This window comes from Fictibacillus sp. 5RED26 (assembly GCF_015903895.1).
Classification (GTDB): Bacteria; Bacillota; Bacilli; order Bacillales; family Fictibacillaceae; genus Fictibacillus; species Fictibacillus phosphorivorans.
On record NZ_JACZDU010000001.1, the window covers coordinates 1 to 115,343 of the forward strand.

The following is a 115,343-nucleotide window of genomic DNA, read 5'->3' on the forward strand; positions in this document are numbered from 1 at the left end:
GCATAACGTTTGGAAACGTCGTATCTAGTTTTGAGAGAACATCTCTCAATATAATTTGGTTCAGTGATGATGGCAAAGAGGTCACACCCGTTCCCATACCGAACACGGAAGTTAAGCTCTTTAGCGCCGATGGTAGTTGGGGGTTTCCCCCTGTTAGAGTAGGACGTCGCTGAGCCAATACATATTCCACAGTAGCTCAGTGGTAGAGCTATCGGCTGTTAACCGATCGGTCGTAGGTTCGAGTCCTACCTGTGGAGCCATATTGGAGAGCTGTCCGAGAGGTCGAAGGAGCACGATTGGAAATCGTGTATACGGTCAACCCCGTATCAAGGGTTCGAATCCCTTGCTCTCCGCCAGATACATACTCTCTAGCTCAAAAATCTGGCCCGTTGGTCAAGCGGTTAAGACACCGCCCTTTCACGGCGGTAACACGGGTTCGAATCCCGTACGGGTCACCACTTATACATAACGATTTTAAATATGGAGGATTAGCTCAGCTGGGAGAGCACCTGCCTTACAAGCAGGGGGTCGGCGGTTCGAACCCGTCATCCTCCACCATAAACTTTTATATCATATTTAATATCATCGCGGGGTGGAGCAGTCTGGTAGCTCGTCGGGCTCATAACCCGAAGGTCGCAGGTTCAAATCCTGTCCCCGCAACCAATTTTATTTCATGATCAAAGTCGAGATTACTTCTTGACCATGAAATATCAGTAGCGCCCATAAGGTGCAACCAATTTTATTTCATGTAATGGACTCGTGGTGTAGTGGTTAACATGCCTGCCTGTCACGCAGGAGATCGCCGGTTCGACCCCGGTCGGGTCCGCCATTTTTATTTAAACGGTGGCTTTACAACACCAAGAATTTTTTCTTGGCTCGATAGCTCAGTCGGTAGAGCAGAGGACTGAAAATCCTCGTGTCGGCGGTTCGATTCCGTCTCGAGCCACCATTTTTTTTTGCCGGTTTAGCTCAATTGGTAGAGCAACTGACTTGTAATCAGTAGGTTGGGGGTTCAAGTCCTCTAGCCGGCACCAGTTTTTTCTTCCTGAATTGGAACAAAAAACTTATTGAAAAACAGGGTGATTATGTTTTATAATAAAACCTGTCTTCATTCGTGGAGGGGTAGCGAAGTGGCTAAACGCGGCGGACTGTAAATCCGCTCCCTCCGGGTTCGGCGGTTCGAATCCGTCCCCCTCCACCATCTTTTATTCCTTATATAGGGGCATAGTTTAAAGGTAGAACGAAGGTCTCCAAAACCTTTGGTGTGGGTTCGATTCCTACTGCCCCTGCCAATTTTAATACTGTGGCGGTCGTGGCGAAGTGGTTAACGCATCGGATTGTGGTTCCGACATTCGGGGGTTCGATTCCCCTCGTCCGCCCCATTTAAATTTTGGGCTATAGCCAAGCGGTAAGGCATCGCACTTTGACTGCGACATGCGTTGGTTCGAATCCAGCTAGCCCAGCCATTTTTATTTTTATAACATAAGATGATTTTAACAACATATTATAAGTTAATTAAATGTTTGCGGAAGTAGTTCAGTGGTAGAATACAACCTTGCCAAGGTTGGGGTCGCGGGTTCGAATCCCGTCTTCCGCTCCATTTTTGTTTTCTGGCGGCATAGCCAAGTGGTAAGGCACGGGTCTGCAAAACCCTTATCCCCCGGTTCGAATCCGGGTGCCGCCTCCATAATTCCAATTCAAAAAGATTCAAATGCCGGTGTGGCGGAATTGGCAGACGCGCACGACTCAAAATCGTGTTCCTTCTGGAGTGTCGGTTCGACCCCGACCACCGGTACCATTTTACTTAACTTAACATTTAAACTTAAGACTTCTCACCTTTGTGGGGAGTTTTTTTATTTGCTTTTAAACTTTATACTTCAATTAACGATGAATATATTCAAGTTACGAAAGGGTACTGATCAATGAGAGATTTCTTCAATAAAATGAAAAATGATCAAGGCATTATTTTAAATGATGTTCAAAAGAATGCTGTTATGAAGACAGAAGGACCCCTTCTATTACTTGCTTCACCTGGTTCTGGAAAAACAACCACAGTCATTATGAGAATCGGTTATTTAATTATGGAAAAAGGAATTCATCCTTCTCGTATAAAGGCTGTTACGTTCAGTAAGGCGTCAGCCAATGATATGAAAGAGCGTTTCGCAAAATTTTATCCTGATCTTCCTTCTGTGGACTTTTCGACCATTCATAGCTTTGCTTTTGAGGTAGTCAGGAATCATTATAGAAAGTTGGGTATCCCTTTTACAATTATAGAGGGTGATCACGATTCAGATGAAAAAGCAGGATCGGGAGGAAACTTTCAATACAACAAAAAACTTATGCTGAGGCATTTATTTAAGTCTGTTGTAGGGGAGAACATAACCGAGGATCAAATGGATGACCTGACTACCTATATCAGTTACATTAAAAATAAGGTGATACCTATCGAACGGTGGTCAGAGGTTTCTTGTGATGTATCGCAGGCTGAAGAGATATTTAAACAATATGAAGAACTCAAGCGTTCTGATCCGCATCATGTATTGTTAGACTTTGATGATATGCTCACGATGAGTAACGACATATTAGAAAAGGATAAGAAGTTGCTAAGTCACTATCAAAACCGATATGACTATTTCTTAACGGATGAAAGTCAGGATACGTCGCTTGTGCAGCATTCCATTATAGAAAAAATGGTTTCTACTCATAGAAATTTATGTGTTGTGGCCGATGATGACCAATCCATCTATAGCTGGAGAGGTGCTGAGCCTTCCTATTTACTTAAATTTAAGGAAAAGTACAGTGATGCTTCTATTTTGTTTATGGAGCAGAACTATCGCTCATCTGAGGATATCGTTAACGTTGCTAATTCGTTCATTAAAAGAAATAAAAATAGATATGAAAAAAATATGTTCACTCAAAATCCTTCGCAGCAACCGATTGAAGTGAAACATCTCGTGAATTTTAAGGAACAATCAAAATACTTGGTCCAGGAACTTAATGACGATGTTCATCTAAAAGAAATCGCCATCTTATATCGAAATAATTCGTCATCCATTGGTTTGATGAATGATTTTGATCGTGCAGGAATTCCTTTTTATATGAAAGATGCCGATAATCGTTTCTTTTCACATTGGGTGGTTCAAGATATATTGAATTTTATGCGTATGGCCTTTACCGATAAGCGGCCAGACATTTTAGAAAAAATTCATTTGAAGTTTAATGGTTATATAACCAAGCAACAGATGCTAGCTTTAAAGCAATTGAACAATAACGATTCTGTATTTGATAATCTGCTAAATCATGTGAAATTGCAGGAGTATCAAGTTAAACTTCTGAAGACAAGTAAAGAAACGTTTAAAGAAATGAAAGATATGAAGCCTCTTGGAGCTATACGGGTGATCAGAGATGGTTTAGGTTACGATAAGGCAATTGAAAAGATCAGTAAGAGCCTTGGCTTTCGAATGGATTATTTAGTGGGCATCTTAAACACACTAGAAGAAATTGCAACAGATCTTGAGAGCCTTCAGGATTTTGCTGAACGCTTAAAACACCTCGAAGTTGTTTTGAAGACAGCAAAAAAGAAGAAGGGACATGAAGCCATAACACTTTCTACTTTTCATAGTGCTAAAGGGCTCGAATTTGAGAAAGTGTATATGATTGATGTAGTGGATGGAATCATACCATCTAAAGAAGATCGCACGGACCATCTATTGTTAGAAGAAGCAGCTCGGTTATTTTACGTAGGGATGACTCGTGCCAAGAAACAATTAACCTTAGTTACGTATCCATATCGAGATGGGAAAAAAGTTGAAGAGTCTGTGTTTGTTACGGATGTAAAAAACATATTAGATCCGACAAGATTGATGAAATCTGAACCCATAAAAAAGCAAGTGAAAAAGATAAATGGAGTTCCTTACAATCCGAATAGTATTAAAAAGAAGGAAGAATTACAAGTTGGTCTCACCATTACTCACCGTGTATTTGGACCTGGAGAAATAACTGAGCTCAGTGAAGAATTCGTGACGTTAACCTTTCAATCCAAAGAAAAGAAATTATCAATCAGCGCCTGTTTAGATATGGGACTATTAGAGCCGTTGATTCACACTTAATATACATTTTTTTATCTAATCTTACATTATAACAGGACTTACTACCTTATTATTATTTAATATTTTACAATTTTCTGATAAATAAGAAGGATTTATTCTTGTCTCTTTCGAATAATACATTCTAGTAGAAGTGAATACCTGTTCATTTTTACAGAATGTATTTATTTTTGGGGAGAACGGGGGTAAAGGGATGAACGCTTTTCGTTTGTTTATGGCAGAAATGGCGAAGTTGGCAGGTAAAAAGGGTCTGCTGATCTCAGTCATTGCCGCGTTGCTTGTACCGGTCGTCTATGGTGGTATACTTCTATCACCAAAATGGGGACCGTATGACAACTTGTCGAACTTGCCTGTTGCGGTAGTCAACAAGGACAAGGGTGCATTATCGGACGATGAACCGATCAATGTAGGGAAGGATCTAGTAGCAGACTTAAAGAAAGGAAAAGATCTCGGGTGGGAATTTGTAAGTGCTGAGGAGGCTAAAGAAGGCCTTGATAGTCTGGAATATTATATGGTTATCGAGATTCCTGAGGATTTCTCACAAAGAGTAACAACCGTTTTAAGCGATAATCCAGAAAAGCTTCAACTTACGTATATCCAAAACGAAGGGTTAAACTTCATGGCAGCACAAGTGACAAGAAGTGCTACTGAAAAGCTAAGAGAAAAACTAGGGGATAAAATTACAGAGAAGTATGCGAACAATATGTTTGCCAGTCTCGGTGATGTATCTGAAGGATTTCAATCAGCTGCAGATGGATCTGCAAAATTAAATACAGGGATGACAGATCTTCGTGATGGAACAAACACACTTTTGCAATCGCTTACAAATAAAGCTGCTGACATTTCAAAGCTAGCAAGTGGAGCAAAAGAACTTCAAAATGGTGTCGGACAAATGGCAAGTTCTCTTTCAGCGAAACAGCCGGATATTAGTAAACTAGCTAACGGTTCATCGCAACTAAGTGCTGGTACGAAAGAACTGCTTTCGTCCCTTCAATCTAAGTCGGGTGATATTTCGAAGCTCGCGGCAGGTTCAGCTGCAGCAAATGAAGGAACAGGACTTTTATTACAAAATTTAAAAGATAAACAATCAGGAGTTGAAGACTTAGCGGCAGGTGCGCGACAACTTGGAGACAGCATACCGCAACTAAAAGCAGGAACCACTGGAATCTTAACAGGGCTAAAAGGTGTTCAAACAGCGATAAAGAATGAAATCGCTCCCGGAACACAACAGATCTCACAAGGTGTGGCTCAAGTGGCAGATGAATCTGCAAAGCTAGGTGCGGGGCTGCAAGGATTATCAAGTGATCTAAAGGCATACTTAGAGCAACACCCTGAACTTGCAAATGATTCAGCTTTCATGACGATCTATGGTAAGAGCCAGGCTATTACGGCAGCTGCCACTGATCCTGCAAAAGCACAAAAACTCCAGGTGCTAAGTCAAGGAGCTGCAAAAATAGCAGGAGCCTTCACGACAAATGCTGAACCTAATCCAATGTCTGTGGCTGATGGGGTAAATCAGCTAGTGGCCGGCCAAACGTCAGTGGATAACGGGGTTGTGACATTAAGTCAAAAGGTGCCTCTGCTTCAACAAGGGACAGCGTCTATCGAGAGTGGCTGGAACACGATGGTAGGTAAGGTAGGAGAGCTGCACGCAGGAACTTCGCAGATTGCAGCAGGAAACCAATCGGTCAACACAGGTTGGACATCTCTTACGAATGGAGCATCACAGCTTAATGATGGTGCAACTCAAGTATCCGCTGGTAACTCTTCTGTTGAAAAAGGTTGGCGTGATCTGACATCCGGTGCAACAAAGATTAACGCTGGTATGTCACAAGTTAGTGATGGAAATGCAACAGTTGAAAAAGGCTGGGGCGACTTAACGGAAGGTGTTACAAAATTAAATGATGGTGCAGGGAAATTAAATGATGGAAGTAACGAGCTATCATCTGGCCTTAAGGATGGTGCCGAAAAAACAGGAGCGATTAAAGCGGCAAATGATAAGAACTTGAGCATGTTTTCTTCTCCTGTTGAATTGAAGAGTGAAACGGTTAATAAATATCCACTCTATCGTGATTCAACAGCTCCTTATGTTCTTTCATTAGCGTTGTTTGTGGGCATCTTAATCATGTCTATGTTCATCAACTTTAAGAAGCCTGAAGGAATTTCAGCATTCTCTTGGTTTGGTGCTAAATTAATGAACCTAGGTGCAATTGCTGTTGTACAGGCATTACTTCTTTCGACAGTCGTTTTACTTGTCTTAAATGTGAAGACTGGAAACCCACTGGGCTTTATAACTTTTGCGGTTTTTGTAAGTTTAGTATTCACAGGAATTGTCTTATTGTTTGCGTCGTTAGGAAACATCGGACGTTTTATTGCGTTCGCTTTAGTGATCTTACAGCTTTCAACGACGGGTGCTAACTTGCCGATCGATATGCTGCCAGAGAACCTGCGTGCATTAAGTGAATTCTTGCCGTTCACGTATTCAATAGCAGGGTTTAAAGCATTGATCTCATTAGATAGCACAAGTTCTGCTTTTTCAAATGTGGGTGTGTTGTTCATCTATCTATTAAGTTTTAGTTTATTGTCGATCGCAGTCTATATGTTTTCAAAAACAAAAAACCAACCGAAAAATCTAGATTTAGCTGGCTGATAATCATTTCATAGTGTAATAAAAAGTTCCTGGCACGCTTTGCCGGGAACTTTTTTTTGAATCTTCTTCTTGTACACTGAATATGTAGGTGTAAAGGAGGTTATTTCTCTGATGTATAGAGACCGGCGTGCCACAGTCTGCCTGATTTTAATTACCGTCTCCTTCGTTTCAATCCTCTTTATTACGGCTGATATTTTTCACTACATGCATATGATTAATGGGCTGATGATTAGGCTTTTTGAATCTTTTCGCTTGTTAGTGGTCATGATTATCCTTTTTGTATTTTCTATACTTGTATTATTTCGATATTTATAGATAGGATAATATTCCCCTTTTTTAAGGGGTTTTTATTTTTATGAAAAAGCATATTGTTTTTTTAAGAAAATAAAATAGTTCCAAAGCCATACATATCTCATCAAAAGGGGGAGATTTTATGAAGTGGGAATTATCGATGCTTAAGAAGAAGTGGGTCTACTTTAGCTTAATGGCGCTGGTTTTAGTAGCAATTACCGCTTTTTCATCGCACGCAATAGGTTACAACAAAGCTTCTGTTCTTCTCAAAGATAAAAAAGTTGTAGCAGGTGAAATTGATGGTGAGATCAAAGAATGGAAGAAAGAGTTAGAAAGTATAGAAGAAAACGTTGAAGCGATGGAAGAAGAGGAAAGCAGTAAACAAGCTGATTTGGAGGGGCTTCAAATACGGTTTGATGAAGTTACTGAGATGGTAGGCCAAAAAGAAGCGATTCAAAAAGAAGTGGATGAGTTAGGTACTCAAGTAAATGCAAAGAAAGATGAATTGAAAAAACTTAGCGGGGAGATCGCAAATAAACAAAATGAACTTGATACATTAAATAATGGCATTCTAATTAAGAAGAAGGAGCCACGAACATTAGTAGCCGGCGTTTTTATAGTGGGTAAAGACATAGCTCCAGGGAGATATAAAGTAGAACCAGTGAATGGGTTTGGAAATTACTTTGTGAACGGAGGAAGTAAAGTCAATATCATCTTAGGAAGAGGGGATGACCTGTTTCTTCCAGAATATGTGTTTGAATTGGATGAAGGGGATGAGATTGAAGCAACATTGTCCGTGAGATATACGTTAGTAGAGTAATAAAAATATTTAGGCAGGCGAATTTTTTAAAGAAAGTTTAAAGAACTTGTCATAAATGTCCTACATGTTGCTTATATATAGAACAAGTTAGTTGTAGGTTTTAATGCAGGGCTTCGTTGATCCAATGAAGCCCTGCATTTTTTTGTTTTATAAAGCGCAATTATTATATATTGAGAAGTTTGCCTATTTTATTGAAACTTTTACACGATATATTCACCAATTTCTCCATTATATTGACGAGTTTGTATGCTATATCGACGAGTCTACATCATTCGACATCAGCTGTATTTAATAATAAATTGTAGCCAAATGAGCTTTTTGTATTTAAACAACTGTTTAAATCACCTGAATCTCAGCATTCCCACCATTCACTTGAGTGAACATCTTGGCCATAGATTCCAAGAGTTCTTGAGCTTCACTCTTATCCATAGATGGCTGCAGGTACACGATATGCAGTGCATTCTTAACACTCTCATCCACCATCGTGCGTTTAGAATCAACGATTGGGCTTCCAAAGGCACCAACCTCGTCTTTAGACAGTAACTTACCTTCCATATTCATCTCACGTCCGTTTAATCCTTCATAGGTATCTTCAGCGTCACCAAGATCAATCTGCACGTCACCTTGAATCTTATCTAGGTTATAAAGACCGATCGGTATACAAAATCGAATAGAGAAGAAGTTGTTTACATCGACGCCAGAGTTGATCGGGGGTAGGTCCTTGCCGCTTAACACCCGTCGCAACAATGCTTCTGAAGCGGGACGATATCGGGAAGGATCAATTCCTAATGACTTGAACACTTTTCGATATTCTGCGACACCAGGGTAATCGGCAGCATTTTTTTCTTCAAGTCGCAAGGATTCTGTAAATAGCTGGAACCTGCCTTTAATCATTTGCGGTGATTCGCTAATCGCGATATTATGGTATGTAATTGTGCCTATTTTAAAATTCGGGACAAGTTCGTTTAGTTTAGGATTAATTGTGATCATCATGTAACCCCGTTTCTTATTTATGTAATTGTAGTTTATCATAATTGTGGAAAATAAATGTAAAGGAGGGATATGCGTGACAAGTGCCCAGTTGAAGGAAGAGATTGTTGCATATAGTAAAGAAATCGGAATCGACAAAATTGGTTTTGCACATGCTGATGTATTTGCTGAGCTCAAAGAACGTCTCCGATTACAGCAAGACCTTAACTATCAATCAGGATTCGAAGAAAGTGATATAGAAAAAAGAACAGAGCCTGATCGGCTTTTGTCGGGAGCTTCCAGTATTATTTCGATCGCTCTTGCATATCCCTCCAAGATGAAAGATGCTCCCAGAAGTGTTCGAGGAGAGCGGAGAGGAATTTTTTGCAGAGCATCATGGGGTAAAGATTACCACCATATATTAAGAGAAAAGCTCTCATTACTAGAAGCTTTTATTATAGAAAAAATTCCAGGTGCCACTGTGAAATCGATGGTAGATACAGGAGAACTGTCTGATCGTGCTGTAGCTGAAAGGGCGGGGATCGGATGGAGTGCCAAAAACTGTGCGATCATGTCTCCGGAGTTTGGTTCTTATATGTATCTCGGAGAAATGATTACAAACATCTCGTTTCCTGCAGACACTCCAATGGAAGATCAGTGTGGTTCGTGTAACAAATGTGTCGATGCATGTCCGACTAATGCTCTTGTACAGGGAGGACAGCTTGATTCGTCTAAATGTATCGCCTTTTTGACGCAAACGAAAGGATTCCTGCCTGATCAGTATAGAGATAAGCTCGGTAACCGTTTATATGGATGCGATACGTGTCAGACAGTTTGCCCTGAAAATAAGGGAAAAGATTTTCATCATCATGTGGAAATGGAACCTGACCCAGAGATTGCAAAACCTCTTTTAAAGCCATTGTTGTCTATGAGCAATAGAGAGTTCAAAGAAAAATTCGGCCATGTTTCGGGTAGCTGGAGAGGGAAAAAGCCTATTCAGCGAAATGCGATTATCGCTTTAGCTCATTTTAAAGATGAAAGTGCAATTCCAGATTTAGTTACGTTGCTCCATACTGATCCTCGACCAGTAATAAGAGGAACTGCAGCATGGGCCATTGGTAAGATTAGCGGGAAAGATGCGGAATTGGAACTATTATCTGCAAAAGAGCGTGAAAAAGACGATTTGGTCACGTTAGAGATTGAAAAGGGACTGAAAATGGTCCGAAATCAAGAAATTTAGTAATCGCATATGTTTGAAGTGTCCGATATAGTAAGGTCAAGTAATGAAAAGAAGGGATAATTATGTGTCAGATTAAAACGTTACTCTATTACGAAGAAATGGAAAGCGTAATCGGACCGTTAACAATCATTGCAACAGAGAACGGAATCTGCCGTCTCGATTTTGGTTCAATGGAGGATAACCTTCCAACTTTACGTTCATGGATGGCGAAACATTTTATTAAGGGAGAACTTATACACTCTCCAGAACGATTGGATGATGCCGTTCAACAACTGCACGCTTATTTTGCAGGCAACCTGCATGAGTTTAGCGTGAACTATGATTTATTTGGTACCGCTTTTCAAAAAAAGGTATGGAACCAGCTTACGAGTATTCCTTATGGCGTAACTTGTTCGTATAAGGAAGTGGCTCAAGGCATTGGTGCACCTAAGGCTGTTCGAGCTGTAGGCAGCGCGAACAACCAAAATCCCGTACCTGTTTTTATTCCATGTCACCGAGTGATTGGAAGTAATGGAGCACTTGTAGGCTATGGTGGGGGATTAGATAAAAAAGAAATATTGTTATCGATCGAACAGAATAGCTGCAAGAAGACATCCTAGAGAGCCCTTAAAGGGTTCTTTTTTTTGATATCCCACTCATATGTTAGTAGAAGCAGGAGGGATGTCTGATGTGGATGGAAACACTTAAAGCTTATATCCAAAACCAATCTCAATGGATGATACATGCAGATGCAGACGGACGAGGTTACTTTTTACGAGAAGAACAAGAGAGCTTCATTCGAAAAAAACAAATGTATACCGATAGAAATGCGTTTATTGTAAACAATCAAACGAACGGAAGTGTCTTACGAACGACGGAGTCCGAAGATAAGGTTCAGGTAGATTATTTGGTGCATTATAGTTTCTTAATCAAACACGGGTTTGATTTCTATGTGGAAGAGATCTCTCAAGAGCGACGTGCTACTTTTCAAGATGGTGATATGAAAAGCGATGAACCTGTCAATGTCGAAGGAAACTACAGAGAGCTTCCGAAGATCGAGCGGGAGAACGAATCGATCGCACCAACGAAGGGCGGTTATGATAGACTTGCTGCTGTACGTTATGCAGAGAGATGGTGGAATACGTTTAATCCGGCTTATAAATCTTTTGAAAATGATTGCACGAACTATATTTCTCAAAGTCTTCATGCAGGTGGCATACCGATGACTTCTCAATCTATTAAATCGAAGGGCTGGTGGATGCGAAATAATTCTTGGAGCTATAGCTGGTCAGTAGCCAATGCGATGAGATGGTATTTGAGCGGCTCAAAATCTAGTCTTCAAGCACAAGAGAAATCTGCAGCGCATCTTCTATTGCCGGGAGACGTAATCTGTTATGACTTTGATGGAGATGGCCATTATCAACATACGACGATTGTGGTCGCAAAGGATCCTTCTGGAGAACCACTCGTAAATGCTCATACAACAAATAGCAGAATGAGATATTGGGGCTATGAAGATTCAACGGCGTACACAAAACGCATTCAATATAAATTTTTTCATATTCTTTAAGAAGAAGCTTGCCTTCAGAGAGTGATATTCCAAAAAAAGTGCTATAATAAGTACTTGTTGGAATATTGTTTTTGAGGTGAGCTTTTTGGCTATACATGTTGTTTTATTCGAACCGTTAATTCCTGCAAACACAGGAAACATCGCACGTACATGTGCAGGAACTGGTGCACATCTGCATCTTATTCATCCACTTGGATTTTCTTTAGAAGACAAATACTTAAAGCGTGCTGGCCTTGATTATTGGGAGCATGTAAAATTGTCTCATCATGATTCATTGGATGCTTTTTATAATGAATACCCAGACGGGGAGTTTTACTATATCACCAAATTCGGTGAACAGACGTACTCAAATTTCGATTACTCTGATTCAGAGAAGGATATTTTCTTTGTTTTTGGAAAAGAAACGAAGGGACTTCCGCGTGAAGTGATCGATGCGAACATGGAGAGGTGTCTCCGTATCCCGATGAATGAACACATTCGTTCATTGAACCTATCGAATACGGCAGCGATCTTAATCTATGAAGCGCTGCGTCAACAAAGTTTTGGAGAGTTGAAATAAGCTTACTGTGAGCGGTTGATTTCCGTTTCAGGTGCTCGCTTTCCGTGGGGCAGGCGGTGAGCCACATTCGCAAGTTTCACTTATAAGTGTCTCACCTTTCTAGTTGCAGCGGCTAGCCCCTCGAGGTCAAAAGCTAAATGATTTAGAAGGCAAAGTGCGCCTTCCTTGCTCATTCACCTTTTGCTTGTCGGGGCTGAACGAGCCACTTCCACTTTTCGCACTGCCCGCCTGTCCCACAGGACAAGGAAGCCTACGTCAGCGACACATCGCACGAAGAAAATTTGAAGTTCAATTTTCGAGGAGTCTCCCACCTTACACTCCAATCAACTTGTCAATGATGTCCTACCTTTGAGAGAAAATAAAAAAACGTCCTGATGAAAAAGGGACGTTTTTACTTCCATATGTACATGGATTAGTTTTTTCCAGGACGATCGTTATAGCCTGCTGTAAAGATGGCAGTCAGGAAGGCGAGCATCACGAGTAGGATGAGGATAAAATCCATTTGAACTCCTCCTTTGAAAGTAGTATTATTCTTTCCAGTATCTTTCCTCATTATAAATGAAAACGGTTTTCATGGGAATGTATTTCTGCTGAAATTTAACAATTCGAGGGGATTCGTGCAAGTATAAATGAAGAAAAACGTATATATGACAGGGTATCTTCCCTTGTTTTCTATTATTCTGTTCAGTTCGGGGTTTGCCATTTACTTTGAAAGACTTTTTATCGATAAGCTTACATACTTTGGTGTGTACCAGGGGATGCAAGAATTATTTGAAGATCATGTGATTCACCTATCGATCGGCTTTTGTTTGTTTCTGTTGTTCTTTATGATATTTGCTGCTCTTAAGCTGCTGTCTGACACGTTAACGCACCTCAGTCTGTTCTTTTTTTCAAAAGATACGGAAGGAACACTGCTTCAGCAAGGAAAAGGGGGAAGCTGGTACTTTTTTGTTGGTGGTATGCTTGCGATCGCGCTGAACCATTCCGTGCTGCTGATAGGTGTCGTTTTTATTGTTTCATCTCTTTTGTATTTTTTTCAATTCTTATTGCGGATCAGTTCAAGTTTATCAACGATAGGTATCATGGGAATGGTATTTCTGCACTTATTCTTTTGGACAGGTTTCGGGCTGCTTGTTGTTTATACGGTTATGCGTTTGTATAACGCGTTCGTGGCAGCAATTACCTGAATGGTTATCTAGTTCGGAAATTGTAGTCTCGCGGAATTATCTCAAAAACTAGCGGGATAAATAAGATATATCGGTGAATTACGCTAGATTACTTTTAAATACCATTTTATCAGTATACAAGTGCTAGCTAAAACCCTGCCACTATTGTAGTAACGGTTTTACTTATGAGGTGCAAGCATTCAAATCACAGGGCAATCACAATGAAAATCACGACATTTTCTGCACCAAAAAAGGCTTAGAGAGTTTTCTCTCTTAAGCCTTTTTTACTTTGTTTCATTATTCAACAATCGCTTCCAGTTTGTTGTGATAATACACCTTTATTTCTTACGTCTTCGTTCTAAAAATATTGGTGCCATATTTAGTAAGATAGAAGCAATTGTCAAAAACCATAATATCTTTGCCATACCAGGTACTACATCCGATAAAGCCGCCCAATCTTCCGCTTTTACCCATTGAGATACATAACTGTAATCTGCACAAAGTGTTAATGCTGTAAATGATAATCCTAACGCCATAGCGAGCTTATAATCTTTACCTGATGCATACATATAAAGATTTATAAAAGTTACAACTATTGCAATAACCCCAAATATTACCCACATAACTACTCCTCCAACTATTTTTTTTATTTATAATGCATGCTTCATCTCAATTTTGATGTGCTTTTATCATAATATCTCGCCAAATCATGACTTCGGGAGATTCACTCTCAATAGACCGAAGACTGCTTGGTGTATCTCGTCCAACCCAAACGCCTGCTGTATAACGATCTGTCAGCCCGATAAACCAAAGGTCGCGCACGTTATTTGTTGTTCCTGTCTTCCCGCCAATGTACGTTGAACCCTTGAATCGAGCATCTCTTGCAGTTCCTGAAATCGTAACGGCTTGGAGCATCTCACGCATCACGTTATTTGTTTTTTCACTCCACACAGAAATAGGTTGCTCTTTCCAAGCATATAACACCTTTCCGTTCTTATCTTTTACAGAAGTGATCAACCTAGGTTTTACATAAGTCCCATCAGAACTAAAAGCAGTATACGCACTTGTAAGTTCTAGCGGCGAAAAGCCTTTTGAAAATCCGCCAAGTGCACTTGCGAGCTGATAATCTTCTCTCGTTAAAGACGAAAAGTTAAATGGTTGCAAATAAGAAAACGCCTTATTTACTCCAGTTTTCCTTAGTGCTCGGACAGCCGCTGTGTTGATCGAACTCGCCATCGCTTTTTTTAAGGAGACTGTACCGTAAGATGCCCCTCCATAGTTGTTAGGACAATAGTTGCCTTCACAAATTCTTGAAGCAGAAATGAGCGAGTGTGATTTTGCGCCGAATACTTCAACATAGGGGGCGTAGACGAGAAGTGGTTTTATGGAAGAACCCGGCTGTCTTTTCGCTTGATGAGCTCGGTTAAATTCTTCTAACGCAACATTCTTTCCGCCAACTATAGAAACGATCTGTTTTGAAACATGATCGATAATCACGACAGATCCTTCTACGTCGTTATAGGGCAACCTGCTATTCACAGCACGCACTGCTACTTTTTGCAGCTTAGAATCTAATGCAGTCTCAACGATAACACCGCTTGTTAATAGCTGATCTCGTTTTATCAGAAGCTCATCTGCTGTCAGCCCTTTATTAGCAGGAGCGGCCGCTAATAAACTTAGAAGTTCTTCTTTTACGTACCCTACAATTTCAGGATAGGGAACGACAGACTGTGAAACGTTTAATTTAATGTGTTGTTTAAGTGATGCTTCATAAGTGGCTTCTGTTATGTATCCTTGCTCCTTCATCTTCAATAAAATCCACTTTTGCCGTTTCAATGTGTTCTCAAAGTTTGTTAAAGGATTATACAACTTTGGATTGTTTGGAATGGCTGCAAGCAGTGCTGTTTCCGCTACGGAAAGTGAACCCACTGGCTTACTGAAGTAATATCGACTAGCCTTTTCGATGCCATATACGCCATTTTGAAAATAGATCGAGTTGATATAAAGCTCTAAGATTCTCTCTTTCGATAATTGTTGTTCGATTCTGTAGGAGATTAATAGCTCTTTTAATTTTCGGTCATATGTACGTTCGTGTGTTAGGAATAGATTGCGTGAGAGCTGCTGTGTGATCGTACTGCCGCCCTGCTGAACAGATCCTGCTGTAGAATTCGTAATAAAAGCTCGGGCTATCGCTTTTCCATCGATTCCATGATGTTGTATAAAATCCTGGTCTTCCGTTGCGATGAAAGCTTGGCGCACAGGTGCAGGAATTTTGTTGTAATCAAGATAAATGCGGCTCTCATTACTCTTGAACTCATAAAGAAAGTCTCCGTTTCGATCGAGGAGGCGACTGTTTTCAGCTAATTTCATATTCTCCACTTGAGCAAGTGAAGAAATCGCTTTTTGAAAAGGAATATAGTTTTCGTGTTCATTTCTTAAACCCATAAATGAAAAGAACACGATACTGAGCAATAGTAGCACTGTAACAAGGCCAAGCTTTTGATTCATAAGGCTTTCTCCGTTTCAAAACATAAGGATAAACATATTTTACCATGACTATGCAAATGGGGATTCCAACTTTTTTAAATAAAAATCGCTATACAAACAGAATGATTACGGACATCCCCGCATAGAGTAGATTAACACTTGATGGAGCCAATACAATCAAGGAGGTACTCATGGATATTTTATCAAGAATCCAACTGCATCGTGAAGAAGAACAGCGTTTAGCCTGGGAAGGTACCTTCGCTGAATACCTTGATATTTTACGAGATCGGCCATTTGTTGCCCAGTCTGCGCATTCAAGAGTATACAACATGATCAAAGATGCTGGCATTTCAGAAAAAAATGGTCAAAAGGTGTATCATTTTTTCAGCGATCAGATTTTTGGATTAGAAGAATCAATCGAACGACTTGTTGAAGAGTATTTTCATCCTGCTGCTAAACGCCTTGATGTTCGTAAACGTATTTTACTGTTGATGGGACCAGTATCCGGTGGTAAATCCACTTTAGTTACAATGCTTAAAAGAGGATTAGAGTCATACACAAAAACACCTGCGGGAGCAGTTTATGCGATCAAAGGTTGTCCGATGCACGAAGATCCACTGCATCTTATTCCACAGCACTTAAGAAAAGAGTTTTTTAATGATTATGGTATTCGAGTAGAGGGAAGTTTATCTCCTCTTAACACGATGAGGCTAGAACACGAATATGACAATCGCATTGAAGATGTTATGGTAGAGCGAGTATTCTTCTCAGAAGATAAGCGAACAGGGATCGGTACGTTCAGTCCCTCCGATCCAAAGTCACAAGATATCGCTGACTTAACGGGAAGTATCGATTTCTCGACGATTGCAGAGTATGGATCAGAATCAGATCCACGGGCGTATCGCTTTGATGGAGAACTGAACAAAGCTAACCGAGGAATGATGGAGTTTCAGGAAATGCTGAAGTGTGATGAAAAATTCTTATGGCATCTCCTCTCTCTTACGCAAGAAGGAAACTTTAAAGCAGGAAGATTTGCACTTATCTCAGCAGATGAATTAATTGTCGCGCATACGAACGAATCAGAATACAGGTCGTTTATCGCGAATAAGAAAAACGAAGCCCTGCACTCAAGGATTATCGTAATGGGCGTTCCGTATAATTTAAAAGTTTCAGAGGAAGAAAAGATTTACGCCAAGATGATTTCAGAGAGTGATATGTCTCATGTTCATATTGCGCCGCACGCATTAAGAGTGGCCGCAACATTCTCTGTGCTAACAAGATTGAAGGATTCGAAGAAACAAGGAATGGATCTTTTAAAGAAAATGCGGTTGTATGACGGTGAGATCGTAGAAGGATTCAACCACGTTGACCTTGAGGAACTGAAGAAAGAGTTTGCTGATGAAGGGATGTCTGGTATCGATCCGCGTTATGTTATCAACCGAATATCATCAGCGATCATTCGCAAAGAAACACCTTCTATCAACGCTTTAGATGTTCTGCGTTCATTAAAAGACGGGCTTGATCATCATGCATCCATATCAAAGGAAGATAAAGAGAGGTTTATTAACTTTATCTCGGCAGCTCGCAAAGAGTACGATGATATTGCGAAGAAAGAAGTTCAAAAAGCGTTCGTTTACTCGTACGAAGAGTCTGCGAAAACGCTTATGGACAATTATCTGGATAATGTGGAGGCGTATTGCAATAAAAATAAATTACGCGATCCGCTTACTGGTGAAGAGATGAGTCCTGATGAGAAATTAATGAGATCGATCGAAGAGCAGATCGGAATCTCTGAGAATGCGAAAAAAGCATTCCGTGAAGAAATTCTAATTAGAATCTCTGCTTATGCAAGAAAAGGAAAGAAATTTGACTATAATTCTCATGAGCGGTTAAGAGAAGCGATTCAAAAGAAATTATTCGCGGATCTTAAAGATGTTGTAAAAATCACTACATCATCCAAAACCCCTGATGAGTCACAACTGAAAAAGATTAATGAGGTCATCGCACGTCTAGTGGATGAACACGGCTATAATACAACTAGTGCCAACGAACTACTAAGATACGTAGGAAGTTTATTGAACCGATAAAATATCGAAACACACCCAGGACACGATTAAGGCTGTCAGGGTGTGTTTTTTTACAGAAATTTAGGGGAAACTAAACAAATTACAGAGTAGAGTTTACAATCGTATTTATGTTAAAAATAATTGAACTTGTATTTACTTACTTAAAAATGGTAAATTGATACTAATAAGCTAACTAAAGGAAGTGAGCCCGATGAGCTCGACTAAAAAAGAAAGAAACGGATTAATGGATTGGATAAAAGCAATTGGTGTTGCACTTATTCTAGCTATTATAATAAAAAAGTTTTTGATTGAGCAATATGTGGTTTACGGTGAGTCTATGATGCCGACCATCCAAAATGGAAACCGGCTGATCGTAAATAAGATAGGGTATGAAATAAGCCAGCCAGAACGATTTGATCTAATCGTCTTTAAGGCTAATCCTGAAGAGGACTATATTAAGCGAGTGATTGGTCTTCCTGGTGATCATATTGCTTACCGAGACGACAAGTTATATATCAATAACAAACCTGTTGCAGAACCTTATTTAAAAGAATTTAAACGATTTGCTGGTAACCGGACACTCACAGGCAACTTTACATTAGAAGAGATTACAGGGCTCGATACGGTTCCAAAAGGAAAAATCTTTGTACTTGGTGATAACAGGCTTCACAGTATCGACAGCCGTCATATTGGTTTTGTTGAGATGTCTGATATCGTCGGTGAAGCTAATATTCGTTATTGGCCGATGGATGAGCTGAAAGTTTTTAATGGTTTTAAAAAGGAATAAATGGGGAAAAATTCAGTAAGAGGTGAATCCCTATGACAAAACAAAATAATGAACCTAAACGAAAAAACAGTTCAATGGCATCTAACTTTGAGGAAATGAAAGAACACGGAAAAGTGATGGAGCACGTTTCTACAAATGAGGAAGTCCGCAAAAGCGGGAAAACGCCCGACCCACAGCAACACGACAAGAAAGAATACAATAAATAAATTATCAAAACAAAGTCTTCTTTTCTTTTTTAGAAAAGAGGGCTTTTTTATCATGAAAGTTTAGCAATTCTAAGAAGTACGTGCATATGATAGTGTAACCAACCCTTTTTTTCTGATAATAGCGGATTGTTACAAGCAAGTTATGCCCCGGGTTGATCAAGAACAAGCAGCATTGACTCTTGCTGCTTTGGAGGGGGAAAACGATGAGCGAGCCGGAAAAGAACAATTTTGTTGTGTCTCAGGAAAACTGGTCCCTCCACCGAAAAGGATATCAAGATCATCAAAGGCATATGGAAAAAGTGCAGGAAGCCATTAAAAACAACTTGCCGGATTTGATAAGTGAAGAGAATATCATTTTATCCAACGGGCGTGATGTGATTAAGATTCCAATCCGTTCTATGGATGAATACAAAATCCGATACAACTACGACAAAAACAAGCACGTAGGCCAAGGTGATGGAGATAGTCAGGTGGGGGATGTAGTAGCCAGAGATGGACGTGCCGGACAGAGCGGGGCCGGAAAAGGCAAGGGACCTGCAGGCGACAAACCAGGTGTCGATTATGCAGAAGCAGAAGTATCTATCTTAGAGCTGGAAGAAATGCTGTTTAAAGAACTAGAATTGCCTAACCTCAAACAAAAAGAACAAGACCAGATCGTAATGGAAAAAATCGAATTTAATGATGTTCGTAAAAAAGGGCTCATGGGGAACGTGGATAAAAAGAGAACGATTCTAACTGCGTTCAAACGAAATGCTTTGATCGGAAAGCCGAGTGTTGCTCCTATCCATAATGATGACCTTCGCTTTAAAACATGGAACGAAGTCGTCAAACCTGAATCAAAAGCCGTCGTCCTCGCTATGATGGATACTTCAGGTTCGATGGGAATCTGGGAAAAGTACATGGCGAGAAGTTTCTTCTTTTGGATGACACGCTTTTTGCGATCGAAGTATGAGAAAGTAGAGATTGAATTTATCGCGCATCACACGGAGGCAAAAGTCGTGTCAGAAGAAGACTTTTTTAACAAAGGTGAAAGTGGAGGAACGATCTGTTCATCTGCTTACCGCAAGGCGCTTGAGTTGATCGAGACGAAATATTCATCGAGCCGTTATAACATTTATCCGTTCCATTTCTCTGATGGGGATAACCTTACGAGTGATAATGCACGATGTGTGAAACTTGTTCAGCAAATTATGGAGCACTCTAACATGTTTGGATATGGTGAAGTGAACGCGTATAACCGGCATTCGACGTTGATGAGTGTGTATAAGAATATGGATAATCCGAAGTTTAGTCATTATATCCTAAAAGAAAAAGCTGATGTGTATCATGCTATGAAGAGCTTTTTTAAGAAGAATGAAGTGAACGCATAAGGCCAGTTGTATTCATTGATGTACTTGAAAGTGGTTGATCTCCGTTTCAGATGCTCGCTTTCCGCGGGGCAGGCGGTGAGCCCCTTGCCACTTTGTGCCTTTAAGGGTCTCACCTGACCGCTTGTCCCGCAGGAGTCTCGCATCTTACACTCCGATCAACTTGTCGATGAAGTAAAAAATTCGATAGCAGCATTCTTTTAGAAGAGAACATTATAGATATAATTCCAGACAATATTCAATTAGGAATGAGCTTTTAGAGAACGACTATTCATAAAAAACCAAATCGCCCGCATCCATGTATTGGATGGCGGGTTTTGTTGTTGAATTCAACATAATTACATATAACTAAGGTTACGCATTATGGACGAAAAAATGGATGTAAAGGGGTGTGAGATTTGAAGACCATTAACAAGTTTGCCGTTTTCTGTTTGAGCTTGATGCTCATGTTAACTATTGTTCCTCATAAAGCTCGAGCGGACTGGTTTGATCCGTTGACGATTCACTTTTTAGACGTTGGCCAAGCTGACTGTATTCTTATAAAAGCGCCAAACGGACAAACGATGTTAATTGATGGCGGAGATGAACATGACGGAGAGAAGATCATCTCTTATCTAGAAAAAGAAGGCGTTACGCATTTAGATATCGTTGTAGCTACTCATCCGCATCATGACCATATTGGTTCGCTGGATGATGTGATACGGGCGTTTCCAGTGAGTGTTTTGTATATGCCGAATCTTCCATACGACACCAAATATTATCATGACCTTTTTCGTGTGATCAACGAAAAGCAGATTCCGGTAGATCGGGCAAAAGCAGGTGTGAATTTTAAGATGGGCTTCTCTGTAAAAGTAGAGATGCTGGCTCCAAAGGGTTCGTATTATAAGCACATCAACGACTACTCAGCGGTGATAAAGATCAAACATGGCAAAAAGAATTTTCTTCTCATGGCAGATGCAGGTGCTGAAGAAGAAAAAGAGATTTTAAAACGTGGTGGCGTTAAAGCAGATGTAATTAAATTGGGTCACCATGGAGCTAATACGGGTACAACGATGGAATTTTTGAAAAAAGTAAAAGCAAAAACGGCAGTGATTTCGGTCGGAAGGAATAACCCTTATCAGTTTCCATCAAAAGAGGTATTGTATCGTTTAGACAATAGAAAGATGACAGTCTATCGGACAGATCAGCTCGGGGCGATCATCGCCACAAGCAATGGGAAGAAGATTATGTTTAGAACGAATGTCCTTCATTAAAATTCGGTTTTCTTGCGTCTTTTATAATTATTTAAGAAAATAGTATAAAACGCTTAAGATGGGATTGGTTAACCGTGATCAAGGCATTGATATTTGATTTTGATGGAACGATTCTAGATACGGAAACGCAACATTATAACGCGTTTCAAGAGTTGTATCAGGAACATGGAAGCGATTTACCGCTCGAAGTTTGGGGAGAATGCATCGGTACCCATTCTGATTTTAATCCTTACGAATATTTAGAGAGACAAATTGATCAAAAGCTTGATCATGATGTGCTAAGAGCAAAAAAGACGGAACGTGCTCTTGCTTTGATTTCCGAACAACGGGAACTACCAGGTATTCTTGATTACCTCGAAGCTGCAAAAGAACTCGGCTTAAAGATCGGTCTTGCATCAAGTTCTTCGCGAAAATGGGTAGAAGAGCATTTAGGGAGAATCGGATTGAAGCATCATTTCGAAGTGATTAAAACAGCAGATGATGTCGAAAGAGTTAAACCTGATCCTGCTCTTTATCTTGAAGTGGTTAAAGCCTTAGATATAAAACCTCACGAAGCCATCGCGTTTGAAGACTCTGTAAATGGATCAATGGCAGCTAAAAAAGCAGGACTATATTGTGTAGCCATCCCCAACCCCGTTACAAAACATATGACTTTTAACGATGTTGATCATCAGATGGAATCCTTAGCAGAGTTGAGCCTCGCTTCACTTATTAAACAGGCAGAGAAATAAATAAAGAATATGTTTAAAGTTAACGGCATAAATCACATCACCATCAGAGTTTCTAACTTAGAGAAATCCGTAACATTTTATATGAATGTACTAGGTGCTAAAATCGTTCATAAAGGGAATACAGATATATACTTAGATGTCGGGGGAGTGTGGCTGTGTTTGTTAGAAATAAAAGATGCAAAACCTATGGATAGAAATCAAATAGGTGTCGATCATTTTGCATTTACTGTTTCTAAAGAACATTTTCCTAAAGCGGTTCTCTTGCTGCGTGAACACAACATTGAAATCACGAGGGGCCCGATGGCAAGAGGCGGAGGGGACACAATTAGCTTTAACGACCCGGATGGTAATGAAATCGAATTTTTTACAGGTAGTCTCGAGGAACGGATGAAGAATTGGAAGTAAGTTATGCAAGCAAGTTAGAGGAGTGGATAACATGAGTGAAATCGATGTTTCGAAATTCGAGAAAAAAATAGAACTACGCAATATTGAGTTTGAAGATATTGAAGAAATCTTAGAACTTCAACAAATCTGTTTTCCAGGAAACATGGAACCTTGGGAACGAGAGCAGTTAGAAAGCCATCTTCGCATCTTCCCGGAAGGCCAATTTTGTGTAACGTATGAAGGAAAGATTGTTGGAAGCTGCTCAAGCTTAATGGTTAACTTTGATGAGTATGATGATAAGCATACGTGGGATGAAATCACAGATAAAGGCTACATTACGAACCATGATCCAGAAGGTTTTAACTTATATGGTATCGAAGTGATGGTCCACCCAGAATACCGACGAATGAAAATCGGTGCTCGTTTATACGAAGCACGTAAAGAACTAGCTGAACAAAAGAATTTAAAAAGTATTATTCTAGGCGGTAGAATTCCAAACTACCATAAGCATTCAAAGGAAATGACGCCTCGAGAATATGTTAGAGAAGTCATTCAGCACAATATTTACGATCCTGTCTTAACCTTTCAATTGATGAACGGTTTCACTGTAATGCGTTTAAACAAGAGCTATCTTCCTGATGATAAACAATCAAACGCATATGCGACCTTAATGGAATGGAACAATGTTGATTACATTCCTAACAAAACGAAAAAGTATTTTAAAACGAGTGAGCCTGTTCGAATCACGACGATTCAATATATGATGAAAACCATAAGTTCTTTCGAAGATTTTGCGACACAGGTTGAATATTATACAGATGTTGCCTCTGATCAAGGATCAGATTTCGCTGTGTTCCCAGAGCTTCTTACTACTCAACTGTTGTCGTTCTGTGAGGAGAAGAGTCCAAGCTTAGCCATCCGTAAGCTAACAGAATTCACAGAGCAATATATCGAACTGTTTACGAATCTTGCAGTTCGATACAATGTGAACATCATAGGTGGCTCCCACTTTGTTGAAGAAGACGGAGATATCTACAACGTTGCCTATCTGTTCCGAAGAGATGGAACAATTGATAAACAATATAAAATTCATATCACACCGAACGAACGAAAATGGTGGGGAATTACAGCTGGTGATAAAGTACAAGTATTTGATACAGATTGCGGAAAAGTTGCAATTCTAATCTGCTATGATATCGAGTTCCCTGAACTTTCACGTATCGTTACCGATCAAGGGGCGAAGATCATCTTCACACCTTTCTGTACGGAAGATCGTCAAGGCTATCTGCGCGTTCGATATTGTTCGCAAGCACGTGCGATTGAAAATGAGATCTATACAGCAATCGCAGGTACTGTTGGAAACCTATCACAAGTGGAGAACATGGATATCCAGTATGCTCAGTCTGGTATCTTTACTCCTTCTGACTTTTCGTTCCCGAGAGACGGAATCGTTGGGGAATGTCACCCGAATATTGAAACAGTTGTAGTAGGTGATGTGGATTTAGAAATTTTAAGAAGACAACGTAAAACAGGAAGTGTAACCCTTCTTAGAGATAGAAGGCTAGACTTGTATAGTGTTGTTCAAAAAGATAAAAGCAAATAAGACGACGAGAGCGGTAAGCTAGATAGCTTGCCGCTTTTTTTCTATTTCTCGGGAAATATCACGAACATTGTCATTGTGTGAGAGAACTTTTTTTAGTGATTTTATTTTTTGTGCTGAAAGCGGTATAATAAAGGCCGTATTTAATAGATAGGGCAGGAAAAACTCGATTCATATCGAAACTAACAAAAAAACAATTAACATTCATTTTATAGAACATAAGGAGGCAGTACTATGTCCTGGGAGACAACATACGAGAAATGGGTAGGGAACGAAGAACTCGAACAACCATTAAAGGCTGCATTAGAGGAAATCAAGGAAAACAGGACAGCGCTTGAAGACTGCTTTTATAAAAATTTAGAATTTGGCACAGGCGGTATGCGTGGAGAAATAGGACCTGGTACAAATCGAATGAACACGTACACGGTTCGAAAAGCTTCTTTAGGCTTGGCTCATTTTATCGAAGAGCAAGGTGAGAAAGCGAAAAAACGCGGTGTTGCGATTGCATACGATTCACGTCATCTATCACCAGAGTTTGCGATGGAAGCGGCGAAAACATTAGCCTCTCAAGGTATTCAAGCTTATGTGTTCGAAAGCTTGAGACCGACACCTGAGTTATCTTTTGCGGTTAGATACTTAAAAGCTTATTCCGGAATTGTTATCACAGCAAGCCATAACCCACCAGAATACAACGGGTACAAAGTATATGGTCCAGATGGCGGCCAGCTTCCGCCAAAAGAAGCTGATGAAGTGATTGGAAAAGTAAATGCCGTTGATGATGAACTTTCTATCGCAGTGAGATCTGAAGAGGAACTCAAAAGCGAAGGATTGATCCAAGTTGTTGGTGAAGAAATCGACAAAGCTTACATGGATCAACTCATAAAGATTAGTTTAAACCGTGAAGTAATCAAAGAGATGCATGACTTAAGCATCGTTTTCACTCCTCTTCACGGAACAGCGAATATTCCGGTTAGAGAAGGACTTCAACAGCTAGGATTTACGAATGTTACGGTTGTAAAAGAACAAGAACAGCCTGATGCTAATTTTTCAACGGTGAAGTCCCCAAATCCGGAAGAACATGCTGCCTTTGAATTGGCAATTAAGTACGGACAAGAAACTGACGCAGATATTTTGATGGCAACTGACCCTGATGCGGACCGAGTAGGAATCGCAGCTAAGAACAGTAAAGGTGAATACGAAATCCTTACAGGTAACCAGACTGGTGCACTCATGATTGAATATATTCTTTCACAACGTGAAGAGAAAGGCAGTTTATGTTCAAAAGGGATCATCTTCAAAACAATCGTAACTTCAGAACTTGGTCGAGTAATAGCAGAGTCTTATGGTCTAACGTGTGAAGATACCCTTACAGGCTTTAAGTTCATCGGCGAAAAGATTAAGGAATACGAAAAAAGCGGGAAACATACGTTCATTTTCGGTTATGAAGAAAGCTACGGTTCTTTGATCGGAGATTTTGTGCGTGACAAAGACGCAGTTCAGGCTTGTTTGATGGGAGCTGAAATGGCTGCTTATTATAAGAAACAAGGAAAAACACTTTTTGATGCTTTAGATGATGTTTACAAAAAGCACGGTTTTTATAAGGAAGGTCTCGAGTCCCTAACATTAAAAGGTAAATCTGGAGCAGAACAGATCGAAAACTTATTAGCAGGCTTTAGAGCTGAAATGCCGCTTGAAGTGAATGGACAAAAATTAGTGGTTTCTGAAGACTACAAGGCGAGCGTCCAATACGATGTAGTGAAAGATGAAAAGAGTGACATCCATCTTCCTAAATCAAATGTGCTTAAATATCAATTAGAAGATGGTTCTTGGTTCTGCGTAAGACCATCAGGAACTGAACCGAAAGTAAAGTTTTATTTTGGTGTTACAGCAGATTCACACAAGAATGCTGATGAAGCATTAGTGAACTTAAAACAATCAGTGATGGATTTGGTTCATGAAAGAATGCAAAAAGTGGCACAATAACTAGAATAGAGGCTGCAAGTCATACACTTGCAGCCAAACCATTCATTTGAGTTGACATTAATCTTAAAGGGATGTAACATACCCCTATAGGTATTTTAAAAGGAGGTGCTGAAATGGAATACACACAAGAAATGAAAAATCGTTTAAAAAGAATTGAGGGGCAAATACGTGGGGTATTGCGTATGCTAGAAGAAGAACAAGATTGTAAATCTGTTATCACTCAATTATCCGCATCACGTACAGCGATTGACCGTACAATTGGATTAATCGTAGGCACCAACCTTGAACAGTGTTTACGTGAACAAATGGAAAACGGAGAAGAGATGAATTCTGATATTGTAAAAGAAGCTGTGCAGCTTCTCGTAAAAAGTCGATAAATATCTGTCACTGTTAAGACTGTTGACAGATTTCCTTTTATCACTTATTATACCCCTATGGGTATTTAAAAAGTTAAATCTTCTTAATATGTAAGCGTGTAGTTCGGAGTTAATCATATATTTTTTTATCATTTTGCATACCTATACGGGTATAAGTATTTATTATGGAAGGGAGATAACAATTGTGTCTATTAAGACGATTGAAGCAAGAGAAGTAGAACGATTATTAGAAAGTGGTAATCCATTAAATATCATTGATGTTCGTGAAAACGATGAAGTTGCTCAAGGTATGATTCCTACAGCAACACATATTCCACTTGGGGAGATCTCTAACCGAATCCATGAGTTGGATTCAAGCAAAGAGTATGTCATGGTTTGCCGCTCTGGTAAAAGAAGCGAAAAAGCTTGTGCGATCTTAGCTTCAAGTCAAATTGCTGTAGTGAACATGTCAGGCGGAATGCTTTCTTGGAAAGGTAAAATAACAAATAAATAAGTGGAGGTTTCAAAAATGAGTATTAAAGTGGATCACGTATTAGATTGCAAAGGATTATCTTGTCCGCTACCAATCGTTCGCACGAAGAAAGCGATGGATCAGCTCCAGGCAGGTCAAGTTATTGAAGTTCAAGCAACAGACAAAGGTTCGTTGGCTGATATTCAAGGCTGGGCAAGGAACACAGGAAATCAATATTTAGGTACAAAAGAAGACGGAGATGTTCTTAAGCACTATTTAAGAAAATCAAATCCCGGTGAAGTGAAAGAGGCAGCAAAGTTCGAGCATACGATTCAAAACGATGAATTAGAAAAAGTCTTGGCTGAAAATAAAGAAGATATGCTTCTTCTAGATGTTAGAGAGCCTGCAGAGTATGAGTTCAAACGTATACCTGGGGCAGTATCGATTCCATTAGGAGAACTTGAAAGCAAATTAGAAACACTTGATAAAAATAAAGAGATCCATGTTATTTGTCGTACAGGATCAAGAAGCGATATGGCGGCACAAATTCTTGCTGAGAATGGTTTCCAACTTGTTAAGAACGTATTACCTGGAATGGTTGAATGGAATGGGCCAACAGAATAAAAAAATTTTAATCGTAAATATACCTAGGGAGGTATTTTTGAAATGATAAAAGCATTATCAGCTAAAAAAGTGGCAAAACGTGTTGTTGAAGGAAGCATGTTTATTCTCGATGTTCGTAATGAAGGGGACTATAAAGACTGGAGAATCGAAGGGAAAGGAATCGAATCCATTAACCGTCCTTATTTTGATCTGATCGATGGTGTAGAAGATGTTTTAGAATATCTTCCGAAAGAAGAAGTTCTCGTTGTTTGTGCAAAAGAAGGATCTTCTGTCATGGTAGCAGAGATGTTGGATGAAGCAGGCATTAAAGACGTTTACTATCTCGAAGGGGGTATGAAGTCTTGGAGTGAGTACTTAATGCCAGTAAAGCTTGGAGATTTGAAAGATGGCGGTTCGATCTATCAATTCAACCGTATCGGTAAGGGATGTCTTTCTTACCTTGTAGAATCGAACGGAGAAGCGGCTATTATTGACTCTGCTCGTACGATTGAAGCGTATGAAGATTTTGCAAAAGAAAACAACCTTGAAATCAAGCACATGATCGATACACACCTTCATGCGGACCATATTTCAGGGGGACGCAGACTTTCAGAAAAGACTGGTGCAACTTACTGGTTACCACCAAAAGATGCTGAAGAAGTAACATTCTCATTCGCAGCATTAGAAGAAGGAAACGATATTACGATCGGAAACACGAAGATTGAGATTCAACCTTTATATACGCCTGGTCACACGATTGGAAGCACTTCGATGATCGTTGACGGACAATTCTTGCTTTCAGGAGATATTCTGTTTGTTGATTCAATCGGACGTCCCGATCTTGCAGGTAAAGCGGAGGACTGGGTTAGTGATTTACGGGATTCGCTATATAACAAATATAACAACCTTTCTAAAGATCTAGTTGTGTTGCCTGCTCATTTTGGAAAGATCAGCGAGCTAGATGAGAAAGGTGCGGTATCAGCACCACTTGGTGAACTCTTTGAAAAGAACGATGGATTGAACATAAAAAATGAAGATGAGTTTCGAAGAGCTGTAACGGAAAATTTACCACCGCAGCCAAACGCATATCAAGAAATTCGTCAAACGAACATGGGTAAAATTGACCCTACAAACGATGAACAGCGTGAGATGGAAATTGGTCCAAACCGCTGTGCGATCACTGAATAACTGAACAAAAAATTATAAAACTATCTGGAGGTTTTACAAATGAACGTAACTCAAACGTTAGACACAAAAGGATTATCTTGCCCAATGCCAATCGTGAAAACAAAGAAAGCGATGGATACACTTGCAAGTGGAGATATTTTAGAAGTATTAGCAACGGATAAGGGTGCTGTTAATGACCTATCTGCATGGTCTAAATCTTCTGGTCATGAACTTTTAGAACATAAAGAAGAAGACGGCGTATTTAAGTTTTATATCCAAAAAGGTTAACAAAAAAATTTATGCAATCAGATACCTATAGAGGTATAGGTATCTGATTCAAAAGGAGCGTTCAATGATGGAACAACAAACACAAGATAAATCAACAATGGTCGTATTTAGTGGTGACCTTGATAAAGCGATGGCAAGTTTTATTATCGCTACAGGTGCAGCCGCAATGGGGAAACAAGTAACGATGTTCTTCACATTCTGGGGACTAAACATCTTAAGAAAAGAAGAATACGTGAATGTGAAGAAAACAATCATGGATAAGATGTTTGCAAAAATGATGCCTCAAGGACCTGAAAAACTAGGCATTTCTAAAATGAACTACGGTGGTTTAGGCGCGAAGATGATGAAGTATACGATGAAGAAGAAAAACATCGTAACGCTAAAAGAGTTAATTGAAATGGCTCAAGACTTAGATGTTAAGATGGTTGCTTGTACGATGTCGATGGATGTAATGGGTATTACGAAAGAGGAACTAATTGATGGACTGGATTATGCAGGAGTTGCATCATACCTAGCTGATGCAGATGAATCTAAGATCAACTTGTTTATTTAAGAAACATCAAGTTTTAGGGGAGGTGAAGTCATGGAATTAGGGTTCATTATTACAATCTTTCTAATTGGCTTTATAGGTTCTTTTATATCTGGAATGGTAGGTATCGGCGGATCCATCATCAAGTATCCAATGCTTCTCTATATTCCTGCAATGCTCGGCTTCACAGCATATTCGGCTCATGAGGTATCAGGTATCAGTGCTGTTCAGGTATTCTTTGCAACGATAGGCGGCGTTTGGGCTTATCGTAAAGGCGGTTATCTGAACAAGACACTGATCATCTATATGGGTAGTAGCATCCTAGTAGGAAGTTTCATTGGTGGATTTGGTTCAGAAGCCATGTCAGAAGGGCAAATTAATATTGTTTATGCTGTTCTAGCTACTTTAGCTGCTATCATGATGTTGATCCCTAAGAAAGGGATCGATGATATTCCATTAGATCAAGTTAAGTTTAATAAATGGATTGCGGCAGTTCTAGCATTTGTTGTAGGTGTTGCAGCAGGTATCGTTGGGGCAGCAGGTGCATTTATCCTTGTACCGATCATGTTAGTCGTCCTAAAGATACCAACGCGTATGACGATTGCTACATCACTTGCTATTACGTTCATTTCATCGATCGGCGCTACTGTAGGTAAGATCTCGACAGGGCAAGTATTATTATGGCCGGCGGTGATCATGGTAGTTGCCAGCCTGATCGCGTCGCCACTTGGGGCGCAGTTTGGTAAAAAAGTGAATACAAAAATTCTTCAATTTATCTTAGCAGCACTGATTATCGCTACATCGATCAAGATCTGGTTAGATATTCTTAGTTGAAGTTAAAATAAAATTAGCCGAGAAGAAAAAAGGACCAGGAGTACTTTATTAATACTTCTGGTCCTTTTTTTCATCAAAGCTATAGGAAATAGTGTGATTGACTTCCCTTTCAAAGTGAAAGCAATGACAACAACAATATGATATTGAGCAAATGTATTGGTGCCGAAGAGTAAAATGAAGAGGGAAATAAATTGTAAGGGGTCAGTCCCCCTAGATGCTTCTATAGAAATTGATCGACCGAATCAACGTCATCGTCATGGTTGCGAAACCGACGGATAGAATCGTTACGAGCGAGTAGAAAAGAATACCTTCTCCCATCACATAAAGGCCAGCGAGGATGACTGCTGCATCGATCAAAAAGATAACCATCCCAACATTAATGGAAAACCATCTCGAAAGAAAAAGGGCAATCAGGTCTGTTCCACCGGTACTCGTTTCATGACGCAGCATCCAACCGATCCCTGTTCCGATGAACAATCCTCCGATTACAGAACCTTCCATGACAGAGACAGAAAACATTCCTCTTAAAGGAGATAACAAATCAATGATCAATGACGAAACGAGTAAACCATGTATGCTGTTTATAAAATATCGACGCTCGAGTTTCCAAGCTATTAGATAGATGGGGATGCTCAGAATAATGATCGTTAGCCCTACTTTATAACCCCACACATACTTCACGAGAAGACTAATTCCGATCATTCCTCCGTCGAGAAGATGAAAGGGAACGATGAAACCATTGATGCCTATGCCAAGCAACACGCTTCCTAAGAAAATCGCTATCGTCCGTTCAAACATGGCATTCATCCCTGTCTAAGATTATTTCTACATAATATGCTTCGTTGTACAAGAATAGTCATATGCACAGGGTGTTTGTCCGTGTCTCTTTTTTCTTTTTTGCATGTAATAGTATAGAAAGCCCCTTGCTTGCAATGCAAAATAGGGAAGGTGATTGGTGTTGAAGAACTTCAGAAGAGAAGCAAAGTGTCTTTTGGAGAGGCAGGTAGTGGTGGATACAACAAATCATTCTTACGAAGGCAGACTAAGAGCAGTAGAAAGAGATTATATTACGCTATGTGTGATGAGCGATAACCATAACTATTGGGATCAGATCATTATTCGTATTGAAGAGATTGTTGCAATATCTACCATTTGATCATAAAAAAATCCCTCGCAGAAATGATGCTGAGGGATTTTTCCTTTATTTCTTTGTAAAACCTAACGTGATCGGTTGAGGTTGCTGAGGTGGTGCACAGCATAGAGATAGATCTCGTGCATCACCAGCAGATTCAAATTCAGAGTCTTCTTTGGTATAGAAAATCTCCCAAGCGTTGCCGTCGGGATCATATACCCACACTTTATCCTGAACGGCGTAACAGCAAGTTGTATCCATCTCATCGATTAAGAGCAATCCTGATTCTCTAAGTCTTTCTCCCATGGATAGTACATCTTCCGTGTTGTTTACCTGAAAACCGAGATGATTAAGGACTCCGTCTTTAGAAAAGGGACGTTCATTCAATGAAAAGTGAAGAGCAGGTTGATCAAGCTCAAATTTCGCGTAATTCTCTTTTACTTTTGTCGGTTCCGTGCCGAAAAAGCTTTTATAGAACGCTAGAGATTTTTCTAAGTCTGAACAGTTGACTGCAACATGCATGCGTTGAATCATCATGATCTCTCCTTCTTATTAAGATAGTAGCAATAACCATAAGTATAGGCCGGTAAGCGTAATGAAAAGTGTTGGGACAGTCAAAATGATTCCGACTTTGAAATAATAGCCCCATGTGATCTTCACACCTTTTTTCGATAAGACGTGCAGCCATAACAGAGTGGCTAGTGAACCGATCGGAGTGATCTTTGGTCCTAAGTCAGAACCAATTACATTCGCGTAGATCAATGCTTCACGAATAACTCCTGATGTATCCGTTCCCTGTATAGCTAGTGCATCGATCATAACCGTTGGCATGTTGTTCATAACAGATGATAATATAGCCGCCAAGAAACCCATTCCAATTGTAGCAGAGAACAATCCTCCATCAGCGATAACTTGAATCCAGTTGCCTAGCATATCTGTAAGTCCTGCATTACGGAGACCATAAACGACTACATACATTCCAATTGAAAAGACAACAACAGTCCACGGTGCATCTTTGATTACTTTTTTTGTGTGAATTGCAGGACTTTTACGAGCAACGATGATAAAGAAAAGAGCTGCAGCTCCTGCAATGAATGAGACAGGAACACCAATAAATTCACTCGTTAAATACCCGATTAATAGAACTGCTAGTATAATCCATGATAGCTTGAACATCTTCTCATCTCGAATGGCTTCTTTCGGTTGTTTGAGCTGAGAGAGATCATAGTTCGTCGGTATATCTTTTCTGAAAAAGAGGAACAAAACGAGCATACTAGCGAACAGTGAAAAGAAGTTCGGCACGATCATGCGGCTTGCGTATTCAACGAATCCTATGTTAAAGAAATCTGCAGACACGATATTTACTAAGTTTGAGACGACAAGCGGTAATGATGTGGTATCTGCAATAAACCCACTTGCCATAATAAACGGTAATATCATAGCTTCTTTTAATTTCAATGCCCGAACTTGAGCAAGTACGATAGGAGTCAGAATTAATGCTGCACCATCATTTGCAAAAAAGGCTGAAACCGCAGCTCCGAGCAGAATCACATAAGCGAACATCTTTTTACCGTTTCCACCTGCAAGTCGCGCCATATGTAAGGCTGACCATTCGAAGAAACCGATCTCATCTAAAATAATCGATATGAGTATGATCGCTACAAACGCTAATGTAGCATTCCAGACTATCCCGGTAACCGTCCATACATCGGCTAGTGATACTACGCCAAGAAGAAGCGCAATGATGGCCCCGACAGTAGCAGACCAACCGATGGAAAGACCGCGTGGCTGCCATATAACAAAAATAATCGTCACTAAAAATACAGCGAAGGCCATTAACGCCATGCTGTTCATAAGAATCCCCCCTATTTATGTAATTCTATGTTAGCAACAAACTTTTCCACCAGAAGCTTTTAACTCTTCAATCTTAGCTGACATATCAGGCAGGGAATCTAAATTTGCTTTAATGAATGGATAGATTTCTCCATCAATGGAGTAGAAGATCCATTGACTGTTACGTCGTTCTTTTACGAGTTTTGCTTGCTTTAATTTTCTAAGATGCTGTGAAATACTAGGCTGTGTCATCTTTAAGATATCAACTAACTCACATACACATAATTCTTCGTGGCGGAGTAAAGCTAAAATATTTAATCGTGTTTTATCTGCCATGGCTTTATAACATTCCGTTAACTGATCAAGTTCCATAATTGACTTCACCTCATTAGTATATAACCATATGTTTATATAAAATGTCAAAGAATATATAAATAAATATTGATATAAGGATATACTTATATTATGATGGTTCCGAAAGAAGTTCTTTACTACAGGAGGTTTTACAAAATGGCTAAACCAATCATCTATTTCCTTTGCACAGGTAATTCTTGTCGTTCTCAGATGGCAGAAGGATTTGGACACCACTACCTTGGTGATAAATATGACGTATACTCAGCTGGCATCGAAGCACATGGTGTTAATCCAAACGCAATCAAAGCGATGAAAGAAGTGGATATCGACATTACGAATCAGACATCAGATGTAATCGACAAAGACATTCTAGAAAAAGCAGACTTAGTCGTAACGTTATGCGGTCATGCTAACGATGTATGTCCAGCAACACCACCTCACAAAACACGTGAACATTGGGGATTTGATGACCCTGCAGGAAAAGAGTGGAGTGAATTCCAACGCGTTCGTGACGAGATCGCAGCACGTATCAAGCGCTTTGCTGAAACAGGAGAATAAGGTTATACCAAGCTCAGGAACTTCTTAGTTCCTGAGCTTTCTTTTTTAGTATGATTTTCTTCATTTCGCTCATGTTACTAATGAGGTGATCATGTGAAACGGCTTTATATATTTGGATGGATCTTAATTTGTATAGTAATCAGTCACACAAATGTTGCAGAAGCATCTGATAGAAGAGCGGCTTTTATAAGAAATGACGGACTTTGGCTTAAAGAAGGTGAATTAGAAAGAAAGCTTGTTGAAGGTTCTCATCTTACTCATCCAACGTTTTCGAGCAATGGAACTTACATTAGTTATATAGCGCGTGAAGGGAAAGAGCTATGGGTGTATAACCGTGTCACACGTTTAAAAAGAAAAGTATTCGATGGCGATGTGAGTTTGGCGAGATGGTCTCCGACAGAATCTAAGCTTGCATGGAAAAGCGGGGGTGTGCTCAATGTAATCGACCTAACGAGACCTGCAGCGTCCTTTCAAAATGTCATCCTTGGCACAGGAAACTACAGCTGGGCACCTGACGGGAGAGGATTTGTTGTCTCATCTTCTGCAAATCTAGAGCCTGATGGCTGGAGTCCAGTTCGACTTTTTTACGTTCCTGTAAATGCAAACGGAGATTTGAACAAAGTACAGAACATTACGACGCTGCCTAAGATGAGTGAAACGTTCTTTGCGATAGGTACTACAGAATTCAAGTGGGGGATGGATGATCAGTGGTTTGCGTTCATCGCATGTCCAACAGCATCCATGTCGGCAGACTCCAACACGTTAATGGTTGTTTCTTTAGACGGCTCCAGAACGCGTAACATTGGTAACATGTTAAATCAGCCGAACTGGTTCCACTGGTCGCCGAATACGAAACAGCTCGGGTATATAAAAGGGATCGGAAGGCTGACTTCTGAAAATAAACGATTAACGATATGGAATCTTAAGAATGGGAACGAGATAAATCTAGGATACACCGGGTATGCCGACGGTGATTTTACTTGGTTGAATGATAAGAACATCATCGTGAGCCGTCAGATTGAGTGGGGTTATGGGGTTTCCCAGGAAAAAAGAGCAAAACCTTTTTTAGTCAGTGTGAAAATTAAAGACGGAAGTGCAAAGAGATTAACGAATCCAGCTTCAGGGGAAGCGGATGTTTATCCCAAAACGTTACCCGGTGAAAGATTAACTTGGATTCGTACGAATGGCCAAAGTGCAAAAGTAATGGTAAAGGAACGTTTAGAGGCACCAGAAACGTTGTGGATTAATAATTTGCAAACTCCAAAAGCATGTTCTGGGTGGTCGTGCACGATAGATATATATGAAGCTAGATAAAACTAGATGAAAATTGAGGTGAACCCGTGAAAATGGGTTCGCCTTTTTATTTTAATAAAAGAAGTTTTTAAAACCCGTCCAATATTTCACTTGTTTTCTCATGAATGCCTGTTTTGTTTCATACAGTTAAAAGTAAGGAAATAGCAGGAGGGGGAAAATATGAACTGGGACTTGCAAAATAAGGAGCTAGAAAAAGCAATAGCTGAAATTACCGAGATTGCTGACCACTTTGGCCTTGATTTTTATCCGATGCGGTATGAGATATGTCCTGCCGATATTATTTATACATTTGGTGCGTACGGAATGCCAACCCGTTTCTCTCATTGGAGCTTCGGAAAACAGTTTCATAAAATGAAGCTTCAATATGACTTAGGATTGAGTAAAATTTATGAGCTCGTTATCAACTCAGATCCGTGTTACGCATTCTTACTTGATACGAATTCACTTATTCAGAATAAATTAATCATTGCCCATGTTCTGGCACACTGTGACTTCTTCAAAAACAATGTTCGCTTTTCAAATACGAGAAGAGACATGGTTGAATGCATGACGGCTACAGCTGAACGAGTAGGTCAATATGAACATCTATACGGCAAAAAAGAGGTTGAACAGTTCTTAGATGCTATTCTCGCCATACAAGAACACATCGATCCTTCACTTGTTCGAAACAAATTAAATTATGTATTTGAAGACGAAGAAGATCTTACGCCTAAGAAGGAAACGCCTTACGATGATCTATGGAAGCTAGACGACAAAAAAGGTCCAAAACCAGTATTGAAAAAGAAAAAATCATTTCCACCGCAGCCTGAAAAGGACATTTTGTTATTTATTGAACAATATAGCCGCGAGCTTGAAGAATGGCAGCGCGATATTTTATCCATGATGCGAGAGGAAATGCTCTATTTCTGGCCACAGCTTGAAACAAAAATCATGAACGAAGGCTGGGCATCTTATTGGCACGCGAAGATCCTGCAAGAAATGGATTTGACTTCTCACGAAACAATTGAGTTCGCGAAACTAAACGCAGGAGTCGTTCAACCGTCCAAGACATCGATAAATCCATATTATCTTGGCTTACAGATATTTAAAGACATCGAAGAACGCTATAACAACCCTGATGAAGAGCTGATCAGGCAAGGCGTGAAACCAGGCTCTGGACGAGAGAAGATGTTCGAAGTACGCGAACTAGAATCTGACATGTCATTTATCCGAAATTATTTAACGAAAGATCTTGCTCAGCGTGAAGACATGTACCTATTTCAAAAGCAGGGCAAGGAATATAAGGTAGTCGATAAGCAGTGGGAAGAAGTACGTGATCAACTTGTGAGTATGCGAGTAAATGGCGGATTTCCTTACATCACAGTGAACGACGCCGATTATATGAAGAACGGAGAGCTCTACCTTAATCATAGCTTTGAAGATATGGAACTCGATGTGAAATATCTTGAAAAAGTGCTTCCACATCTTCATTATCTATGGGGTCGTCCTGTTCATATGGAGACGAGGATTGAGCAAAAGCCTGTTTTGTTTACGTATGATGGGAAGACGGTGCATCGGAAGTATCTATAGGTTAAACAAGTGTTTAAAAAGCACTCCATCTGGGGTGCTTTTAACTGTATTTAAAGGGGCTTTTTAAATTCTAATATTGAAATAAAATTTATTTTTCTTTTTACTTAGTCTCTAAAAATTTATTCTATAAACCCACCACATAAAGTGAGATAAAAAATATCTAGCGTTAGCTTTATATGCAACTGCAATAACATACTATATGCTGATTAATTTTAGGATGTATATTTATGAGGAAATAGGTCGGAGGGGGTTTTCTTCATGAATATTACATCTTTTTTAGTATATTGTTTTGTTGTTACGTTTACACCAGGACCGACGAATATCGTTATATTATCCACAGTACATAACTTTGGTACAAGGAAAGCAATGAATTATACTTATGGAGCTACCTTCGCTTTTGGTGTATTACTTGTTGTTTCAGCTATGCTAAACACAATTCTTCTATCAATTATTCCAAGAATATTAATAGTTATGAAGTTAATCGGTAGTTTCTATATGTTCTATCTCGCTTTTCAAATTTACAAAATGGGTTCATCAAAGCCAACCGGAAATCAAACTGCTACCTTTATGTCAGGATTTCTTATGCAGTTTTTGAATCCAAAGGTTGTCTTATTTACAATGACTGTAATCCCCAGTTTTATTTTGCCGTACTATATCTCCAAGTTTGCAGTGGCGCTAAGCGTTTTATCTATTACTCTTATAGGATTTTTAGCATTCTTAACTTGGGTTCTTTTCGGTACAATTTTCAAGGCGTTTTTACATAAGCATAACAAGCCTGTTAATATAATGATGGCGTTATTTTTAGTGTGTTCTGCAACTATGATATGGCTGTAGGTTAGAGGTGAATAAGGTGGATCAATTTATCTATAAAAAATCAGCAGGAATAACTGCGTTGTCAGCAAGTTTCACTGATTTTACTTATAAAAAGCATTCTCACATGGAGTATGCCATTGGTGTAACATTGCGTGGGATTCAACGATATAACTTGGATGGCAGTCTACAATTATCCTATCAAAATGGAGTTATGCTTTTTAATCCAGAACAGGCGCATGACGGAATGGCACATGACGAGACAGGCCTTGATTATGTAATGTTATATATTGAGCCGCAATTGCTTTTAGAGGTTATTGAGAAAAAGGATATCGTACGTTTTCAGACGCCTATTGTGTATGATCGAAGACTTGAACAAAAAATATTGAATCTTTCAGGTGCAATATTAAGCGGAAAAGATGAAGCAGTGTGCAGTGAGTTATTCTTGTCCCTCACCGATAGCCTTATTCAAACTAATCTTTCTACTGACAATAAGAAAGATCACGCAATGATTAAGAGAATAAAGGATAGACTTCATACAGATTTAGAAAAAGTATTTAAACTTGAAGAGATATGTAAGGATCTTAATTTGTCCAAATATCAGTTTATCCGATTATTCAAGGCTCATACTGGCATTTCACCCTACCAATACTTTCTTAACTGCAAGGTAGAGCATGCAAAGCAGTTAATAGAAAAAAATAGAGATGTTTATTCAGCAGTTACTGAGTGTGGCTTTGTAGATTTAACCCATTTAAATAAACATTTTAAAAGTGTATATGGAACAACTGCATTTGAATATCTGTCACATATACATTGAGAGAAGGTCAAGTGAATACTACGTAGATGCAAAAATATTGAAGCTAACAGCTGCAACGTTCTAATACCATATATTCACCAAAAACATTCCTGCTACAGGGATGTTTTTTTTTATGAATAAGAACATACATGACATACGTCTTACTAATAAAGTTTTGTTAGAAAGGATGTGTGAATGAAAGTGGGACTTTTAAAAAATGCTGTTCCAGTATTTCTAACGATTTGTATGATTATATTGTTCGGAGCTTTACCTATCCTGATTGTAGGAACTGAGATTCACGTTAGTGCTTATCTCATAGAAACGAAGAATCTGATTCTTAGTCTGCTGCATCCACATGAAATTACCTATTACATTACCAAACCAGAACGCCTACTATTCCCTGAAATCTTTAATCCATATCTCTATAGCCTGGCAGTTTATTTTTCAGCTTTTTTTCTTTCCATTTTGCTAGGACTACTACTGAGTTTTGTTACTATAAACTTTTTTTCTAAGTCGGCAAAAAGATTCGTATCGTTTCTTGTATTTGTTCTAGAATCTTTGCCTGACCTGTTTATCGTTGCCGTGATACAAATGGGGATTGTTTGGTTTTTTAAGAAAACCGGAATACTTGTGATGTCATTTACCTCTCTCCCTGATGAACGATCTTATTTCATTCCTATCATAGCGTTATCGATTCTACCTACCGTCCAATTCTTCAAAATGTTTATGCTTTCTTTAGAAGAAGAAATAAAAATGGACTATGTAGTTTTTGCACGAGCAAAAGGGATTCCGTTCATCGCGATTCTACCTTTCCATGTTTATCGAAACACATTGATGAGCATCTTTTATCAATCAAAATCGATATTATGGATGATGCTTTCAAACCTGTTAGTATTGGAATATATCCTAAATATGAATGGGTTTACTTCATTTCTTTTTATGTACTTGTCTCCTGAACTTTTTGTTGTAGGACTCATTATGCTACTTTTACCAACTTATTTGTTATTGCTTGTTTTTAAAATTTGTATCAAAAAACTCAATAACGAAGAGGTGGTCCTATAGTGAAAACATTTTTTGTGCGTAATTTTTATATCCTATTAGGATCTAGTTTTATAGTTGGGATTTTGCTAGCAAGCTGTATAAATGGGATTTTCTTTGATGGGGAGATTAAACAGACGCAGGCTATTTATATAGATGCTTATCCTGTAGATGCAGCTCCCTTTAAACCGTCGCAGAGTTTCTGGCTAGGAACAGATACGAACGGAAGGCACTTGTTACATGTCATCATAGAAGGAGCAAAGTATACGATCGGTTTGAGTCTATTTATTGCGGGCATTAGAATGTTTTTTTCCTTTGTGTTAGGAACGATTTATGCGTTTTACCTGCAAAAATACCAAAGGGTTCTATCCGCATTAAGTAATGCTTTTCAGTATATTCCGGTTGTGTTATTGGCTTACTTTTTATTAAGGCCGGTCTTGAACCAAGCTTTTGAAGGTTTTGAGTACTCATTTGCAACTAGAGTGTGGTATGAGATCATTTTGTTAACATTATTAGCTCTTCCAACAGTATCTTTAGTAATCGGAAACGAAAATCTCGATCATCCTAAAAAAAGAGTTTATCCAGAGTGCTAGGACGCTTGGAGCAAGTTCTTTTTTCATCCTTCGTAAGCATGTCATCGTACACGTATATCGTCGATTGCTGATCATTTTCACTCAGCAAGTTATCCAGGTCTTATTAATTTTAGCCCATCTCGGGTTGTTCGAACTTTATCTTGGTGGAACGAAAATTGATTATAGCATCATGCAAGCTGCTCCGATTACCACTACATATGAATGGTCAGGGCTAATTGGTGATTATTTTGATCTATTCATTGTATATCCGTGGATTCCACTTGTTCCAATCTGCGCTTTTACCTTAACGATTCTTTCCTTGAATCTTATTGTAAAAGGTCTAGAAAAGAATATGAATTCTGAGCCAGCCACTCAAACAAAGAGGTTAAAGCAAAAGGAAATCAAAAAGGTAGCACTTAAAGAATTTAACTTCAAAGTAGTAACACGAGATTAACAAACGTATGCAGTTTTTCTAATATATAATTACTTTCAAAATTTATGTCCTTTGATAGTTGATTGAAGTGGAAGATGCGAGACTCTTGGCTAGGGCAAGTTGCCAGGTGAGACACTTAAGAGTGAAACGAACGAATGTGGCTTACCGCTTGCCCTCGGAAAGCGAGTATCTGAAACGGAAATCAACTTCTTTCACACAAGAAAGTTTACGAAACAGCCATTCTTTTTTGAACGTTTAGTGACATGTAAAACTGTCCAGTTGACTGTATGGTTTTCTCTATTGTACATTGTATGTAATTATCAAGAGGAAGAGGTGAGGAAATTGGGAAGGTGTATCGCATTGGTGAGCTAGCAGAGGTAACAAATGTATCTAAAAGAACCATCGACTATTATTCCCAGATCGGTTTACTCCAGCCTCTTCGAACGGATTCGAATTATCGATTATATGATGAAGAGACGATTCATGTCTTAGGGTTGATTGAACATTATAAGAAACTCAACATGCCCTTACATGAGATCAAGTCTGTGATTGGACTAGTTAAATTGAAAAGTACTGAAAATGAACAGGTCGAGAAGTACGTGGACCAGATTACTGAGCTCATGAAACACCTAGAGGCAGAGATTAAGGAGATCAAGCCGATCATGGAGAGCTTAAACGATAAGCAAAGAGAGCTGCTCTTAAATAAAGTCTCTCCTCAAGGCATGACTTTAGCGCATTCATTACTTTTACTTTTCGGGTAAATAATAGTTGAGAGATATCTTTTGGATTAATGAACTAAAAGAAAATAAAACTATTTATACAACCTGGGAGGTGTATTCCTTGTGGTTAAAGTAGCCATAAGGAGAACATTTGGAGATTATTAACTTAATTATGGTAGCTATTTTAATTGCGTTGACTGCTTTTTTCGTAGCTACCGAATTCGCGATTGTAAAGATTCGTACAACAAGACTGGATCAACTCGTTGCAGAAGGAAATACGAAAGCGGTAGCTGCTAGAAAGGTTGTCGGAAACCTCGACGAGTACCTTTCAGCCTGTCAGCTTGGTATAACCATTACAGCATTAGGATTAGGGTGGTTAGGAGAGCCGACGGTAGAGCACTTGTTGCATCCTCTTTTTGTAGAGTTTGATCTGTCTGAGTCTGTTTCAAGTATCTTATCGTTTATTATCGCCTTTGCTTTAATTACATTCTTACACGTAGTTATTGGAGAGCTTGCACCAAAAACACTCGCTATTCAAAAGGCGGAAGCCGTTACGTTAAGAATTGCAAAGCCAATCATGTTTTTCTATAAAATCATGTATCCGTTTATTAAAACATTGAACGGATCTGCGCGTATCTTTACAGGATGGTTTGGTTTGAAGCCTGCATCTGAACATGAACTAGCTCACTCGGAGGAAGAGTTGAGACTCATTCTTTCTGAGAGCTATAAAAGCGGTGAAATCAACCAGTCAGAGTTTAAATATGTAAATAATATCTTCCAATTCGACGACCGTACCGCTAAAGAAATAATGGTACCTCGCGTTGATATGGTAACACTGGATAAATCAGAAACAGTTAGAGAAAGCATTGCTGTTGTAACAGAAGAGAACTATACTCGATATCCGATCATAGATGGAGATAAAGACAGTGTTATCGGTATGGTAAACATGAAGCAAGTATTAACAGACTTCGTTAACGGCAAGAATCCAGATGCTTCACTCGAAGAGTATGTAAGACCTGTTATTCAGGTTTTTGAAACGATGCCTATTCATGATCTATTATTAAAAATGCAGAAAGAACGTGTTCATATGGCGATCTTGATCGATGAATATGGTGGTACTTCAGGACTTGTTACGGTTGAAGATATTCTTGAAGAAATCGTAGGCGAAATTCGAGATGAATTTGATGAGGATGAAGTGCCTGATATCAAAAAGGTTGATGAAAACAGAACAATTCTTGACGGTAAAGTATTGATTTCAGAAGTGAACGATCTTTTTGGTCTAAACATTAACGATGAAGATGTTGATACGATTGGTGGATGGATTCTTTCTGAAAAGATGGAGATCAAAATGGGCGATGAGGTTTCAGTGGAAAACTATCGTTTCAAGATTTTAGAAATCGATGGGTATCATGTTAAGTCACTTGAAGTATTAAATGTGAAGAACGAAGAATTTATTAACTAATCAAAGAAGACGTGCAAGCTCTGCACGTCTTTTTTATAAAAAAGCAGTAGTTGTTCTTAGCAATTTAGATATAGAAACAAAGGAGTTAGTTATGGAGAATTGGTTAATCAATATTATGAACGAATTTGGATACTGGGGGATTCTGCTGTTAATCGCATTAGAAAACGTATTTCCTCCGATTCCATCTGAAATCATCCTAACCTTTGGAGGGTTCATGACGAACTCTTCAGATTTAAATATAGTAGGAGTCATCTTAGCAGCAACAGTGGGTTCTGTTCTAGGAGCGGTGATTCTATATGGTGTAGGATTGCAACTAGATGTTGAACGAATGGAGAAGATTATTGATAGGTGGGGGCATATCCTTCGATTAACGAAAAAGGATATTCATAAGGCAGATGCATGGTTTGATAAATATGGCCCATGGACGGTATTCTTTTGCCGATTCATTCCTTTGATAAGAAGTCTAATCTCCATTCCAGCGGGCATGTCTAATATGAATTTCGGTTTATTCCTTGTTCTTACAACATTCGGAACATTGATCTGGAACATTGCTCTCGTTAATTTGGGTGCGTATTTTGGAGCGTCATGGGAAGTAATTGTAGGGTATATGGACGTTTACTCCAAAATCATCTATGCTGTTTTGGCGTTACTCTTTGTATCTGTTATCATTCTTTATGTACGCAAACGCAGACAAAATAGCTAATTTTACTCTTTTAAAAACATAATTGGACGTTTTGAAGAATCTCCTAGTGATAGGGGATTCTTTTTTTGGAGGTGAAAAAGATGTGGAGTAGGCTGGTTTCAAAGATTCTATACACTTCGAGGGTTAGAGGTCTCCCGTTCAAAGAAACCAAAGTGGTCTTTACAGACAAAAACAATAAGTATATACAGGAACGAGAAGCTCTGCATCAAAAAATTATAGATACGCTCATTAAACGATCAAAAATGGATAATTTTCAACCTCCGATCGCCGTGTTAGTTGGGGGAGGGAGTGCTTCTGGTAAGACATCTTTGTGTGAAAGTATCGTGAAACAAAACATCAAAAAGAAGAGAAGACATTTGATCACAATTGATCCGGACGAAATAAAAAAATTAATACCTGAGTATCAATCCTTTCAAAAAAAATTCCCTAGTTCAGCCGCTGCACTTGTTCATAAAGAATCGGTTGATGTATCAGAAAAGTTAGTCCAACACATAGTAGAAACAAAAAGGTCGTTCCTGCTAGAAGGAACGATGGCGAAAACAGGAAAATATGTATCTCTTGTGAACAGCTTACAAAAAAGAAGATATGAAGTAGTCGTATATATCGTAGATGTTCCTGTTAATGTTGCAATCGAAAGAGAAGCAATTAGAGCTAAAAAAACGGGGCGATCTGTACCTCGGCATGTTATTGAACATACACATCGGCGTATTCCAAGAACGTTTTTAGCTATTAAAGAGGATGTGTCATTTTTTGAGGGGTATGACAATCAAAATGGATTAAAGCTCTTTATCTCTAACCATTTTACAGATGAAAATAGATATAATGAATTTTTGAGAAAAGAGTACGATTAGAGCTGAATGAAGGAATCGAGACAGCGTTCGTATTCGTCAATCCATATCCGTTTGGATTGATAGAAGATAGAGAATGCCCAGTAAAGTGCTGTTTCATGGAAATGAAGATCTGAGAATGAATGAGTTATCAAATACTTTTTTATGAAGGAATAGGCTTGTTTCTCTTTCATTGTACTTATTATCATAAGGTTTTTACCGATTTCTGATATAAAAGCTTCTTGATCGTGATTTTTGAATTCTGAACTGTTCATCCACTTTTTTGGTGGGGGCTTGATAATCATCGGACTCGATAAACAATGTAGAGCTCTATTGTTATGAAACGAAAGTTGTTCTTTAAATGGAGATGCTTTTATTTCACCTGTACTGTTAAAATGTCCACTCCAAACAGGACCATATACAAAGTCGTAACCATGCTTAATTCCTTTACGAGATGTTTTTACAAAGTCTTTCCAAGCATCCTTATTTAATTGCCATTTCACCTCGTGTGGCAAAGGAAAAATCCTGCCCTGTAATCTTCGCAGGGCATGTAAATCCACTGAGAATGCTAAATAAGCTGGAATTTTTGTATCTGGGTGGTTTAGATAATCTGACTCAGTGAGGTTTAATAAATTTAGTATATGGGGTGAAAGCTGCTTGTTCTTCGCTCTAAAATAAGACCAGGATTTAGCCTGTTCTCTACTGAAAGTTACGTAAAAGCCTTGGCCAAAATCAGTTCTCAATCTTTGTGCTTCTATCCAGATACCGTTTTGTTGGATAAGCTTAGCAGCAAATAATGTAGTACCATGATAGACTGTACGATATCGATCGTTTGAAAGCAAAGTGATCGCCCCCCCTTATACATGTAATATGTAAAATGGAAAAGAAGGTTACAGATGGAGATTTTAATAGTACATATTTGGCAAACACACTCCTTTGGGGTGTTTTTTGTTAATATTTACAATTTTGTGAATGTGTAAGAAAATGCATTTCATTATCTGTTAAAATATGTATAATAAAATTAGAACGGCCGTTCAAATTAAAGGAAGGAAATAAATCATTGAGCAAAAGAAGATACAACAGTGAATCAGCAAAACTAGAAATCATGGAAAAAGCCTTTTTACTTTTTTCACAAAAAGGGTACACACAAACATCAGTTTCCGATATCTCAAAAGCTTCTGGATATAGCAAAGGACACATTTATTATCATTTTGAGAATAAAGAAAAGTTGTTTGTATTATTAGCTCAACGAACGATGAAGGAATGGTATTTGAAGTGGATGAATAAAGAACCTGAATTTACTTGTGCATCCGATAAGCTTTATGGAATGGCTATGCATGTTCTTTATAATTACCAAACTCCTCTCTTAAAAGGGGGACAGGAACTTGCTTCCAATCCTGAATCTAGTCCAGAATCCATTAAGCAGCTGTATGAATTAGCGGTCATTCCCATGGGTGCCTATCGTGCCATACTCGTTCAAGGGATAGAAGAAGGCGAATTTAAGAAAGGCAACGTGGAAGAATGGACGGTGTTGATCGGCACATGGCTTGGTGGACTTTGTCAGCTTACAAATACTCAAGAACTTCACAGCTTAGAGCCGCTTTTTAAGAATGCTGTACGTATATTTTTAGAGTCCATTCAAAAATAGGGAGGAAATGGTATGAGAATCGGATTAATCGGTGACAGTCTGACAGAAGGAAGACCTGGTGTTTCTTTTTTAAAACTCTTACAGAATCAATATCCACACATGACGTTTGTGAACCTCGGCAAACCAGGGGAGTCTGTTAAAAGCTTGCATAGCCGTCTAACAAAAAAGAAATTAGAAACCTTTGATCTTGCTTTCCTTTGGATCGGTGTTAATGATGTCTATTCAAAATTACTAAGTGTTCAAGCCCAGCCTGTTGCAAAAGATCATGAAGAGTTTAAAGCGTATTATCAAAAAGTTTTATTGTGTGTCTTGTCTTCCTCAAAAGTTGTAATTACGGTTACCCCAGCAATAGTTGGTGAGGACCTGAATAATGTCTCGAATCAAGAGATTAAACAATTATGTACCCTCATCACATCCATCGCTCACAAGCATAGAAATGTTTCCACACTTAACCTACAGACTGTTTTTGAACAACACCTCTCTTCCATAAAGAGTTCTGACTATATCAGTACAAAAGTATTAACCGTTATGAAAGATGTTCTTTTTTATAAAAAACCATCAAGAATTGATCAGTTGTCAAAGAACCGTGGGTTGCATCTCACATTAGATGGCATTCATTTGAACAGTAAAGGCGCTCAAATTGTTGCAGATGAATATGCAGCGATTATCGATCAACATCGATCTACCAATAAGAACGCTATACTTTAAGGATTATAGACTATTTAATACAAGAGGTGGTTGATTTGATGGAAAAACGGAGAGTTGCGATTGTAACGGGTGGAGCTTCAGGTATCGGTTACGCCCTTTGTGAGAAGCTCGTCTCACAAAACGTGTTTGTGGTCATCACAGATATCAATCATGAATTAGGCAGACAAATTGAAGGAAAGTTAAACAAAGAGACAATAAATGCTAGATATCTACACTTAGACGTAACCGATGCAGAAAGTGTAGAGAATGTTGTCAAAGAAGTATATCAGGAGTTCGGAAGATTAGATTATCTTTTTAACAATGCTGGCATCGCGATGTACGGTGAATTGTATGATACGACCTTGGATGACTGGAAAACAATAATGAATGTTAACCTTTGGGGAGTCATCCATGGAACTAACGCAGGATATCGAGTAATGAAACAACAAGGATTTGGTCATATCGTTAACACAGCTTCAGCTGCAGGCCTAGGTCCATCTCCCGTATCTGCAGCTTACGGAACTACGAAACACGCAGTAGTTGGATTAACAACTTCCCTTCATTATGAGGCAGAAGAATTCGGTATTAAAGTGAGCGCACTTTGCCCAACGTTTGTGGACACACCAATCTTCGAGAAAGCAAAAGCAATTCAGATAGATAAAGATGTGATTATGAAGCAATTTCAAAAACAAAAGATGATGTCTCCAGAAAAACTAGCAAAATTAACAATAGACGGCATACATAAAAATAAGGTTATTATATGCCCCATGCCGATGCGAAGAACGTTGGACATTTTTTTCACGTTATTCCCTGTAGCACATAGAGGATTGATGAGGTTGGTCTGTAGAGTAAGCCGAAAAGCTAGGCTAGTTTAAAGAGTTAAGATGAACTGCTAATGTTCTAGGGCAGTTCATTTTTTATTTAATCGTACATACTTCGTTATAATAAAAGTAATCTAAGTTTTGGAGGAGTAATCGTGAAAACCATTTTGATCGTGGAGGATGAACCAAAGCTATTGGAAGTTGTTTCTTCTTATTTGAAGAAGGAAGGGCACAATACGCTAGAAGCTCTTACTGCTAAGGAAGCTATTAATTATCTAATCAATTACTCTATAGATTTCGTAATTCTTGACCTTATGTTGCCAGATATGAGTGGGGAAGCACTCTGTCAGAGAATTAGGCAAACACATACGTTACCGATATTAATGCTGACTGCAAAGGTGAGTGAGGAAGATCGCATCAACGGATTAGCCATCGGCGCTGATGATTATATGGTGAAACCTTTTAGTCCGCGCGAACTTGTTCAACGAGTTAAAACGATTTTACGCCGATCAGGAGATGAGGGCTTGTTGGCTGAGCATATTACCTATAACGAAGGAGAACTTAAAGTCGATGCTCGTAAACAAGAAGTATACATACACGGAAACCTTGTCAACCTTACACCAATTGAGCTTAAGCTACTGCTGACATTTGGCAGGCACCCAAATCGTGTTTTTTCAAGAGATGAATTAGTGGAGAAGATTTTAGGATTCGATTATGAAGGTGACACCAGGACTATCGATCAACACGTAAAAAACTTAAGGTCTAAACTAGAGACTGATCCTAAGAACCCACGCTATATCGTTACAGTGTTTGGGGTAGGATATAAGTTTACTGGAGGCAGCCATGTTTAAAGGTCTGCATGCAAGGCTGACACTCATTTTTATTTTGGCTGCGTCATCCATTCTCATCATTGCAGGTCTTATCATCATGTATGAAGTTCATTATCACTTTACGATGTTTCAAAAAGATGTACCTGAATTTCAAAGTATAGAGCCTTTAACACATCACTTTGAAAAGGCTTTGTTAAGTTCTGTTCTTTGGACGTCGATTGGCGCTATTCTATTAGTCGGCATTATTAGTTATTTCGTCGCGAAGAATTTATCGAGACCCATGGTAGAGATGAGGAAAGCTGCAGAAAAGATGGCGAAAGGCGAACTTCAAGTCAGAGTAAAGGTGCTTGGGAATCATGAACTAAATGACTTGGGAACATCTCTTAATCAACTTGCTGCAAAACTACAATTACAGGAAACTTTTCGTAAGAATATGACTTCAGATATTGCACATGAACTTAGAACACCTTTAGCAACGATAAAAAGTCATCTTGAGGCTTTCGAAGATGGTGTTTTCGAACCAACCACAGCTAGAATTCAGTCACTTAAAACTGAAATTGAACAGTTAATCTCTTTAGTGCAAGATCTTGAGTATTTAACAGCTATGGAATCACCTGAGTTCTCACTTAATAAAAAGTCTGAACAACTAAACGACATCATTATAAAAAGTATAGATGCTTTTTCTGGAGCGTTTGTTCAAAAGGACATTACATTAAGAAAGGAACTGGATAAGGACGTTGTACTAAATTTAGATGCAAAACGTATTACCCAAGTGTTCATGAATCTGTTCAGCAATGCTCTAAGGTATACACCTAGAGGAGGGGAAGTGTTGGTTAACACCTATGTTGATGATGAATCAGTTATTATTTCAATACGTGATACAGGAATCGGCATTTCTGAAGAAGAGATTAAACACGTGTTTGAACGCTTTTATCGTGGAGAAAAATCAAGAAACAGGGAACATGGAGGCAGCGGGATCGGTTTGACGATTGTAAAAAGAATTGTTGAAGCTCACGAAGGACAGATTTGGGTAAATGGGGAGTACAAGCAAGGTACTGAGATGAGTATAAAGTTTTTCAGATAAGGAAGCCGGCGTTATTTGGGACGCCGGCTTTTTTTGATATTCATGTGTGCTTTTGTCGAAAAGCCTATAAACTTATTTGAAGGACTATAAAAAGAGATTTCGGGCCTAAAAATGTAGATTAAGGGTCCATAAAAGATTTCTAAGGCCTATAAATCCAAATTGACGGCCCATAAAAATTATTTGTCCTTAGATAACTCGCTTTCTGTTACCCATTTGTGGTTCTTAATGCGTTCTCCACCTGTTGTAGGCGTATAGTCGACCATATAGACGGTCGTTTGTTCAGCAGAATCAATTGTAGCTTTTGCGCCTTTCATACCTTTCATATGGTCTGCTTCAAGAGTAACTTCTGTTCCTTGAGTTAGCGGTTTATCACCTGCATCCTTGATCTCTTCGTGTATGACCCACTTATGATTCTTTACTTTTTTTCCACCTGTTGTAGGTGTGTAACTTACGGTATATACGGTTGTATCATATGCACCTGTGATTGTAGCTTCTGCGCCGTCCATGCCTTTCATATGATCCGCATTCATAACCGCTTTACTTCCAACTTTATATGTTGGGTTTTCTGCCTTTTTTAGTTCTTCAGGAACTTCGCCTGTGCCTGAATGATTCATTTCTCCGTGATCTGCATGGTCTTGACTTTCTTCATTCTTTTTTGTTGGCTCATCTTGTCCACATGCTGAAAGAACGAGTGAGAATGAGAGCAACATCGTAATAAATAGTTTATTTTTTACCATTAATAAAACCTCCTCTATGGGCTAGTGTTAGTATTCTTCTTCATAAGAACTTTATGAACATATGACTAGCATAAAAGACACTTATGTAGAAGTTGTGAAGAGATTGTTAATTCAAAGAGAAAAAAACTGCTGAATTCAGTAAGAACTCAAGCAGTTTCTTTTTCAAAAATTTAAACAAACGTTTAATTATATTTATAGAAATGACATCAACAAACCACCAAGTGCACCAGTTACAACGATTACCCATGGAGGCAGTTTCCAATATACCAACATGCTGAACAATACAGCTGCAAACGCAAAGTCGATTGGTTTTATAATCGTACTTGTCCATATAGGCTGATAGAAGGCGGAGATTAAAATTCCAACCACAGCAGCGTTTACTCCCATTAAAGCACCTTTGATTTTAGCGTTCTGCCTAAGCATGTTCCAAAAGGGGAGCGTACCTAGAATTAAAAGAAAAGCAGGTAAAAAGATTGCAACCGTAGCAAGTAATCCACCTTGCCATCCATTCATCACTGCTCCAATATAGGCTGCAAACGTAAAAAGAGGTCCTGGTACGGCTTGTGCTACTCCATAACCAGCCAAAAAAGCTTCTTCACTGATCCAACCAGATGGTACGAATTCTCGCTCAAGTAACGGAAGAACCACATGGCCGCCTCCGAATACAAGTGATCCAGAACGATAGAAGCTGTCAAAAATAGCGATCCAACTGTTAGAAGTCGCATCTCTTAAGAGCGGCAACAGAAGAAGTAACGCAAAGAATAAACTCAAACAGATAACAGCAAACTTTTTTGAGATAGGAAATTCATATTTTGTTTCATCGTTATTTGTCTGATCTTTATATAATAAAAACCCTAATATGCCCGCAAGCAGGATTACGCCTACTTGAGAGAACGCAGTCTGCCACAATAGCGTTCCGATTAAAGCTAGCAATGCGATGGTTTTTCTTTTTAGGTCAGGCGTTAATTTTTCAGCCATCCCTAGAATGGCGTGTGCCACAACTGCAACGGCTACGAGCTTTAATCCGTGAATCCAGCTTAGATCAGAAACATTTAATCCCTGCAAGATAAGTGCGAAAACGATGAGCGCAATAACGGAAGGGAGAGTAAAGCCGATAAAGGATACAATTCCTCCTAATACGCCACCTCGCATAACACCGATTCCGATTCCTACTTGGCTACTAGCAGGACCAGGGAGGAACTGACAGAGAGCCACAAGGTCTGCGTAACTTTTTTCATCCATCCATTTGCGCTTTCTTACATATTCTTCATGAAAATAGCCTAGGTGCGCAATTGGACCACCAAAAGAAGTGAGACCAAGCCTTGTTGATACGATAAGTATTTCTATTAATATTTTTAGTCGGCTTTTATTTTGTGTCATTTATGATCACCTCTTACTCTTTTATTTCTTTAAAAAGTTCATAAGCTTTTGTTCTTGCTTCAGTTAAGACAATCTGTCCTTTTTCAGTTGCGGTGTAGTACTTTCTAATTTTTCCTTCAACGTTCTTGTTTTCCTTTGTCAAAAGTCCGTCTGCTTCCATGGAGTGAAGAATCGGATATAGTGTACCTGTGCTAATGTTATAGCCGTGTTCTCTGAGTTCTTCTAGCATCCATACGCCATAAATTGGGTGTTCAAGCGCATGATGCAGAATGTGTATTTGTATGAAACCAAGAAAAAGTTTTCGTAAAGTTTTCTCTTCCATATAATCACCGCCTATATTCGCATCTCAATATCGATTACCTATATCGGTTTTCGAAATAAAAATAACATGAGTTACTTTTCTTTTCAACCTAATCACTATAAGATTTACATACTCTTTATATTTCTACTGTAGAAGAAGATTTAATTTGATTGTTTCTCTTAATAACAAGCCGATTGGAGAGGAAGTCATGGATACCAACTGATAAGTATCTCGTCAATGATCGATGAGAAAGCTCACATATGAAGTATTGCCTTGTACATTTAGGAGTAAGTAAAATCTCTTGAATGTCTATCATTCATGGTGCACACCGCACGCAACGCGAAAAGCGAACATCCTGAAACAGAAAACAACTACACCTAAGAACAACCATCAATGCGAAAAAATTCTTCAAAATCTTTCAACACTTGTCTCTGTTATTATTTTCACAGTTTAGCCATTTACTGGTTTTTTAGTGATAAAATCATAGAAGGTATGATAATAAAACTATTTTTCTTGATATGGAGTGAAGAAGATGAAGTCAACATTAACGGTTGCCCATTATCTAAAAGAAAATGCAGAGCTTCTAGCTAATAAAATCGTTGATGATATTATTGGGCAGTTTGGTTTCCAAGTAAGCGATACTGACATTAGTCAGGCCAGAAAAGTTTATTCCGAATTCCTATCCTTTTTAAGTGAATCTATCGATTGTGAAGAAGGTTCTGTCCCTGAAGAACTGTTGGAGTGGAGTCGAGAAAATGGAGAGAAAACAGCAGCAAAGCATCATCGAATCTCTGATATATTAATCCGTTATCCTGACACTCGAATGGTGTTTGCGGATTTTATTTTAAATATAAGCATTGATTTCGGACTTTCTACGGAAGATGTCGTATTAATCATTAAGCGTGTTCATCATATGCTGGACGTAAGCATTAATGAAACGGTTCTTGCCTTTGAACGAAAGTCAGAGGAGATTTTAGAGAAAACAAAGAGAGAGCTTCGTGAGCTTTCTACACCTGTCGTGCCTATAGAGAATGGACTGGCTGTTTTGCCATTGATTGGCACCATCGACGCTGATCGAACAGAGCATCTTATGAATCATGTGCTGCCTAAAATCCCTGAACTTCAAGTTGAACGGTTGATCATGGATTTTTCAGGAATCGTCGACATTGATACTGAAGTGGCATCTCATATTTTTAATGTATACCGTGTTTTGGCATTACTTGGTATTAACGTAATGGTGACTGGTTTGCGTCCTGAGCTAGCGATTAGTGCGGTTTCTGAAGGTATTGATTTTTCATCCATAAAAACATTTGCGAATGTAAAACAAGCGATAGAAAGTAACAAACAAAAAAACTAGCATGCGTGCTAGTTTTTTCGTTAGTCTTTATACTTCTGACTTCCTGCATGAACGATTTGAACTTTCACTTTGACTGAATCCAAAGAGTCGTTCTGCAAAGCATACTTTTTAACTAAAGACGGTGACTTTCGATAAGTAGAACGGGTTAAATTATAAATGTCACTGTCTATGGAAAGTCCATTTAAATAAGTCTGCTTAATATCCTTCTTCATTTTTTGGATGATTTTCTTTTCAAGTTCTTTACGAGGAACAATATCTAAATTTTCATCAATTGTTGCTTTTGCTTTAACTTCTATTGTGTACTTGAGCTCTCTTCGAACAGGCTCTTTTAGATGTATTTTATATCCATTTACTTCCAGTTGTACAACGGTATCCCCTAATGGTACTTCAAGCTTGTTCTTTTTTTCTTCTTTAGTTAACCATTCTTGTCCACGAAGCTGTTCATAATCTAACTTGCCTTTAAACTTCATATCCTTAAGCACATACCCACCATTTAAAGTAGGTAGTACAGGCTTATCATTATCTTCAAGCCACTTTCCTTTGACTAACTTTACATTTGGGATTATGGTTGAGCCAAATGGTTCGTTGCCATTTCGTAACAGCACCTGCATGGATAATGCGTTAACAGAGTGGTTTCTTATCAACATCGTATCTGGATGAAACAAAACTTTATATGTGGGTGCTTGTTTAAATAAAGATTTCGCTTTCAATACGTCGCTAATATCTTCAGACGTACCAAAAATCCAAGCTGTAAATCGAATTAAAGGGTCGTGGCCGATGTGAGAAATGACTTCACTCAGCTTTTCCTTAATGACCCTGTCGCTAAACAGAATCACTTGCACGTGTCCGTAATATAGTGGGAACTGAGAAGATTTCTCTAACTTCCTGAAAGCCATTGTAAGGGTATCTCCTTCTTCTTTGCCGACTAAAACAGGAGAGTCAGCTGCCTGAGCGCCACCGCCTTCTTGTTTAGCGATTGATGAGAAGACAGCGGATTCGGTATAAACGATATATTTACCATCTTTATAATCCACACCTAAGGCTTCAATATAGAGCTGCTCATTAATGCCCCTGGAGCCCCAGCAACCTGTTAACGTAAGTAGCAAGAAAAACAACGGGAACATGATCTTTGGCTTAATTCTCATTGCGATCACCTTGCCGAGTAGCGTCTTTTGGATACATGTACGAAGATCGTTTTTTCATGAGAGTGAAAGGAGCCTTGAAAAATGTTTTAAACGTATCAGCCACATTTGGTGTAGCTAAGGATTCAATATATGGATAATCAAAGGAACGAAGGGAACTGACTAGCAAGAATATACTAAGCATAGCGATGAAAAATCCAAACAGTCCAAACGTAGCACACATGAGAAGGGTATATATCCGTAAGAAAAGCAGATTTCCACTCAATGATTGGTTAACGAACGTATAACTGGCAATCATCGTTATAGCTACAACAACAAGTGTTGTAGGAGAGGTTAACCCTGCTCGGATTGCCGCATCCCCAACGATTAATCCTCCTAATACCGCTACGGTCTGACCAACAGCCCTAGGAAGTCTAGCTCCTGCTTCTTTAAACAATTCAAACAAAACGACCATAATCATCATTTCAAGTGGCAACGATAACGGTAATCCTGTTCGAGAGAGTGTTAAGGTTGCAAGAAGGGGATAAGGAAGCTGATCTGGATGAAATGTTGTCAATGCAATCCAGAGGCCTGGTAATGTAATGGTTGTGAAAAGTCCTGTAAATCGAAGGACTCGTTCAAATGATACCATGTAAAAACTGGCATGAGCGTCTTCTGGAGATTTTAACGTAATCGCAAGAGAAGCGGGACCAATGAGAACTGTAGGTGAACCGTCTACTATAATGACAAATCTTCCTTGAAGTAATGATTGGACCGCAAAATCAGGACGCCCTGTATTATCAATCAGGGGAAAAATGGAAAAGACGGAATCTGATAATTCTTCTTCTAGTTCACTGCTTGATACGAGTGCATCGATATCGATTTTGGAAAGACGCTGTTCGGCCCGTACCACGAGATCGGAATCGATAATGTCTTCGATAAAAAGTAAGGAAACAGCCGTTTGGCTTCTTCTACCTATCGTAAAAGACTTGCTGTTGAGTGAAGATGTTTTTAGACGTTTTCGAATTAACGCGAAATTGATTTCCAAATCTTCAATAAAACCGTCTCGTGCACCACGTATAGAGATCTCCGTATTCGATTCTTCCGGTGTTCGCTTTGGCATATTTGCAAGATTAATGGCATATAGAGAATTGTTCTTTGAACCGGTTAAGAGTACTTGTCCTGAAAATAAGCTATGCTCAATCTTTCTTTTGTTTGTAGAATCAATATTGATTTCATGAACCACAAACCGATTTTTTAAAGAGTTAAACATTGCAACATCATCCTGCTCAACGATGTCATTTAAATACGGAAGCAAGCTTTCTTCTAGTAATTGGGTATCAACTAGCCCTTTACAGAACATTAAGGTATATGAAGAATTTGTTTTTTCTGCAAATAAATCGTTTTTTACCACTACGTCTGTAGAATGCCTAAACCAGCTAAGAAGTTCGTGAATTTTAGTATTTTCTTTACGGTTTATATTCTTCATCACAGATTCCTCATTTCTTAACTAGAACATAAAGACAGACAATCGATATAATGGGCAGCATCACATACATCTGTATCGGAAAGAAGTAATGATACAAAAAGTTAAAAACAGAAATGTTTGATATAGGAGCAAGGGTATAAGCAGTCGCAAGAATATATAGGGAAGCAACTAGCCATATCCTGTGTTTTTTTACATTAATCAATTTTGTAACCAAGAACATCAATAGACTCACTCTAATAAAAGCACCAGAAATCCATTGGAAGATGGAAAGGAAGTCCATCCTTGTGATCACTTTGCTAATGGTTAGAAGCTTCCATTGTTCAAAAGCAGGGTATCTTAATTTATTAGCTTCATAAGGGCCAAACTCTGCAATAGCTGCCATTGTTGGTCCTAACATAAGTCCTACTAAAACAAAACTCACAAAAATGATGTGTTTCCACTTAAGCGTTTTATGTGTGTGATGGACAAGGAATAAAAGCGTACTTAACTCTGTTAACCCGGATAAAACATACACGCCACCTTTAAACACAGGAGACCAGCCATTTTCTGCAATGGGCAGTAGCATAGAATAGTCTTTATGCGGAATATTTCCAATCGCAATAAAAAAGCCGAATGTTACAACTAACGGTAACGCAATCAAAGCTACCATGCTTAATTCTTGAAGTCCTTTATAAGTCCCGAAAAAGCAGAGCAATCCTAACAAAATACAAAGAGCAAGAGGAGGGCTATCCATTAAATAATTTGTTTTTGTCCATGTAATGGTATCCCGGAAAGTAATCGTTGCATTTAAGAAAAAGTAAAGGATAAATACACTGCTGAGTAGATAAACAGGGACTGTACCAAGTCGTTCTTTTATAAAATGTATAAAATCTTGATTTCCTAATTTTTTTAAAGCAGAACCAATAAGTAAAATAAATAGGATGTAAGGAATAATTGAAAGAAGAATACTTACCCAAGCATCTCTTCCTGAAGCTGATAAGATGACGGGTATAATCAGAACATGATTTACGAGGCCGGATGAAAGAATTAAAAGAACATAAATATGAATGGGAGCTACACCAGGTTGAATTCTCATACTCTCCTCCGGTTAATTGAATATGAATTAGTATTGTTTTAATTTGAAGGCATTATTCTATCGGTAAATACAATTCTTAAGTTAATCACATTTTTTCGTGAGTTTTGGGTGGGATTTCGCAAATTTTTAACTTAATTCCGTGAGTTATTAATGGACCAGTTACGCCCTGTTGATTACCTCAATCCATAACACACAGCTTACTTTAGGCAAACGGAAAAACTCAAACAAAAGATTAACCTTTTGTTTGAGCCATTACTTCGTTTTATCTAAGATGTAGCGTATGTAACCTTCACGATGTCCGTTTTGATCAATTATTTTTCGTACATAATAGGGATCTTTCAATAAGCCGTTCTGTTTATCTAGTTCAATCCACTTCTTGGTCTCAGGGATATCGTTTAATTCTTGGAACCATTCTTCGCTTTCTAATTCTGCCCATAATACTTGAATATCAGGGTCTTTCACCCTTAAAATATGCTTTTGAAAGATTTCTATAAAAAAACCTGCAGTAAGTAAACAAAGCAATAAGAATAGCAGCATATCATTTTAACCTCCAGTCTTATTACCATACACCAAAACGAGCGTATAAAAAAACAGCACGTTTTTTAACGTGCTGCCTTAAGAAGCATCAAACAAAAGACTGCGTACTATTTTTGATCGTTATGTTTTTCGATGATCTCTTTTAATTCAGACCAATTCGTCAAACGAGGCATGTCTAAATCTTTGTTGTAATTCTGATGTCTAACATAAAGCTGAACAGGTTCTTCCGTTAGCGTATTTAAGACATTAGGCTTATCATCAAAGTAAAAGTCCAGCTTCAAATCTTTGATCGTATGGATTTTCTCCTCATCTTTCATTCCACAGAAAAAGCGTCCTTCTTGCACAGGGAATCCAGCATTCTCGACCCATTTCTTTGTTTCTTCGCAATGATTGGCAGGTCTCGCTGTAATGTAGAAGATTTCATGGCCCTCTTTATGAAGTTCTTGCAACACTTCAATGGCATCAGGATAAGCAGGACAATCTGTAAAATAAATCTCTTCCATAGAATCAATCCACATCTGATTGCCTTCCTTTTTGGAAAGACCAAACGGTTCGTGAATCTCCAGAGTTTCAATCGTGTCAAAAACATCGATCGGAACATCTTTCTTTAATTTTTTATTGTAGATATGAAAAGCATGTTGTCGTAGGTTAATCAGTGTATCATCAATGTCAAAACCAAATCTCATTATATATACCTCTTATTCGTATTTAGGATAACTTGTAAATTTATAGTCAGGTCCAATAGGGTTAACCGTAAGATCGTGCAGCTGGATGGCATCAGACATCTTTTCGATCCCAGTCCCACCAAAAAATGAAGGTGAATCCTGTCCGCCGATCAGCTTAGGTGCGATGTAGAAAACCGCTTTATCAACAAGCTTGTTTTCTAGAAAAGCTGCGTTAATCGTACCTCCACCTTCGATTAAAAGGGAAGAGATCAAATTACTGCCTAACGTTTTTAATACTTCATGCGGATCAACGCGTGTTTCACCAGCAATGAACACCTTAACACCGTGAGCTTCGAGTTGCTGCTTTTTTTGCTTGTTGTGATTTTCTGTTGTAAATACCCAGGTTTCAGCTAGCTTGTCTGTCACCACTTTTGAATGTAACGGAATCTTAAGTGTCGAGTCCATAATCACTCGTAGCGGATTTCGACCATTCGGAATTCTAGTCGTTAGCTCAGGGTCATCATGAATGACCGTATTAACACCAACAAGTATAGCTCGATTTTCATTTCTCATTTTATGCACATCTTCACGCGATTCTGGTGATGTAATCCATTTGCTGTTGTTCGCATGGCTTGCAATCTTTCCATCAAGCGTGATGCCTGACTTTAAAGTTACAAAAGGAACCTTCTGGACAATGAACTTGTTGAACACTTCATTCATTCTTTTTGATTCTTCTTGAAGCACTCCAGTCTCTATTTCAATTCCAGCTTCTTTTAAAATCTGCACGCCTTTTCCAGAGACAAGAGGGTTCGGATCTAATGCGGCGATAACCACTTTTTTAATTCCTGCTTCTACAATCGCTATAGCACACGGTCCCGTTCTCCCATGGTGAGAGCAGGGTTCTAGTGTAACATAAATCGTACCACCTTTCGCCTTATCTCCAGCCATACGAATGGCATGGATTTCTGCATGTGGTTCTCCTGCCTTTAGATGTGTACCTACTCCGACGATTTCATTGTGGTTTACGATCACAGACCCTACTAACGGATTAGGGTCTGTTTGACCTTTCATTGCTTTAGCATTATTTAAGGCGAGCTGCATGTAGAATTCATGACTACTCATTTGTAAATACTCCTTCATCTAGATGCCCAGATCGATTGATCTTGGTTTGCAAATACTTCTCATTGTATTCAGATACATCACCCCAGATGGGTGCTCGTGCTGTAACAGAAAGACCCGCCTGATGGAGTGCTTCTAATTTTTTCGGATTGTTTGTAATAAGTGTAACAGGCTTTGAACGAAGTGCTTTCAGTACTTCTATAGCATCTTCATAATTCCTAGAATCATCTACAAATCCAAGGCTTTCATTAGCCTCAACTGTATCTTGTCCATTTTCCTGAAGCAGATAAGCCATTGCTTTACTAAATAGACCGATACCACGGCCTTCATGGTTTGCTAAATAAAAGAGTGCACCTGTACCATGTTCTACGATCATTTTCATCGACTGCTTGAGCTGATAACCGCAGTCACATCGCTTGCTGCCGAATATATCACCAGTATGGCAAATCGAGTGCATACGAATAAGAGCTTCCTCATTGTATGCAAAGTCACCATAAACCAAAACGCTGGACTGCTGATATTCTGCTAAGTTGGCAGAGGAAAGCTTATCAATCACTTCTTCAAAGTTTTCAGTCTGCTCACAGCCTTCTAACCAGCAGTACCAATTGAAAACAACGGTTTCTCCATATAGGTTAACAGGAAGTTTGATAGGTCCTACCAAATAGATAGCACCTTCGTCTTTTTTTATGAGTTGTATTTTATCTTCAAGGATAGAGAGAACTTTTTCTTTTAAGTTTTTACTTTGTAACATACTTATACCCCTTTTATAGTTCATACGTATTTTGTCGGTTACTTAGGTGAATATGTTTATTTTATACCAGATAAATCAATTGAAAGTAGTCTTTTGCTCTCAATGGAAAAAAAAAGCATCGAACTCATCAGAAGATGGTTCAATCCTTATGTTTAAGTAGGGTTAAGAGAAAATGCCGACCTATATATGACAGACATAGATTTCTTCTTATATTATATGGAATAATTCAATGATAGCGTGTATGTTAGACTATTCTGCTTGAAAATTTTGGTATTGTTTTAAAAGTCAGAGAGATTAAGCGAACAGAAAACTCAAGATTCTCTAGAAATATTTAGTAAGAATGATAGTGAGTACTCCTAAAAGGGCAATGCCATAATTGAAGATCAAATGATTATTATCGTTTTTCTCCACTTCGGAATGGAAGAGCTGATCAAAGGCTTTATGACGATATTTTGTTTCGTTAATCATCAAGTGCTCAGCGTCCTTTCAACGTTTTAATGGCAGTTCTACCTAAAAGTATACGCCTTCATCAATAATAATTCAAAATATTCAAATTATTTAAGGCGGCAATAAAGGTACACCATGAAGTGTACCCTCTTGAAGATTTTTGTTTATGTTTATTAAGAAGACGTTTTTTAATGTGCTGTCATTTTCACCTCTGTTTTATCATGTATGGCAAGTTTCTTTATCAGTGATTGACTAGATGCATTGAGTCCAGTGATTTGAACTTCTGTTCCATTCTGGCGATATTTTAAGATAACTTTATCGATAGCACCTACTGCAGAATCATCCCAAACATGAGATTGCGACAAGTCGATTGTAACAAGCTCTACATCTTCTGAAAAGTCAAACTGTGAAACAAAATCTGTTACAGATGCAAAGAATAACTGTCCTTTTACGATATATAATTTATTATTGTTATCAACCTTAGAGGAAATCTCAACTTTTGAAATTTTAGCGGCAAAGAACAGTGCACTTAAGATAACACCGGCTAGAACTCCTTTTGAAAGATCATGAGTAAGCACCACTGTAACGACGGTCACGATCATAACAGCAGCATCAGTTCTAGGCATTTTATGAAGCTTTGTTAAAGAAGACCAATCAAAAGTGCCGATGGATACCATGATCATAACTCCAACTAACGCGGCCATTGGAATCATCGATAGCAGGTCGTTGAGCAGGATGATTAGTATCATTAAGAATGCTCCAGCAACAAATGTAGAAAGTCTTCCTCTGCCACCAGATTTAACGTTGATAACCGATTGACCAATCATTGCACAGCCGGCCATCCCTCCAAAGAATCCTGTAACAATATTCGCGATTCCTTGTCCTTTTGCTTCTCTATTTTTATCGCTATCCGTATCTGTCATATCATCTACGATCTGAGCAGTAAGTAGAGACTCTAAAAGTCCAACCAGAGCTAAAGCAAATGAGTATGGAAAAATGATCTGTAATGTTTCAAATGTTAATGGGATATCAGGTATTAAAAACATTGGAAGAGCTTGAGTTAATTCACCCATATCGCCTACCGTTCGTACCGTTGAACCTGACATAACAGCTATGATGGTGATCACGATAATGGCGATCAGAGGAGAAGGCACAGCTTTTGTGACTCTCGGGAAAAGATAAATAATAGCTAAAGCTCCTGCAACCATAGCGTACATTACCCATGACTCTCCAACAAAATGAGGAAGCTGGGCACTAAATATTAGAATGGCGAGTGCATTAACAAATCCGACCATCACTGAACGAGGGATGAACTTCATATATTTCCCGAGCTTTAATACTCCGATCAGTATTTGGATTACACCTGTCAGCACGGTTGCTGCTAAAAGGTATTGCAGTCCGTGTTCTGCAACAAGGGTGACCATGACAAGAGCCATAGCTCCGGTTGCGGCTGAAATCATTCCAGGTCTTCCGCCTAGAAAGGCAATTACAACGGCAATACAAAATGAGGCGTATAAACCTACCATAGGGTCTACACCTGCAATGATGGAGAAAGCGATCGCCTCTGGAATAAGAGCCAATCCGACTACAAGGCCGGCAAGAACATCTCCGCGAATGTTCCCAAACCACTCCTGTTTTATTTTATTAAGATCCAACAGAAACACACCTCTTTCTTTATGATGAAAACTGTTTTTTGACTTTCAACTCTCATGAAAGTCGGGGTCCGATGTCAACGCGTTTGATTATAACATGTATAGTAAAAATGAAGTAACAGAATGTAAGCGTATAAATAAGTTTTATTCTTTCATTTTTATTGAATTTCTTGTTTTTTTGGAGCATTAGTAGAAAAATACAATTATATGATTTGCATAAGGGGAAGGGATGAGGATATGGAGAAGATAACAGAAGGTTATGATTACGCCGATTACTATAAGGCGTATGTAAGCTTAGTACCTGAAGGGGATATCGTTCAAGTACTAACGAATCAAATGCAAGAAACAGTTGGAATCGTAAGCATGTTAAATGATGAACAACTTTCCTACCGCTATGCAACAGGGAAGTGGAGCATTAAAGAAGTGATCGGCCATATTACAGATACGGAGAGAATCATGAGTTATCGTTTACTTTCCATCGCACGAGGAGAAAAAAACTCACTTCCTGGATATGATGAAAATGCTTATGTACAGGAAGCCGGCTTCGATGAAATCGAGGTGAGAGATTTGCTAGAAAATTTTGTTGCAGTGCGTTTGGCTACCATACAACTTATTCAAAGTTTGAACAAGAAGGCTTTAGAAAGGAAAGGAACGGCAAATGGGCATCCTGTTACCACTCGTGCTCTAATGATGATCATAGCCGGTCATGAGATACACCATCGTCATATTATTGTAGAGCGATACTTAACCAAAAATTAAACACATGTTTAAAAGAGAGTCGATGTCATCCTGATATCGGCTCTCTTCTGTGAATAGAATTACTCATTCATCTCAATTGCAGCTCTGATGCCTGACTCCACAGCTCCTTCAACCCAGCCGTGCTTGAGTGTAGTATGTTCGCCGGCAAAGTGCAGTCTTCCCTCCGGAGCTTTAATCGCTTCAAACAATTCTAATTCCTGGTATGGCTTAAACATTGTAAAGCATCCACCTGCATTTGGATCTGTGGACCAATCGTGGCTAAATCCTGTAACAAAATGCTGATAGATGGAGTCACCATGAAACTGAGCAATATATTTTAATGTTTCTTTAATCTTCATTTCGTTGGATGAGCTTCTCCAAGGGAACGTATCATCTTCCCACGTATAACTTCCGATCACGACACCTGAAGGGATGTCTTCTCTGATACGGCTCGGATAATGAGTGAAGCGCGATGCCAGGTCCGTGACGGTTTTCCCTCCAGATAGACCGTTCTTTTCCCAGAAACGATGTTTGAATTCAATTCCGATCTTAATCGAGGGCACATAATGAAGCTCCCGAATAGCTTTCCTTTTAAGATAGGAGAGAGAATTATATGGTTCGAATTCAACAAAATTAAGTACCGAGAACGGAAGTGTAAGTAATACCTTGTCAGCTTCAAAAGAAAAACGATGTAAGGTTTGCGGACTTTCTGTATACAGTTTAACGGATGATTCTGTCTGCACTAGTCTTGTTAACTTTTGACCAAAATAGATGTGGTGCCGTAAATCTCTAAGAAAAGCACGAGGTAGCTGGTCGTAACCACCTGTAACTTCAAAGTATTTAAGAGGAGGTTTTTTGAAAATGATTAAGATATCTCGAAGCATCTCTAAAAGTGAGAGCTCGGGAAGACCTTCTAGTGATAGAAGCACTTTAATCATATCAATCGCTCCAGCAGATAATGATCTTCCGTAAGGGTTGTTGCGCAAATAATTATCAAGTGAGTATGATTGAAAATTTTGAATGATGATCGGCCAGTTTTTATCAGGATCACGATCAATAAAATCTGCTATCGGCTGTACAGCATAAGCGATAAGCTCTTCAGCAGTTTTTCCTTTTTCATTTTCTAAGACAGGAAAACCTAAGATATCAGGATTTTTCTCATAAGCATCATAAGTGGTTCGAATGCCATTGACCAAAAGAAGGTCATGAGGATTGCTGTTAACAAATTCATTAATGGCAAGGTTGTATTTCTTGATATATGCCAAAACAAGCCTATGCATCTCAGGGATACGCATAGCACCTGCTTCAAAATAGTTACCGTGGGTAAAAGGTGATCTGACTGTGTAAATACGCCCACCAACTCTGTGGGTAGATTCTAGAAGGATGATCTCGTGTCCAGCGTTCTTTAAAAGTGTGGCTGCAACAAGTCCAGCCATTCCTGCACCGACGACAATCATCCTCTTTGGAGAGCTTGTCATGGGTAAACCGTTCTGTATAATATCCAGCATTCCCTCAACTGTTAAACGGTTCGAATTCATCACAAATCCCCCTAAATGAACGTTCATTCCTTTTAACAATGTATTAAAAATTATTAAAGAATATTATTTTGTAATTAAAACTAAAAACGACAGCCAATGATGGCTGCCATTTCTCTAAATTTATACTAGTTCTTCTGTCTGAACTAAAACATCCTCTTTATTCGGATAAGTCTTCTCAATATGCTGCTCACCCCAAGCGCATAGTGAATCTAATATTCCTTTTAACGACCAACCGTAGTCAGTAAGAGAATATTCAACTCGTGGAGGAACCTGATTGTATACTTCTCGGAGGATAACTCCATCATCTTCAAGTTCTCTAAGCTGCTGTGTGAGCATCTTTTGTGTAATTCCTGGCATTAACCGCTTCAACTCACCGGTTCTTCTTTTATCTTTAATAAGATGGCAGAGGATGACGACTTTCCACTTTCCACCGATCACTTCAAGTGCAGCTTCTACAGGTATATTGTATTTTTTCATCCCAAAATCACCTCTATATCGTAATTGTTACTTTTAAGTACCTACATTACTTTAAAGTGCGTACTTACTTTTAGTTTGCGTATATTTCATAATAACATCAAGTCAACCGAATGACTAGTTCATTCACCAACTAAAATCAATGGAGGGATTTATAGATGAATTCAACAGCCGTTCAAACGGAAAGCGGGTCGAAGTCAAAAGGTGGTTTTCCGGCATTATTAGCATTAGCCATTTCGGCATTTGGTATTGGTACAACTGAGTTTGTACCTGTAGGACTTTTATCTTCATTAGCATCTGATCTAAACATATCAATCACATTAGCAGGTTTACTCATATCAGGATATGCGATGGGTGTTGCATTTGGAGCACCGGTCCTTACAGCGTTAACGAATAAAATGAACAGAAAGTCGTTGTTACTTCTGTTAATGGTCGTTTTTATCGCAGGTAACATGGTTGCAGCAGTTTCAACAAGTTTTACGCTGCTTCTGATCGCGCGATTCATCACAGCATTTTCTCACGGTGTATTCTTTTCTATAGGTGCAACAATCGCTGCGGATCTAGTTCCCGAACATAAACGTGCAAGTGCGATCGCATTCATGTTTACGGGGCTTACTGTTGCAACCGTAACAGGGGTTCCGCTTGGAACATTTATCGGACAAACCTTCGGATGGAGAGCTACGTTTTGGGCAGTTGCACTCTTAGGTGTTGTTGCCATCATCGCTAGTGCCATCTTAGTTCCGAAGAATTTGAAAGAAGCACCACCATCAAGTTTAAAAGATCAACTCAAGATTATTAAAAACGGTCGATTATTATTAGCATTTGCGATCACAGCTCTTGGTTACGGTGGAACGTTTGTAGCATTTACGTATTTAGCACCGATCTTAGAAGATGTAACAGGCTACGCTCCTAAAGCGGTCACCTGGATTTTGTTAGGCTACGGTATTGCTGTTGCGATTGGGAATACAGTAGGAGGCAAAGCGGCAGATAAAAATCCGATCAAAGCTTTGTTTTGGATGTTCGTTATTCAAGCTGTTATTTTAGTGATCTTAACATTTACAGCACCTTTTAAAGTAGCTGGAACGATTACTATCTTCTTATTAGGACTTTTAGCGTTTATGAATGTTCCGGGTCTACAAGTTTATGTTGTGAAACTTGCTGAAAGATATGTACCTTCTGCAGTAAATGTTGCGTCAGCTATTAATATCGCCGCATTTAATTTAGGTATCGCTATTGGTGCATTTGTTGGAGGGCTCATTGTCGATTCCATCGGCATCATTCATACACCTTGGATCGGCGGAGTAATGGTGTTTGGTGCAGTTCTCTTAACGGCATGGAGCGCGTCACTTGAAAAAAGAACAATTTAAGAGTGAAAAAGAAGGCAGCTACTTTGGTTGCCTTCTTTTTTTAAGCAGTTTTTTTATTTTTCACTTTAGCTATTATGACTACAAGTAAAAGGGGCAAGAACCCAAAGAAAAATGTTACAGTGGTCTGCAAAAAGGATCCAGATTCTCCTAGTTCAATTTCGTTTTTGTACATCGTAAGAGAGAGTAAGAGCACAACCGCTGAGATTATATAAATAAAATGTGTAGCTTTTACTTTAAATAGAGTGGAGAGAGCTTGATCAAGTATGAACAACAATAAAGAGATCTTCATGTATGTTCCTAGAATTAGTGCGATGCCAAAGATCGCTTCTACACGCTCAACAATCTCTCCAATGCTAATCAGCTGAGCCAGAACATGAAGCGGGAATTTCTTAAGAAATACTAAAGGTCCGAGCCCCATTAATGAACAGAGAATTGTTAATGTGAGTACGATTCCATTTATGAACAAACCTAAATAAAGCCATTTATTAATGGACTGCCCGGGCTTTTGCTTTACCAAGTATATAATCATAGCGAAGAATAATACATCCATGTAAGGAAATCCAAAACCGACATAAACACCATGTAATATCGGCTTAAAGCCTTGTGGAGCTAAAGGAAGCAGATTAGTGATCTCATACGTGTTGTAGGGCAGGATTAACATGATGATAAAGATGAAAAACAGAATATACATCAATAGGTGAAACATGCGACCCATTACTTCAATTCCAGCTTTTGCAGTTAGACTGGAAGTGATTAAGATGAGTAGATGAAAGATGAAGAGCGGTGTTTCTCTCATCATCGAGGTTGTAAAATATTGTCCCATTCCATATACAATGTTTGCTGTGATATACAACATGACTAAGAACAGAGGGATGATGAGTAGATAGGTCATCACGTTTCCGAGTGTTAGGCGAACTTGGTTCACATAACATTGATCAGGATATTCGTTGTGAAGAGTTAATACGAGATATAAGATGACAAAACCAACTAAGTTAGCAAGAAGCATGGCGATCCAAGCACTGTTTTGAGCAGCAGCTAGCATCGGCCCTTGGATATTGATAAGGGCTGAACCCGTCATATACACTTGAAATAACACTGCCATTTGCCAATAACTAATTTTTCCTGTGTGCATAAAGGGACTCCTTATGATTTTACTTGCAGCCATGAAGTGATAACTTCAGCAATAGGACCAAGTATTAACTGAAATCCTTCATCTAAGTTAGGAAGGTTCCGCCCGGAAAGATAAGAGTAGAGCATGTACCCTGCCGGAATAGACATCATTAAATAGATTTTTTTTGACTTTTTATCTTGTTTCAACGTTTGATAGTCGAAGTATAATAATACGACTAAGCTTCCTAAAATGAGTTTTTCAATCATAGTGATTCCTCATCATCCTATTGTTTTTTATGAAAAGGTTTGCTTATATCAGTTCCTGTGTTTAGGATGTTAACTTCCGATTTAACATGAAATACGGCGTCTTTGTAATAAGGTATCTTTTCTTTTTTTATTCTCTGCCATTCTTTCGGATTACTGCGATAGATATGGTTTCCTAATCCGATAATATCTATATTCTTTTTTTGTGAGTGCTTTAATAATGTCATTAAGTTACTGTTCAATTGTTTTTCTAACTTTGCATGAAGAACTTCTAGTTGTTGTTTTGTTTCAATGTTTGTACATTCTAATTCACCTATACTAGCTTGAAGCTTTGGTCTAAGTGAGTAATGTATAACATCGTTTTTTATCGCAAAAGATGTGTTTGTATGTGATTCTGTGATTTCAAATGACTCCTGCAGCTTACTCCCTTTACAAGGAATACCAATGATTCCATACTGAAAATTATTAAGAGCGAGCATGAGCGATTTTGTGTCTTTGTTTGTAATAGTCGTCTTCAGCTTCCCACCTAGAAAGATAGAAAGCCCATCTACAAAAATACTGTTCTCTTTTTCTTTTTCCTTTCTTAGATAGGGAGCATACACCGTATCCACCTCGCTATGTAGCTGTTTTCCAATTGTAAATAAATTAGCGGGATAGGTTTTCGCACTAAATTTGCTCCCTGTTTTAGTGACTTCGTTTAATTGTTCACTCACCGTATTTTCTACATGTGGTTTTTCTTTTAAATAGTCTGCCGCAACTCCTTCAGTTACTGCAACACCTGTTAAGAGTCTCGGTTCATGATCACGGTAAAAGAAATCTAAAACAGAACCGAGATAATATTTTTTGGCGACTTTCTCACTAATCACAATAAAACGAACATGCCCCCAGTTTGCTTTTCTTCCCAAATGAATGGTCACATCTCTTATAGCATCAAAAACGGATTTTGCTTCCGTTTCAAGGTTAAAGTATGATTCACCGCCACCACCAGCAGAAGCGATCTTAGGAGCAGGCTTATAAAATTGTGTGGTGAGTTTAATGGTTCCATCTTTCTTTTGGTCGACAGCTAGCGATTGAACGAAAACATACTCGGTAAGCTCGGCATGATCCCAGCAACCAGATAAAAAAAGGAGGGAGGAGGCAACGATGTATTTAATTAGCTTTTGCATAGTAATCCCTCCCTTTATAAGATATTGGCGTTATAAACCTTTTCCAGTACTTCGGTGCTTTAATAATTTTTTCAATGACAAACGAAAGAATCCGTCTTTTAGTAGTGACGTACTGTTAAGAGTGAACGTACCAAGATAAGGTTCCTTCAGAACGTGTAATTTAGACAGGTGCAGGAAGATAAGAATAAATCCAAGAAACAGACCGAAGCCTCCCATAATAGCTGCTAGAAACATTAATGGTATTCGCAACAAACGTGCAGCAAAGCCAAAATCATAATAAGGGATAGAAAAGGATGCGATTCCCGTCAATCCAATAACAACAATCATGATCGGTGAGGCGAGTCCAGCGTTAATGGAAGCTTCTCCGATAATTAGTGCTCCAACGATACTCACAGTTGATCCAATAGGTTTAGGTAGCCGGACCCCTGCTTCTTGTAAGAGTTCGAAAAAAAACAGCATGATTAAAGCTTCTATGATTGCAGGAAAGGGTATCCCTTCTCGTGTATCTAAGAGAGCGATCAATAAAACGGTCGGTATTAATTCAGAATGAAAAGTAGTCAAAGCGATATAGATACTAGGTAAAGCCAGGCTCAAAATAAAGCCAATAAATCGTACCAACCTGATGATGGATGAAAAAACAGATCGTTGATAATAATCGGAAGCAGATTGGAAAAATTCATTAAACAATCCAGGACAGATAACGATCGTTCCTGTTCCTTCCATTAGAATTATAATCTTGCCTTCTAATAACGAGGCTGAAGCAACATCTGGTCTTTCGGTAAATCGATATTGAGGGAAGGGAGTAACGGACGATTCCTCAATTAATTCAGCGATATAGGATGTTTCTAAAATTTCTTCGTTTTTAATTTTGTTGATTCTTAATTCAAACTCTTCAAGCATTTCCTTTTTAACAGTTCCATCTAAATAGCCATAAACAAATTTCGTATTAGACTTGCCATCCGTTTGTTTAAAAATAAATTTAAGATTGGGTGTCTTTACTCGAGAGCGAATCAAACCAAGGTTCTTTTGCAGGTTTTCGATCGTACCTTCTCGAGGGCCAACAACAACTACCTCGTTCTGTGGTTCTGCAACACTTCTTTTTTCTACAGAAGATGCATCAAAGCTTAGAGCTAAATCCCATTTATCAAAAATCAAAACAATATGGCCATTGACGATATTGGCATTTAATTCATTGTAGTTTTTTAGTAACATAACAGGTCTTGATGAGACGCCCTTGTTCTCAAAAAAGACCTTTATCTGTTGAACCGAAACATCAAGTGAAAGGGCTGCCTCAAAATCGGGCATATCCTTAAGTACCTGGTGAAGCAGGTTGGACTTTTCTTCTTGGACGAGAGAGTCACAATGTACAACAAGAGCTTCTTGTTTGTAATCTGAACCAAATTGAAAGTGCCTGATCTTAATATCATCACAGTTCTTATAAAGATTACGCATATATTCATCATTTGCTTGAAGATCTTTGTTAATAGGAACTTCTACTTTGGTTGTATCCATGATTGCTAACACCTGCCTTATCCTATAATGTTTGATGAAGGATAAGAATCTATACATTATTTACCATGAAAGACATGAAGGGTGGATGAAAGCTGTGGATTTCCTTTTCAGATGAGGGAAGATTATAGAAACGTGCGAAATAAAAAAGCTACCAGATAAACAAGGTAGCTTTTACATATTGAACGAGAGAGTCATGATTAAATCTTTTCCTGAGTTTCCACTTTGGCATTTTGATCAATTTCTAAACTTGTTTTATATTCAATTCTTTTTATATTACAGCCGGGACCGATTTCTATCGTGTTTCCGCGTACTACTTCAGCGTGTGTGTGTTCAAGATATAAGTAGTCGCCTTCGATCACTTCTGCCGTTAGTTGATCCGTGTGGTTGCTCATAAAAAATTTAATCAGCTTTTTAAAGCCAGATGCATCCCGGGTCTTTTTAACTGTGATGTTCTCGCCGCCAATTTCTTTAGCTTCACAATGACGTAGCAGTTCTACGTCGATCGTCCCTGCATTTAAGAGACCATCTATCTTAAAATTGCCGCGTGCTTCAAAAGATTCAGCTTCACAATCTCCCTTTATTTTAATTTGTCCTTTTACGTCTACTTCGTCGCTTGATACATTTCCTTGTACAGAGGCAGAGCCGCGAACGATGATTTCTTTTCCTTTTACATCCCCCTTAATAGAAGAGGAGCCTTGAACCTTTAATTCGTCGCAAAGAAGGTGACCATCGATGTCTGTGCTACCGTTAATCGTCATTTCCTTCACTTCTACATCGCCTTCGAAATGGGTTGATCCATTGATTTTGGCCGTATCAGTAGTAATGTTTCCCTCTAAATGTGCACTTCCGTTGCATTTAAACTCTTCACATATGAGATCGCCATATATATGTGCACTTCCGTTAACCTTTACTTGATGAAACTCGCCACCAGAAGAAGTTCCTGATCCGGAAATACTAATATTCTTTAACTGAGTTCGTTCCATTGCTATTCCTCCTCCAATTATTAAGAAAGCTTAAGTTTTAGTTCTTCCATGCACTGACTCAGTTTATAGTGAGCGATTTTCTTTGCTTGAGGCTCTAATAGAAGGTTGGCCGGTTCTGGTGTGAGGATAAAAAATGAAACGCCCATTTTTCTAATAAAGATTAATTCACTTTCGCTGTTCTTTGTGCTCTGTGCATGTTCATCAAAAAGCTTCAACAGGTCTACGCCTTCTGTTCGATTTACATCGCCCGTTTGCAGCAATGAATTCAATACATATAAAGTTAATAACTGATTAAATGAAAACGAATGAGTAGGACCATGAAAGTTGTTATACATCTCTACTGCTGTATGAGAAACAATGTTACGTTTGGTGAGCTCTTCTGCTGATAATGAAGTGAGTGTCGGGGAAGGAGAGAACATATCAGCAAGTTCATCGAGTGATAAATCATCTTTTAAAGTTTTAATTTTTTCAATGCGCAGCAATATATCATCTTTAGGAAAGAATGTTTCTTGGCCTGTAAAGGTAGATTTTCGAATGAACCAGTTTTCAGGAATCAAGTTCTTTCTTTTCCATCTGTATAGCTGGCCGTAAGATATATTTGCTTCTTCTAATAGATCTTTCTTTGAGATTAGATTTTCCATGATTAACCTCCTTATTAGTAATGTAACATAACACTGTTACGCTACGCAATAAAATTTAAAAGTATACAAAGGAAAGTGCACGAAGATTTTTGAATAATAGTAGGTAGAAGGTGGAGGGGTTCAATGGAAAATTGGTTTGGTGCAGGAGCTTCTGGTTTTAGGATGTTCCAATGGGAGCATGTGCTTTTATTAATGTTAATCCTTTTTGTGAGTATGGGTATGTACCGCTATCGGATACGTATGAGGAAGATGCAATTATGGAAGAAAGTCTTGATCACAGGGCTTGTAGTCTCAGAAAGTTCATATCACATATGGGCCGTTCATAATGACTTATGGGACCTTCATATTTTCCTTCCTTTGCAGCTATGTAGTTTTAACATTCTGTTGTCCGTGTTGTTACTCTTAACGGATAATCGGAGACTTTTTGCTTTTGTCTACCTTTTTGGTTTAACAGGTGCCATACAAGGATTACTTACACCAGAGTTATTTCAAGAGCCTTGGCATTTTCGATTCATCCAATATTTTATGGCTCATGCTTTTATTGTTTGGACAGCTCTATACTATGCGATTGTAAGATCTTATACCATTAGCTGGCATCTTCTTTTTCAGTCATTCTTATGGCTGAACATTTATGCTATAGGTGTCTATGTTGTAGATGTGACTATTGATGCAAACTATATGTTCTTGCTAGAGAAACCAACGAATGCTTCGCTTCTAGATTACTTAGGACCGTATCCGTGGTATATCCTTTCACTAGAACTAGTCGCTTTCTGTTTATGTCTGCTTGTTTTTATTCCGGTTAAAGAAAAGCTAAATCACACGAAAGAGGACCATCCACCGTTTGAGGTGTAGGGTCCTTTTTTTGTACCTTTTGTGACAAAATCATGCAAAGGAAGAAAGAAATGGTATTTATTGTATAATGGAAGTGAGGAGGGATTTTATGATTGAAACCATGAACAGGCCGATCAGGTGGATACCTTATCTATTTCTTAGCTTATTGGTCATTGGCAGCAATGTACTTCTTTATCAGACAACTTATTTCCAACCCATACCTACTTCTGTGCTCATTGGCTCTATGTTTGATTTTCTTCTCGTTATTCCTCTACTTACCTATTACTTTATTATTCGTAAAAGATACTCATGGAAGCTGACACTGCTTGTCGCATTAGTGAGTTATGCTTTCGCTTCATTTATCATTCCAGATGATCTGTTGAAATCTGTATCATTTATTCCGAAAGCTCTACTTCTTTTAGAAGCGGGTTTTATCTCTATTGAGCTTTATTTACTATTTATCGTGTGCAGAAAGTTACCTAAAGTAAAGAAGTCGTACCGTGACTTAGCTGTTGATCTACCGTTTTTATTGAAAATCAAACACGCTGTAAATCTTCATTTCGCACAAAGTCGCTTGATCGATTCTCTCGTCAGTGAAGTTACGATGTTCTATTATGCTTTCTTTTCCTGGCGAAAAGCACCTGTGATGACTGGACAAACATTTACTCTCCATAAGAATACAAGTTATGTAGCTCTCCAGCTCATGTTGATCCATGCGCTTATCATCGAATCAGTCGGTCTTCATTATTTCTTCAGTCAATGGAACCATACAGTCTCTTTGATTTTATTATTTATAAACATCTACTCTATTCTTTTTCTCATCGGTCAGATGCAAGCTGTAAAAAAAGTCCCTTTGATCGTTACAAATCAATCGTTGATACTGAATATAGGATTTATTAAAAGCCTTGATCTGCCGTTTAAATACATCCAAGAATGGAAAACGTATGAAGGACCAGATGAGTTGAGTGCAGCAGAAATGAAGTATACGTTTGAAGCCCGAGTAAGTGATTTTATTCCGGAAAAACCGAATATTGAGTTGCTGTTGAAAAAACCTGTAAGGTCAGATATCATATATGGATTTAAGAAGAACGTGACAAGGGTAGTTATTAAAGTAGATAACCCCGCTGAATTAATGAGGCTTATTGAAAAGAGAATGGCTGATGAAGAATGTAACTTAGAAGATTAACAGTCTTTTTTTAGCAAATGTTCAATTTCACCTTGTTAAATGGAAATGCTATTGTTAAGATTTCAGAAGGTTACAGAAAAATCCTTTCGACAGGTGAAAATATATGTTTAAAAATACAGCAACTTCACAACAAAAAAAATCATTTCTTACTTCCGTTCAGCTAATCGTCATCTTTTATTTATTGTCCGTTTTAGTAGCGACTATTCTTTTAAGCTTGCCGGTCGGTCATAACGAAGGAGTAGAGTTGAAATTTATCGATGCCCTGTTTACCGCCGTGAGTGCAGTTAGTGTAACAGGTCTAACTTCTGTTAATATCTCAGAAACGTTTAATCAAGTTGGAGTCGTCCTTCTTGCCATCATCGTGCAGATTGGTGGGATCGGCGTTATGACGCTCGGTACAGCCATTTGGCTTTTAATCGGTAAACGTATTGGGATGAGAGAGCGTCAATTGATTATGACAGACCAGAATCAATCTACACTTGCTGGGCTTGTTCAGTTGATGAAGCAAATACTAACACTCATTATTGGAATTGAAATCGTAGGAACAGTATTGTTCTTTATCTTGTTTCAGCCTTATTATGATACAGAAATAGAAGTGCTCTATCACGCATTCTTCGCAGCAGTTACAGCAACAACGAATGCAGGTTTTGATATAACGGGAAGTTCATTGATCCCGTTTCGTCATGATTATCTTGTTCAGATCGTTACGATGTTTTTGATTACATCCGGTGCTATTGGATTTCCTGTATTAGTAGAGATCAATAACTTTATTAAAGAGCGTAAGTATTTAGAGCGTTATACGTTCACTCTTTTTACGAAAGTTACAACAACTACATTTGCGTTATTAGTTATTACAGGAGCCATAGGGATTTATGTACTAGAGATGAATGCATTCTTCGAAGGTAAGTCTTGGCATGAAACAATCTTTTATTCGTTGTTTCAGTCTGTTACCACACGAAGTGGAGGCCTATCCACGATGGACGTCTCGGAATTCACAGTACCAACACTTCTCTTCTTAGGAGTGATGATGTTTATTGGTGCTTCTCCAAGCTCAGTAGGTGGGGGGATTCGTACGACGACTTTTGCTGTAGCATTATTAGCAATCCTCTTTTATGCGAAGGGTAGAAACACGATAAAAATCTTTAAGCGTGAGATATACCCTGAAGATATACACAAGTCGTTTATTGTTATTATCGTTGCGATGGTGCTCTGTACGACATCCACTATTATCTTAGCGATTACTGACCCTATGCCGATCGAGTACTTATTCTTTGAGGTATGTTCAGCTTTCGGAACTACAGGGCTTTCCACTGGAATTACAGGTCAGTTGAGCTCAACAGGTAAAGTGATCTTAATGCTTCTGATGTTTATTGGAAGAATTGGCGTACTTTCATTCTTGTTCATTATCCGAGGAAAAGTGGTTACAGAGCACATTCATTACCCGAAAGAAAAATTAATTATTGGCCAATAAAAGTGATCACGTTTGAATTCACGCTGCTGTTTACTTATAATGAACATAAGTAAATAAGTCCTTCGGGGTCGGGTGAAATTCCCAACCGGCGGTGATGAGGCTTCAGCCTCTCAGTCCGTGACCCGGTTTTGCATGTAGCAGAAACGGTGGATTCGGTGCAATTCCGAAGCCGACAGTATAGTCTGGATGGGAGAAGGAACGTGAACACTTTTAGAATACCTGTGTTTGAAATAGGTATATTTAAAGGTTTATTTCGTTATATTCTTAACATTTAAAACCCCGGAAGCAATCTGTTTCCGGGGTTATTTGTATTAAGAAAAAAAGGACTCCTGCTTATGCATATTTACGATGATACTTACGTCATACGAGGGGAGGGAAAGCTTTTTGTTTACAGGCATTATCGAAGAAAAAGGTACGATAAAATCAATTTCTAAAGGCAACGAAACGATTGTTCTTACTGTTACAGCCCAAGAAGTATTAAAAGATGTAAACCTTGGAGACAGTATCGCAGTTAACGGTGTTTGTCTAACCGTAACTTCTTTTAGTAAAAGAGAGTTCACGGTAGATGTTATGCCAGAGACGTTTCGTTCATCCACATTGAGATTGTTAAACAACCGTGATTTGGTCAATCTTGAACGAGCGATGGCTGCAGGTGGCCGGTTCGGTGGACATTTTGTTTCCGGGCATGTGGATGGGACAGGAACAATCATTGAAAAGCGTCCAGAGAGAAATGCCATCTATTATACGATTGTGTTACCTGACCATCTGATGCGTTATTTTATGTTGAAAGGCTCTGTATGTGTAGATGGAACGAGTCTCACTATTTTTGAAGTGACCGAAAGTACAATTACTGTTTCATTGATTCCTCATACAGCAGAACACACGATCTTAGGGTCGAAAGGAACGGGTGACATCGTGAATATCGAATGCGACATGCTCGCAAAGTATGTACACAATATGTTGTCGCCGAAAGAAGAAACTACACAAAAGTCAAAGCTGTCTCTTGATTTCTTACAAGAGCACGGATTTTAGGAGGAGAGTTCATGTTTCACTCCATAGAAGAAGCAGTGGCAGATCTTAAAGAAGGAAAAATTGTGATCGTAGTAGATGACGAAGATCGTGAAAACGAGGGTGACTTTGTAGCACTCGCAGAAGGTATAACTCCTGAAACCATTAATTTTATGGTGACACATGGCAGAGGTTTAGTGTGTACACCGATCTCAGAAGAAATTGCGTTAAAGCTTGATCTTTCACCGATGGTAGTAGCCAACACAGATTCGCATGGCACGGCTTTTACGATAAGCGTCGATCATATTTCAACAACAACAGGTATTTCGGCTCAAGAGAGAGCGTCTACAGTACGTGAGCTTGTGAATGCAGATTCCCTACCTTCTGATTTCAAACGACCTGGTCATATTTTTCCGTTGATCGGAAAAAACGGTGGTGTGTTGCGAAGAGCAGGCCATACGGAAGCAGCCATCGATCTTGCACAAATGGCAGGCAGCAAATCGGCTGGTGTTATCTGTGAAATTATGAAAGAAGACGGAACGATGGCTCGTGTTCCTGAACTAGTCGAGCTTGCGAAACAACATAATATGAAGCTGATCACGATCAAAGACCTCATTACGTACCGAAACAAAACTGAGCAGATGGTAAAGCGTGAAGTAGAGATTAATCTGCCTACAGAGTTTGGAGATTTTAAAGCGATCGGTTTTTCGAATGTATTAGATGAGAAAGAACATGTTGCACTCGTTAAAGGTGAGGTTGCAACCGGAGAACCAGTTTTAGTCCGCGTTCATTCGGAGTGCTTAACAGGTGATGTATTTGGTTCAGCTCGTTGTGATTGTGGTTCACAGCTTCACGCAGCTCTTTCACAGATAGAAAAAGAAGGCCGTGGCGTTTTGCTGTACATGAGACAAGAAGGACGCGGCATCGGACTCATCAATAAGATGAAAGCTTATAAACTTCAAGAAGAGGGTCTTGATACGGTTGAGGCAAATGAGCAGCTCGGGTTCGCGCCAGATCTGCGTGATTATGGCATAGGAGCTCAAATTTTAAAGGACCTTGGTATCAGTAAGATGAAACTGCTGACGAACAATCCAAGAAAGATTGCTGGCTTAAAAGGGTATGACTTAGAAGTGACCGATCGTGTGGCGCTTCAGATGCCTCATAACAAGAACAACGAAGATTATCTAAAAACAAAAAAGAGCAAATTGGGGCATATGCTTCATTTTTAAATCAGGAGGAATAGTCATGGCAAAATTATTTGAAGGACATTTAGTTGGTACAGGATTAAAAGTAGGTATCGTAGCAGGACGTTTTAATGACTTTATTTCAGATAAATTAGTTTCAGGTGCACAAGATGCATTCAAGAGACATGGTATTTCTGAAGATGATGTAGATATCGCTTGGGTACCTGGAGCGTTTGAGATACCGCTGATCGCTAAAAAGATGGCAGATAGCGGTAACTATGATGCTGTGATTACGTTAGGAGCAGTTATCCGCGGATCCACTCCGCACTTTGATTACGTATGTAATGAGGCAGCGAAAGGAGTCGCTCAAGCATCCATGACGAGCGGTGTTCCTGTAATCTTTGGCGTCTTGACAGTGGATTCAATTGAACAAGCGATTGAGCGTGCAGGAACGAAAGCAGGAAACAAAGGCTGGGAAGCTGCTGTGTCAGCTATTGAAATGGCAAACTTAACGCGTCAGTTAGGATAAATTGTATGTGTGTGAAAGCCCGTCACTTTTTTAGTGACGGGTTTTTGTATGTTTTATAAACCGATGATTTGCGAGTTTGTCGAGGGGTGTCGACTCGTGGATAACTTTTGGATTGAGAGCATGAACTCGTGGATTAAGTGTGAAAACTCGTGGATTGAGAGCAAAAACTCGTGGATTGAAAGTGAAAACTTCTGGATTGAAAGTAAATAATGATAGGTACATACGAAAACGCTGTAGATTGAAGCGGCAACCTCACTTCAAGCACTCTTCTAAAGCAAAAATTAATAGCGTTTTAAATAATTTTAAGCATATCCAAAAGCAATTGACATAGTTATTAGAATAGTGTTAAGATTACCAAAGTTACAAACTACAAAATTATGGAAAGGATGGTTGTGTCATGGTGAAAGAAATGATTGTTACTCAAATTGCGGTCACTGTTGTAATCAACGATGACTCTACAATTTCATACCATGGCCTGCCGGAAGAGATGTATTAGGATTATCAATCTATATATCTGCCTTTTCTACATACATGTTTGTACGCAGGTCACCCCAGTCGTGACGTGTGTTTTTTTGTGATTTTAAGCATACCGAGTTCGAATGGTATGCTTTTTTATTTTCGTTTGCACAGAAGAGTCAATCTTCTTTTTGCAATAGATTCACGAAACAATAGGAGGAGAAAAAATGAAAAGAAAATCATTTAATGTGTGGCTAGAACGCAAGGATCATACACTTTTTGGGTAGCTTCGTTAAACAACTGTTTAAGAGGATGGTAGATCGAGAGGAGAGACATTATGTTTTCAGTTTTAGGAAAATTAGCTTGGTTTTTTAAGAAACATTGGATACGTTACACGGTTGCGGTAGTGCTGCTGACTGGTGTTGGGATCATTGAGATCATCCCACCGAAACTCATCGGTAATATTATTGACTCCATTCATATGGGCACGATCACAAAAGAAGACATGATGCGGACTCTTGGAATCTTTGTAGCTGTCCTAATTTCGATGTACATTACGATGTACATCTGGATGTATCAGCTTTTTGGAGGCGCTTTTATTATCGAGCGTTCGATGCGATCAAGTTTTATGCGTCACTTATTAAAGATGACTCCTACATTTTTTGAGAAAAATCGAACAGGAGATCTGATGGCACGTGCTACAAACGATTTAAAAGCAATCTCTATGACTGCAGGATTCGGAATTTTAACACTTGTAGATTCGAGTTTGTTCATGTTAACGATCCTGTTTGTGATGGGATTCATGATCAGTTGGAAATTGACGTTTGCAGCGCTTATTCCACTGCCGATCATCGCGTTTATTATTAAAAAATACGGAAAAAAAGTACATCAGCGTTTTACCGTTGCCCAAGATGCCTTTGGAGAAATGAACGATTCAGTTCTTGAAAGCATTCAAGGAGTACGTGTTATTCGTGCTTATGTTCAGGAAGAAGAAGATGTAGCACGCTTCAATAAGGTAACAGAAGATGTATTTGAAAAGAACTTGGCTGTATCGAGAATTGACGCCTTGTTCGAGCCAACGATAAAAGTATTAGTAGGAATGAGTTATTTGATCGGTTTAGGATATGGAGCATACATGGTCTTTCATAAGACGATCACACTTGGTGAGCTTGTTACGTTCAACGTGTACTTGGGCATGCTGATCTGGCCGATGATCGCGATCGGTGAGCTCATTAATATTATGGAACGTGGAAGTGCATCACTTGATCGTGTTAATGAAACGCTTAGCTATGAACCTGATGTAAAAAACGCAGAAGACCTTGTCCCATTAAAAGATCCAGGAACAATAGCATTTGAAGATGTGACTTTCCGTTATCCTTCTTCTGAAACAGATAACTTAAAAAACATCAACGTTAAGGTGGAAAAGGGAGCAACGCTTGGGATCGTTGGCCGAACAGGAAGCGGAAAAACAACACTTCTTAAACAGCTTTTAAGAGAGTATCCAGCTGGAAAAGGGAATATTTCGTTCTCTGGTGTGGGCATTGAAGATATCGCTTTAGAAGATCTACAAGGATGGATCGGATACGTACCGCAGGATGCTATTCTTTTCTCCAAAACGGTGGAGGAAAATATCCTGTTTGGGAATAGCACGGCAGGTGTTGATAAATTGAATCATGTTATGGAGATGGCGTCCTTTAGAAAAGATGTTCAGCACCTTCCTGAAGGATTGAACACGCTCGTAGGTGAAAAAGGTGTGGCGTTATCAGGAGGACAGAAGCAGCGTGTGTCTATTGCACGAGCATTATGTGTGGATCCAGAAATTTTGATATTAGATGATGCGCTTTCTGCTGTTGATGCGAAGACGGAGACTTCAATCATCGGTAACATCCGTAAAGAACGCGCTGGGAAAACAACTTTTATAACAACACACCGACTGTCTGCAGTTGAACACGCAGACTGGATCATCGTTATTGATGACGGAGCGATCGTTGATGAAGGCAGACATGAGGATTTAATAGCTAGAGATGGCTGGTATAAAGAACAGCACGAACGTCAGCAGATCGAACAAAACTTAAATGATAATAAGGCGGTGTAGCCATGAACGTTGGAAAACGCCTGTTTCAATACGCACTTCACTATAAAAAGAACTTTATTCTCGGGCTTCTGATGCTGACCGTTGCCATTGGGGCGGAGCTGACCGGACCGTTTATCGCAAAGACGATGATCGATGACCATATTCTTGGGATCGAAAGGCCGTGGCATCAAGTAGATAATGAAGAAAAAGCAGCAGTGAAATACGATGGAAACTGGTATAAACGAAGTGATCATTTTGATCCAGGAGAAGATAAAGGAAAAGAAATACGAGTTATACAAGTGAAACGAGACTATTTTGTTGTACCAAACAAAATATCTTTTGATGGGGAACGAAAAGCGAGTAACGGAGAAGTGACGATTTCTTTTAAAGGAAAATCAGAAACCTATTCGGCAGATAAACTCAGTACGAGTGAAACATTTGCTTTTTATAAGCCAGAAATAGCGGGAATCATGAAACTGACTATGATTTACTTGGGCCTTCTCGTTTTTGCATCATTCTTTCAGTATGGTCAGCGCTATATGCTGCAGCGCTCGTCAAATCTGGTTATCAAGAAGATTCGTCAAGATGTATTCGCCCACGTTCAGCGTGTAGCGATCACATATTTTGATAATCAGCCTGCTGGGAAAATCGTTTCTCGTATTACGAATGATACGGAAGCGATCAAGGAATTATTCATTAACGTACTAGCTAACTTTTTTACAGGAATCATCTATCTGACGGGAATTTTCATCGCGTTGTTCTTGCTTGATCCTAAGCTTGCAACGATCTGTTTGATTCTTGTACCGATCCTCGTCGTTTGGATCATCGTATACAGGAAATTCGCGTCTAAATACAATCATAGAATTCGTTCTACGCTTAGTGATATTAACGGAATGATAAACGAATCGATCAACGGTATGACAATCATTCAAGCATTTAAGCGCCAAAAAGAGACTTCTGAAGAATTTGAAAAGATGAATAAAGAATACTTCACCTTTCAAAACAAGCTGTTAAGTCTTAACGCGATGACGGGACATAACCTTGTGTTGTTATTAAAGAACCTTGCGTTTATGGCATTCATCTGGCATTTTGCAGGTCAGGCACTCGGTGTAGGTTCTGTTATTTCGATCGGTGTGCTATACGCCTTTGTTGATTATTTAAACCGTATGTTCCATCCGGTAACAGGTATGGTTAATCAGCTTGCACAGCTTGAGCAGGCACTAGTATCTGCAGAGCGAGTATTCGTTCTGATGGATGAGCCAGGACAGAAAGTGACGGAGACAGAGATTGAACGTTACAAAGGAAATGTTGAGTTTCAAGATGTTACGTTCAGTTATGTAGAAGGGGAACCAGTCCTTAAAAATATAGCTTTCGAAGCAAACCAAGGTGAGACGGTGGCACTTGTCGGTCACACTGGTTCTGGTAAAAGCTCTATCATGAATCTATTATTCCGATTCTATGACATCAAACAGGGAAAAATCATGATCGATGGCCAAGACATTATGAAGCTATCTAAACAGGAGCTTCGACAGCATATGGGTATCGTCTTGCAAGATCCTTTCTTGTTCACAGGAACGATTGCATCCAACGTGAGCTTGGATAATCCTGAGATCACGCGGGAACAAGTTGAAAAGGCACTCACCGATGTAGGCGCGATGCCATTTATCAACAACTTGCCTAAAGGATTAGATGAGCCGGTTATTGAAAAAGGAAGTACCCTTTCATCCGGTCAGAGACAATTAATCTCTTTTGCAAGAGCGCTAGCTTACAATCCAGCTATCTTAATACTTGATGAAGCAACGGCAAGTATTGATACAGAAACAGAAGCTGTGATTCAAGAGGCACTAGATGTCCTGAAGAGAGGAAGGACCACTTTCATTATTGCTCATAGACTTTCTACGATTAAGAGTGCGGATCAAATTCTCGTTCTCGACCGTGGTGTGATCGTAGAACGTGGCAGTCATGAAGACCTGATGAAAGAAAAGGGACGATACTTCCAGATGTACCAGCTTCAACAAGGAAAAACGGAAACAAGAGCAGTAAGTTAAACGCTAAAAGGAGCCTAATGGGCTCCTTTTTTTTTTGATATTTTTAAGAAGGCTGCTTATCATCCTTCTTCTTTATTTTTTTCATCCATCTCATCGTTTTGTTCGCCATCGTCTACACCGTTGTCTTGGTCAACGCCGTCACCGCAAGCAGTTAATCCACCTAACGTTAACATTGCTGCCAATGTTCCGGCTGCCCATTTCTTTTTCCACATGTGAATCACTCCTCTTTTCATTTTTTTTAAAAATATTTTTGTTTAGTAAAAGATTCCCGTAAAGAAGTCGATAAAACATATGAATCAATAAAATGAGCGTATAGTCGCATGTAATTGCATGATAATGGATGAAATGTAACTGATGATCAAGAAAGAAGGAAGTCGAAATGGCATCTATTTTAAGCATCTTAACAAAAAAGAAAAGTAAAGCAGAAGTGCTTGATCCAACTGAGAATTTTAAAGAAGACGTGAAAATTTTAGTATCTCCTAACAGTGAATGGCAAAAGCAATTGAATATGATTTCATTAACAGTTGAAGATTTACGGATTATTCGCTCGATCAAACCGTTGCTCTCTGAGAATATAGAAGAGATCGTGAACCAATTTTATAAAAACATTGAACATGTTCCTGGCTTGATGGAAATTATTCAAAAACACAGTTCAGTTAATAAGCTTCAAGTGACGTTGATCAAACATATACAAGAAATGTTTAATGGGGTTATTGATACAGCATACATAGAGCAAAGAAAAGTGATTGCTCGCATCCATTTTAAAATCGGTTTGCAGCCGAAATGGTATATCTGTTCTTTTCAGGACATGCTGCTTTCCTTTTTGTCTATTTTGGACAAACATATTCAAGATAAAAATGAGTATCAGCTTGCCGTTAAAGCAGTAACGAAGATTTTGAATTTTGAGCAGCAGATTGTCTTAGAAGCATTTGAACTAGAGCAAGTAAAACAGAGAGAACAGCATGAAGAGCAAAAAAAGCAGATTGCGGTTTCAGTTGGGGATTCTGTGGAAGAACTAGCGAGTATCTCAGAAGAGACGAGTGCAGCTCTAGAAGAGTTAACATCAAAAGCGGATGAAGTGGTTGTTTTTGCAAAGAACACAGCAGAATCAGCTGTAGAGGTATCCAATAATTCGTTAGCAGGTAAGAATAAACTAGACGATCATCAGCAAATGATACTGAAAGTAAAAGACCAATCAAAGCAGATTACAGCTGAATTGATCAATTTGGAACAAGCAACAGTAAAAATTAACGATGTTGTCGATATCGTAACAGCGATTGCGGAACAGACGAACCTTCTATCCCTTAACGCAGCGATAGAAGCAGCTAGAGCGGGGGAAGCTGGAAAAGGATTCTCTGTCGTAGCTCATGAAGTTAGAAAGTTAGCAGACCAAACAAAGACTTCTGTTTCAGGTGTTTCAGAACTTGTAAAAAATACACATAAACGCATAGAAGCTGTAACTACATCCGTTGAAAGTATTCACCAATATATAAACGATAGTGTAAGTGAAGCTACCGAAATATCAGATTTCTTTGTAGCGATTCTCTCCAAGATGGATGAGAGTACAGATCGAAGCGGAAAGCTAGAAAAAGAAGTAGAAGTGATGGCTGAAGTTATAGAAGAACTTAGTCATGCTGTTGGTCAGATCGCGGTCTCAGCAGATTCGTTAACAGACGTTACAAAAAGTATGCAACAAGAATAAAGAAGGGATCCCTCGGGATCCCTTCTTTATTTATTGATAACATATTGTCCTCTATTGGTTTCGAATGAGACGATGTTATCGTCGGTTCGAATATCATTAATTCCATCGATCGGTATTTCATACGTAATTGTCGGCAGCTCTACTTGTGAACCTTCTTCAGCTGCATAAGCTGTACCGTGTAAAAACAATATGTGGTCACCTAAATAGTCGTCATGTGCGTCTCTTTGTTCAAAGGTTACTTTATCTAGTGAGATTCTGATTTGATCTAGATCTCCTGCTTCTTCTTTACGTATAGAAATCTGGTTACCAGCCCACCCATTTAGTACATCTTTTAGTTCGATAATTTTAGTATCTGACATTGTTTTCACCTCATTATTCAATTTTCCCGTAATCCACAAACTTAAACCGAAGAATAATGAGTAATAAGATATAAAAAATTATGAAAGAGAATTGTTAGCTGACGAACGCTGTAGTAGGAATGCTGTAGTGTGTATCTGCAGGACATTGTGGAATGAAATGTCCATAAGAGGAGGACAGTGGCACTCATTACGAGGTAATCTCTTTTAATTACGTGGTAAACCGATTTTTATACGAGGTAATCCTAGATAATTCCGTAGATAAAATTATTTATCCGATATTCGACAAACACCTTCCAGCATTAAACGAAAAAAAACTCATAAAAAGCTTTTTCAGCTTTTTATGAGTCATTCAGCATTTAAGGTTTCAGCTCAACGATCTTATGAGCTCCCCAAGGTGCAACACTTATAATTACATCCATGTCTTTTGCTTGTTGTTCAAGTTCTTTTCCCGTGTTCTCCTGCACATAATAGCGTTCGAATCCGTAGGTAAGCTGAATATTATCAATTGAACCTGCTCCCCAGACTTTTTCAGCTTTTGCAGTTAACACAACCTGATCACCCGTTACATCTGGCTTTTCTGAATAAACATTCTTAACCACATAATAACCATCTTTGTTTGCCTGTAGAACTACATAAGCTTTTTGCTCACCCCGATCGAGTTTTGCTGCATCTCCTTTATAGCTTTTGAGGGGAGCTGTGCTGATATCATAACGAAGTGTCACATAGTCACCATACAAAAGATCTCGAGGATCGACGGGAACAGTCTTAATCTTAATCTCTTTTCCAAAATAATCGATGCTGTAATAGCTTCCTGCGATAAAGATTAAAAATAAAACTTGCAGAACGGCAGCGATCATCCAACCTCTTTTTTTAATCATGATGCGGACCTCCGTTCTTTAAGATCTGCTTTTTCTTACGTTGAAGAAACGCATTTAGTATGAACAAAAGAACTCCGCCAAATAAGAAGAATATCGACTTTGGCATAAAGGACCACGCCAGGTTGAAGTATCCCATTAAGCATACGAGTAAAAACAGTACGATTCCAAAATTGATTTGCGAACGACTTTCGTTACGATAGCCTTCTGCAAGCTTGAATCCTGAAAATACGAACATGATGATCAAATAAAGGATGCCAACTATTAATGGATCCGTCACTTTGACCAAGTAAAAGAACGGTAGGAAAATTAATAGTTCCCAAGCATGCAAATATAAATTCTCCTGACGTTTTCCGATGATTGATAAAGCGAATAGGATGATCAATACAGGAATGTACACATAAGAATGAGGCAGCTCGAAATCAGAAGAAAATTCATTTGTAAGCAAGAAATATAATCCGTAAGCAAAACCAAAGCCAATGAGTGTTCCTAGGCGATTAAACGGTTGTTTAAATACGTCCTTATCAACCCATAGTCCGCTTGTGAATAAGGCGAATCCAAATAAGAAAAACCAGAGTAGATTAATATCTTTAACCATAATAAACATTAGGACTTGAATACTGAATCCAATCGTAAGTATCCAAGACTTTTGAATGGTTGGATATAAGAAAACAAAGCCTCCAACAGCTAATGTAAAAAGAATAAATAAAAGATAACTAAAGCTTTGGAATTCATTTATACTGTAAAGCTGTCCTCCGACTGTTAATAGTCCAAGAAGGAAGAAATAGAGCTTGTTACGATCCCTGAATAAATAAAAAACGGCAGGCAGGCTCCAAAAAACGAATAATCGAGCATCGACAGCATTCAAGTGAAAAGTCTGACCTAAAAGAATGATGCTTGCTCCAAATGTAATGATCCCAAGAAGGTTAAGAGAAGTACCTAATGAATGATGGCCAGCTTTTAAATACCTTTCACCAGAAAAATAAAATCCGAGCATAAACACGATAAGTAAGGTTAGTCTGGCAATTGGTGAGATTTCTCCCCAATTTGAAGCGATGAAAGATAAGATTCCGATGCCGATTAATATACTGGCTAAAATAGGTAATATACCAGTAACTTTTCGCTTGTCTTCGGAATCAGGGTATCTTGCAGTGATTAAATCCAACTGATCTTCAGTGATGATGTTGTCAGCGATCCATTTTTGACCTTCTTTTCTTATCCATTGTTTGTTCATGTTTACCACCTCAATTCATGTATATGTAAAGTCCTTTTAAAACAGGACGAAACACCAATATTCTCTTTTAGTGTAATATTACACAACGAAAATGATGTTATCAAGCAATAAATTGAAAAGAGTATACGAATTCTTATGTGTAGATGAGGTGCATAAAAAAGAACAGCTATCATAAGCTGTTCTCAAATTATTACATTTATTTTTTGTCTTGTACATAATGCACGATTTTTAAAACGGTCTTTCGAGGCAAGAATCGAACGATGTTAGCTAATGCTTTATTTTTAAATCCTGGAATCGACAATGAATCTTTAGACATCAATGCTTTATAGCCCGACCGCGCAACGTCGCTCGCATTCATCGCACCAGATTGAAACAAGCGAGATGATTCAAGGCTTGCACGTTTTTCGAAGTTTGTAGCTGTAGCACCAGGACAAAGAGCTGTAACGCTAACATCGGTATGACGTAATTCATAATTGATGGCTTCTGAGAAGGAAAGTACATAAGCCTTTGTTGCGTAATAGACAGCCATTAATGGTCCAGGTTGAAAAGCTGCAGTCGAGGCAACATTTAAGATTTTACCTCGATTACGCTTAATCATTCCGGGAAGAAGCTGTTTTGTCAGTGTTGTAAGAGCCGTTATGTTTACTTGTATCATATCTTTTTCATCTTTCCATGATGTCTCGTTAAATGGTCCGTAAGCAGCGAATCCTGCATTGTTGATGAGAACATCAACCTCAATACCTTTTGCAATGATCTCTGCTGTCAGTTCTTCTGCAGCGTCTGTTAGGCTTAAATCTTTTGCAATTACCGTTACTGAAATACCGTATTTTTTAGACATCTGTTCAGCAATCTCATTAAGCTTTGACTCATTTCTAGCTGTAAGCACTAAATGATAACCGTCCTTCGCAAAGAGATCGGCAAATTCAAGACCAATGCCGCTTGAGGCTCCTGTAATGAGTGCAATTTTATTATTTATCATAAGAAACATCCTTTCTTATATCGTGTTTATATGTTTAAGAATATCAACATGATAACATATCTTTTAAAATAAATAAACATGAACTCATCAAAAAAGGTATGATGAAAGAAATATGAAAATTTTGACAAAGGAGGTGCGCTTAAATGAAAAATGTAATGATTGCAAAACATCCTGCAACAGGCGAAACCATTGATCAGTGGTTAGAAACGGGAGAAAATCACATTCCTGAAATGTATGAGAAAGCTTCTGCTGCTTTCCAATATTGGTCCACCCGTTCGTTAGAAACTCGATTAACGTTTATAAAAAAGATAAAGCAGCATCTATTAGATAACATGGATGAGATCGTAGATGAAATTTGTGCTGCGACTGGAAAAGTGAAGACAGAAGCTTTAACAGCAGATCTTATGCCAGTAATTGATATCATCGCGCATTATGAAAAGCGCGCACCAAGAATTTTAGAGAGGAATAAGGTTTCCACACCGATTCTTTTTTTAGGTAAATCTTCATATGTAGATTATTTTCCTCTTGGAACAGTACTAGTCATCTCACCATGGAACTATCCTTTTCAACTATCGATGACACCTGTAATCTCGGCACTGATCGCAGGGAATTCTGTTATTGTAAAACCTTCTGAGGTCACACCTACGATTGGGTTGTTGATTGAAAAAATTGCGAGAGAAGTGAATCTGCCGAAAAATGTTCTTCAAGTTGCGCATGGCGGAAAAGAATTGGGACAAGCTTTGGTTTCTGGAACGCCAGATGGCATTTTCTTCACAGGATCTGTTGAGACAGGACGGAATATTGGTATTGAAGCAAGCAAGAGCTTTATTCCTTATACCCTTGAGCTTGGCGGAAAAGATCCAATGATTGTATTTGAAGATGCTCACATGATAAGAGCAGTGAACGGTGCAGTTTGGGGAGCATTTACGAATGCAGGACAAGTTTGCATGTCGATTGAAAGAGTGTATGTGCAGCATGCCATTCATGGAGAATTTATCGACCGGCTTGTAGAAGAAACGAAGAAACTGAAGCTTGGTGAAGATATTGGCTCTTTAACTTTTCCTCATCAAAAAGAGATCATAAAAAATCATGTGAAGGATGCATTAGAGAAAGGAGCTCTTCTGCTTACTGGCAAAGACCCAGATCAGTGGGGAGAAAGCATGTATTTGGAACCAATGATCTTAACGAATGTTACGGAAGATATGAAAATCGTTAAAGAAGAAACGTTTGGACCAGTACTGCCTGTGATATCCTTCTCAACAGAGGAAGAAGCGATCGAAAAAGCGAACAGCACTGAGTTTGGTTTGAACGCAAGTGTATGGACAAAGGATGCTAAAAAAGCGAACCGTGTGACATCAAAGCTTGTAACAGGCAGTGCGGTGATTAATGATGTACTCGTTTCAGTAGCAAATCCGCATCTTCCATTTGGTGGAGTAAAAAACAGCGGGATAGGCAGGTATCATGGAGACGAAGGCTTGTTTACTTTTACCCGTCAGATGTCAGTGATGAAAGATGCGGGAATCAAAAAACGAGAGATAAATTGGTACCCATATGAAAAGAAGTACTCAAGAATAAGAACATTGATCAAAGCCTATTTCTCAAACAGTAAACAAAGGGTGGAATTGATGCGTTCAAGCATTAAACAACTTCGGAAAAAATAGGGGTTATTTTTGTTTTGCAAGTTGCTTTTGAATGCAGTTTTACAGATGCTCGCTTTCCATCTTTTCTTTACAGTTTATTCAAAACAAAAAAGCGATTCAGCAATAACAACCATGCTGAATCGCTTTTTTTATTAGCCTTTCACATTAGTTACTTTGAATGTTTTTTCTCACTTCTGCATTGTTGATTGGAGCGGAAGGTTGCCGACTCCTATGGGACGAGCGGTCAGGTGAGACCCTTAAGGGCGCGGAGTGGCAAGGGGCTCACCGGTCGCCCCATGGAAAGCGTGCAACCTGTAGCGGAAATCAACTACTATCAAGTACAACAGTGAATAAAAATAAAAAATCTAAAGAATACATTCCTCTTCAATAATGTGAATGAGCTGTTTGAGCTGAACTACGGTCTGATCAAGAGTTAAGAAATAAAAAATCTCTTTCCCTTTTTTCTCAGTCCCCACAATTCCAGCTTCTCGTAATATTTTTAAGTGATGGGAGACGGTTGGCCGTGACATAGGAGATTGACTGGCAATATCCGTTACATTCATTTTATCTGTTTCCGCTAAAAGCAGTACAAGGTCTTGTCTGACAGGATCACCTAATGCTTGAAACAAAGGAATTGTTTTTCTGAACATCTCTACTGCATATTCATTTGACATATTATTTCACCAACTTTTTCATAATCATCACATGATTTCATCTTACTATAATTCAGTATAAACCAACTAGACAACCTTTTTGAATATCTTACCGATTTGTAGTGGGAACAACGCTATAAATTGCCAATGACTAGAGCGAATATAGAACTCGGTGAGATACACAATAAGTGCAAGGGGGTGAAACACATGGCAAGAAGAAACAAATTGGTTGTCCCAGGAGCACAGCAAGCAATTGATCAAATGAAATATGAGATCGCATCTGAGTTCGGTGTTACACTTGGCCCAGATACAACTGCTCGTGCGAATGGCTCGGTTGGTGGGGAAATGACTAAACGTTTAGTCGCAATGGGTCAGCAACAGTTAAGTGGCGGTAATCGCTAACTTAGCTCGTAGTTGATACAAAGGGGGTGGAGGAATCCACTCCCTTTTTTAAATCATACAGGAGTTGATAGTGATGGCGATGTGTCCAATATGCAATAACTTTCACACCATAAACGTTCGCTGTCCAGAATGCGGAAGAGCGGTTCAAGATCAGGGAAGAGTGAGTGACTATTTCGATGATTACAGTCCCTATATGGAAGTAGATGAACTGAAGCTTGAAGATGGTTATCCGAATAATTTCAAAGAGAGCCAATGCCCACACGTGTTTTACTGTGATGCTTGTCATCAAGAAGTTCTTTTTTTTATTGGTGAGTGGGAATAGAAAAAACCTTCATATCTTATAAAGACATGAAGGATTATTGGCTAATTTTAATTCTTCTTTCAAGTAATACTCGAAGGCCGTCCAGAAGGGAAGTTAAAATCCAATAGATGACTGCAGCCTCAAGTAGAACGGGCAGTACGATTAGTTGTGACGCACTGATCTGATCTGCCATCAAGGTTAGCTCTGGTACGGTAATTACAGAGGCTAACGAAGAGGCCTTAACAATATCAATCAATGAATTCCAAACGGATGGAATAGAAATTCTCCATGCTTGTGGGAGAATGACTTCTTTATACGTAAGGTATTTGTTCATTCCAAGTGAAAAAGCGGCTTCCCATTGCCCTTTTTCGATCGACTGAATAGCCCCACGATAGGATTCTGCAATATAGGCACTAAAATGAAGTATGAGTCCAGCGAGCGCTGCCTGCCATCCTTCGGGTACATAAATAAACGTGAAACCGTTATAAAGAATTAATAATTGAATTAATAATGGCGTTCCTCTGAAGAAAGAAATATACCCCTTAGCAATCCCTGACAAGAATTTATTCGATGACATCCTGCATAAAGCAACGACCAATCCGAAAATGAGCGCTCCGAAAATCGAAACAAGACTTATGACGATAGTAAAAACAGCTCCCTCCAGTAAATAGGGGAGGGAGTTGATCAGAATTTCAGATAAGTTATTCACTTACGTTTTCTCCAAAATATTTTTCGGAGAGCTTTTTCAGTGTACCGTCATTCTTCATTTCTTCAAGCGCTTTGTTTACGTCTTTAATTAAATCTTTGTCATCTTTTCGGAATGCAAATGCCATTTCGTTTTCGTTAAAAGGCTCACCAACAGCTTTAACGTTATAATCTGTTTTCTTTAATTCTGTCAGGATAAAAAGCTGATCATTCATCGCAGCATCTACGCGATTAACATCAAGATCTGTTAATACTTGAGCAGCACCTTTATAGAACTTTGTTTTTGCGCCAGCTTTTTCAGCTTCAGCAGCATAGTTACTCCCTTGAGTCGTCCCTACTACTTTGCCCTTTAGATCTTCAATCCCTTTAATGTCTTTGTTGTCTTTGTTGACGATAACTTGTCCGCCAGAAACGGTATAAGGAGTAGAGAAATCATATTTAGCTTTTCTTTCATCTGTAATCGTTACTTGGTTCGCTACAAGATCAAATCGTTTGGAGTCTAGCGAAGTAAACATGTTCTTCCATTCTGTTGCTACAAACTTTGGCTCCATCTCAAGGCGTTTAGCTACTTCCTTAGCTACTTCAACGTCATAGCCTGTGATTTCATTTGTCTTTTTATCACGATATGAGAAAGGTGGATATGTAGCTTCCGTACCAATCGTAAGTACTTTTTTATCTGAACCTGAACCTGATTTTGACTCGTCTGAATTTCCGCATGCTGACAAAAGAATGACAGAAAGGGCGAGAGCTGACAGGAATTTAAATGTGTTTTTCAATTGAAGTCCTCCTCGTCAGGGTAATCCCGACAATTTTTATAGAATTTATTGTATAAACGAACGACGATTTCGTCAATCATTTAACATTTTCCCCGATAAAGAAAAAAATAACAGCGGATTTTTTTGTGAGTACACATTATCACATAAAAAGAAGACATGATCACATAAAAAGGAGGCATGATCACATAAAAAGAAGACATGATCACATAAAAAGGAGGCATGATCACATAAAAAGAAGACATGATCACATAATTTTAGTGGACGATCATATAAAAATTAAGTGCTATCATATAAAAGTATAGTTGCATCACATGAAATTCCATATTTTAATGCTAGGTAGTCAAAAAAATGGACAACAAAAAGCTCTGCTTAATCAAGCAGAGCTTTTTGCAAACATATGAATTAACGAATACGTAGTTCTGTTTCTTTATCAAAGAAATGTGATTTGTTCATATCAAACGCTAAGGAGATGTTCTGACCGTTGCGAATGTCTGTACGAGAATCTACACGTGCGATAAAATCTTGACCGCTAACTGTAGAGTATAAGAATGTTTCAGCACCCATAAGTTCAGCAACGTCGATCTTCGCTTCAATCTTCGTGTTTGAAGAAGACTCTAGGAATACAGGCTCGTCATGAATATCTTCAGGACGAATACCTAGAACAACATCTTTGTTGTTGTAGCCTTTTTCTTGAAGAATCTTCATTTTTCCACCAGGAACAGCAATCTTCGTGTCACCCACTTTGAAGAATCCGTCTTCAAGGGTACCGTTCAAGAAGTTCATAGCAGGGCTACCGATAAATCCGCCAACGAAGATGTTCTCAGGCGTATCGTATACTTCTTTCGGAGATCCAACTTGCTGGATACGTCCGTCTTTCATAACAACGATACGTGTTGCCATTGTCATCGCTTCTGTTTGGTCATGCGTTACATAGATCGTAGTCGTTTGCAGGCGTTGGTGAAGCTTTGTAATCTCGGCACGCATCTGAACACGAAGTTTCGCATCAAGGTTTGATAAAGGCTCATCCATTAAGAATACTTTTGCATCACGAACGATTGCACGCCCTAGTGCAACACGTTGACGTTGTCCACCTGAAAGTGCTTTTGGTTTACGATCCAAGTATTGCTCAAGACCGAGAATACGTGCTGCTTCTTTAACACGCTTTTCAATTTCTTCTTTACTGAACTTTCTTAGTTTAAGTCCGAATGCCATGTTGTCATAAACGTTCATATGAGGATACAGGGCATAGTTTTGGAAAACCATCGCGATGTCACGATCTTTTGGAGCTACGTCGTTTACAACGCGCTCATCGATGATTAGATCACCTTCAGAAATTTCTTCTAAACCAGCGATCATACGAAGAGTTGTTGATTTACCGCAACCAGATGGTCCTACGAATACGATGAACTCTTTATCCGAAATATCAAGGTTGAAATCATGTACAGCTGTTACTTTGTTATCATATCGTTTAACGATGTTATTTAACTTAATTTCTGCCATTTTAATGAATCCCCTTCCGATGTAAACGTTTTCTTAATGTTTTAAGTTTACGCTTTCATGTCCTATATCGTAAATGGACGACTTGCCTAAAATAAAACAGCCTCTTTATGCAATGTGCACAAAAAGGCTGTTTGAGATTAACGTGGGTCTAATTTTCGAATGAGCAGGCTGCCCGTTGCAAAAATAATAAAAAAAGGAAGAAAGATAGCGATCATGCATATGGCTGCAAGGTGAGGGTTTTCTACACCATATTCAGCTATAAAACGCATGATGCCGTAGATGTTAAAAATAATCTCAAGGATCAAAAGGTTTGATAAAAGGATCCAAAAGATGGTCTTTGTTTGTCCAAAAAGAGAAGGAGCTGTATTTTTTAACATATAAACAATGATAAGATATATGCTTTTTAAACCCTTTCCTCTTGCGAATTCGATATAACTCTTATTTGATTCGTCTTCCATGCTTAAGATTAAGTATTTCGTTACATATAGAGTAGGAAGTATGGAAATCGTGAATATCGGCAAAAAGTATGCCTCTGTTTTGTATACATTTACGATGTTAAACATAAGTAACCCGGTCGTTTTATAAAACCAGATCACTGTCAGCTGTACTAAGATGATGATAAAGACATCCGGCAACGTTTCAATCGCAAGTATTATTTTTTTGATGATTAACCTGATGTGGTATGGAAAGATCATATATATAACAGCAAAACTAATCCCAACTAGGAGACTGGCTAAAAGCCCTCCCATAAAAAACGATAAAGATTGGGGATACACCTCTAAAAAGGCAGGCAAAAGCTGATAGTCACTCCCGTTAGAGTAATAGGTGGTTTGTGTAAGGTCCATGATCTGCTGAACTGTAAATTTTAATTGTTGCAAATACGCGTGTAGTTCAAACTGTATGCTATTTGTTAAAAAAGAATTGTTATCGAGTTGCCCAGTATCAATTAATCTAGTGTTATTCATTAGCACCGAATAGTCATAAATAAGGACAGGCAGTGAAGTGAAAAGGAGAATCCCTAAAATAGATAACAAAAAGAATGAAAGTAACTTTCCAGCCGTTTTGATCATGCGTTCAGCCTCCCTTTCTTCACTGGCAGAAATGAAGCTGATGGAAGGGTTTCTTCAGAGGTCGTTATCTTTTTCTTCTGCATTGTGGATGAATGATTCTCACTTTTAGTCATGCCGGAGACCATTAAATTTATAGCGATGGAACATAGAACAAAACAACATACGGGAGCGATTACGAGTATTGGAGCTCCATAATAAAAGTCCCAGTTCTGAACGATCAAACCACCCCATTCATGAGAATCTGAGAACGTTCTTTCATACGTTACCGGTGTGCCTGATACACCAGGAAGTGTGTACGTAATCTTTGAGAATCCACCAACGAAGATTTTTAAAAAAGCAAGATGGGCGAGTATAGCTAAGGTTTGGCCGGCTTGCTGAACGGTTAAGAGCAGAAGCTTAGGTGATAGACAGGGGAGGATATGCTTCATGAACACGTGAATCCTTCCACCTCCTAAAAGAGGTGCGTGTTGAATGAATTCTTCCCTCGATAAGATAGAGATTTCATTCGCAATTTGTACGGATAAGACGGGCACAGTCAACACGACGAGTACACAAGTAGTGATCATAAATTGTGTAAAGTCAGAATAGCTCCAGCTGAAAGCAATTAAAGCTGGTGCGATGAGCAGGTAAGCAAAAATGGACAGAGGTGCAAAATAAAAAATTTCTGAAATTCTATTGATTAGTTTCTTTATAAAGCTAGGAACCACGAGAAGAATAAATGATACTAAGATCGATAAAATCATTCTGCTTATCGTGATCAACACTACAAAACCAAGCGTGTATTTTGCTCCTTCAAGCAGGACGTAAACGTAATTGTTACCAAATTGATCTGAACCCAGTGGGTAATCTGCACTTCTTTCAAAAGGTGCTCGGTCAATCATTTTTCCTTTTTCATCATAAAGAATATTTGACGGAGTACTTTCTTCCTTCAAAAGTGAATAGGCAAAACTCCCACTAAGAAGTAAGACTAGAATCGTTAATCCGATTAAAAAAGAAGGTTGTTTAAAATACTTCATTAGAATTGAATCCCCCTGTTACTCACGTTATCTCTATTTTTTAGAAATAATTCGACATAAGGTGATTTATTCCTTTATTTGTAAATAGACATTTTCTCATCCCTGCTTGTTTTCCATAGGTGATGAATCTACGTTTGTAGGTATAAAAAAGCTGCTTCCGAAAATGGAAGCAGCTGTTACATATTTCTCTCTTTTTGCTCGATAAGAAGAATCGCTAAGTACACGGTGAGTGCGTTTTTAAGTTGTTTCACATCAATGCCTGTTTTGTCGTAAAACTTTTCCACACGATATTGAAGGCTGTTTCGGTGAATATATAATTGTTTCGCCGCTAACGAAACGTTGAGGTTGCATTCAACAAATACTTTGATGCTTTTTAAAGTTTCTTCGTCTTCTTCCTGCCATTCTTCTACTAATGCAGTTAATGTTTGATCGGCCATAGGACTAGCAGACTGAAGAAGGATATACGGCACGATATCAGCTACCGTATATACGGATTTCGGCATCAAAAGATTCCTCACATTTAAAAATTGTTGCTGTTCTCTGTCATAGGTTTCTTTTGCGCGATTCAGTTGACTGTTATAGCACCCTATATAAATAGAAATATCCATATAAAAGTCTGTTGAAAGCATATCTTTTAACGCTTCATAAGGTGTTTCACTAAATTCCTGTTTCGATGTTTCAATAATAACGCCACTCTTAAGATCCCTGTTCAGAAGGAGAACAGCATCTTCAGGAAAAAGTCCGTTTACCGCTTCAGAAAAAGAAGCATAATCGGTAATAGGCTGTTTGCTAAAAAAATGGACAAATCGGTAGAAACCTTCTTCAGTTGATAGTTCATCATCAAAAAGAAGCGATTTCCATTTTAACTGCTGTGAAGAAAAAATATTTGCCTGATTATCATTTTCATATATGTTAAACATCGATTGAAGTAATGTAAGTTCGGATTCAGAAACGGCAGATTTAGAAATCCCAAACGGCTCGCTATCATCAGTAAGGAACCAGTAAAAGCCTGTCTGCTGTGAGAGGTCTGTTGTGAATAAATTCTTATAGTGCTTCTTTAGCTTATCAAGCATCCATTTTCATATCCTTTCAACGAAAAGCTTGCTATTATTATAGCAATGTTAAGTGGTTAACTAAACTAACAGATTTCCAAGAGGAGGAGACACCATGAAAACGTGTCCTTGAGTAACTTCTTCAACGGTCGTGTACGACTGGGAAAATAAAGATATATGGACAAATATAAAAAATTGGGACAAGCACTATAAAACAAAAGGTTCGAAATCTCTAATTCTAACTTTTGATGATGGGCCATCTTCTGTTTTAGTTGAACTGCTGGATATTCTCAAAAAATATAATGTTAAAGCGTTGTTCTTTTGGCAGTCGAAGTTGCTGCATAAAAATCGTCCGCGGAAACGTGTGATAGAGGAAGGCCATATGATCGGTGGGCATTCATTGCGCCATCGTGTTTTAACGAGACTTTCTTATCGTGATCAGATGCATGATATTTCTACGAATTTGAAGCATCTAGAGGTTCTTACAGGTCAAGAAGTTAAATACTTTCGTCCGCCTTACGGACAGTTCAACGAAGATACATTGCATGTTCTTAAAGAGCTCTGCAAAGTTCCTTTCTTATGGGAAGTCGCAGGTCTTGACTGGGAACACAAACATGATCCCATACCCATTGTTCATAACATCTTGAATCATGCAGAGGATGGCTCTGTTATCTTGTTGCATGAATTAAAGCAAACCGTGAGAATACTAGACGAATTGATTTCTGAATTAAAACTAGAAGGCTATGAGTTCGTATTGCCTCCTAAATAGTTAACTATGGAGGGTTCTATATGAAGAGAAAAATTGTAGTTTCATTTAGCGGAGGCAAAGATTCAATTTTAGCTTTGTATCGATTGCAGCAGTCTGAGGAATGGGAGATCGATTCTTTACTAACAACGTTGACAGAGGACTATGAGCGGACAACCATGCATGGTGTTCGCAATGAACTCCTAGAAATGCAAGCACAATCACTTGGTTTACCGCTTCGAGTTGTTTGGATACCTAAAGATTGTCCGAATGATATGTACCAGCAAAGAATGAAAAAAGCCGTTGATGATATTAATACTGATGGTATACAGTACATCATGTTTGGCGATATTTTTTTAGAAGATGTAAAAAAGTACCGTGAAAAAATGTTAAACGGTACAGGGATTACACCTGTATTTCCAATATGGGGCGAGAGTACAGAGCATATTATAGATGAGTTCTTACGTAAGGGGTTTAAGACTGTGGTATGCTGCTCTGATACTTTAAAAATAGATGCCTCTTTTACTGGCCGGGTCATAGACGAGCAGTTTAAAAAGGACTATCCAAAGAAACATGACATTTGTGGCGAGAACGGAGAATTTCACACATTTGTTTTTGATGGACCGAACTTTTCCTATCCTATTACGTATACGTTAGGTGAGACTCGAATCGTAAAGGATATGATCAGTAAAGAAGACCGCTTTTATTATGTAGACATCCTTCCAAGTGTGTAGTCCAAATTGCTAGCACAATTCTAAATGACGTATACTAGGAAAATAGAATCTAGAGTAATGGAGATAAAAATATGAACGTATGGATTTCAATTTCAATCATGGCGATCGTCGGTGCGTTTATTGGAGGATTAACAAACTCCATTGCAATCCGAATGTTATTTCGACCGTTTAATACATTATATATTGGTAAGTATAGAGTTCCGTTTACACCGGGACTTATACCGAAGCGAAGAAAACAGCTCGCTGTTCAGCTTGGTGAGACTGTAACCAATCACCTCCTGACCGCAGAAGGTGTGCAGGCAAAAATTAACGATGCCGATTTTCGCAAAGAAATGACCGAGCTCGTTCAGGTTGAAGTAAAACGCTTTTTAAAGAGTGACATGACGATCAGTGAACTGCTTAAAAAGGATTTCGGAGTAGACGATGTTCAGAACAGAATCCAAACGACAACTGAAGCATGGCTGAGCACGCGTATGAAAAAAATGCTGCAGGAATCAAATGGCAAGGAAATGAAAGATATTTTACCAGAAAAGTTTGTTGCTAGAGGGGAAGAAAAGCTGCCAGAAGTCGTTGATTGGCTCTTAAACAAAGGCGTTCTTTATTTAGAGAGCGAAGACGGCCGAAAATCTCTGGCAAGTGGCATCGATGCATTTCTAATGGATAAAGGAATGCTCGTAAATATGGTGTCTATGTTCTTTGGCAATGTGAGCATCGCGGAAAAAGTACAACCGGAACTGATAAAGTTCATGAAACATGAAAATACACGTGATACGGTGTTGAATCTGCTTCAGGAAGAATATCGCAGCTTCATGGATAAAAGAATGGATGAAGCCCTTGGATTGCTGAACATGCCTGAAATGACGACAGGTTTAGCAAAAGAAATCACGGCTAGACTTCCAATCGAAGAGTATCTAAATACACCTGTTTCTTCGTTAGCTAGTTCGGTTGAAAAATGGATTGTAGATGATCTAACTCCAAAAGCAGTCGCTGCGGGACTTGATTTATTTGTAGCAAGATTAGAAATGTTGCTTGAGAAGATGCATCTTGCGAAAATCGTGGAAGAACAAGTTGAGACCTTTTCGCTAGAGCGTCTAGAGGAAATCATCATTTCGATCGCAAAAAGCGAACTTAAGATGATTACATGGCTAGGAGCTTTGTTAGGCGGAGTTATCGGTGTTTTTCAAGGTATCCTTGTACTATTTTTGTAGAGTCTGTTATAGTGGGTACCGTAGTTAATCAATAGGAGGTATTTTACCAATGTCAAACGTATACGATGTTGCTTACGACTTAGAAAAAGCACTACGCAATAGTGAGGACTTTACAGCTTTAAAACAAAGCTATGATGAAGTAAATAACAATCCGGAAACGAAAGAACTTTTCGGTAAATTCCGTGATATTCAAGTAAATCTTCAACAAAAACAAATGAACGGCCAGGAAGTGACTCCTGAAGAGATTGAAGAAGCTCAAAAGCTTTTTGCTGATGTACAACAGAACGAAACAATCTCAAAGCTTATGGCTGCAGAGCAACGCATGAGCATGATCATCAATGATCTAAATAAAGTGATCACAAAGCCACTGGAAGAACTTTACGGACCAATGGTTGAAGAAGACGGACAACAGCAATAATAATGTACTGATTTAACCCTCTGTTACTTTTGTAGCAGGGGGTTTTCTTTTTGCATTGTATTTCTTAGGTTTGTCCGCGTTCTAAAGCATGTTTCAAGGTCATAAACTTAACACGAGTTCTTATACTATATTTTCGCGAAATGGGGGGAGCGCATCATGGTATACCGTTTACTAGCGATTGACATCGACGGAACCCTACTGCGAAGCAATTTCCGTATCGATAAAGAAACGAAAGAAGCCATTGATTATGTGCAGCAAAAAGGGGTCTATGTCACACTCGCTTCGGGCAGGAGTTTTCCATCTACACAAAAAATCGCCAAAGCTTTAAAGATCGACAGTTATTTGATCAGTCATAATGGTGGATTCATTGCTTCATCTCTTGATGAACCTCTTCAAGAAAAAAGGTTATCGGTCGAGGATACTTACAGAATAGTAGAAGTGCTTGGAAATTACGAATGCCACATGCGGGTAGTCCATGAGCGCTTCTCCGTCGGAAATCAGCTTAAGCAAAAAAGTCAGCTCGTCGCCAAGTTAACATTAAGTACGGGGGATCCGTTGTTCTATCCTGTTTCTTTCACAGAGAATTTAGGAGATTATGTTCTCGCGCAAGAAGTGGCACCGCCAAAGATGGATGTACAGTTTTTTGATGAAAAAGAATGCGAGTCTGCTATGAAGTATCTAAATGAACATATGCCAGACTTTGAATATTCTTCTTCAGCCAAATGTCAGTTAGAGATCACAGCTAAAAAAGTAACAAAAGGAAATGCGTTAAGGTTCCTTGGTGAGAAACTTGGCATCGCACCAAATGAGATGGTAGCGATCGGGGATTCTTATAACGATTTAGATATGATCGAGTTTGCAGGGCTAGGTGTGGCGATGGCAAACGCACCTGATGAAGTGAAGAGAAAAGCGAAGTGGATCACGCGTACAAACGACCAGCTAGGCGTACCGTACATGATTAAAGAAGTGTTCCGCAAGCAGATGCGTTTCCAGACGTTGAAACGATAGTTTATTAGTGATAAAGAGAGCTCTTTTTAGACATTTTGTCTGAGAGGAGTCTTTTTTTGTGTAGGTAAAAGTGGAAAGGTGCATTTGTGGGCAGTTGTGATCGATTCTTGAGATTTGTGAGCGATTCTAGAAATTTATGAGCGATTTCTAAATCCTGATGACCTGTCCATTGGGATTACATACTAATAGAGTTCTTTCGACAACTCCCGTCGAATTTCGTAAAAAACGTTTCAGTTTTATTACAAATGTAGAAAATGAAAGGGTTTACATGAATCGTGACGAATAATATTTATGTAAGAACCACAATGCAAAGGGAGGATTCAAATGGAAAAAACTTTAGACCTTCAATTAAAACCAAAGGTGGCCGAGTTTCTTAACGGAACGAAAAAGCATTTTATCAATGGGGAATGGGTCAGCTCAGCTAGCGGAAAAACATTTGAAACATTAAACCCTTCAACTGGAGAAGTTTTAGCAGTTGTATCAGAAGGTGGAACTGAAGATATCGATAAAGCGGTTAAAGCGGCAAGAGCGGCTTTTGAAACAGGTTATTGGTCAAAGATGCCTGCTTCAAAGCGAAGTTACTTAATTTACAAATTAGCAGAATTGATGGAAGAGAATAAAGAAGAATTAGCACAGCTTGATACATTGGATAACGGAAAGCCGATTCGCGAAACGATGAATGCGGATGTTCCGCTTGCGATTGAGCATTTCCGCTATTATGCTGGTTGGTCAACAAAAATCGTGGGGCAGACGATTCCTGTAGCAGGAAGCTTCTTCAACTACACGCGTCATGAAGCGCTAGGTGTAGTCGGACAGATCATTCCTTGGAACTTCCCACTATTGATGGCAGCATGGAAGCTTGGTGCTGCACTTGCGACGGGATGTACGGTCGTACTGAAGCCGGCAGAGCAAACACCTCTATCTGCACTTTACTTGGCAAAATTAGCTCATGAAGCAGGGTTCCCTGAAGGTGTGCTAAACGTTGTAACAGGTGCTGGTGAAACAGGTGCGGCGCTGGTTGATCATCCGAACGTGGACAAGATTGCATTTACAGGTTCCACTGAAGTTGGAAAACTGATCATGCGTAACGCGTCTAACTCTTTGAAGCGAGTAACACTAGAGCTTGGTGGTAAATCACCAAACATCATCTTGCCTGATGCTGACATGAGCCGTGCAGTTCCTGGTGCATTAAGCGGAATCATGTTCAACCAAGGACAAGTTTGCTGTGCGGGATCACGTTTATATATTCAAAAGAAATCATTTGATAATGTCGTAGCAGACCTTGTGTCTCATGCGAAGAAAATCAAGCAAGGTCCTGGGTTAGATCCAGATACAACGATGGGGCCGCTCGTATCTCAAGAACAGCATAACCGTGTTCTTGGTTACATCCAAAAAGGACAAGATGAAGGTGCAGAATTGTTAACAGGAGGAACAACTCCGTTTGACAGAGGGTACTTTGTCGAGCCGACAATCTTCGCCGATGTTGATGATAAGATGACGATTGCAAAAGAAGAGATCTTCGGTCCAGTTGTGGCTGCAATGCCGTTTGATGACTTGGATGATGTAATCGCTCGTGCAAACGACTCAGAATATGGTCTTGCTGCAGGACTATGGACAGAGAATTTAAAAACAGCTCATTATGTATCGAACAAGCTTCGTGCTGGTACGGTATGGGTGAACTGCTATAATGCATTTGATGCTGCTTCACCATTCGGCGGATACAAGCAATCCGGTATCGGACGTGAAATGGGATCTTATGCATTAAATAACTACACAGAAGTTAAGAGTGTGTGGGTGAACCTAAAATAGACAACAAGATATAACGGGGTCAAAGAATTGAGCGGATAAATAGGGAAAACCGGGTGCTAGATCCAGCATCCGGTTTTTTCTTTGTTCATTGATAAGCGGCGAATCTCTTCGTCAGTTTTGTTTTTTCGGTGCTCATGTAGGAGAACTACACTCCGCTCCTCAAAAACTTCACTTCCTCGACCTTCTTGCTTCTGAATGAACAATTTAACATTGATAAGCGGCGAATCTCTTCGTCGCCCAGCTGATTATTAAAGCATCACCTTAATAAATCGCAGTCCTGTGTCGTCATAATCTAAACTTCGATAGAACTCATGCGTGTCTGTTCGATGCTTGCCGCTATTAAGTAATATTGCTGTGCAGCCTTGTTCTTTTGCCCATTCTTCTCCATAACGAACGAGCTCCTTGCCGATGCCATTTCCTCTGAACTCTTCACTTACAACCAAAGCAGAAATACGAGCATAGCAGCCGTTTTTTTCAAAATAAATTCCTTTTGTAAGGCCGATCATCCCAATTACTTGGTCGTTTACACAAGCCACAAAACAAGCATAAGCAGAATTAGGAAGCAGTGTCTCTAATCGCTCTGTCATTTCCTCGGGCTTTGTTGGATAACCGAGTTCACCCATTAAATAAGAAAGTTCGTAACTGTCATCGTATCGAGCTTCACGTAGAATTACTTCACTCACTGTTTTCTCCCTCGTTTCCATGAGTTTCATTAGCGATGGAAAAGAAGCAATTGTCCCTTTGGTGAAGTCAGACGATGCGCTTTTTCTTGCATGTTCAGTTCAGCCAAACGGGCTTCTCCTTGCTCTTTTGCTACAGAGTCGTTCGGAGCGGAAATCGTTTCATCCAATATTTTTTCCCCGTTACTTTCGTATGCAGTTAGTGCGTATGTATTCATGATGATCGAACTCCTTTCGTATCTAAATTTGATTTCAACATTCGACGAATTTTTCCTGCCATAAACTTAAGAATTTGTATGAAACTTAAGGTATTACACTACGTACTAGGAATATATGGTATATTTTACAGCGGGAGGGATATAGTCATGTTGACCATTAACGAGGTAAGAAAACAGTTTGGTAGTTTTACAGCCGTTGACGGAATTAACTTACAGATTCCTAAAGGCGAGATCTTTGGATTGTTAGGTGCAAACGGTGCAGGGAAAACGACGACATTTCGAATGATCTTAGGATTGTTAACACCATCACAAGGAAGAATTACGTGGAACGACAAAGAGATCTCTTATGAGACGAGTGACCTTATAGGATATCTACCCGAAGAAAGAGGATTATATCCAAAACTGACCGTAAGAGAGCAGTTGATCTATCTAGGACAGTTGCGCGGTATGACTCGTTCACAAATTCAAGAACAAACGAATAAGTGGTTGAAGCGTTTTGGTGCTGAGGAGTATTTAAACAAGAAGGTAGAAGCATTGTCTAAAGGAAATCAGCAAAAAATACAGTTCATTGCGGCTGTTCTTCATCGTCCAGAACTTTTAATCTTAGATGAACCGTTTAGCGGATTAGATCCCGTAAATGTTGAACTTTTGAAGAGTGCTGTTCATGAGCTGAAAAAAGAAGGAACGACGATTGTCTTCTCATCTCATAGGATGGAGCACGTAGAAGAACTATGTCAGCATCTGTGCATCATGCATAGAGGAAAGTCAGTTGTTCAAGGAAACCTAAAAGAGATCAAACGATCTTTTGGGAAAAAGAATGTATCAGTTAAAGCAGATTTTGATCTAACTTATTTGAAAGACACATCAGGAGTTCTTAAACATCGTCCAACGGGAGATGGGATCATTCTTCAAGTTGAACGAGAAGAAGTGGCTCAAGATTTGTTCCGAACTATTCAGTCAAAAGGATTTGTAAGAAAGTTTGAACTTGAAGAACCTTCATTAAATGATATCTTCATCGAGAAAGTAGGTGTTGTTCATGAGTAAATTTATGACTGTAATGATGCATACATACCGATCTAAAATTAAATCAAAACCATTCCTGATCACTACATTGATTACAATCGGATTGTTATTTGTCATAACGAATATGAACGAGATCACAAAAATGTTCGGTGAAGATGAGGCTTCTAAAATTGGGGTTATCGATAGAACAGGAGAGACACTTCCAGCTCTTCAAGCACAACTTAAGCAAACAAATGATGATTTGAAACCTGAAGCGTTTACGAAATCGGAAAGTGAAGCAGAAAAAGCAGTACTTGATGGTAAAATCGAAGGACTTTTAATTCTGGATAGGGATGCTTCAGGCATTATCACAGGAACTTATAAAGCAGAAGATGTAACACAGCAGAGCCTGATCGCGGATGTAGAGTTGGCCCTGCAGCAGATTAAGAACAAATCTGCCGCCGAGTCCATTGGATTGAACCAAGAACAGCTCGCTGCTATTTATTCTCCGGTTACTTTTGCTAAGGAGTCATTGTCAGATTCAGCGAAAAGTGAGGAAGAGGCAGCTCAAGTATACATCCTAGTGTATGTGGTCCTATTTTTCATGTATATGGCCGTCATGATGTATGGAAGTATGATCGCCGTAGAAGTGGCAACAGAAAAATCTTCACGTGTTATGGAAATACTGATTTCTTCTGTATCGCCAGTGACACAGATGTTTGGGAAGATCTTTGGGATCGTACTCGTCGCTTTAACTCAGCTTGCGTTGTTTGTTGCAGGAGGGTTTCTAGCTGTTAAATTAAACGGACAGCTTAGTGGAAGTGAGAGTATCATCAATGAACTAAAGTTGAACGAGATTCCAACGTCACTAATCATCTATGCTCTTGTGTTTTTCATTTTAGGATTCTTCTTATACGCTACTCTATTTGCGATGCTGGGATCATTGATCAGCAGAGTTGAAGAAGTAAATAATTTGATGACACCAGTAGTAATCGTAATCGTGGCAGCATTTATGATTGCCATGTTCGGCAGAGAAAATCCAGAGTCTGGCTTTGTTGCAGCGGCATCATACTTCCCGCTGTTCACACCAATGCTCATGCTGCTTCGTGTAGGGATGCTTTCATTACCGGTTTGGGAAGTAGCACTTGGAATCAGCGTCTTAGTCGGAGCCATCTTCTTGTTTGCCATAATTGGTGCTCGTGTATATCGTGGAGGGGTTTTGATGTACGGAAACGCACCTTCCTTGAAATTGTTTAAGCAAGCCCTCCTTTTATCCAAACAGGAGAAGAAAAATACAACCGACGTTTAATACTTTGAAAAGAGAGCCATTGAGCTCTCTTTTTTTACACATTCACAAGCGAACGTGCTTTCGTATATATGTTAAAATGAAGGGAAGAATGGTAGAAAAAGAGGATGAGTGAAATGATAAAGTTTTTACATTGTGCAGATCTCCATCTAGATAGTCCGTTCAAAGGACTTTCCTCGTTGCCTAATGGGCTTTTTCAGCGGCTTTCTGATAGCACGTTCGTATCGTTTAAACGTCTGATCGATCTTGCAATTTCAGAAGAAGTAGATTTTGTAGTGATTGCAGGAGATCTTTATGACAGCGGAAACCGAAGCTTAAAGGCTCAATCATATTTGAAAAACTGTTTTATGAAACTGAAGAGTTATGACATAAACGTATATGTTGTTCATGGTAATCATGATCCATTAGATGGACAATGGGTAGATCTTGATTGGCCGAGCAATGTGCACTTTTTTGGCGGGAACCATGTTCAGACTATTTACTTTGAAAAAAAGGGAAGACAGGTAGCGGCTTTGCACGGATTTAGCTATGAAACTGCAGCGGTGACAGATGATCGAACGTTACATTATCCTGACAAAAGAGATGATTTGTATCATATTGGCATTTTGCATGGACAGGCTGATGGTTATAGCGGACACAGCAGATACGCGCCTTTTTTGTTAACAGAGCTTCTAAAAAAAGGCTACGATTATTGGGCGCTCGGACACATTCATAAAAGAATAGATTTAAACATAGATCCACCCGTTCGTTATTCAGGGAATATACAAGGCAGACATAGTGGAGAACTAGGTGAAAAAGGTGGCTACATCGTTACTTTAAACCATAATGAAGTCGAAAGTCAGTTCTACTCCACGTCTGAAATCAGTTGGCAAGAAAGCAGCATTGATTTAACTGAGGTTGATAGTCTGCAAGAAGTGATCCTTTTGTGTGAAAAAAAGATCAACACGCATCAACAAGGTAATAAAGGTGTCCTTCTTGTCTTAAAGTTGACGGGTCAAACTCAGCTTTATCATGAGCTTTTGGATGGAACGTTCATTGAAGATTTAGAAGAAATCTTGCGTGAGGAAGATTATGATTCTTCGTTTGTGCATGTTGTTTCGATTAAGAATGTAACGACCCCTTCTCTTCAAGAGGAACAATCCATGAAACAATCTGCCTTTTTTCAAGATTTACAGTGTGTTCTAGAAGATGATTCAGAACTGCAACATGCGATTTATGAATTGTCTACACACCGAACAGCCAGAAAATACATAGAGCTGAATGAACAAGATTATGAAGAGATTAAACAACAAGCTGAACAATTATTATTATCAGAACTTCATAAAAGCAGGTAGGTGAAAAATATGAAACTCGTTTCCCTTCATATCTATCACTTCGGTGGTTTAAAGGATTGTAGAATCAACTTCGAAAATAAGGGGCTACAGATTCTTTACGGAGAAAACGAAGCAGGAAAAACGACACTGATGGACTTTATTAAATGTATGTTCTACGGTTTTCCTACAAAAAGTCAAAATCAACGCCGCTATGAACCTAAAGACGGAAACAGAATGGGTGGTAAGATCACCATTCACCATCAAATACACGGCACTTGGACGATTGAGAGAATAGCGCGATCTACTGTAATTGGTGATGTCACACTTTTTGATGAAACGGGGCAGCAGAAAGAAGAAGCATTTCTGATACAGTTGTTAGATGGAATGGAACAATCCTTGTATACGGGTGCATTTTGCTTTGGTCTTGATGGCTTACAAAAATTAGACAAGTTATCATCTGAAGAACTCGGTAATTTTTTACTAAGCACCGCGATTTCAGGTGACCGTGATCTATTAGACATCGAACAGACATTTGAGAAAAAACAAGCTCTTTTATTTAAAAAAGCAGGCAAAAAACCAATCATTAATGAAAAATTAGAACAGCTTTCTTCATCGGCAAAATCACTTCAACTCTTAAAAGAAAAAAACGAGAGTTATCAGGCGTTAACGAACGAAAAAGAAGTTCAACAAAAGGTTCTTGAAAGAATTAAACAAGAGTTGACGGAGATCCAAACAGAACTTCGCTCAAACAAGAGGCTACTCGAATTAAAGCCTGTACTGCAAAAATATAGACAGCTTGATGTAGAGATAAGCTCTCTGGATTCTGACCAATTTTATTTTCCAGAAAACGGACTTCAACAATATGACGAATGGCGAAAAGAGTATTCAGGATTAAAAAGTGACTTAACGTACACAGATAGCCGTATTCAAGATGTTGAAACCGAGCTGAAATCAGTGATAAGTAATGAAGTAATAATAAAATACGAAACAGAGATTAAACGTTTGTTTAATCACCTTCCTGAATATGAACATCTCTTCAACCAGCTACAAGAGCTTCAACGTCACATACAGGCTTTAAAAAATGAAGAAAGAGAGCTCGTTGATGAGATCGGAGAAACGTGGTCTGAAGAAGAGCTTAAGAAACTTTCACTGTCTTTATCTTCTCTTCATCTTCTAGAAGATTTGATCAAGCAGCATGAGCAGGTTAAAGATAAACAAAGTAGGTTAGAAGACGAGCTCGAGGACTCTAGAATGAATCTCGAGCGTTTAGAAGCGGAAGAAGCACAACAAAAAGCGAACCTACTATCTGAAGAAGAATATGCAAAGTATCAGCATTCAAATCATAAGCAAACAAGAAATATTCCTTCCTATACAATACTATTGCCCATATTTTCTTCCGTATTACTTCTTTGGTCTGGTTGGATTTCAAATCATCCACCAGTCATGTTTGGGGGAGTTCTTCTGTTGATTACGTCGCTGGTTTTAAGCTTCATGTATTTGAGGAAGAATCAGTCAGGTGAAGAAATGCCAAAACACGTACATCATCGATTGTTAGAAGATGAGGTCAATCGTAAACAATGGATGCAGCTCTCTCTACAGCTTTCTAACGAAAACAATATCTATGTACAGCTTGCTAAACGGCTGGATTATTTAGAAGTGGAAGAAGCAACTGTCGTTGATCGTGCACAACGATGGGCGTCAGATAACGGGTACAAAGGGCAGTTGGACCGGCTTTTCGTATCAGGTTATATGAAGCGAGTTCTTCAGCTTAAGGATTTGTTAAGACAGCGAAATGAAGCAGAAATAAAAGTAAAAGATATAACGCTAAAACAGAAAAATTATGAGAAGAAAGCCGGTTCACTATCACTTGTATTAGGAGAAGAACCCCAAGAAGATATGAAATACTGGATCAACTCTTGTTATGCCGAATTGGAGAAGCAACTTAAAAATCAATCGCGAGCAGCGCACCTTCAGCAAAATAGATGGGAACTCATCGAGCGAAGGGAAGAGTTTGAGAAAAAAATCACCTTTTTAGATGACCAGATCCAAATTTTGTGGAATGATGCCAAAGTTAGTAAGGAAGAAGACTTTTATGTAAAAGGTAAAAACAAGGAACGGTTCAGCAAGCTAAAAGAAGAACGTGAAACGCTATTAAATCAATTGATATCGTTAGGGTTTTCAGAAGATGAAGTCGTCATGATGGCAGAGAAAGTAACGGTACACTTTGAAAAAACACTTCATCATATATCATTTTTGGAAGAAAAAGAGGAAGAAAAACAAAAACATTATGCCGAGAAGGTTGAAGCAAAAGGGAAACTGGACTGGGAGTTAGCGAAACTGCTTGAAGATGGCAGTTACTCAGAGAATATGCATCGTTATGAGATGCTTAAAGATGAATGGAACACGCTCGTTAAGAAATGGGCAAGCGTGCGCCTTGCACAGCATGCTCTTTTAAAAGTAAAAGAAGAATATCAAAAAACAAAGCTGCCAGCGGTTTTAGAGACTTCGAGTGTTTATTTTAGTAAAATAACAGAAAGTGAATATCAATCTATTACGTTCACAGACAAAAATGAACTAATGGTTGTAAACGGGGAAGGAATAGTTTTTTACCCGCATGAGTTAAGCCGGGGGACTGCAGAACAAGTGTATTTAGCTATCCGATTAGCAGTAGCTTACCATGCAGGACCGAAAGACTTTCCGATTTTAATGGACGATATTGCGGTTAACTTTGATGGCTTAAGGACAAAACGAACAATACAACTGATACAAGAAGCTGCGTTTGATCGGCAGGTACTGTTCTTTACTTGTCATAAACATATTGCTTCTACCGTTCCATCTGTCCCTGTCATACATTGGCCACACCAATCCGTTATCGCTGAAATGTAACCAAAGGAGGGGAATGGCTCATGTCAAATGAGTATTCCATTTACTTAGTCGAAGATGAACAAGATCTTGCTCAAGTGCTGAAGGCCTATATGGAAAAAGAAGGTTGGAGCGTTTCGGTTTTTCACAATGGAGAAGATGCTTTGAAGAGTGCTGAAGAGAAGAAGCCTCATCTATGGATATTAGATATTATGCTGCCTGGTATGGATGGCTATGAAATTATTAAAGAGATCAAAAAGACTTCAGACATCCCTGTTATTTTTGTTTCTGCTCGAGACCAAGACTTGGATCGAATCGTTGGACTTGAGCTGGGCAGTGATGATTATTTAGCAAAGCCTTTCATGCCAAGAGAGCTCGTTATTCGAGTTAGAAAACTGTTAACGAGAATATATGAAACTGGTAACCGCCTGCCTCAAACCATTGAGATTACGGGGTATATGATTGATCCGATCTCAAGAAAGATCACACGTGATGGAGAGATGATTAATCTTACAGGAAAAGAGATTGACGTTCTTCTTTATTTAATCGAGAACAAAGGGAAATCTCGTAAGCGAGAAGAGATCTTAGAATATGTTTGGGGAGACGATTATTTCGGATCTGAACGCGCTGTGGATGATGTGATCAGACGTGTGCGTAAGAAGATGCCTCGATTGAACTTAGAGACCGTTTACGGAGCTGGTTATAGGATTATACCATCATGATACGTTTAAACCTAACTCAGCGTATATGGCTTTCATTCGGGCTGCTGATTTTTACGATTGGTCTCTTAACCGCGATCATCTATCCGCTATCCATTAAAGACACGCTGACTGAAGAAACGTATCGAATCATAGAGAACGAGCAGCAGAATGTATGGGATCCCAACAATCAGCTTCCTAGAGAAGGGGAATCTCCAACTGATTTTATTGAAAGAAGGAATGCTGCTCGTGATGTTGGACATGTAGTGATTGTTGACAAGTACGCCAACTCACAAGGTGATCCTGTACCTGAAGAAGTTCTTTATGAGATGGCTGAAAAAGCATACAAACAAAAGAAGAATAAAGGACGTTACGAGCTAACGTATGAAGATGCGACCTTATTTTATGCAATCACAACAAAGACCAACGTAAAAGGCGAAAAGGTGTATTTAATTTCCTATATGTGGGATACGTATCGCGATCAAATGGTTAACCGATTATGGCTAAGGCTTGTTTTGATTTTGTTGTTTACAGGTATATTCTCTATCATCCCTGCGATTTGGTTAGCACGGTATTTGCGTTCACCTCTCACCATCTTAGGAAAGCGGTTCGAACAGATCGCCAAACGCAACTGGCAGGAGCCGTTTCATTGGAAGGGTGATGATGAATTTTATATTCTTTCCAAACAATTTGAAGAGATGCGTCAAAACTTGTTAAGACATGATCATGCACAAAAAACATTTATTCAACATGCGTCTCATGAATTAAAGACACCTATCATGACGATCAAGAGTTACGCTCAATCTGTAAAAGATGGCATCATGCCAAAGGATACAACAGAAGATATGATGGACGTGATCTTAAAAGAGACGGAAAGAATGGAAAAGCGTGTTCAAAATATGCTGTATTATACAAAGCTCGACGCTATGAAACTCGATGTTTTTACAAAAGAGAATTTTAACTTTGGTGATCTGGCAGAAGATATTGTTGAACGATTTAGGTATCAGCGTGAAGACATAGATTTTGAGATTACAGGTAACCATTACAATCTGAATGGTGATAAAGAGCAATGGAGTATTCTGCTGGATAATTTAGTTCAGAACGCATTACGTTATGCACACGAGACGATTCGACTCTCAGCTTTTAATAACGGATCTGACTTTGTTATTGAAGTATTTAATGATGGAGAGAGTCTCACGGGTGTAACTGGAGAAGAAATCTTCCAGCCGTTCAGAAAAGGAAATAAGGGTCAGTTTGGACTAGGGCTTGCTATTGTAAAACGAATTGCGGAACTGCATGGAGGAAAAGTGGTCGCCGAGAATAGAGCAGAAGGGGTAGCTTTTCAGATTAAGATTCCGATAACTAACCCAAAAAGAAAGGGTTAGAAGAGAGTCATTCACTAGGCGTAAATTTTACCAACTTAGTGTTATGACAAGTAGTTAAATAGACGGATATGCTATACTAAAGCAAAGAAAGGCGGGGTGAAAGATGAAAAAAGGACTTGCGTTTTATAAGGTAGGAGAGATCGTAGATGGTTTCTTTCTTATCAAATCATCTGTTAAAGGAACGGCAAGTAATGGTAAACCATTCTTAACGTTGATCCTTCAAGATCAAACAGGTGATGTGGAGGCAAAACTATGGGATAGTTCACCAGAAGATGAAGAGCTCTACGCAGCTCAAGCTATCGTAAAACTAGCTGGTGAGATGGGGAACTACAGAGGAAAAATGCAGTTAAAGCTTAAAGCCATTCGCCCTGCAACGGAACTTGATGGTGTTAAAGTAAGTGATTTCCTAGAAACAGCTCCATTATCCCAAGACGTGATGGTAGAGACGATCACCAAATACATATTTGAGATGAAGAATCCAAATATTCAAAGAATCACAAGGCATTTGTTAAAGAAACATCAAGCTGAGTTTCTGGAATATCCTGCAGCGGTTAAGAACCACCATGAGTTTGTATCAGGTCTTGCGTTTCATGTTGTATCCATGTTGGATATGGCAAAAGCGTTCAGCAAGCTTTACCCTTCTCTAGATACAGACCTTCTCTATTCAGGAATCATTCTGCACGATCTTGGAAAAGTCATCGAGTTGTCAGGCCCAGTTGCTGCGTCTTATACACTCGAAGGGAAGCTTCTCGGTCATATTACAATCATGGTAAACGAGATCGGCAAGGCGGCAGATGAGTTAGAGATTGAAGGAGAAGAAGTAACTGTCCTTCAGCATCTCGTTTTAAGTCACCACAGTAAACCGGAGTGGGGAAGCCCTAAAGCGCCGTTGATTCGTGAAGCAGAAATCCTTCATATGATCGATAATTTTGATGCTAGAATGAACATGATGGACCGCGCACTCGAAAAGGTGCAACCTGGAGAATTTACAGATAAGCAGTTCGCTCTGGAGAATCGTTCGTTATATAAGCCTCTATTCCAAGGGGAATTTGCGAAAAGTTAAGGCCCAATTATAAAGGCAGTATTGTAGTGTTTTTTGCTATTAATCGTTTTTATTGTCTTCTTTGATAAGTTGATTGTAGTGGAAGGTGTGAGACTCCTGCGGGACAGGCGGGCAGGTGAGACACTTAAAAGTGAAACGTACGAATGTGGCTCACCGCCTGCCCCGCGGAAAGCGAGCAACCTGAAACGGAAATCAACAACTCACTAAGACAACGAAGCACCAAGATTAATAAAATTATCCCATTGTGTAAAAATGGGAGTTATGGTAAATTTGGAATTGGAAGTTACGAAACGAAATTTTAGGAGGCAATGACTCATGGTTAGCATTGTTCAAGGTAAGGTAAGAAAGCAAGCTAAATAACGTCTAGTCCCAATTGGGAAGGCTTATTTTGCTATGCAATCTACTTACTTTTGAGCAATCTTTCCATGTGCCATTCAAGAGCCTTTTTAACGAAAAGCTTATGGTATGCACATGTAACGGTGTATACTCATAGGCTTTTTTCTATGTTCTCATTGAAAAAATTGCTGTATTCACTGCTTGCTTATGAAAGTGACTGCTCAAAAGTCGGATTAGATAAATCAACAGTGTCGGAAATTACAAAAAGGAAGAAGTGAACAGCATGAGATGGAAAGATTGGGATGCGAATCTGAAGGTTCGTTTAATAGGAGAATTTTTTGTAAATCTATTGTTTTGGATGTTCTTCCCGTTTATGGCGATCTATTTTTCGGATGAAATGGGAAAAACAACAGCTGGAATTTTATTAGTCCTATCACAAGTTGTAGGTGTGATCACAAATCTTGTAGGTGGCTATTGTGCGGATAAATATGGACGAAAGAAGATGATGGTGATCTCGGCTTGGGGTCAGGCAGCAACGTTTATCTTCTTCTGTCTTGCTAACTCGCCGTGGATGGATTCACCGATCTTAACGTTTATTGCGTTTTCAGCGTTAGGGCTATTTGGTTCTCTATATTGGCCAGCTAGTCACGCGATGATCGCAGACGTTGTAGAAGAGAAGCATAGAAGTGAAGTGTTTGCCGTATTTTATACATCGATTAACATATCTGTGGTCTTTGGTCCTGTATTGGGAAGTATCTTCTTTTTCTCTTACCGCTTTGAATTATTGCTAGCATGTTTACTCGTAAGTGTTGTGTTAGCGATCGTGCTAGCGAAATACATTCGTGAAACGGTTCCTGTAAAGAAAGAAGTATTAGAACAAGTTGGGACTGATAAAAATTGGTTCCAGGCGATCGGTGAACAGTTGAAAGATTATCGAGTGATCGCGAGTGATAAGCTATTCTTGCTATTTATCTTAGCGGGTATTCTTGTAGCTCAAACCTTCATGCAGATGGACCTACTCTTAGCTGTGTATACAACGGAAAAAGTACCAGAACAATCGCTCTTTGCAATTGGAAATTGGGACATTTCATTAACCGGTGAAAAAGTGTTTGGTTATTTGATCTCCCTTAATGGATTGATGGTTGCGTTATGTACGGTTTGGATGGCTAAATGGATGAACCGATTTAAAGAAGGGAGAGTCTTTATACTTTCTGCACTTTTATACGGTGTGTCGATGCTTGTGTTCGGCAGTACGACGATGATGTGGATTCTTTTTGGTGCCATGGTCATCTTTACAACAGCTGAGCTGATGGTAGTTGGAATCCAAGAAAGCTTTATTTCAAAGCTTGCGCCAGAAAACATGAGAGGGCAGTACTTTGCAGCAGCGGGTCTGCGTTTTACAATCGGACGTACGATCGCACCGATCTCTA

The 115,343-nt window shown here is 38.9% G+C and carries 112 protein-coding genes, 15 tRNA genes, 1 rRNA gene and 1 riboswitch (1 of these 129 running past the window's edge); of the genes, 87 read left to right on the forward strand and 41 right to left on the reverse strand.

Annotation, left to right across the window (positions count from 1 at the left end):
- Positions 1–59: 59 nt before the first annotated feature.
- The 19 genes from rrf (at position 60) to IHV10_RS00095 (ending at position 7,867) form a co-directional block, all read left to right on the forward strand.
- Positions 60–175 (forward strand): 5S ribosomal RNA (gene rrf / locus IHV10_RS00005).
- Positions 176–185: 10 nt separating this feature from the next.
- A tRNA-Asn gene (locus IHV10_RS00010) sits at positions 186–260 on the forward strand.
- Between the two features lie 4 nt (positions 261–264).
- A tRNA-Ser gene (locus IHV10_RS00015) sits at positions 265–356 on the forward strand.
- Between the two features lie 27 nt (positions 357–383).
- Positions 384–458 (forward strand) — tRNA-Glu (locus IHV10_RS00020).
- Positions 459–482: 24 nt separating this feature from the next.
- Positions 483–558: transfer RNA gene (locus tag IHV10_RS00025), tRNA-Val, on the forward strand.
- 28 nt (positions 559–586) lie between these two features.
- Positions 587–663: transfer RNA gene (locus tag IHV10_RS00030), tRNA-Met, on the forward strand.
- A 90-nt stretch (positions 664–753) separates the two neighbouring features.
- Positions 754–829 (forward strand) — tRNA-Asp (locus IHV10_RS00035).
- 44 nt (positions 830–873) lie between these two features.
- Positions 874–949, forward strand: a tRNA-Phe gene (locus tag IHV10_RS00040).
- 9 nt (positions 950–958) lie between these two features.
- A tRNA-Thr gene (locus IHV10_RS00045) sits at positions 959–1,034 on the forward strand.
- 82 nt (positions 1,035–1,116) lie between these two features.
- Positions 1,117–1,201, forward strand: a tRNA-Tyr gene (locus tag IHV10_RS00050).
- A gap of 17 nt (positions 1,202–1,218) precedes the next feature.
- Positions 1,219–1,292 (forward strand) — tRNA-Trp (locus tag IHV10_RS00055).
- Between the two features lie 14 nt (positions 1,293–1,306).
- A tRNA-His gene (locus IHV10_RS00060) sits at positions 1,307–1,382 on the forward strand.
- Positions 1,383–1,391: 9 nt separating this feature from the next.
- Positions 1,392–1,466: transfer RNA gene (locus IHV10_RS00065), tRNA-Gln, on the forward strand.
- 59 nt (positions 1,467–1,525) lie between these two features.
- A tRNA-Gly gene (locus tag IHV10_RS00070) sits at positions 1,526–1,600 on the forward strand.
- A 12-nt stretch (positions 1,601–1,612) separates the two neighbouring features.
- Positions 1,613–1,687 (forward strand) — tRNA-Cys (locus IHV10_RS00075).
- 26 nt (positions 1,688–1,713) lie between these two features.
- Positions 1,714–1,798, forward strand: a tRNA-Leu gene (locus IHV10_RS00080).
- A gap of 124 nt (positions 1,799–1,922) precedes the next feature.
- Complete coding sequence (locus tag IHV10_RS00085; protein WP_197126774.1) at positions 1,923–4,109, forward strand: ATP-dependent helicase; 2,187 nt, start codon at positions 1,923–1,925, stop codon at positions 4,107–4,109.
- 190 nt (positions 4,110–4,299) lie between these two features.
- On the forward strand, positions 4,300–6,756 hold the full coding sequence (locus IHV10_RS00090; RefSeq protein WP_197126775.1) for a YhgE/Pip family protein: 2,457 nt from the start codon (positions 4,300–4,302) through the stop codon (positions 6,754–6,756).
- Positions 6,757–7,189: 433 nt separating this feature from the next.
- Positions 7,190–7,867: a coiled-coil domain-containing protein gene (locus IHV10_RS00095; protein ID WP_197126776.1), complete on the forward strand. Its 678-nt coding sequence runs from the start codon at positions 7,190–7,192 to the stop codon at positions 7,865–7,867.
- 336 nt (positions 7,868–8,203) lie between these two features.
- Here the strand turns inward: IHV10_RS00095 and IHV10_RS00100 are convergent, their stop codons facing one another.
- Positions 8,204–8,860: a B3/B4 domain-containing protein gene (locus tag IHV10_RS00100; protein ID WP_197126777.1), complete on the reverse strand. Its 657-nt coding sequence runs from the start codon at positions 8,858–8,860 to the stop codon at positions 8,204–8,206.
- A gap of 73 nt (positions 8,861–8,933) precedes the next feature.
- Between IHV10_RS00100 and queG the strand changes: the two genes are divergently transcribed.
- From queG to IHV10_RS00125, 5 genes are all read left to right on the forward strand, one after another.
- Complete coding sequence (gene queG, locus IHV10_RS00105) at positions 8,934–10,076, forward strand: tRNA epoxyqueuosine(34) reductase QueG (protein ID WP_197126778.1); 1,143 nt, start codon at positions 8,934–8,936, stop codon at positions 10,074–10,076.
- 62 nt (positions 10,077–10,138) lie between these two features.
- Positions 10,139–10,675: a methylated-DNA--[protein]-cysteine S-methyltransferase gene (locus tag IHV10_RS00110; RefSeq protein WP_066391224.1), complete on the forward strand. Its 537-nt coding sequence runs from the start codon at positions 10,139–10,141 to the stop codon at positions 10,673–10,675.
- Positions 10,676–10,743: 68 nt separating this feature from the next.
- Entirely contained in the window at positions 10,744–11,625 is an 882-nt protein-coding gene (locus IHV10_RS00115; protein ID WP_191754641.1) for an amidase domain-containing protein, read from the forward strand.
- An 85-nt stretch (positions 11,626–11,710) separates the two neighbouring features.
- A complete protein-coding gene (trmL, locus tag IHV10_RS00120) occupies positions 11,711–12,184 on the forward strand; it encodes a tRNA (uridine(34)/cytosine(34)/5-carboxymethylaminomethyluridine(34)-2'-O)-methyltransferase TrmL (RefSeq protein WP_197126779.1) in 474 nt (157 codons plus the stop codon).
- A 629-nt stretch (positions 12,185–12,813) separates the two neighbouring features.
- Positions 12,814–13,371 (forward strand): DUF5366 family protein, encoded by a 558-nt coding sequence (locus tag IHV10_RS00125; protein WP_197126780.1) that lies wholly within the window; start codon positions 12,814–12,816, stop codon positions 13,369–13,371.
- A gap of 317 nt (positions 13,372–13,688) precedes the next feature.
- On the opposite strand, the gene IHV10_RS00130 is transcribed toward IHV10_RS00125, so the two are convergent.
- A complete protein-coding gene (locus tag IHV10_RS00130; RefSeq protein ID WP_197126781.1) occupies positions 13,689–13,973 on the reverse strand; it encodes a hypothetical protein in 285 nt (94 codons plus the stop codon).
- 46 nt (positions 13,974–14,019) lie between these two features.
- The gene (locus IHV10_RS00135) at positions 14,020–15,858 is read right to left on the reverse strand and encodes a transglycosylase domain-containing protein (RefSeq protein ID WP_197126782.1); all 1,839 of its coding nucleotides are present in this window, start codon (positions 15,856–15,858) and stop codon (positions 14,020–14,022) included.
- Between the two features lie 170 nt (positions 15,859–16,028).
- Here IHV10_RS00135 and IHV10_RS00140 point away from each other — a divergent pair, with 170 nt between their 5' ends.
- From IHV10_RS00140 to IHV10_RS00215, 16 genes are all read left to right on the forward strand, one after another.
- The gene (locus IHV10_RS00140) at positions 16,029–17,924 is read left to right on the forward strand and encodes a PrkA family serine protein kinase (RefSeq protein ID WP_197126783.1); all 1,896 of its coding nucleotides are present in this window, start codon (positions 16,029–16,031) and stop codon (positions 17,922–17,924) included.
- Positions 17,925–18,114: 190 nt separating this feature from the next.
- On the forward strand, positions 18,115–18,690 hold the full coding sequence (lepB, locus tag IHV10_RS00145; RefSeq protein WP_197126784.1) for a signal peptidase I: 576 nt from the start codon (positions 18,115–18,117) through the stop codon (positions 18,688–18,690).
- A gap of 32 nt (positions 18,691–18,722) precedes the next feature.
- The gene (locus IHV10_RS00150) at positions 18,723–18,896 is read left to right on the forward strand and encodes a hypothetical protein (RefSeq protein WP_197126785.1); all 174 of its coding nucleotides are present in this window, start codon (positions 18,723–18,725) and stop codon (positions 18,894–18,896) included.
- A 203-nt stretch (positions 18,897–19,099) separates the two neighbouring features.
- On the forward strand, positions 19,100–20,266 hold the full coding sequence (gene yhbH, locus IHV10_RS00155; RefSeq protein WP_197126786.1) for a sporulation protein YhbH: 1,167 nt from the start codon (positions 19,100–19,102) through the stop codon (positions 20,264–20,266).
- A gap of 395 nt (positions 20,267–20,661) precedes the next feature.
- Positions 20,662–21,516, forward strand: a complete 855-nt coding sequence (locus IHV10_RS00160) for a ComEC/Rec2 family competence protein (protein WP_197126787.1) — start codon at positions 20,662–20,664, stop codon at positions 21,514–21,516.
- 74 nt (positions 21,517–21,590) lie between these two features.
- Positions 21,591–22,247 (forward strand): HAD family hydrolase, encoded by a 657-nt coding sequence (locus IHV10_RS00165; RefSeq protein WP_197126788.1) that lies wholly within the window; start codon positions 21,591–21,593, stop codon positions 22,245–22,247.
- A 9-nt stretch (positions 22,248–22,256) separates the two neighbouring features.
- Positions 22,257–22,652, forward strand: a complete 396-nt coding sequence (locus IHV10_RS00170; protein WP_137790622.1) for a VOC family protein — start codon at positions 22,257–22,259, stop codon at positions 22,650–22,652.
- Positions 22,653–22,683: 31 nt separating this feature from the next.
- Positions 22,684–24,234, forward strand: coding sequence for a bifunctional GNAT family N-acetyltransferase/carbon-nitrogen hydrolase family protein (locus tag IHV10_RS00175; protein ID WP_137790621.1), 1,551 nt, complete (start codon positions 22,684–22,686; stop codon positions 24,232–24,234).
- A gap of 231 nt (positions 24,235–24,465) precedes the next feature.
- Positions 24,466–26,214 carry a phospho-sugar mutase gene (locus tag IHV10_RS00180; protein WP_137790620.1) on the forward strand — a complete coding sequence of 583 codons (1,749 nt, stop codon included), beginning with the start codon at positions 24,466–24,468 and terminating at the stop codon, positions 26,212–26,214.
- Positions 26,215–26,327: 113 nt separating this feature from the next.
- Complete coding sequence (locus tag IHV10_RS00185) at positions 26,328–26,591, forward strand: metal-sensitive transcriptional regulator (RefSeq protein ID WP_197126789.1); 264 nt, start codon at positions 26,328–26,330, stop codon at positions 26,589–26,591.
- 190 nt (positions 26,592–26,781) lie between these two features.
- Positions 26,782–27,084: a rhodanese-like domain-containing protein gene (locus tag IHV10_RS00190; protein ID WP_197128125.1), complete on the forward strand. Its 303-nt coding sequence runs from the start codon at positions 26,782–26,784 to the stop codon at positions 27,082–27,084.
- Between the two features lie 15 nt (positions 27,085–27,099).
- On the forward strand, positions 27,100–27,666 hold the full coding sequence (locus IHV10_RS00195) for a sulfurtransferase TusA family protein (RefSeq protein ID WP_197126790.1): 567 nt from the start codon (positions 27,100–27,102) through the stop codon (positions 27,664–27,666).
- Between the two features lie 42 nt (positions 27,667–27,708).
- On the forward strand, positions 27,709–28,833 hold the full coding sequence (locus IHV10_RS00200) for an MBL fold metallo-hydrolase (RefSeq protein ID WP_197126791.1): 1,125 nt from the start codon (positions 27,709–27,711) through the stop codon (positions 28,831–28,833).
- A 39-nt stretch (positions 28,834–28,872) separates the two neighbouring features.
- The gene (locus tag IHV10_RS00205) at positions 28,873–29,100 is read left to right on the forward strand and encodes a sulfurtransferase TusA family protein (protein ID WP_153236556.1); all 228 of its coding nucleotides are present in this window, start codon (positions 28,873–28,875) and stop codon (positions 29,098–29,100) included.
- A gap of 64 nt (positions 29,101–29,164) precedes the next feature.
- A complete protein-coding gene (locus IHV10_RS00210) occupies positions 29,165–29,653 on the forward strand; it encodes a DsrE/DsrF/DrsH-like family protein (protein ID WP_197126792.1) in 489 nt (162 codons plus the stop codon).
- A 30-nt stretch (positions 29,654–29,683) separates the two neighbouring features.
- Positions 29,684–30,463 (forward strand): sulfite exporter TauE/SafE family protein, encoded by a 780-nt coding sequence (locus IHV10_RS00215; protein ID WP_197126793.1) that lies wholly within the window; start codon positions 29,684–29,686, stop codon positions 30,461–30,463.
- 210 nt (positions 30,464–30,673) lie between these two features.
- Here IHV10_RS00215 and IHV10_RS00220 read toward each other — a convergent pair whose 3' ends face one another.
- Complete coding sequence (locus IHV10_RS00220; RefSeq protein ID WP_197126794.1) at positions 30,674–31,261, reverse strand: YitT family protein; 588 nt, start codon at positions 31,259–31,261, stop codon at positions 30,674–30,676.
- Positions 31,262–31,421: 160 nt separating this feature from the next.
- On the opposite strand from IHV10_RS00220, the gene IHV10_RS00225 reads away from it, so the two are divergent.
- Positions 31,422–31,619 (forward strand): DUF2642 domain-containing protein, encoded by a 198-nt coding sequence (locus IHV10_RS00225; RefSeq protein ID WP_197126795.1) that lies wholly within the window; start codon positions 31,422–31,424, stop codon positions 31,617–31,619.
- A 45-nt stretch (positions 31,620–31,664) separates the two neighbouring features.
- On the opposite strand, the gene IHV10_RS00230 is transcribed toward IHV10_RS00225, so the two are convergent.
- The 3 genes from IHV10_RS00230 to IHV10_RS00240 are packed head-to-tail and all read right to left on the reverse strand — an operon-like array spanning position 31,665 to position 33,800.
- Positions 31,665–32,129, reverse strand: a complete 465-nt coding sequence (locus IHV10_RS00230; protein WP_197128126.1) for an ArsI/CadI family heavy metal resistance metalloenzyme — start codon at positions 32,127–32,129, stop codon at positions 31,665–31,667.
- An 18-nt stretch (positions 32,130–32,147) separates the two neighbouring features.
- Positions 32,148–33,440, reverse strand: a complete 1,293-nt coding sequence (locus IHV10_RS00235; protein WP_370629652.1) for an arsenic transporter — start codon at positions 33,438–33,440, stop codon at positions 32,148–32,150.
- Between the two features lie 39 nt (positions 33,441–33,479).
- Positions 33,480–33,800, reverse strand: coding sequence for an ArsR/SmtB family transcription factor (locus IHV10_RS00240; RefSeq protein ID WP_197126797.1), 321 nt, complete (start codon positions 33,798–33,800; stop codon positions 33,480–33,482).
- A gap of 138 nt (positions 33,801–33,938) precedes the next feature.
- Between IHV10_RS00240 and arsC the strand changes: the two genes are divergently transcribed.
- The 12 genes from arsC to IHV10_RS00300 all read left to right on the forward strand — a co-directional run bounded on the left by arsC (position 33,939) and on the right by IHV10_RS00300 (position 44,607).
- A complete protein-coding gene (arsC, locus tag IHV10_RS00245; RefSeq protein ID WP_144703067.1) occupies positions 33,939–34,340 on the forward strand; it encodes an arsenate reductase (thioredoxin) in 402 nt (133 codons plus the stop codon).
- A gap of 93 nt (positions 34,341–34,433) precedes the next feature.
- A complete protein-coding gene (locus IHV10_RS00250; protein WP_197126798.1) occupies positions 34,434–35,654 on the forward strand; it encodes a hypothetical protein in 1,221 nt (406 codons plus the stop codon).
- Between the two features lie 159 nt (positions 35,655–35,813).
- On the forward strand, positions 35,814–37,223 hold the full coding sequence (locus tag IHV10_RS00255; protein WP_197126799.1) for a SpoVR family protein: 1,410 nt from the start codon (positions 35,814–35,816) through the stop codon (positions 37,221–37,223).
- Positions 37,224–37,481: 258 nt separating this feature from the next.
- Positions 37,482–38,057 (forward strand): LysE family translocator, encoded by a 576-nt coding sequence (locus tag IHV10_RS00260; RefSeq protein WP_197126800.1) that lies wholly within the window; start codon positions 37,482–37,484, stop codon positions 38,055–38,057.
- A gap of 16 nt (positions 38,058–38,073) precedes the next feature.
- Entirely contained in the window at positions 38,074–38,850 is a 777-nt protein-coding gene (locus tag IHV10_RS00265) for an AraC family transcriptional regulator (RefSeq protein WP_197126801.1), read from the forward strand.
- 174 nt (positions 38,851–39,024) lie between these two features.
- Entirely contained in the window at positions 39,025–39,891 is an 867-nt protein-coding gene (locus tag IHV10_RS00270; RefSeq protein WP_197126802.1) for an ABC transporter permease subunit, read from the forward strand.
- On the forward strand, positions 39,891–40,460 hold the full coding sequence (locus tag IHV10_RS00275) for a hypothetical protein (RefSeq protein ID WP_197126803.1): 570 nt from the start codon (positions 39,891–39,893) through the stop codon (positions 40,458–40,460). The genes IHV10_RS00270 and IHV10_RS00275 overlap by 1 nt, the downstream gene beginning before the upstream one ends.
- Before the next feature lie 64 nt (positions 40,461–40,524).
- Complete coding sequence (locus tag IHV10_RS00280) at positions 40,525–40,893, forward strand: hypothetical protein (RefSeq protein WP_197126804.1); 369 nt, start codon at positions 40,525–40,527, stop codon at positions 40,891–40,893.
- A 329-nt stretch (positions 40,894–41,222) separates the two neighbouring features.
- On the forward strand, positions 41,223–41,633 hold the full coding sequence (locus tag IHV10_RS00285) for a MerR family transcriptional regulator (RefSeq protein WP_197126805.1): 411 nt from the start codon (positions 41,223–41,225) through the stop codon (positions 41,631–41,633).
- A gap of 109 nt (positions 41,634–41,742) precedes the next feature.
- Positions 41,743–43,053 carry a hemolysin family protein gene (locus IHV10_RS00290; protein ID WP_197126806.1) on the forward strand — a complete coding sequence of 437 codons (1,311 nt, stop codon included), beginning with the start codon at positions 41,743–41,745 and terminating at the stop codon, positions 43,051–43,053.
- Positions 43,054–43,144: 91 nt separating this feature from the next.
- Complete coding sequence (locus tag IHV10_RS00295) at positions 43,145–43,756, forward strand: DedA family protein (RefSeq protein ID WP_197126807.1); 612 nt, start codon at positions 43,145–43,147, stop codon at positions 43,754–43,756.
- Between the two features lie 80 nt (positions 43,757–43,836).
- Positions 43,837–44,607: a zeta toxin family protein gene (locus IHV10_RS00300; protein ID WP_197126808.1), complete on the forward strand. Its 771-nt coding sequence runs from the start codon at positions 43,837–43,839 to the stop codon at positions 44,605–44,607.
- On the opposite strand, the gene IHV10_RS00305 is transcribed toward IHV10_RS00300, so the two are convergent.
- Positions 44,604–45,425, reverse strand: coding sequence for a DUF3990 domain-containing protein (locus tag IHV10_RS00305; protein WP_197126809.1), 822 nt, complete (start codon positions 45,423–45,425; stop codon positions 44,604–44,606). The two genes, IHV10_RS00300 and IHV10_RS00305, sit on opposite strands and share 4 nt — an antisense overlap.
- A gap of 218 nt (positions 45,426–45,643) precedes the next feature.
- On the opposite strand from IHV10_RS00305, the gene IHV10_RS00310 reads away from it, so the two are divergent.
- From IHV10_RS00310 to IHV10_RS00330, 5 genes are all read left to right on the forward strand, one after another.
- Entirely contained in the window at positions 45,644–46,231 is a 588-nt protein-coding gene (locus tag IHV10_RS00310; RefSeq protein WP_197126810.1) for a TetR/AcrR family transcriptional regulator, read from the forward strand.
- 12 nt (positions 46,232–46,243) lie between these two features.
- Positions 46,244–46,939 carry an SGNH/GDSL hydrolase family protein gene (locus tag IHV10_RS00315; protein WP_197126811.1) on the forward strand — a complete coding sequence of 232 codons (696 nt, stop codon included), beginning with the start codon at positions 46,244–46,246 and terminating at the stop codon, positions 46,937–46,939.
- Positions 46,940–46,977: 38 nt separating this feature from the next.
- Positions 46,978–47,793 (forward strand): SDR family NAD(P)-dependent oxidoreductase, encoded by an 816-nt coding sequence (locus tag IHV10_RS00320; protein ID WP_197126812.1) that lies wholly within the window; start codon positions 46,978–46,980, stop codon positions 47,791–47,793.
- Between the two features lie 101 nt (positions 47,794–47,894).
- A complete protein-coding gene (locus IHV10_RS00325) occupies positions 47,895–48,590 on the forward strand; it encodes a response regulator transcription factor (protein WP_197126813.1) in 696 nt (231 codons plus the stop codon).
- Complete coding sequence (locus IHV10_RS00330) at positions 48,583–49,653, forward strand: sensor histidine kinase (RefSeq protein ID WP_197126814.1); 1,071 nt, start codon at positions 48,583–48,585, stop codon at positions 49,651–49,653. Before IHV10_RS00325 ends, IHV10_RS00330 begins: the two co-directional genes overlap by 8 nt.
- Before the next feature lie 176 nt (positions 49,654–49,829).
- On the opposite strand, the gene IHV10_RS00335 is transcribed toward IHV10_RS00330, so the two are convergent.
- From IHV10_RS00335 to IHV10_RS00345, 3 genes are all read right to left on the reverse strand, one after another.
- Positions 49,830–50,390 (reverse strand): YdhK family protein, encoded by a 561-nt coding sequence (locus IHV10_RS00335; protein ID WP_197126815.1) that lies wholly within the window; start codon positions 50,388–50,390, stop codon positions 49,830–49,832.
- A 192-nt stretch (positions 50,391–50,582) separates the two neighbouring features.
- Positions 50,583–51,770 carry a chromate transporter gene (locus IHV10_RS00340; RefSeq protein WP_197126816.1) on the reverse strand — a complete coding sequence of 396 codons (1,188 nt, stop codon included), beginning with the start codon at positions 51,768–51,770 and terminating at the stop codon, positions 50,583–50,585.
- A gap of 13 nt (positions 51,771–51,783) precedes the next feature.
- Positions 51,784–52,092 carry a PadR family transcriptional regulator gene (locus IHV10_RS00345; protein ID WP_197126817.1) on the reverse strand — a complete coding sequence of 103 codons (309 nt, stop codon included), beginning with the start codon at positions 52,090–52,092 and terminating at the stop codon, positions 51,784–51,786.
- 511 nt (positions 52,093–52,603) lie between these two features.
- Between IHV10_RS00345 and IHV10_RS00350 the strand changes: the two genes are divergently transcribed.
- A complete protein-coding gene (locus IHV10_RS00350) occupies positions 52,604–53,428 on the forward strand; it encodes an STAS domain-containing protein (protein ID WP_197126818.1) in 825 nt (274 codons plus the stop codon).
- A gap of 20 nt (positions 53,429–53,448) precedes the next feature.
- On the opposite strand, the gene IHV10_RS00355 is transcribed toward IHV10_RS00350, so the two are convergent.
- From IHV10_RS00355 to IHV10_RS00390, 8 genes are all read right to left on the reverse strand, one after another.
- Positions 53,449–54,573, reverse strand: a complete 1,125-nt coding sequence (locus IHV10_RS00355) for a Ger(x)C family spore germination protein (protein WP_197126819.1) — start codon at positions 54,571–54,573, stop codon at positions 53,449–53,451.
- A complete protein-coding gene (locus tag IHV10_RS00360) occupies positions 54,563–56,038 on the reverse strand; it encodes a spore germination protein (RefSeq protein WP_197126820.1) in 1,476 nt (491 codons plus the stop codon). Before IHV10_RS00360 ends, IHV10_RS00355 begins: the two co-directional genes overlap by 11 nt.
- 10 nt (positions 56,039–56,048) lie before the next feature.
- The gene (locus IHV10_RS00365; protein ID WP_197126821.1) at positions 56,049–57,113 is read right to left on the reverse strand and encodes a GerAB/ArcD/ProY family transporter; all 1,065 of its coding nucleotides are present in this window, start codon (positions 57,111–57,113) and stop codon (positions 56,049–56,051) included.
- Between the two features lie 252 nt (positions 57,114–57,365).
- Positions 57,366–57,650, reverse strand: coding sequence for a hypothetical protein (locus tag IHV10_RS00370; RefSeq protein ID WP_066391287.1), 285 nt, complete (start codon positions 57,648–57,650; stop codon positions 57,366–57,368).
- Positions 57,651–57,757: 107 nt separating this feature from the next.
- A complete protein-coding gene (locus IHV10_RS00375) occupies positions 57,758–58,336 on the reverse strand; it encodes a 5' nucleotidase, NT5C type (RefSeq protein ID WP_197126822.1) in 579 nt (192 codons plus the stop codon).
- Positions 58,337–58,348: 12 nt separating this feature from the next.
- Positions 58,349–59,437, reverse strand: coding sequence for a bifunctional diaminohydroxyphosphoribosylaminopyrimidine deaminase/5-amino-6-(5-phosphoribosylamino)uracil reductase RibD (ribD, locus tag IHV10_RS00380; protein WP_197126823.1), 1,089 nt, complete (start codon positions 59,435–59,437; stop codon positions 58,349–58,351).
- Positions 59,430–60,185, reverse strand: a complete 756-nt coding sequence (locus tag IHV10_RS00385; protein WP_191754694.1) for a GTP cyclohydrolase II — start codon at positions 60,183–60,185, stop codon at positions 59,430–59,432. Before IHV10_RS00385 ends, ribD begins: the two co-directional genes overlap by 8 nt.
- Before the next feature lie 635 nt (positions 60,186–60,820).
- Complete coding sequence (locus IHV10_RS00390) at positions 60,821–62,287, reverse strand: SulP family inorganic anion transporter (protein ID WP_197126824.1); 1,467 nt, start codon at positions 62,285–62,287, stop codon at positions 60,821–60,823.
- Between the two features lie 234 nt (positions 62,288–62,521).
- Between IHV10_RS00390 and IHV10_RS00395 the strand changes: the two genes are divergently transcribed.
- Entirely contained in the window at positions 62,522–63,043 is a 522-nt protein-coding gene (locus tag IHV10_RS00395) for a DinB family protein (protein ID WP_197126825.1), read from the forward strand.
- A 59-nt stretch (positions 63,044–63,102) separates the two neighbouring features.
- On the opposite strand, the gene IHV10_RS00400 is transcribed toward IHV10_RS00395, so the two are convergent.
- Both IHV10_RS00400 and IHV10_RS00405 read right to left on the reverse strand, forming a co-directional pair.
- The gene (locus IHV10_RS00400; RefSeq protein WP_197126826.1) at positions 63,103–64,560 is read right to left on the reverse strand and encodes a flavin monoamine oxidase family protein; all 1,458 of its coding nucleotides are present in this window, start codon (positions 64,558–64,560) and stop codon (positions 63,103–63,105) included.
- Positions 64,561–64,680: 120 nt separating this feature from the next.
- Positions 64,681–65,037, reverse strand: coding sequence for a winged helix-turn-helix transcriptional regulator (locus IHV10_RS00405; RefSeq protein WP_191754703.1), 357 nt, complete (start codon positions 65,035–65,037; stop codon positions 64,681–64,683).
- Positions 65,038–65,192: 155 nt separating this feature from the next.
- Here IHV10_RS00405 and IHV10_RS00410 point away from each other — a divergent pair, with 155 nt between their 5' ends.
- Positions 65,193–66,401, forward strand: a complete 1,209-nt coding sequence (locus IHV10_RS00410; protein WP_197126827.1) for an MFS transporter — start codon at positions 65,193–65,195, stop codon at positions 66,399–66,401.
- Positions 66,402–66,441: 40 nt separating this feature from the next.
- Here IHV10_RS00410 and IHV10_RS00415 read toward each other — a convergent pair whose 3' ends face one another.
- The 6 genes from IHV10_RS00415 to IHV10_RS00440 all read right to left on the reverse strand — a co-directional run bounded on the left by IHV10_RS00415 (position 66,442) and on the right by IHV10_RS00440 (position 72,077).
- Positions 66,442–67,533, reverse strand: a complete 1,092-nt coding sequence (locus IHV10_RS00415; protein WP_197126828.1) for a GerAB/ArcD/ProY family transporter — start codon at positions 67,531–67,533, stop codon at positions 66,442–66,444.
- A gap of 11 nt (positions 67,534–67,544) precedes the next feature.
- Positions 67,545–67,778 (reverse strand): hypothetical protein, encoded by a 234-nt coding sequence (locus IHV10_RS00420; RefSeq protein WP_197126829.1) that lies wholly within the window; start codon positions 67,776–67,778, stop codon positions 67,545–67,547.
- 17 nt (positions 67,779–67,795) lie between these two features.
- On the reverse strand, positions 67,796–68,941 hold the full coding sequence (locus IHV10_RS00425) for a Ger(x)C family spore germination protein (RefSeq protein WP_197126830.1): 1,146 nt from the start codon (positions 68,939–68,941) through the stop codon (positions 67,796–67,798).
- A 30-nt stretch (positions 68,942–68,971) separates the two neighbouring features.
- Positions 68,972–70,453 (reverse strand): spore germination protein, encoded by a 1,482-nt coding sequence (locus IHV10_RS00430; protein WP_197126831.1) that lies wholly within the window; start codon positions 70,451–70,453, stop codon positions 68,972–68,974.
- 197 nt (positions 70,454–70,650) lie between these two features.
- Positions 70,651–71,436, reverse strand: a complete 786-nt coding sequence (locus IHV10_RS00435) for a polymer-forming cytoskeletal protein (protein WP_197126832.1) — start codon at positions 71,434–71,436, stop codon at positions 70,651–70,653.
- A gap of 20 nt (positions 71,437–71,456) precedes the next feature.
- Positions 71,457–72,077, reverse strand: coding sequence for a YhbD family protein (locus IHV10_RS00440; RefSeq protein WP_231618089.1), 621 nt, complete (start codon positions 72,075–72,077; stop codon positions 71,457–71,459).
- A 123-nt stretch (positions 72,078–72,200) separates the two neighbouring features.
- On the opposite strand from IHV10_RS00440, the gene IHV10_RS00445 reads away from it, so the two are divergent.
- The 8 genes from IHV10_RS00445 (at position 72,201) to IHV10_RS00480 (ending at position 82,864) form a co-directional block, all read left to right on the forward strand.
- The gene (locus tag IHV10_RS00445; protein ID WP_197126833.1) at positions 72,201–72,929 is read left to right on the forward strand and encodes a TIGR02206 family membrane protein; all 729 of its coding nucleotides are present in this window, start codon (positions 72,201–72,203) and stop codon (positions 72,927–72,929) included.
- Positions 72,930–73,017: 88 nt separating this feature from the next.
- The gene (locus IHV10_RS00450) at positions 73,018–74,094 is read left to right on the forward strand and encodes a hypothetical protein (RefSeq protein ID WP_197126834.1); all 1,077 of its coding nucleotides are present in this window, start codon (positions 73,018–73,020) and stop codon (positions 74,092–74,094) included.
- A 103-nt stretch (positions 74,095–74,197) separates the two neighbouring features.
- Positions 74,198–75,565, forward strand: coding sequence for a TrkH family potassium uptake protein (locus IHV10_RS00455; protein WP_197126835.1), 1,368 nt, complete (start codon positions 74,198–74,200; stop codon positions 75,563–75,565).
- A gap of 54 nt (positions 75,566–75,619) precedes the next feature.
- Positions 75,620–75,767, forward strand: a riboswitch (FMN riboswitch).
- A gap of 182 nt (positions 75,768–75,949) precedes the next feature.
- Positions 75,950–76,597, forward strand: coding sequence for a riboflavin synthase (gene ribE, locus IHV10_RS00460; RefSeq protein WP_197126836.1), 648 nt, complete (start codon positions 75,950–75,952; stop codon positions 76,595–76,597).
- Between the two features lie 11 nt (positions 76,598–76,608).
- A complete protein-coding gene (locus IHV10_RS00465) occupies positions 76,609–77,802 on the forward strand; it encodes a bifunctional 3,4-dihydroxy-2-butanone-4-phosphate synthase/GTP cyclohydrolase II (RefSeq protein WP_197126837.1) in 1,194 nt (397 codons plus the stop codon).
- 16 nt (positions 77,803–77,818) lie between these two features.
- Positions 77,819–78,286: a 6,7-dimethyl-8-ribityllumazine synthase gene (ribH, locus tag IHV10_RS00470; RefSeq protein WP_066239884.1), complete on the forward strand. Its 468-nt coding sequence runs from the start codon at positions 77,819–77,821 to the stop codon at positions 78,284–78,286.
- Between the two features lie 793 nt (positions 78,287–79,079).
- Entirely contained in the window at positions 79,080–80,837 is a 1,758-nt protein-coding gene (locus IHV10_RS00475; RefSeq protein WP_197126838.1) for an ABC transporter ATP-binding protein, read from the forward strand.
- A 2-nt stretch (positions 80,838–80,839) separates the two neighbouring features.
- Positions 80,840–82,864 (forward strand): ABC transporter ATP-binding protein, encoded by a 2,025-nt coding sequence (locus tag IHV10_RS00480; RefSeq protein ID WP_197126839.1) that lies wholly within the window; start codon positions 80,840–80,842, stop codon positions 82,862–82,864.
- A 59-nt stretch (positions 82,865–82,923) separates the two neighbouring features.
- Here IHV10_RS00480 and IHV10_RS00485 read toward each other — a convergent pair whose 3' ends face one another.
- A complete protein-coding gene (locus IHV10_RS00485) occupies positions 82,924–83,076 on the reverse strand; it encodes a hypothetical protein (protein ID WP_197128254.1) in 153 nt (50 codons plus the stop codon).
- A 167-nt stretch (positions 83,077–83,243) separates the two neighbouring features.
- Here IHV10_RS00485 and IHV10_RS00490 point away from each other — a divergent pair, with 167 nt between their 5' ends.
- On the forward strand, positions 83,244–84,566 hold the full coding sequence (locus IHV10_RS00490) for a globin-coupled sensor protein (protein WP_197126840.1): 1,323 nt from the start codon (positions 83,244–83,246) through the stop codon (positions 84,564–84,566).
- A 26-nt stretch (positions 84,567–84,592) separates the two neighbouring features.
- On the opposite strand, the gene IHV10_RS00495 is transcribed toward IHV10_RS00490, so the two are convergent.
- The 4 genes from IHV10_RS00495 to IHV10_RS00510 form a co-directional block, all read right to left on the reverse strand.
- Positions 84,593–84,925, reverse strand: a complete 333-nt coding sequence (locus IHV10_RS00495; protein WP_197126841.1) for a hypothetical protein — start codon at positions 84,923–84,925, stop codon at positions 84,593–84,595.
- Positions 84,926–85,281: 356 nt separating this feature from the next.
- Positions 85,282–85,803: a GDYXXLXY domain-containing protein gene (locus tag IHV10_RS00500; RefSeq protein ID WP_197126842.1), complete on the reverse strand. Its 522-nt coding sequence runs from the start codon at positions 85,801–85,803 to the stop codon at positions 85,282–85,284.
- On the reverse strand, positions 85,796–87,034 hold the full coding sequence (locus IHV10_RS00505) for a DUF2157 domain-containing protein (protein WP_197126843.1): 1,239 nt from the start codon (positions 87,032–87,034) through the stop codon (positions 85,796–85,798). The genes IHV10_RS00500 and IHV10_RS00505 overlap by 8 nt, the downstream gene beginning before the upstream one ends.
- Before the next feature lie 196 nt (positions 87,035–87,230).
- Entirely contained in the window at positions 87,231–88,013 is a 783-nt protein-coding gene (locus IHV10_RS00510; RefSeq protein ID WP_231619393.1) for an SDR family NAD(P)-dependent oxidoreductase, read from the reverse strand.
- A gap of 143 nt (positions 88,014–88,156) precedes the next feature.
- On the opposite strand from IHV10_RS00510, the gene IHV10_RS00515 reads away from it, so the two are divergent.
- Positions 88,157–89,674, forward strand: a complete 1,518-nt coding sequence (locus IHV10_RS00515) for an aldehyde dehydrogenase family protein (protein WP_197126844.1) — start codon at positions 88,157–88,159, stop codon at positions 89,672–89,674.
- Between the two features lie 344 nt (positions 89,675–90,018).
- Here IHV10_RS00515 and IHV10_RS00520 read toward each other — a convergent pair whose 3' ends face one another.
- Positions 90,019–90,327, reverse strand: coding sequence for an ArsR/SmtB family transcription factor (locus IHV10_RS00520; protein WP_066391336.1), 309 nt, complete (start codon positions 90,325–90,327; stop codon positions 90,019–90,021).
- Positions 90,328–90,513: 186 nt separating this feature from the next.
- Here IHV10_RS00520 and IHV10_RS00525 point away from each other — a divergent pair, with 186 nt between their 5' ends.
- Positions 90,514–90,708 (forward strand): alpha/beta-type small acid-soluble spore protein, encoded by a 195-nt coding sequence (locus IHV10_RS00525; RefSeq protein ID WP_066239924.1) that lies wholly within the window; start codon positions 90,514–90,516, stop codon positions 90,706–90,708.
- 73 nt (positions 90,709–90,781) lie between these two features.
- Complete coding sequence (locus tag IHV10_RS00530) at positions 90,782–91,030, forward strand: hypothetical protein (RefSeq protein WP_197126845.1); 249 nt, start codon at positions 90,782–90,784, stop codon at positions 91,028–91,030.
- Between the two features lie 34 nt (positions 91,031–91,064).
- Here IHV10_RS00530 and IHV10_RS00535 read toward each other — a convergent pair whose 3' ends face one another.
- The 6 genes from IHV10_RS00535 to IHV10_RS00560 form a co-directional block, all read right to left on the reverse strand.
- On the reverse strand, positions 91,065–91,718 hold the full coding sequence (locus IHV10_RS00535) for an amino acid ABC transporter permease (protein WP_197126846.1): 654 nt from the start codon (positions 91,716–91,718) through the stop codon (positions 91,065–91,067).
- Positions 91,711–92,490: a transporter substrate-binding domain-containing protein gene (locus tag IHV10_RS00540; protein WP_231619394.1), complete on the reverse strand. Its 780-nt coding sequence runs from the start codon at positions 92,488–92,490 to the stop codon at positions 91,711–91,713. Before IHV10_RS00540 ends, IHV10_RS00535 begins: the two co-directional genes overlap by 8 nt.
- 402 nt (positions 92,491–92,892) lie before the next feature.
- Complete coding sequence (locus IHV10_RS00545) at positions 92,893–93,990, reverse strand: ABC transporter ATP-binding protein (RefSeq protein ID WP_197126847.1); 1,098 nt, start codon at positions 93,988–93,990, stop codon at positions 92,893–92,895.
- Between the two features lie 137 nt (positions 93,991–94,127).
- The gene (locus tag IHV10_RS00550) at positions 94,128–95,060 is read right to left on the reverse strand and encodes an ABC transporter permease subunit (protein WP_197126848.1); all 933 of its coding nucleotides are present in this window, start codon (positions 95,058–95,060) and stop codon (positions 94,128–94,130) included.
- Positions 95,057–96,076, reverse strand: coding sequence for a hypothetical protein (locus IHV10_RS00555; protein WP_197126849.1), 1,020 nt, complete (start codon positions 96,074–96,076; stop codon positions 95,057–95,059). Before IHV10_RS00555 ends, IHV10_RS00550 begins: the two co-directional genes overlap by 4 nt.
- Before the next feature lie 176 nt (positions 96,077–96,252).
- Positions 96,253–97,149 (reverse strand): PucR family transcriptional regulator, encoded by an 897-nt coding sequence (locus IHV10_RS00560; RefSeq protein WP_197126850.1) that lies wholly within the window; start codon positions 97,147–97,149, stop codon positions 96,253–96,255.
- A gap of 130 nt (positions 97,150–97,279) precedes the next feature.
- Between IHV10_RS00560 and IHV10_RS00565 the strand changes: the two genes are divergently transcribed.
- The 6 genes from IHV10_RS00565 (at position 97,280) to IHV10_RS00590 (ending at position 103,050) form a co-directional block, all read left to right on the forward strand.
- The gene (locus IHV10_RS00565; RefSeq protein WP_370629629.1) at positions 97,280–97,897 is read left to right on the forward strand and encodes a polysaccharide deacetylase family protein; all 618 of its coding nucleotides are present in this window, start codon (positions 97,280–97,282) and stop codon (positions 97,895–97,897) included.
- A gap of 20 nt (positions 97,898–97,917) precedes the next feature.
- Entirely contained in the window at positions 97,918–98,607 is a 690-nt protein-coding gene (locus IHV10_RS00570) for a diphthine--ammonia ligase (protein ID WP_197126851.1), read from the forward strand.
- Between the two features lie 71 nt (positions 98,608–98,678).
- Positions 98,679–99,815, forward strand: a complete 1,137-nt coding sequence (locus IHV10_RS00575; protein ID WP_197126852.1) for a DUF445 domain-containing protein — start codon at positions 98,679–98,681, stop codon at positions 99,813–99,815.
- Between the two features lie 49 nt (positions 99,816–99,864).
- Positions 99,865–100,233: a YlbF family regulator gene (locus tag IHV10_RS00580; protein WP_137790553.1), complete on the forward strand. Its 369-nt coding sequence runs from the start codon at positions 99,865–99,867 to the stop codon at positions 100,231–100,233.
- Between the two features lie 156 nt (positions 100,234–100,389).
- Positions 100,390–101,241, forward strand: a complete 852-nt coding sequence (locus tag IHV10_RS00585) for a Cof-type HAD-IIB family hydrolase (protein WP_197126853.1) — start codon at positions 100,390–100,392, stop codon at positions 101,239–101,241.
- Between the two features lie 324 nt (positions 101,242–101,565).
- Positions 101,566–103,050, forward strand: coding sequence for an aldehyde dehydrogenase family protein (locus tag IHV10_RS00590; protein ID WP_197126854.1), 1,485 nt, complete (start codon positions 101,566–101,568; stop codon positions 103,048–103,050).
- Between the two features lie 248 nt (positions 103,051–103,298).
- Here IHV10_RS00590 and IHV10_RS00595 read toward each other — a convergent pair whose 3' ends face one another.
- Positions 103,299–103,733, reverse strand: a complete 435-nt coding sequence (locus IHV10_RS00595; protein WP_328085768.1) for a GNAT family N-acetyltransferase — start codon at positions 103,731–103,733, stop codon at positions 103,299–103,301.
- A 29-nt stretch (positions 103,734–103,762) separates the two neighbouring features.
- Positions 103,763–103,948 (reverse strand): YhzD family protein, encoded by a 186-nt coding sequence (locus tag IHV10_RS00600; RefSeq protein WP_197126855.1) that lies wholly within the window; start codon positions 103,946–103,948, stop codon positions 103,763–103,765.
- A 147-nt stretch (positions 103,949–104,095) separates the two neighbouring features.
- On the opposite strand from IHV10_RS00600, the gene IHV10_RS00605 reads away from it, so the two are divergent.
- The 8 genes from IHV10_RS00605 to IHV10_RS00640 form a co-directional block, all read left to right on the forward strand.
- A complete protein-coding gene (locus IHV10_RS00605; RefSeq protein WP_197126856.1) occupies positions 104,096–104,992 on the forward strand; it encodes an ABC transporter ATP-binding protein in 897 nt (298 codons plus the stop codon).
- Positions 104,985–106,259, forward strand: a complete 1,275-nt coding sequence (locus IHV10_RS00610; RefSeq protein WP_197126857.1) for an ABC transporter permease — start codon at positions 104,985–104,987, stop codon at positions 106,257–106,259. The genes IHV10_RS00605 and IHV10_RS00610 overlap by 8 nt, the downstream gene beginning before the upstream one ends.
- A gap of 113 nt (positions 106,260–106,372) precedes the next feature.
- Positions 106,373–107,590 (forward strand): metallophosphoesterase family protein, encoded by a 1,218-nt coding sequence (locus IHV10_RS00615; protein ID WP_197126858.1) that lies wholly within the window; start codon positions 106,373–106,375, stop codon positions 107,588–107,590.
- Positions 107,591–107,599: 9 nt separating this feature from the next.
- Positions 107,600–110,455 carry an ATP-binding protein gene (locus tag IHV10_RS00620; RefSeq protein WP_197126859.1) on the forward strand — a complete coding sequence of 952 codons (2,856 nt, stop codon included), beginning with the start codon at positions 107,600–107,602 and terminating at the stop codon, positions 110,453–110,455.
- A 20-nt stretch (positions 110,456–110,475) separates the two neighbouring features.
- Positions 110,476–111,153 (forward strand): response regulator transcription factor, encoded by a 678-nt coding sequence (locus IHV10_RS00625; RefSeq protein WP_137790546.1) that lies wholly within the window; start codon positions 110,476–110,478, stop codon positions 111,151–111,153.
- Positions 111,150–112,514 carry a sensor histidine kinase gene (locus IHV10_RS00630; protein ID WP_197126860.1) on the forward strand — a complete coding sequence of 455 codons (1,365 nt, stop codon included), beginning with the start codon at positions 111,150–111,152 and terminating at the stop codon, positions 112,512–112,514. Before IHV10_RS00625 ends, IHV10_RS00630 begins: the two co-directional genes overlap by 4 nt.
- A gap of 103 nt (positions 112,515–112,617) precedes the next feature.
- Positions 112,618–113,577, forward strand: a complete 960-nt coding sequence (gene yhaM, locus IHV10_RS00635; protein WP_197126861.1) for a 3'-5' exoribonuclease YhaM — start codon at positions 112,618–112,620, stop codon at positions 113,575–113,577.
- Between the two features lie 619 nt (positions 113,578–114,196).
- Positions 114,197–115,343 carry the 5' portion of an MDR family MFS transporter gene (locus IHV10_RS00640; RefSeq protein WP_197126862.1) on the forward strand. The gene runs 164 nt beyond the window's last position, so the window shows 1,147 of its 1,311 coding nt (coding positions 1–1,147); it begins with the start codon at positions 114,197–114,199; its stop codon lies beyond the right edge, outside the window.

What these genes read in the sequence shown, in the direction of transcription:
- IHV10_RS00085 (WP_197126774.1), top strand. Translation starts at nt 1,923, where the DNA reads ATGAGAGATTTCTTCAATAAAATGAAAAATGATCAAGGCATTATTTTA.
- IHV10_RS00090 (WP_197126775.1), top strand. Translation starts at nt 4,300, where the DNA reads ATGAACGCTTTTCGTTTGTTTATGGCAGAAATGGCGAAGTTGGCAGGT.
- IHV10_RS00095 (WP_197126776.1), top strand. Translation starts at nt 7,190, where the DNA reads ATGAAGTGGGAATTATCGATGCTTAAGAAGAAGTGGGTCTACTTTAGC.
- IHV10_RS00100 (WP_197126777.1), bottom strand. Translation starts at nt 8,860, where the DNA reads ATGATGATCACAATTAATCCTAAACTAAACGAACTTGTCCCGAATTTT.
- IHV10_RS00110 (WP_066391224.1), top strand. Translation starts at nt 10,139, where the DNA reads ATGTGTCAGATTAAAACGTTACTCTATTACGAAGAAATGGAAAGCGTA.
- IHV10_RS00115 (WP_191754641.1), top strand. Translation starts at nt 10,744, where the DNA reads ATGTGGATGGAAACACTTAAAGCTTATATCCAAAACCAATCTCAATGG.
- IHV10_RS00125 (WP_197126780.1), top strand. Translation starts at nt 12,814, where the DNA reads ATGAAGAAAAACGTATATATGACAGGGTATCTTCCCTTGTTTTCTATT.
- IHV10_RS00130 (WP_197126781.1), bottom strand. Translation starts at nt 13,973, where the DNA reads ATGTGGGTAATATTTGGGGTTATTGCAATAGTTGTAACTTTTATAAAT.
- IHV10_RS00135 (WP_197126782.1), bottom strand. Translation starts at nt 15,858, where the DNA reads ATGAATCAAAAGCTTGGCCTTGTTACAGTGCTACTATTGCTCAGTATC.
- IHV10_RS00140 (WP_197126783.1), top strand. Translation starts at nt 16,029, where the DNA reads ATGGATATTTTATCAAGAATCCAACTGCATCGTGAAGAAGAACAGCGT.
- lepB (WP_197126784.1), top strand. Translation starts at nt 18,115, where the DNA reads ATGAGCTCGACTAAAAAAGAAAGAAACGGATTAATGGATTGGATAAAA.
- IHV10_RS00150 (WP_197126785.1), top strand. Translation starts at nt 18,723, where the DNA reads ATGACAAAACAAAATAATGAACCTAAACGAAAAAACAGTTCAATGGCA.
- yhbH (WP_197126786.1), top strand. Translation starts at nt 19,100, where the DNA reads ATGAGCGAGCCGGAAAAGAACAATTTTGTTGTGTCTCAGGAAAACTGG.
- IHV10_RS00170 (WP_137790622.1), top strand. Translation starts at nt 22,257, where the DNA reads ATGTTTAAAGTTAACGGCATAAATCACATCACCATCAGAGTTTCTAAC.
- IHV10_RS00175 (WP_137790621.1), top strand. Translation starts at nt 22,684, where the DNA reads ATGAGTGAAATCGATGTTTCGAAATTCGAGAAAAAAATAGAACTACGC.
- IHV10_RS00180 (WP_137790620.1), top strand. Translation starts at nt 24,466, where the DNA reads ATGTCCTGGGAGACAACATACGAGAAATGGGTAGGGAACGAAGAACTC.
- IHV10_RS00185 (WP_197126789.1), top strand. Translation starts at nt 26,328, where the DNA reads ATGGAATACACACAAGAAATGAAAAATCGTTTAAAAAGAATTGAGGGG.
- IHV10_RS00195 (WP_197126790.1), top strand. Translation starts at nt 27,100, where the DNA reads ATGAGTATTAAAGTGGATCACGTATTAGATTGCAAAGGATTATCTTGT.
- IHV10_RS00200 (WP_197126791.1), top strand. Translation starts at nt 27,709, where the DNA reads ATGATAAAAGCATTATCAGCTAAAAAAGTGGCAAAACGTGTTGTTGAA.
- IHV10_RS00205 (WP_153236556.1), top strand. Translation starts at nt 28,873, where the DNA reads ATGAACGTAACTCAAACGTTAGACACAAAAGGATTATCTTGCCCAATG.
- IHV10_RS00210 (WP_197126792.1), top strand. Translation starts at nt 29,165, where the DNA reads ATGATGGAACAACAAACACAAGATAAATCAACAATGGTCGTATTTAGT.
- IHV10_RS00215 (WP_197126793.1), top strand. Translation starts at nt 29,684, where the DNA reads ATGGAATTAGGGTTCATTATTACAATCTTTCTAATTGGCTTTATAGGT.
- IHV10_RS00220 (WP_197126794.1), bottom strand. Translation starts at nt 31,261, where the DNA reads ATGTTTGAACGGACGATAGCGATTTTCTTAGGAAGCGTGTTGCTTGGC.
- IHV10_RS00230 (WP_197128126.1), bottom strand. Translation starts at nt 32,129, where the DNA reads ATGATTCAACGCATGCATGTTGCAGTCAACTGTTCAGACTTAGAAAAA.
- IHV10_RS00235 (WP_370629652.1), bottom strand. Translation starts at nt 33,440, where the DNA reads ATGGCGTTAATGGCCTTCGCTGTATTTTTAGTGACGATTATTTTTGTT.
- IHV10_RS00240 (WP_197126797.1), bottom strand. Translation starts at nt 33,800, where the DNA reads ATGGAACTTGATCAGTTAACGGAATGTTATAAAGCCATGGCAGATAAA.
- arsC (WP_144703067.1), top strand. Translation starts at nt 33,939, where the DNA reads ATGGCTAAACCAATCATCTATTTCCTTTGCACAGGTAATTCTTGTCGT.
- IHV10_RS00255 (WP_197126799.1), top strand. Translation starts at nt 35,814, where the DNA reads ATGAACTGGGACTTGCAAAATAAGGAGCTAGAAAAAGCAATAGCTGAA.
- IHV10_RS00260 (WP_197126800.1), top strand. Translation starts at nt 37,482, where the DNA reads ATGAATATTACATCTTTTTTAGTATATTGTTTTGTTGTTACGTTTACA.
- IHV10_RS00270 (WP_197126802.1), top strand. Translation starts at nt 39,025, where the DNA reads ATGAAAGTGGGACTTTTAAAAAATGCTGTTCCAGTATTTCTAACGATT.
- IHV10_RS00295 (WP_197126807.1), top strand. Translation starts at nt 43,145, where the DNA reads ATGGAGAATTGGTTAATCAATATTATGAACGAATTTGGATACTGGGGG.
- IHV10_RS00300 (WP_197126808.1), top strand. Translation starts at nt 43,837, where the DNA reads ATGTGGAGTAGGCTGGTTTCAAAGATTCTATACACTTCGAGGGTTAGA.
- IHV10_RS00315 (WP_197126811.1), top strand. Translation starts at nt 46,244, where the DNA reads ATGAGAATCGGATTAATCGGTGACAGTCTGACAGAAGGAAGACCTGGT.
- IHV10_RS00320 (WP_197126812.1), top strand. Translation starts at nt 46,978, where the DNA reads ATGGAAAAACGGAGAGTTGCGATTGTAACGGGTGGAGCTTCAGGTATC.
- IHV10_RS00330 (WP_197126814.1), top strand. Translation starts at nt 48,583, where the DNA reads ATGTTTAAAGGTCTGCATGCAAGGCTGACACTCATTTTTATTTTGGCT.
- IHV10_RS00335 (WP_197126815.1), bottom strand. Translation starts at nt 50,390, where the DNA reads ATGGTAAAAAATAAACTATTTATTACGATGTTGCTCTCATTCTCACTC.
- IHV10_RS00340 (WP_197126816.1), bottom strand. Translation starts at nt 51,770, where the DNA reads ATGACACAAAATAAAAGCCGACTAAAAATATTAATAGAAATACTTATC.
- IHV10_RS00345 (WP_197126817.1), bottom strand. Translation starts at nt 52,092, where the DNA reads ATGGAAGAGAAAACTTTACGAAAACTTTTTCTTGGTTTCATACAAATA.
- IHV10_RS00350 (WP_197126818.1), top strand. Translation starts at nt 52,604, where the DNA reads ATGAAGTCAACATTAACGGTTGCCCATTATCTAAAAGAAAATGCAGAG.
- IHV10_RS00355 (WP_197126819.1), bottom strand. Translation starts at nt 54,573, where the DNA reads ATGAGAATTAAGCCAAAGATCATGTTCCCGTTGTTTTTCTTGCTACTT.
- IHV10_RS00360 (WP_197126820.1), bottom strand. Translation starts at nt 56,038, where the DNA reads ATGAAGAATATAAACCGTAAAGAAAATACTAAAATTCACGAACTTCTT.
- IHV10_RS00365 (WP_197126821.1), bottom strand. Translation starts at nt 57,113, where the DNA reads ATGAGAATTCAACCTGGTGTAGCTCCCATTCATATTTATGTTCTTTTA.
- IHV10_RS00370 (WP_066391287.1), bottom strand. Translation starts at nt 57,650, where the DNA reads ATGCTGCTATTCTTATTGCTTTGTTTACTTACTGCAGGTTTTTTTATA.
- IHV10_RS00375 (WP_197126822.1), bottom strand. Translation starts at nt 58,336, where the DNA reads ATGAGATTTGGTTTTGACATTGATGATACACTGATTAACCTACGACAA.
- ribD (WP_197126823.1), bottom strand. Translation starts at nt 59,437, where the DNA reads ATGAGTAGTCATGAATTCTACATGCAGCTCGCCTTAAATAATGCTAAA.
- IHV10_RS00385 (WP_191754694.1), bottom strand. Translation starts at nt 60,185, where the DNA reads ATGTTACAAAGTAAAAACTTAAAAGAAAAAGTTCTCTCTATCCTTGAA.
- IHV10_RS00395 (WP_197126825.1), top strand. Translation starts at nt 62,522, where the DNA reads ATGGAGAAGATAACAGAAGGTTATGATTACGCCGATTACTATAAGGCG.
- IHV10_RS00400 (WP_197126826.1), bottom strand. Translation starts at nt 64,560, where the DNA reads ATGAATTCGAACCGTTTAACAGTTGAGGGAATGCTGGATATTATACAG.
- IHV10_RS00405 (WP_191754703.1), bottom strand. Translation starts at nt 65,037, where the DNA reads ATGAAAAAATACAATATACCTGTAGAAGCTGCACTTGAAGTGATCGGT.
- IHV10_RS00410 (WP_197126827.1), top strand. Translation starts at nt 65,193, where the DNA reads ATGAATTCAACAGCCGTTCAAACGGAAAGCGGGTCGAAGTCAAAAGGT.
- IHV10_RS00415 (WP_197126828.1), bottom strand. Translation starts at nt 67,533, where the DNA reads ATGCACACAGGAAAAATTAGTTATTGGCAAATGGCAGTGTTATTTCAA.
- IHV10_RS00420 (WP_197126829.1), bottom strand. Translation starts at nt 67,778, where the DNA reads ATGATTGAAAAACTCATTTTAGGAAGCTTAGTCGTATTATTATACTTC.
- IHV10_RS00425 (WP_197126830.1), bottom strand. Translation starts at nt 68,941, where the DNA reads ATGCAAAAGCTAATTAAATACATCGTTGCCTCCTCCCTCCTTTTTTTA.
- IHV10_RS00430 (WP_197126831.1), bottom strand. Translation starts at nt 70,453, where the DNA reads ATGGATACAACCAAAGTAGAAGTTCCTATTAACAAAGATCTTCAAGCA.
- IHV10_RS00435 (WP_197126832.1), bottom strand. Translation starts at nt 71,436, where the DNA reads ATGGAACGAACTCAGTTAAAGAATATTAGTATTTCCGGATCAGGAACT.
- IHV10_RS00440 (WP_231618089.1), bottom strand. Translation starts at nt 72,077, where the DNA reads ATGGAAAATCTAATCTCAAAGAAAGATCTATTAGAAGAAGCAAATATA.
- IHV10_RS00445 (WP_197126833.1), top strand. Translation starts at nt 72,201, where the DNA reads ATGGAAAATTGGTTTGGTGCAGGAGCTTCTGGTTTTAGGATGTTCCAA.
- IHV10_RS00450 (WP_197126834.1), top strand. Translation starts at nt 73,018, where the DNA reads ATGATTGAAACCATGAACAGGCCGATCAGGTGGATACCTTATCTATTT.
- IHV10_RS00455 (WP_197126835.1), top strand. Translation starts at nt 74,198, where the DNA reads ATGTTTAAAAATACAGCAACTTCACAACAAAAAAAATCATTTCTTACT.
- IHV10_RS00465 (WP_197126837.1), top strand. Translation starts at nt 76,609, where the DNA reads ATGTTTCACTCCATAGAAGAAGCAGTGGCAGATCTTAAAGAAGGAAAA.
- ribH (WP_066239884.1), top strand. Translation starts at nt 77,819, where the DNA reads ATGGCAAAATTATTTGAAGGACATTTAGTTGGTACAGGATTAAAAGTA.
- IHV10_RS00475 (WP_197126838.1), top strand. Translation starts at nt 79,080, where the DNA reads ATGTTTTCAGTTTTAGGAAAATTAGCTTGGTTTTTTAAGAAACATTGG.
- IHV10_RS00480 (WP_197126839.1), top strand. Translation starts at nt 80,840, where the DNA reads ATGAACGTTGGAAAACGCCTGTTTCAATACGCACTTCACTATAAAAAG.
- IHV10_RS00485 (WP_197128254.1), bottom strand. Translation starts at nt 83,076, where the DNA reads ATGTGGAAAAAGAAATGGGCAGCCGGAACATTGGCAGCAATGTTAACG.
- IHV10_RS00490 (WP_197126840.1), top strand. Translation starts at nt 83,244, where the DNA reads ATGGCATCTATTTTAAGCATCTTAACAAAAAAGAAAAGTAAAGCAGAA.
- IHV10_RS00495 (WP_197126841.1), bottom strand. Translation starts at nt 84,925, where the DNA reads ATGTCAGATACTAAAATTATCGAACTAAAAGATGTACTAAATGGGTGG.
- IHV10_RS00500 (WP_197126842.1), bottom strand. Translation starts at nt 85,803, where the DNA reads ATGATTAAAAAAAGAGGTTGGATGATCGCTGCCGTTCTGCAAGTTTTA.
- IHV10_RS00505 (WP_197126843.1), bottom strand. Translation starts at nt 87,034, where the DNA reads ATGAACAAACAATGGATAAGAAAAGAAGGTCAAAAATGGATCGCTGAC.
- IHV10_RS00510 (WP_231619393.1), bottom strand. Translation starts at nt 88,013, where the DNA reads ATGATAAATAATAAAATTGCACTCATTACAGGAGCCTCAAGCGGCATT.
- IHV10_RS00515 (WP_197126844.1), top strand. Translation starts at nt 88,157, where the DNA reads ATGAAAAATGTAATGATTGCAAAACATCCTGCAACAGGCGAAACCATT.
- IHV10_RS00520 (WP_066391336.1), bottom strand. Translation starts at nt 90,327, where the DNA reads ATGTCAAATGAATATGCAGTAGAGATGTTCAGAAAAACAATTCCTTTG.
- IHV10_RS00525 (WP_066239924.1), top strand. Translation starts at nt 90,514, where the DNA reads ATGGCAAGAAGAAACAAATTGGTTGTCCCAGGAGCACAGCAAGCAATT.
- IHV10_RS00530 (WP_197126845.1), top strand. Translation starts at nt 90,782, where the DNA reads ATGGCGATGTGTCCAATATGCAATAACTTTCACACCATAAACGTTCGC.
- IHV10_RS00545 (WP_197126847.1), bottom strand. Translation starts at nt 93,990, where the DNA reads ATGGCAGAAATTAAGTTAAATAACATCGTTAAACGATATGATAACAAA.
- IHV10_RS00550 (WP_197126848.1), bottom strand. Translation starts at nt 95,060, where the DNA reads ATGATCAAAACGGCTGGAAAGTTACTTTCATTCTTTTTGTTATCTATT.
- IHV10_RS00555 (WP_197126849.1), bottom strand. Translation starts at nt 96,076, where the DNA reads ATGAAGTATTTTAAACAACCTTCTTTTTTAATCGGATTAACGATTCTA.
- IHV10_RS00560 (WP_197126850.1), bottom strand. Translation starts at nt 97,149, where the DNA reads ATGCTTGATAAGCTAAAGAAGCACTATAAGAATTTATTCACAACAGAC.
- IHV10_RS00570 (WP_197126851.1), top strand. Translation starts at nt 97,918, where the DNA reads ATGAAGAGAAAAATTGTAGTTTCATTTAGCGGAGGCAAAGATTCAATT.
- IHV10_RS00575 (WP_197126852.1), top strand. Translation starts at nt 98,679, where the DNA reads ATGAACGTATGGATTTCAATTTCAATCATGGCGATCGTCGGTGCGTTT.
- IHV10_RS00580 (WP_137790553.1), top strand. Translation starts at nt 99,865, where the DNA reads ATGTCAAACGTATACGATGTTGCTTACGACTTAGAAAAAGCACTACGC.
- IHV10_RS00585 (WP_197126853.1), top strand. Translation starts at nt 100,390, where the DNA reads ATGGTATACCGTTTACTAGCGATTGACATCGACGGAACCCTACTGCGA.
- IHV10_RS00590 (WP_197126854.1), top strand. Translation starts at nt 101,566, where the DNA reads ATGGAAAAAACTTTAGACCTTCAATTAAAACCAAAGGTGGCCGAGTTT.
- IHV10_RS00600 (WP_197126855.1), bottom strand. Translation starts at nt 103,948, where the DNA reads ATGAATACATACGCACTAACTGCATACGAAAGTAACGGGGAAAAAATA.
- IHV10_RS00605 (WP_197126856.1), top strand. Translation starts at nt 104,096, where the DNA reads ATGTTGACCATTAACGAGGTAAGAAAACAGTTTGGTAGTTTTACAGCC.
- IHV10_RS00610 (WP_197126857.1), top strand. Translation starts at nt 104,985, where the DNA reads ATGAGTAAATTTATGACTGTAATGATGCATACATACCGATCTAAAATT.
- IHV10_RS00615 (WP_197126858.1), top strand. Translation starts at nt 106,373, where the DNA reads ATGATAAAGTTTTTACATTGTGCAGATCTCCATCTAGATAGTCCGTTC.
- IHV10_RS00620 (WP_197126859.1), top strand. Translation starts at nt 107,600, where the DNA reads ATGAAACTCGTTTCCCTTCATATCTATCACTTCGGTGGTTTAAAGGAT.
- IHV10_RS00625 (WP_137790546.1), top strand. Translation starts at nt 110,476, where the DNA reads ATGTCAAATGAGTATTCCATTTACTTAGTCGAAGATGAACAAGATCTT.
- IHV10_RS00630 (WP_197126860.1), top strand. Translation starts at nt 111,150, where the DNA reads ATGATACGTTTAAACCTAACTCAGCGTATATGGCTTTCATTCGGGCTG.
- yhaM (WP_197126861.1), top strand. Translation starts at nt 112,618, where the DNA reads ATGAAAAAAGGACTTGCGTTTTATAAGGTAGGAGAGATCGTAGATGGT.